Genomic DNA, 112,465 nt, shown 5'->3' on the forward strand with positions numbered 1-112,465 from the left:
CAATACCACCGCACGATCGCTGATCGCCGACCTGCCCGAGCTCGGCACCTTGGGACGCAAGGCCATCGCCGCTTTGGTCGGCTTGGCCCCGTTCAATCGCGACAGCGGCACTCTACGCGGGCGCCGCACCATCCTCGGCGGCCGCGCAAACGTGCGGACCGCCCTGTATATGGCCACACTGGTCGCCACTCGGCGCAATCCCGTCATCGTCGACTTCTACCGACGCCTGCGCGCCGCCGGAAAACCCGCCAAGCTGGCCTTGACCGCCTGCATGCGAAAGCTCCTCACCATCTTAAACGCTGTCCTCAGGGAGCGACGTCCATGGCAAAGCGCTTGACACAAAAGACAGTCGCTCTCCCCCAAGGGGGAGAGGAACATGATGGAGCAAGCGCCTCTCTCCTCAAACTCCTCTCCCTCAAGAGGGAGAGGAACATGAGAAGGGCGACGCTATCGTTTCGGGCTCTCCCCCAAGGGGGAGAGGAACATGATGGAGCAAGCGCCTCTCTCCTCAAACTCCTCTCCCTCAAGAGGGAGAGGAACATGAGAAGGGCGACGCTATCGTTTCGGGCTCTCCCCCAAGGGGGAGAGGAACATGATGGAGCAAGCACCTCTCTCCTCAAACTCCTCTCCCTCAAGAGGGAGAGGAACATGAGAAGGGCGACGCTATCGTTTCGGGCTCCTCTCCCCCGCGAGGGGGAGAGGCGGGGGGAGGGGGCGGCGGGCGGCGGTTGTTGACGGCACGCGCGGGATCGTGAATGGTTCGCTCCATGATTCGACTGACGGCGATTCGACTTATCGGCTGATCCTCCGCCTGCCCGGGCCGGGGATCGTCTTTCCGTTCGTCCGTTCCTCCGTCGAAACGTCAGTCCCATGCTCTCCTATATCCAACACCTGTTCGCCGAAGTCGGCCTGTGGACCGCGCTCGGCGTCACGCTCGTCGCGGGGCTGATGCGCGGCTTCGCGGGCTTCGGCTCGGCGATGCTGATGGCGCCGATCTTCGCCATCCTGTTCGGCTCGGCCGAGATGGTGGTGACCGTGGTGGCGATCGAACTGGTGGTGTCGCTGCAGCTCTTCCCGCAGGTGCGCGCCCATGCCGACTGGAAGACGCTGGCGCCGATGAGCATCGCCGCCTGCCTCGCCATGCCGCTCGGCGTGTGGGCGCTGGCGAGCGTCGACAAGGGCACGATCGTGACGGCGGTGTCGGCGGTGATCGTGGCCTTCGTGGTGATGATGTGGAGCGGCTGGCGCTATCGCGGCCGCCGCTCGGCCGCCATCGGCGCCACGGTCGGCGCTGTGTCGGGCGCGATGATGGCGACCACCAGCGTCGGTGGCCCGCCGGTGCTGCTCTACCTGCTGTCGGGCAACGATCCGCCGGCGGTCAACCGGGCCAACATCGTCACCTATTACTTCCTGACGCAGTTTCTGCTGATCGTGATCGTGCTGGCGACCGGTGTGGCCGGCTGGGATGCGCTGGCGCGCGCCATCGTGCTGTTCCCGGTGATGATCGCCGGCGCCTATGCCGGCGGGAAGCTGTTCCACGGCGTCGGCAGCGAGCGCCTCTACCGCAACGTCGCGCTCGCCATCCTGTTCGCCACCGGCCTGTTCGGCCTGCTGCGCAACTTCCTCGTGAGCTGACGCGTCAGCGCCCCGTTGCGGCGGCTGTGCCGCGCGCGTATCCTCTACTCGCGCGCCCAAGAGAAAGGAGGGTCACATGTGCGATTTCCGAAACCGGTTCTACCGGCAACGTGGCCCCGTCCAGGCCCTGCAGATGCGTTTGCAGGGCTGACCGGAAAGCGCTCAGGCAAAATCCTTCCTGGTCTGCCCTTCGTGGGCTGAAGCTCGACCGTCGCGGTCCGGGCTTCCGCTGTCTTCCATGTGCCGCCGCTGATGCGTCCTCCGATGATGGCTGTGTGCCTTCAAGGAGGCGTCGCGCGCGGCAAGACCAGAGAAGCGACAATGACCTTCATCACCTTGCGCAGCCTTGGCGTCACGCGATCCGCTGTGCTCTTTTCCAACCTGACCCTCTCCGTCAATGCCGAGGACCGCATCGGCCTCGTCGCTGCCAACGGCGCCGGGAAATCGACATTGCTGCACTGCCTCGCCGGCACGGCCGAGGCGACCGCGGGCGAGATCACGCGCGCCCGGGGGCTGACGGTCGGTCACGTCGAGCAGGAGGTGCCGTCCGACCTGCTGGACCTGTCCTTCCATGACGCCGTCTTGCGCGCCCTTTCGCCCGATCGTGCGGAGTCGGAAAGCTGGCGCGTCGATCTCGTGCTGGAGGAACTGGAGGTTCCGGAAGAGTTGCGGCCGCGACCGCTGAAGGCGCTGAGCGGTGGCTGGCAGAGGATGGCGATGCTCGCCCGCGTCTGGGTGACCGAGCCGGATATGCTGCTGCTGGACGAGCCGACCAATCATCTCGATCTCGGCCGCATCGCCGCGCTCGAACAGTGGCTGAAGGCACTTCCGCGCACCGTGCCGCTGATCGTCGCCAGCCACGATCGCGCCTTCCTCGATGGAGTGACCAACCGCACGCTGTTCCTGCGACCCGACCAGTCCCAGATCTTCGATCTTCCCTATTCGCGGGCGCGCCGGGCGCTCGACGAGGCCGATGCCGCGCAGGCCCGGCGCTACGAGCGGGACATGAAGACGGCGGGGCAACTACGCCGGCAGGCGGCGAAGCTCAACAATATCGGCATCAACTCCGGCAGCGATCTGCTGGTGGTGAAGACGAAGCAGCTGAAGGAGCGCGCCGAGAGGCTGGAGAGCGCGGCCAAGCCCGCGCATCGGGAACGCTCGTCGGGCGTCCTGAAGCTGGCCAACCGCGGCACGCACGCCAAGGCGTTGATCACGCTCGACGATGTCGAGGTGCGGACACCGGACGGCCGCGCGCTCTATCGCACGGGCAAGCTCTTCCTTCACCAGGGTGACCGGGTCGTCCTGCTGGGGGCGAACGGCGCCGGCAAATCGCGGCTGATCGCCCATGTGCACGAGGCCATCGAGGCTGACGACAGGGGCGACAATGGCATCAGGGTGACGCCGTCGCTGGTGCTCGGCTACGCCGACCAGACGCTCGGCACGCTGCGGGAGGCGGAAACGCCGCTCGATACCCTGGGTCGCCGCTTCGACATCGCCGAACAGAAGGCACGAGGCCTGCTGGCGGCTGCCGGCATCGGCATCGACCTGCAGGAGCGGCCGCTGGGCCGACTGTCAGGCGGGCAACGGGCGCGGCTCGTCATGCTCGTTCTGCGCCTCACCAATCCGAACTTCTATCTGCTCGACGAGCCGACCAACCATCTCGACATCGAGGGGCAGGAAGCGCTCGAACGGGAGCTGCTGGCGCATCAGGCGAGCTGTCTGCTGGTCTCGCACGACCGCAGCTTCGTGCGCGCGGTCGGCAACCGGTTCTGGGTCATCGATCGCAAGCGGCTGCTGGAGGTGGAAAGTCCGGAGCCCTTCTTTGCGGCCGCCGCCGCGGTAGGGTGAGCATTCTTCCGGTCTGGCAGAGATGAGGCGGCGAAGGAAACCTACAGCTCTTCCTCGGCGCGTGCCTGGTCCGCCGCGCTGCGCTTTGCCTTATCGGCAGGAACCCAGCGCACGACTCCATGTTCGAGGCATTCGTTCATGAATCGCACGGTCTGCTCGATGGTCTGGGCGAAGGCCGCCTGGTGATGCGGCTGCTGTATTACGCCCGGCTTGAGGATGTAGCGGGAGCGCTCCTTCTCGACGACGACGCCCAATTGCTGCAAGCGTCGAAGCTTGCGGCGCACCGTCTCGCGGGGAATGCCCGAGGCGCTCGCGATCGAGGCGGCGTTGGTGGCGCGCTGGCCCTCGATGCCGATGACGCTGTCGAAAGTCGCATGCTTCTGCCGGAACGCCGCGTCGCGCATGCCGGGTTCTACGCCGATTGTGCCGATCAACTCGGCGACGAACGCGAGGTCGAGGTCGCCCTGATAGAGCCCGCGGCGCTCACGCTCGATTCGGTGCAGGTAATTTCCGATCATGTAGATGAAGAGACGGGAATTTCCGCCGCTGCCCGCCAATTCCAGCCGCCCTTCGACCTTGACCGTCGTGGCGCGCCGCCGAGGCGGCCGGACTTCCTTTGGGCCACGTGCCATCACCGGCTCCCTTCCATGTTCGTGCAGACCGCTCATTCTGGGCGGTCACGTTGCACTTGGGTAGTCGCCAGCGAGTAATATGCGTCTCGCAGACGAGAGCGGTGTGGTCGATTGGAAGTCCATGTTCATGAGGCGGGAAATCGATTCTGACTGGTCGATCGTGAGAGAGGATCTGTGCCGCTTCGCTACCCGGCGGCGCTTTCGTACCGGGGCGCCACGGCGATCATCGGGGAGCGCAGGGCTGTGTGCAGGTTGCGGGTCGCGAGGGAGAGGCGGATTTCCGATGCGTGCTTCCCTCCCGGCGCGCTGGCCTGGAGTCCGCGTCCGCCCGACGGGCCTCTCTCAGGACCCTCAAAGGGCGGCAATCCACGCAATTGCCGTCACGCGTGTCGGGCTGGACGATCGTTGGCCGCCAGCAGCGCGGACCGAATCTGATCCGTGCCTCCCGATCCGTGTCGGCCTGCCGTGTGCGTCAGAACAGCGACAGGCTGCGGCTCAGCTCGACGAAGGGCTGCAGGCCGAGGGTGGCGAAACGCGACAGCGAGGCGCCGAACTCCTTGGGCTCGGTCCGCGGCAGATCGAGGATCCAGCGATGGTCGGGTTCGTAGTCCATGACCTGCAGGGTGCGGGGGAAGCGCGCCAGGAAGGCATAGGCCAGGCCGATGTTGAACTCGCGCTTCCACTGCTGCACGTCGCCCGAGCGCACATGCTTGTTGCCCAGGCGCGACAGGCCACCGAACAGGCTGTTCTCCCAGAAGCGCTGGCGCGCCACCTGCCGTTCGCCCTCGTCGAAGCCCAGGAAGGCCGAGATGCGCGACCAGTAGGAGAGGTCGGTATCCAGCCGCAGTTCCTCGTAGCGCGCCTCGAAGCAATTGGCGCGGCCGTACTGCCAGCCCTGCATGTCGTGCACCGTGCCGGCGCTCGAGTGGTCCATCTCGAAGACATACTGATGATAGCGGCTGGGCAGGGCCTTCAGCCGACGCTGGTAGGTGATGTTGTCGTAGCCGGGCACCGGCTCGTGCAGCCAGCTCTCGTTCGACTTCTTGTGATAGTGCATCGCCGAGATGACGACGTCGCGCGGATCGCGGATGATGTGGAGGACGCGCACGTCGGGGCGCTCCAGCAGGCCGGCATGCCGGCCAAACCGGGAATCGGTGCTGAGCAGGATGAAGGGGCGGTCCCGCGTCTCTTCGAGCCGTTCGGGCTCGGCTTCGAAACGGATGCAGTCGACCCCAAGGTCGGCGGCGATGTTCTTGAACACGCCGTCCATCCAAACGGTGCCGGTCTTGTGGTGGGTGGCGACAACCACGTTATATTTCATTGTACGCTTACTTTCTTTCTCTTTGGCCGGACGGCGGTCGCGGGCACTGCGCGGCCGTTCGTCCAGATGGGCGATTGTTGTCTAAAAACCACAAAACAAGCTCGTAAATTCTCGGATAAAGCTATGGTAGGACGACCAATAGGGGAATTCTCGTCTTTTTGCCTAGGCTGATGCAGCATGTGGCAACGGTCTCGCTTCGACAATTTCCAGTATACCCTTTTTGGGTCAGGGGCGGTTAGGCTCCAAGACGCTTACGCACAGCTTACGCGATTCATCCCCGCTGACATTTGGCTCTTATACTTAGTGTACGCAGCGCGGGAGAAGCTGCAATACGACATATCATCGTTGATGCAAAAAGTGGGCAAGTGGATATTTTGTAGGCCCATATCGCTCCGTCCTGCCCTCACCCATTTTGCACATCGTCAACTTACCGTGATCGACAGAAGGCAGTGTGGATCGCGGCGATGCTGACGGCCGGCACCAGCCACGGTCGCCGAGAGGGAGCCTGAAACGAAAAACGACGCATCTTTCGATGCGTCGTTTTCGGATCATCCCGATTGGTCGGAGTGAGAGGATTCGAACCTCCGGCCCCTAGCTCCCGAAGCTAGTGCTCTACCAGGCTGAGCTACACTCCGTCAGTTCACGGAGTCTGTCTCCGCTCGGGCCGCGGGGTTATAGCCGCGACCTCTCGGGGTCGCAAGGGCCGCGCCGCATCGCTATAGTCCGACCGTTTTCGACGACGAATCAGTCGGTTCCGGGGGAGAGATGGCAAAGAAGAAGCGGCTCAAGATCGCGTTGATCGGCTATGGCGCGATCAGCCAGACGCTGTTCGACCTGTTCCGTGAGAAGAAGCCGCCGATCGACATCGTCGGCGTGCTGGTGCGGCCTGGCCGCGGCAAGGAAACCCAGAAGAAAGTCGGCAGCAAGGTCGCGGTCGTGAAAACGCTGAAGGCGCTGCTGAAGCTCAAGCCCGACATCGTGGTCGAGGCGGCGAGCCAGGAGGCGGTGCGCGAGTTCGGCGAGGAGATCCTCGACAAGGGGATCGACCTCATGGTGATCGCCACCGGCGCCTACGGCGATGCCAAGCTGTGGAAAAAACACGTCGCGGCGGCAGCCAGGAGCGGGGCGCGTCTGCACCTGCCCTCGGGCGCCATTGCCGGCCTGGATGGGTTGCTCGCCATGCGGCTGGGCAAGATCGAGCACGTCAAATACACCTCGATCAAGCCGCCTCACGCCTGGAGCGGCACGCCGGCCGAGACCGAGTTCGATCTGGGCGCGATCAAGGAGCGGACCACGATCTTCCGCGGCTCGCCCGCCGATGCCGGCCGGCTCTATCCGAAGAATGCCAATCTCGCCGTGACCGTTGCGCTGTGCGGCGCGGGCCTCAAGCGTACCGAGATCGAGCTGGTGGCCGATCCGACCCTGCCGCCTGGCACCAATGCCAGCCAGTTGGAGGTCGTCAGCGACTCGGGCGAACTCAAGCTCGACCGGCTGGGCCGGGCCATGCCGGACAATCCCAAGACCGGCGTGCTGACAGCCCAGAGCATGGCCGAAAGCCTGATCAGGCTGACGCGCGCCAGCGACTGGTGAGAGGCGACTGGTAAGAGCCGACTGGTGAATGAGAGACGGCGGTCGGGGATGCCGACCGCCGTCGAGAACTTGCGCAGAGAGCAGGTCGGCGATCAGCCGGGGCCGCGGCCGTGCGGACCGTGCATCATGTGACCGCCCATCATCGGCCGATCCAGGATTTCCTTCTGTTCCGGCGTCAGCGCCGCGTAGAGGGCCAGCAGCGACGGCTTGACCGCCTCGATCGACGCCAGTCGCGTCTTCATCATCGCTTCGCGCATGCCCAGGCGATCGGCGAAATTGGGCGGCGTCTGCAGTTCGGTCGGCAACTGGGCGCAGGCCGCCTTGGCCTTGGCGCTCGCCTCGTCCGCCGCCTTCTCGAACGCGTTCCACGCGGACATCTGCTCGGGCTTCAGGTCGAGCCGGGCCTTGAGATAGGCGCGGTTGCCGATGCGGCGAGCGACATGCTCCTCGCACATCTTCTGGGGCGAGAAGGGCCGGGGCTGCATCATCGGGCCGTTACCCATCGGGCCGCCACTCATCGGACCGTGCATACCCGGACCGGCGCCTGGGCCAGCACCAAGTGGTGGGGCGGGCGGTGTCGGTGGATTGGCCTGCGCCAGCTCGGGCAGGTCGGCCGATCCGCCGTCGAAGGCGGAGGCGGATGTCAGACAGGCAAGACTTGCCATCGCCACCACGGCGAGAGGCGCGGCAAAGAGAACGGGACGCAAACGCATGACAGGCTCCCACAGGCTGATAACTCTCCCACACCGGAAATACGCTTTCCCGAGGGGGAACGTGCCCGGGAGCCCGCCGGCTTTTTTACGTGTTGGGCCGCTGCGCGCTCATCCACTGCGCGAAGGCGGTGCGTTGCGCGACCGACATATGCAGCCCTTCCTTGGTTCGCCGCCACAGCACGTCGTCGGGTTCGGCGGCCCATTCCTCGCGCATGAGATAGCGCACCTCGGCCTCGTAGAGATGGCCGCCGAAGCAGCGTCCGAGATCGGCGACCGTCCTCACCTCGTCCAGAAGGTCGTCGAGGCCCGTGCCGTGACGACGTGCCAGCACGCGCACGAGATCGCGCGGCAGCCCCGGCTTGGCGGCACAAGCGCCTTCGACGAAGCGGTCGAACGCCTGCTCGAAGCTTGGCGCATCGGCCATCTCGCCGTCGGCCAGCGCCTTGTGCGCCGTCCACGCATTACCCATCGAGGGATAGAACGGCCGCAGATCTTCCAGCGCATGCTCGGCAAGACGCCGATAGGTCGTGATCTTGCCGCCGAACACCGACAGGATCGGCGCGCCGCCGCCCTCGGGGGCATCGACCTCGAGATGGTAGTCGCGCGTCACCGCCGACGGATCGTCGTCGCCGTCGTCGAACAACGGCCGCACGCCCGAATAGGTCCAGACGACATCGGCCGGCGTGACGGGCTTGGCCATGTAGTGGCCGGCGATGTCGCAGAGATAGGCGATCTCCTCGGGCGAGCAGACCGGCTTGTCGCTCGTCTCGACGGTGATGTCCGTGGTGCCGATCAGGGAGAAGTCGCGTTCGTAGGGGATCACGAACACGATGCGGTTGTCCTCGTTCTGAAGGATGAAGGCATGGTCGCCGTCATGCAGGCGCGGCACGACGATGTGGCTGCCCTTGACCAGGCGCACGCGCTTGGGCGTGCGCACGGCGGCCTGCTCGTCGAGGAAGTGCTTGACCCACGGTCCGCTCGCATTGACCAGCCCGCGCGCTTGCAGCCTGATCGTCGTGCCCTGCGGCGCGGCCAGCTCGATGTCCCACAGTTTGCCGTCCGGCGTGCGGCGCGCACTGGTGCAGCGATGGCGCGCGAAGATCCTCGCGCCCATGTTGCGCGCCGATTTGAGGTTGGCGATCACCATGCGCGCGTCGTCGACCCAGCCGTCGGAATAGACGAAGCCCTTCCGGAAGGTCGATTTCAGGCCGGCGCCGAATTTGCTATGCTGCAGGTCCACCGCCTTCGACTTGGGCAGGGTCATGTGCCAGTCGAGGTGGTCGTAGAGGAACAGGCCGAGCCGCAGCATCCAGCGCGGCCGCAGATGGGGTTCGTGCGGCAGCACGAAGCGCAGCGGCCAGGACAGGTGCGGCGCCTTGGCCAGCAGCACCTCGCGCTCCATCAATGCTTCACGGACCAGGCGAAATTCATAGTGCTCCAGATAGCGCAGCCCGCCATGGATCAGCTTGGTCGAGGCCGAGGAGGTGGCGCTCGCGAAGTCGTTCATCTCGCACAGGCCGACCGTCAGGGTCCGGCCGGCGGCGTCGCAGGCGATGCCTGCGCCATTGATGCCGCCGCCCACGACGAACAGATCGAGCGGCTGGCCTTCAGTTCCGTTCATGGGCGGTCATATAGCGCGCTTGACCGCTCTGCGCGCGCCCCGCAAACAGGCCCCATGGGACTATTACTGAAGTTCGTGATGCTCGGGGTCGTGGCCTACGTCGCCTGGAACACGGCGCGGCGCTGGCTCGGCCTGCTCGGCGGCTCGGGCGCCAATCGGCCCGTCTCGGGCAATCGCCAGACGCCGGCGGCGCGGTCCGCCAGCCCGGCGCCGGCCGCGCCTCGCCGTCCGGTTGTCGAGGACACCAAGGCCTGCCCGGTTTGCGGTGCCTATGTTTCGGTCAGTGCCGGAAAATGCGGCCGATCCGACTGCCCCCAAGGTTGATATTTCAGGACTGTTGCGACGCTTGACCGGGATAGGGGTGGCACCTATTTTGCCGCACCGCAAAAACGGCCAAAAGTCGCGAAAAGACAAGGCCTTCTGAGTTTCGAGGACGTCCTGTGTCGAACCTGTCGGCGACGCGCGCCAAGCCGCGATGTTTCCAGGAACTGATCCTGACCCTGCAGGACTATTGGGCCCGCCAGGGTTGCGTGATTCTTCAGCCCTATGACATGGAAATGGGCGCGGGGACCTTTCACACCGCGACGACGCTGCGGGCGCTGGGGCCGAAGCCCTGGTACGCCGCCTATGTGCAGCCGTCGCGTCGGCCCAAGGATGGCCGCTACGGCGACAATCCCAACCGCCTGCAGCACTACTATCAGTTCCAGGCGATCCTGAAGCCGTCACCCGCCGACATCCTCGAGCGCTATCTCGGCTCGCTGCAAGCCATCGGCATCGACACGACCCTGCACGACATCCGCTTCGTCGAGGACGACTGGGAGAGCCCGACGCTCGGCGCCTGGGGGCTGGGCTGGGAAGTCTGGTGCGACGGCATGGAGATCACGCAGTTCACCTACTTCCAGCAGGTGGGCGGCATCGAGGTCGACCTGGTGGCCGGCGAGATCACCTACGGCCTCGAGCGGCTGGCCATGTACCTGTTCGACAAGAAGACGATCTACGAGCTGCCGTTCAATTCGCCCGACTCGGAGGTGCCGCTGCTCTATGGCGACGTGTTCCTCCAGAACGAGCGCGAGCAGTCGGCCTACAATTTCGAGCATGCCGACACCGAGATGCTGTTCCGCCACTTCGCCGATGCGGAGAAGGAATGCGCGCGCATGATCGAGAAGAAGCTGCCGCTGCCGGCCTACGAGCAATGCATCAAGGCCTCGCACTCCTTCAACCTGCTCGACGCGCGCGGCGTCATCAGCGTCACCGAGCGCCAGAGCTACATCCTGCGCGTCCGCACCCTGGCCAAGGCCTGCTGCGAGGCGTGGCTGGCGACCCAGCTCGAGAAGGCGGCGTGATGACTCACTTCATCGGAGCGCGCCACTCCAGTGGCGCTCATCTTCTTCGGCTCGACCGCGCCCTTGAGCGCCACTTCAGCGCGGAAGTATCCGCGCGCAGTGGCGCGCTCCGCCGAGGGGAGCGCCACTAGATGGCTGAGTTCCTCCTCGAACTGCTGAGCGAAGAGATCCCGGCGCGCATGCAGGCGCGCGCCGCGGACGATCTCAAGCGCCTCGTCTGCGATGGCCTCAAGGCAGCCGGCCTCACCTTCACCGCAGCGCGCGCCTTCGCGACGCCGCGCCGGCTGGCGCTGGTGGTCGACGGCCTGCCGGTCGCCCGCGCCGATGTCAGCGAGGAAAAGCGCGGTCCGCGTGTCGGCGCGCCGGACCAGGCGGTCCAGGGCTTCCTGAAGGGCGCCGGCCTCACCTCGCTCGACCAGGCCGAGAAGCGCGATACCGGCAAGGGCGAATTCTGGTTCGCCGTCATCCACAAGAAGGGCGGGCCGACCGCCGAGGCGCTGCCCGGCATCATCGAGGCGGCGATGAAGGCATTGCCGTGGCCCAAGTCGATGAAGTGGGGCAGTGGCACCATGCAATGGGTGCGGCCGCTGCAATCCATCGTCGCTCTGTTCGACGGCAAGGTGCTGCCGGGCTCGATCGCTCCCGGGGGCAAGATGGCGCCGGTGCCGTTCGGCGACACCACGCGCGGCCATCGCTTCCTCAGCAAGGGCGAGATCACGGTCACGGGATTTGCCGACTACGCGGCGAAGCTCCGGGCCGCGCATGTGATGCTCGATCCCGCCGAGCGCAAGCAGGTCATCCTCGACGGCGCGCGCGTGCTCTGCGCTGAGGCCCAGGTCAGCCTCAACGAGGACGAGGCGCTGCTCGACGAGGTCGCCGGGCTGGTCGAATGGCCGGTGCCGATGCTGGGCACCATCGATGCGCAGTTCATGGACGTGCCGCCCGAGGTGCTGATCGTCTCCATGAAGACGCACCAGCGCTACTTCGCGACGACCAAGGCCGACGGCACGCTGGCCAACCGTTTCGTCGTGGTCGCCAACAATGTCGCTCGCGACGGCGGCGCCACCATCGTCGACGGCAACGAGCGCGTGCTGCGGTCGCGGCTGAGCGACGCCAAGTTCTTCTGGGACCAGGATCGCAAGATCCGGCTCGAGGAACGGCTGCCGGCGCTGAAGGACATCGTCTTCCACGCCAAGCTGGGCTCGCAGGCCGATCGCGTGCAGCGCATCGCGGCGCTGGCGCTCGCCGTCGCCGAGCATGTGCCGGGCAGCGACCCGACCGAGATCATGACTGCGGCCGAGCTGTGCAAGGCCGATCTGGTGAGCGGCATGGTCGGTGAGTTCCCCGAGCTGCAGGGCATCATGGGCCGCTACTATGCGCTCGGCGAGAAATTGCCGGCCAGCGTGGCCGAGGCGATCGGCGATCATTACGCGCCGGCCGGTCCCAACGATCGCTGCCCGTCGGCGCCGGTGTCGATCGCCGTGGCGCTGGCCGACAAGCTCGATGCGCTGATCTCCTTCTGGTCGATCGGCGAGAAACCGACCGGCTCGCGCGATCCCTACGCGCTGCGCCGTGCCGCGTTGGGCGTGATCCGCATCATCGTCGAGAACGGGCTGCGCCTGCCGCTCAAGCGCTTCTTCAAGGAAGACGATCTGCTCGCCTTCTTCGCCGAGCGCCTCAAGGTGCAGATGCGCGAGAAGGGCGTGCGGCACGACATCGTCGATGCGGTGCTGTCGCTGGGCGGCGAGGACGACCTGGTGCGGCTCCTGGCGCGCGTCGAGGCGCTGCAGTCGTTCCTCGGCACCGAGGCGGGCAAGAATCTGCTGACGGCCTATGGTCGCGCTGCCAACATCGTTCGCGCCGAGGAGAAGAAGGACAAGACCTTGAGCGCGCAGCTCGCCGGTGCGCCGGATGCGGCGCTGCTGGAACAAGCCGAGGAAAAAAGCGTTGCGTCCGCGCTGGCCGAGGTCGAGCGGACCGTGAAGCCGGCGTTACAGCGCGAGGATTTCGCCGGGGCGATGCAGGCCTTCGCCGGCCTGCGCGCGCCGATCGACGCTTTGTTCGAAAAGGTCACAGTCAATGTCGTGGACAGGCCGCAATTGCGGCTGAACAGGTTGAAATTGCTCAATCAGATTCGGGCCACCATGGATTCGGTGGCGGATTTCTCGAAGATCGAGGGCTGAAGATGGCTCATAAGTGGGTTTACAGTTTCGGAAACGGCAAGGCCGAAGGTCGCGCCGAGATGCGCAACCTTCTCGGCGGCAAGGGCGCCAACCTCGCCGAGATGTCGAGCCTCGGCCTGCCGGTGCCGCCGGGCTTCACGGTGACGACCGAAGTCTGCACCTACTACTACGCCAACAAGGAATCCTATCCGCCCGAACTCAAGGACGAGGTCGAGACGGCGCTGGCCGGCGTCGAGAAGATCGTCGGCGCGAACTTCGGCGATGCCAACCATCCGCTGCTGGTGTCGGTGCGCTCCGGCGCGCGCGCCTCGATGCCGGGCATGATGGACACGGTCCTCAATCTCGGCCTCAACGACCGCACGGTGCTGGGCCTGGCCAAGTCGTCAGGTGACGACCGCTTCGCCTGGGACAGCTATCGCCGCTTCATCCAGATGTACTCGAACGTCGTGCTCGATGTCGGGCACCACTATTTCGAGGAAGCGCTCGAACTCAAGAAGGAGGATCTCGGCGTCCACATGGATACCGAGCTCAAGGCCGACGACTGGAAGTCGGTCGTGGCCGAGTACAAGAAGATCGTCGAGAAGCGCACCGGGAAGCCGTTCCCGCAGGAGCCGCGCGAGCAGCTGTGGGGCGCGATCGGCGCCGTGTTCGGCTCGTGGATGAACCAGCGCGCCATCACCTATCGCCGCCTGCATTCGATCCCCGAGAGCTGGGGCACGGCCGTCAACGTGCAGGCCATGGTGTTCGGCAACATGGGCGACGACTGCGCCACCGGCGTCGCCTTCACGCGCGATCCCTCGACCGGCACCAACCTGTTCTACGGCGAGTATCTCGTGAACGCGCAGGGCGAGGACGTGGTCGCCGGCATCCGCACGCCGCAGCATCTCACCGTCGAGGGCAAGAAGGCGCAGAAGTCCGAAGCGCCGGCGATGGAAGAGGTGATGCCGGAAGTGTTCAAGCAGCTCGTGAAGGTGCGCGAGACGCTCGAGAAGCACTATCACGACATGCAGGACATCGAGTTCACCGTCCAGCGCAGCAAGCTCTACATGCTGCAGACGCGCAACGGCAAGCGCACCGCCAAGGCCGCGCTCAAGATCGCCGTCGACATGGTGCACGAGGGCCTGATCGACAAGAAGGAAGCGGTCGCGCGCATCGTGCCGTCGAGCCTCGACCAGCTCCTGCATCCGACGCTCGATCCCAAGGCGCCGCGCAAGGTGATCGCCAAGGGCCTGCCGGCGTCGCCGGGTGCGGCCTCGGGCAAGGTCGTGTTCACCGCCGAGGAGGCCGAGAAGCAGGCGCGTGCCGGTGAGAAGGTGATCCTGGTGCGTCGCGAGACCAGCCCCGAGGATATCGGCGGCATGCACGCGGCCGAGGGCATCCTGACCTCGACCGGCGGCATGACCAGCCACGCCGCCGTGGTGGCGCGCGGCATGGGCAAGCCCTGCGTCGCCGGCGCCGGCGACGTGCGCATCGACAGCAATGCCGGCACGCTGACCGTGCGCGGTACCACGGTGCGGACCGGCGAGCAGATCACGCTCGATGGCGGCACCGGCGAGATCATGCTGGGCGTCGTGCCGACCGTGCAGCCGGAGCTCTCGGGCGACTTCGCCGAGCTGATGGTGTGGGCCGACGAGGTGCGCAAGCTCGGCATCCGCACCAATGCCGAGACGCCGGCCGACGCGGCCCAGGCGCGCAAGTTCGGCGCCGAGGGCATCGGCCTCTGCCGCACCGAGCACATGTTCTTCGAGGGCGACCGCATCGTCGCCGTGCGCCAGATGATCCTGGCCGACGACGAGAAGAGCCGCCGCGCCGCGCTGGCCAAGATCCAGCCGATGCAGCGGCAGGACTTCGTCGAGCTGTTCGAGATCATGGCCGGCCTGCCGGTCACGATCCGCCTGCTCGATCCGCCGCTGCACGAGTTCCTGCCCAAGACCGCCGAGGACATGGAGGAGGTCGCCAAGGATCTCGGCGTCGAGGTCAAGGAGATCGAGGCTCGCGCCCACAAGCTGCACGAGTTCAACCCGATGCTCGGCCATCGCGGCGTGCGTCTCGGCATCTCGTTCCCCGAGATCTACGAGATGCAGGCCCGCGCCATCTTCGAGGCCGTGGCCGAGGTGCAGAAGAAGCACGGCAAGACGGTGATCCCCGAGATCATGATCCCGCTGGTCGCGACCAAGAAGGAACTCGACCTGATGAAGGCGGTCGTCGACCAGGTGGCGGCTGAGGTGAGCCATGCCTCGGGCGAGAAGCTCGAATACATGGTCGGCACCATGATCGAGCTGCCGCGCGCGGCGCTGCGGGCCGGCGAGATCGCCGAGACGGCCGAGTTCTTCAGCTTCGGCACCAACGATCTCACCCAGACCACCTTCGGCCTCAGCCGCGACGACTCGGCCTCGTTCCTGGAGAAGTACCAGCAGCGCGGCATCTTCGATCACGACCCGTTCGCCTCGCTCGACACCGAGGGCGTGGGCGAGCTGATCGAGATCGCCGCCGAACGCGGCCGCAAGACCCGCACCGGGCTGAAGCTCGGCATCTGCGGCGAGCATGGCGGCGATCCGGCCTCGGTCTTCTTCTGCCACAAGGCCGGACTCGACTACGTTTCGTGCTCGCCCTACCGCGTGCCGATCGCGCGGCTGGCGGCGGCCCAGGCGGCGCTGGGCGGCGCGCTCAAGACGGAATGACCCTCGACGCGCTTCGGCCCGCCGGACGGGAACAAGCCGGACGGGCAGAGGCCGGGCAGGGGCGCAAGCGCGCGCTTGCCCAGACCCTCGCGGCACTGGAGCGCGATCCCGAATCGAAGACGGCGCAGGCGCTGCTCGACGAGGCGTGGCGTCATCCGCGCGCGCATGTGGTCGGCATCACCGGACCGCCCGGCGTCGGCAAGTCCTCGCTGTGCGCGGCGCTGGTCGCGGCCTGGCGGACGGCCGGCCACACGGTGGGCGTCATTGCGGTCGACCCGTCTTCCAAGGCCAGCGGCGGGGCGCTGCTGGGCGATCGCGTGCGCATCGTCACCGACTCGGCCGACGACGGCATCTTCGTGCGCTCGATGGCAGCGCGCGACCGGCTGGGTGGCCTCGCCGACCAGACGCTCGCCGCCATGGTGGTGATGCGGGCGCTGTTCGACCGGGTGCTGATCGAGACGGTGGGCGTCGGGCAATCCGAAACCGACGTCGCCGGCGTCGCCGACACGGTCGTGTTCTGCGTCCAGCCGGGCTCGGGCGACTCGCTGCAGTTCATGAAGGCGGGCATCGTCGAGATCCCGCACCTTATCGTCGTCACCAAGGCCGATCTCGGCGCCGCCGCCGAACGGGCGCGCGCCGATGTCGCCGGTGCGCTGTCGCTGGCCAGCGCCGATCCGCAGGACTGGAAGCTCGGGACGCTCGTCGCTTCGTCGCGCAGCGGCGAGGGCATCGATGCCCTGATGCAGGCGCTCGAGGCCCATCGCCGCCATCTCGCCGAGCACGGCCGGCTGGCGATCGCCCGCCATCGCCAGAGCGAGGGCTGGGTGCGCGAGGCGATGCAGGAGCGCTACGGCACGCGCGGCCTCGCCCGTCTGCACCAGCTCGGCCTCGACCTTTCCCTTCCCGTCGGCGCCCAGCCCTTCGAGCGCATCCGCCTGCTGAGCCTGGCGCTGGAGCCGCCGCCCGCGTCGTCTTGACGTCGAGCAAGCCTGTTCGCGACGCCCCCTCACCCAACCTCTCCCCCTGCGGGGGCGAGGAGCCCGAGAAGAAAGCGACGCACTCCGGTACATCTTCCTCCTCCTCCTCTCCTTCTGCGGGGGCGAGGAGCCCGAGAAGAAGGAGGCGACGCACCCCGGTACATCTTCCTCCTCCTCTCCCTCTGCGGGGGCGAGGAGCCCGAGAAGAAGGAGGCGACGCACCCCGGTACATCTTCCTCCTCCTCCTCTCCCTCTGCGGGGGCGAGGAGCCCGAGAAGAAGGAGGCGACGCACCCCGGTACATCTTCCTCCTCCTCTCCCTCTGCGGGGGCGAGGAGCCCGAGAAGAAGGAGGCGACGCACTCCAGTACATCTTCCTCCTCCTCCTCTCCCTCTGCGGGGACGAGGAGCCCGAGAAGAAGGAGGCGACGCACTCCGGTACATCTTCTTCCTCCTCTCCCTCTGCGGGGGCGAGGAGCCCGAGAAGAAGGAGGCGACGCACCCCGGTACATCTTTTCCTCCTCCTCTCCGCCCGATAGGGGGAGAGGGCGGGTGAGGGGGTGACGGCCGATGCTTCGTCGGGCATGTTATCTCTCCCCCCGGCCGGGCGGGCGGGATATGAGAGAGGGGATGTCGCGTCGCTCACCCCGGTCCCTGATCATCCTCTACACGCTGCTGATCGGCAGCAACCTCGCCGCCTGGGGATGGGCGCTGCTCCTGTTCCGCGATCATCCGGTGCTGCTGGGCGCGGCGCTGCTGGCCTATGGCTTCGGCCTGCGCCATGCGGTCGATGCCGACCACATCGCCGCCATCGACAACGTCACGCGCAAGCTGGTGCAGGAGGGCAAGCGGCCGTTGCTGGTCGGCTTCTTCTTCGCCCTCGGCCATTCCAGCGTGGTGACGCTCGCCGTCGCCGGCGTGGCGGCCACGGCGACGCTGCTCGCGACGCGCTTCGAGTCGTTCCGTGCCGTCGGCTCGGTGGTGGGGACGCTCGTTTCGGCCGGCTTCCTGCTGGCGATCGCGGCCATCAATCTCGTGATCCTGCGCTCGGTGTGGCGCAGCTATCGCGCGGTGCGGCGCGGCGGTCGCTATGTCGAGGCGGATTTCGATCTGTTGCTCAACAGCCGCGGCCTTCTCGCCCGCCTGTTCCGGCCGTTGTTCCGGCTGATCGGGCGGAGCTGGCACATGTTTCCGCTCGGCTTCCTGTTCGGGCTGGGCTTCGACACCGCGACCGAGGTGTCGCTGCTCGGCATCGCCGCCAGCGAGACGGCACGCGGTCTGTCGATCTGGAGCATCATGGTGTTCCCGGCCCTGTTCGCCGCCGGCATGACGCTGGTCGATACGACCGACGGCGTGCTGATGCTGGGCGCCTACGACTGGGCGTTCGTCAATCCGCTGCGCAAGCTCTACTACAATCTCGTCATCACCTCGCTCTCGGCGCTGGTGGCGCTGGTCATCGGCGGCATCGAGGTGCTGGGCCTGATCGGCGATCGCCTGGGCTGGAACGGCTGGTTCTGGTCGGGCGCCCAGACGGCCAGCGCGCATCTCAACGAGATCGGGCTCGTGCTCGTCGGCCTGTTCGCGGCCGCCTGGATCGGTTCGGTCCTCGTCTATCGCTACGCCGGCCTCGATCATCTGGAGACCAACGGCGATCGCTGCTGAGACGCGACCTTCGCGCGGACTCAGAACGCCGTGGTCAGCACCAGCCCGACGGCATGAACGAGCGCCGGCTGCGGCGCGAGGTCGGGCTGCAGGGCATAGTAGGGCTCGACGGTGAAGTGCGCGCCGACCGGCAGGGCGACGCCGCCGACGAAACGCAGCCTCGAGATCTGGTCGTATCGCGTGTCGTAGAAGATTTCCGCTGATGCGTAGGGCGTGAAGGTCCAGTCGCGCCACTGCATGTCGCGCTGCGCCTGGAGCCTCTCGCGCAACCGGAAGGAGAAGCCGGTGTTGAGCCAGCGGAAATCCTCGCGCGTGCGCAGGTCGACCATCACCTCGGCCGGAGCGAAGACACGAAACGTCTGCTCGGTCAGCAGCCGGTTCTCGCTGAACGGTCCGCCGTCGGTGGCGCTGGCGTGGCGATAGCCGAGGCGGCCGCGGAACCAGTCGGCGAAGATATGCTCGACCAGCAGTCCCTGTTCGGCCTGATAGACCGACAGCTCGTCGATATCGCGGGCGAGGGCGAGCATGCCGATCAGCTTGGAGCGGTCGTCATAGCGGTACTGGAATTGCAGCTCGGGCCAGAATTCCAGGCTCTGCGCCTGCACTGCCGATGTCGCCACCGCCGCCAGCAGGAGGGCGAGGCCGCCAGGACCGTGCCGCCTCAAGTCGCGTCGGTCGCCAGCCTGGGCATGGGGCGGCGGGCAAGGGCACGGGCCTCGCGCGGGGACATTCCCAGGCCGCACAGGATCGCCGTCACCACCGCCAGGGCGTGACGCGTCGGCGCCAGCCCGAGCGCGATCCGGCGCATTGCCTGCAGCACGGTGCCGCTCACCAGATCGAGCGTGGTCGAATCGCCGACGGCGCCGAATTCCTTCTGCTTCTGCCCGAGATGCAGGTCGGCCAGCACGTACGGCCCGATCTGCTGCATGAAGGCCGGAGTCGCGGAGGCGACGTCGGCGACCAGCAGGGCCCAGGGCGGGCTCTCCTCGGCCAGCCACAGGAGACGTCGGCAGCCGATCGACATCCGCTCGGCACCGCGAGGGATGTGCGCATAGCTCTCGACGATGCGCTGGCACAGGACGTCGGCTACCCACGTCCCGACCGCCTGCATCAGCTCCGTTTCCGAGTGGAAGTGATTGTAGAAGGTGACCGGCGCGACCTCCGCCGCCGCCGCGATTTCCCGCACTGTCGTCTTGGCGATGCCGCGCACCGAATAGACGCGCGCCGCCGCAGCGATCAGCTGCCGCCGGGTGCGCTCGCGTTTGCGCAGACGTGGCTGCCCCTGGAAAGCCGCCGTCAGGACCGGTGGCAACGGGGGAAGCTGTGCGTTCAAAAAAGCGGTCACATCATTCATTTTTGAATTGCCTGTTCGGAAATGCTGTAGCATATGGTCCTTGCATCGTCACGGCAAAAAGGGACTGCGATGAGCGACGTCGTGCAGGACAAGGGTTTCAGGCAGGGCACGGAAAGCGGCAGGCGCGACTTCCTGAAAGCAGCGGGCGCGGCATCCGTTCTTGCCTCCGGCCTCGTCGGTGCCGCCCGGGCGCAGACTCCGCCTGCGGCTCCGGCATCGGCGAAGACGCGCACGGGAATGAACATCCTGTTCGTCTTCAGCGACCAGGAGCGCTATCAGGCGACCTGGCCCAAGGGCCTGTCGCTGCCCGGACACGAGCGCCTGCAGAAGGCCGGCGTCACCTTCACCAATCACCAGTGCCCGGCGACCATGTGCACGTCGTCGCGCTCGGTGATGCTCACCGGCCTGCAGACCGCCGACAACGGCATGTTCGAGAATCTCGACGTGCCGTGGATGCGAGACCTGCCGACCAACGTGCCGACGATCGGCCACATGCTGCGCAAGGCGGGCTACTACACCGCCTACAAGGGCAAGTGGCACCTCAGCCGCGAGTTCGACACCAAGTCGGTGGCGCAGTTCATGACGCCGGAGATGGAGAAGTACGGCTTCGCCGACAACTTCTCGCCGGGCGACCTGATCGGCCATACGCTGGGCGGCTACAGCTTCGACCAGATCATCGCCGGCAGCGCCGTGAATTGGCTGCGCACCAAGGGCCGGCCGCTCAGCGACGACGGCAAGCCGTGGTGCATGTTCGCGAGCTTCGTGAATCCGCACGACATCATGTACTTCAATACCGATGCGCCGGGCGAGAACGTTCAGGACACTGGCAAGCTCAGGCTGCATGCGGCCCGGGCGCCGGAACATGCGCTCTACAAGGCGACGTGGGACGTTTCGATCCCGGCCAGCCTGCGCCAGCCGTTCGATGCGCCGGGCCGGCCGAAGGCGCACGGCGAGTTCGACCACATCTGGGACTACATCCTGGGCAATATTCCGCTCGAGGATGTGCGCTGGAAGCGGTTCAACGACTACTACGTCAACTGCATCCGCAACGTCGATCAGCAGATCGAGACGGTGCTCGCCGAGCTCGAGGCGCTCGGCCTCGCCCAGAACACGATCGTGGTCTACACCTCCGATCACGGCGAGATGGCCGGCAGCCACAGCTTGCGCGGCAAGGGACCTTTCGCCTACCAGGAATCCAACCACCTGCCGCTCTACATGATCCATCCCGACGTCATGGGCGGCCAGCAGTGCCGGGCGCTTTCCGGCCATATCGACCTCGTGCCGACCCTGCTGTCGATGGCGGGGGTGACCCCGGATCGCGCGGCGGCGTTCGCCGGCCGTGCGCTGCCGGGCAAGGATCTCTCTCCGCTGCTGTCCAATCCCGGCACCCAGCCGATCGATGCCGCGCGTCCGGCCACGCTGTTCACCTACAGCGGGCTCGCCAGCAACGACAGCAGCGTGTTCGACTTCGCGGCCAAGGCCATCGCGGCGGGCAAGGATCCCAAGGAGGAGGCGAAGAAGGAAGGCTTCCGCCCCGACCTCAAGAAGCGCGGCCATGTGCGCTCCGCCTTCGACGGCCGCTACCGCTTCACGCGCTATTTCGCGCCGGTCGATCACAACAGCCCGACGACCCTGGACGAGCTCTTCAAGTGGAACGACGTCGAGCTCTACGACCTCGAGCAGGATCCGGGCGAGATGAACAACCTGGCGACGGACCGCGCGGCAAATGGCAAGCTGCTGACGACGATGAACGGGAAGCTCGAAGCGTTGATCAAGGCCGAGATCGGCAAGGACGACGGCCGCGAGCTGCCGGAAATCGCCAACATCACTTGGGGCGTCGACCGGATCGACCTTTAGTTGGAGCGGTGGGGGAGAATGAGTTCAGTCAAGCAATCGGCAATCGGCCGGCGAAAGATGCTGGCCGGCGCAGGCCTGCTGGGCACAAGCCTGCTGGGCACGGGCCTGGCAGGGTCGAGCGCCCGCGCCCAGCAGCGCGTGAAGACCGGCACGGTCGAGATCGAGCAGGTCCAGGTGGCCTTCATCGGCAGCGGGAACCTCGGCGGCGGCACGCTGTTTTTCCAGGGCAGGAGCTACCGCTTCACCGTCGGCGGGCTGGGCATCGGCGGCTTCGGCGTCTCCAAGATGCAGGCGACCGGCGACGTCTACAATCTGAGGGAACTGCGGCAGTTTCCCGGCGCCTATGGCCAGGCTCGCTATGGCGTGGTTGTGGGCGACCAGAGCGCTGGCGAGTTGTGGCTCGAGAATCCCAATGGCGTGCTGATCAACCTGAAGGGCCGGCGCACCGGGCTCGCGCTCTCGCTCGGCGCCGACGCCGTGATCATCGATTTCAAGTGAGGACGGCATGACCATTTCGATGATTACCCGCCGCGTGCTCGCGACCGTGATGGGCATCGTGCTCGGCAGCTCCATGGCTCTGGCGCAGGACGAGCCGCAGGTCTTCAACGCGTTCGCCATAGCGACCGCCAGCGGCACTGTCGTCCGGGCCAGCGCGAAACAGGTGATGCTCGCCGGCACCGTCAAGGGGCCGATGTTCATCGAAACCGACGAGGGCCCCGTTCCGGCCGGCACGGTGGCCTGCGCCGCCTCGCTGCGCGTCGATCAGGAGAGTCGCCGCCAGACCGCCAATGGCGCCTGCACCTTCACCGCCGAAGACGGAGCCCAGGCCTGGGGCGACTGGGAGTGCACCGGCTTCGCCCTGGTCGGCTGCCGCGGCGCCCTCACGCTGAACGGCGGCAGCGGGCGGTTGCAGGGCGTATCGGGCGGCGGTTCGATGATCTGGCGGCCCAACACGCACGACCTCGAGACGCAAGGGGACGGGACAGTCCTGCAGAACACGTCCGGCATCGTGATCTGGCGCGAGTTCAAGCTGACGAAGAAGTAGCCGGCAAGGCTTCATCTCAACAGCCGTCGACCAGCCGCAACGCCACCCAAACAGGTCCCTCGGCTCCGCTCGGGACGACGGTGAAGCCGCACACTTCCGTCGTCATCCCGAGCGCAGCGAGGGATCCTTTTTCTGCGTCGTCGCTACTGTGACCCTGGCGGCGCCTGCGATGTTACGGCCGCTGGGAGATGTAGGAGCCGCGGTCGTGGTCGGGGTGGCTGAAAGTGATCTCCAACGTTCGCAGGAAAGTGTGGAGGCCCGCATCCTGGATGGGCAGCACGTGCGCGTCCTCCCCCGACTCGTTGTGGTGGGAATGCCAATAGCCCGGCGGAGTGACAAAGCTCGCACCCGGCTTCCAATCCTCCCGGCGACCATTCTTGATCATCCCGTCGTCGCCAATCTCCGTCCCGATCATGGTGTAACAGCCTGGCTTGCAGTCGATGACAAAATCGAGTGCCACCGATTCGTGGCGGTGCGGGAACTGGACCTTGTCCTTCGGCAGCAATCCAAACATCGCCCACAGCGTGTGGGTGACGGTTCTGGTGTTGGGAAACAGCTCGTTGGCCAGCAGAACGCTGACCCGATTAGCGCCGGCCTTGGCCGGATCGTGGGCGATCTGATCGAGTTTGGCCTGCGCCAGCTCATGTCGATAGAAGGTCGGCGGGAAACGCTCGACGCTTGGCGTCGCGCCGAGATAGCGAAGCAATGGCGCGTCATGCACCCAATAGAGACCGGCCTCGCCGTCGCTGTGATGAAGGGCCTGTCCATGCGCTGGAAGCACGATGAAGTCGCCCTGCTTCCAGAAGATCGAGTACCCGCACGCCTCGGTCCGGCCCGTCCCGCGATAGACGAAGAACAGCTGGCTGGTGGCCTCGGCGGAAGTCTGGATCGAGCCGTTGGAGATCCGGATGAAATTGGCGCACAGGGCCGGGCTGGTGGCGGGCGATGGGCAGCCGAGCTCTTCGCTGAGGTCGAGGGGCTGGATGCGCGTCGGCCCGGATTCGAAGAAGTCGGGTGAAAAGGCCCGGTACGGCACCGGACTGATGATCTTCGCGTAGATCGGGTTCGCGGCCGATGCGTAATCGTAATAGAGCGCACCCTTGGCCAATATTGGGCTGTTCGGCCCATCTGAGGACGGCATCATATCAATCGTTCCTTTGCGAACGAGGTCATCGCGGAGCCCACGGCTGGCTCCGCGAACGACTTTCGTGGACGGGGCTAGCTCTTCTTCGGGTGCGGCGTGCCGAGGTACGGGAACTCGCTCAGCGTGTCGGTGTGCGGCTTGAGGCCGTCGGACGGGATGTCGCCCTTGGAGAGGAAGGCGAGGCGGAAGTCGATGACGTCGTCGGTGAAGACCCGTCCGTTCGGATACTTCGCGGGTTTGGTGGGATCGAAGCTCAGCATGTCGGGCAGGATGGCGTGATCGTCGATCGCGGCGATCGCCTCCTCGCGCGTGTAGTTGCCGGTATGGCCCAGCAGATGGATGAACTGCTCGAGCCAGCGGGCGTAGTCGTTGACCGGCTCGCTGGCATTGTACTCTTCCTTGGTGTCGTCGGTGTTGAAGAAGCTGCTGACCGACGGATGGCCGGCGCGATCGACATGGAGGAGCTTGCCGTCCTGGCGCAGGCTGCAGCGTCCCCAGATACGGATGCCGGGCTTGCCGCCGAGCTCGCTGGTCGGCAGCTCGATCGCGGTCGAGAGCACATTGGCTTCGGTGTTCGAATCCGTGCCGGTCCAGGGCGACTTGCCGCCGAGGTGAGGGGCGGTGAAGTTGCGGCCGCCACTGGTATCGAACAGGTTCTTGATGCCGTCGAAATCGAAGAAGAACGCATCGCTGCGGCTGCCGGCAAAGAAGGTATAGGCGCCGGACTTGACGATGTTCGGCGTGGCTCCCAGCGACACCTCGGCATCGGAGATGATCTTCGTTCCCGCGGCCTCGACCGAGCGGGAGTCGGCGCCCTTGGCGACGAACACGCTGGCGGTCTGGCGGCCGTTCTTCACGGGCGAGAAGATGTAGGTGAAGGCGATGTCGGTCAGGCAATCGCCGTCATTGTCGATGTTGAGGCGGTAGATGGCGTCGGGATGGAACTGGTCGGCCGAGGGATTGGCATTGAGGATGATCACGGTCCTGGCCGGATCGGAGGGCGACTGGAAGGCGTAGAGATCGCACAGATCGAGGCGCTGGTCGCCGAGCGGCGGGCCGAGGCTCAGTCCTGTGAAGTGGTTCGACATGCTGGCGGCTCCTTCGAGAGGGCGAAGGAGCGGTCCCCGTGCCGCCCGGTCAAACCGATCCAGTCCGAAGTCCGGGTCTCATTCGCCGAGGAATAGGCTGTTCATTGGAGGGGGATGCACGGATCGTCGAGCGGGAGGCTACGGGGCGGTCGCAACCCCATCAAGGGTCGAATGGCCCACCCGGCCTGCATCGTGACATGCAGACATTTCCCTTGCCATTGCCCGCCGCCCTTCCGCGCGGCTCGACGCCGATCAGGCCGCCACCATCGAGCGGCCCGACGAGGGCAAGCTGAACCACTCGCGCTCGTCCTGCCGGAATTTCTCGCGGATGTAATCGATCACCGCGCGGATGCGGGCGCCCTTGTTGGTTTCCTCGTGGCTGACGAGCCAGATGTCGCGCGTGATATTGAGCTCGATCGGCACCTCGACCAGGTTGGCCGTCTTGCTGATGTAGCTCGGGAACACCGAGATGCCCCACGCCGCCTTCACCGCCTCGATGGCCGAGTGCGACGAGTTGGTGCGCAGCACGACATTGGGGCTTTGCTCGACCACCTCGCTCCAGGGCTTCATGGAGGGCAGGCTGTGCAGCGTCGTGTGATCGACGATGTGATGGGCCCGCAGGTCGTCGAGCCGCTGCGGCATGCCGTACTGCTCGACATAGGCCGGCGCGGCGAAGATCGACATGGCGAACTGGCCGACCCGCGCCGCCACGAGCTGGTTCGAAGTCGGGCGGAAGAAACGGATGGCGAGATCGGCCTGGCGGGTGGCGAGATCCAGCACCTGGTCGCCGACGATCACCTGCACCAGGATGTCGGAATGCATGCGGCGCAGCTCGGTAAGGCGCGGCACCAGCCATTGGGCGGCGAGGCCTTCGGTCGCCGCCACACGCACCACGCCCGACATCTCGCGATCGAGCCCGGCCAGGTGGCGCTCGATCGAGGTGGCGTTGGACAGCATCGATTCGGCCTGGACCAGGACGCCGCGCGCCGCCGGCGTCACTTCCATGCCGTGGCGATGGCGGTCGAACAGCTTGGCGCCGAGCCGGCGCTCGAGCGCCTGGATGCGGCGACCGACGGTTGTCTGCTTGGTGTTGAGCTGGGTGGCCGCGGCGCTGAAACTTCCGGTCTTGGCTACAGCCAGGAAGAACCGGACGTCGTCCCAATCGCCGAGGATGTTCGGCACCTTGCTCTTGCGCGGAGAAATAGATGTCATAGTAACAATCGATACAATCGATTTGGGTCCTGAACGTTTACTTTAAAAACCGCTCGTGATTAATCCTACACCATTGATCGTGTAATGTCGTTTTCGGTCTTTTTTCTACGGTCTTAGCTCGGTTTTTTCAGTCGCAGGTTGGTATTTCCAACTGCATATATCTAGTTCTCGCATTCGTTAGTCAATCAATCCTTGGTAGTTTTCCCGATTGACCTTCGGAGCGGGGTACTGTTGTGGCCGTGGTTGGCGCGGACACCAAATCGATGACCCTTGAGGGTCTGGCCGGCAAATTCAGCCGGTATGTGCGCAGTCCGTCGACGCGCATGGCGGCCTTCGTCGGTCTTCTTTCCTACCTCAGCTATGCATACGCGCACAACAGCTGGAGCAATCCAGCCCTGATCGGCGTGTCGCTGTTCGTCGGCGTGTTCCTGCCGAGCTACGCCAAGCTCAGCAACAAGGCCGAGCTGTGGGCCAACAACCGATTCGGTTTCGTGACCGGCGGCCGGCTGGGACGCTTTATCCCGCAATACGTGTTCAACCTGGCGGTCTTCTGGGTGATGCTGACGGGCGGAGCGCTGAACCGCGCCGGCATGGCCTCCGTCGGCGGCGCCTTCGGCGCGGCGCTCGTGACCACGCTCGCCTCGCAGGGCATCCAGTATCTCGGCGTCTATCTGTTCCAGCGCGGCATCGGCGACATGAACCGCAACGTGCTGGTCGGCCTGTCGATCAACCTCATGCTGACGGCGCTGGCGACGGCCGGCGTGCCGTTCGCGCGTGACATCTTCCTGGTGATCGGTTTCGGGTTCGGCGCCATCCTGTTCGGCGTCGGCCTGATGTCGGACCTGCGCTCGCAGTTCGCGCCCAAGGGCGGCATCGGCATCTTCTTCGGTACCTTCAATCCGTTCCACAACACCCACCTCGCCATGCTGAAGCGGGCGCTGGAGGAGCGCGGCCTCGACAAGATCATCATCCATCCGACGCTGGTGCCGCGGCTGCATGCCGAAGCCTTCCGCAAGAGACAATTGCGCGTGGCGCGGCTCGATCAGGGCTTCCAGATCTACGAGACGACCGACAAGGCCGACGTCAATGTCGACTACTTCCCGACCGGCCGCATGTTCCTGCCGCCGGAAACGCGCAAGGCGCTGATCGAGCTGGCGGTGGCGGAGGCCGGCATCGGCAACCGGATCGAGGTCGCGTTCATGCGCGAGACCTACGATACCAACGGCTTCCAGGGCGTGATCGCCGCGATCAAGAAGGCCCATCCGGGCGTGCGCTTGCATGGCCTGCACGGGACGGATCTCGGCGGCATGTTCGTGCGCCAGATCTACGACGAATGCGGATGGATCTATCCGTGGCGGATCCTGCGCCGGGACAATGTCTCAGCGACGGCGATCCGCAGAGGTGCGAAGGGAATGACTTCGGGTGTGGTGACCGACGTTCTTGCACAACTTTCAGCAAACGTTCCGGTGGTGGTGGCTGGGGGGCGCCGCTTCCGGAATGACAACGGAGTACTGACCGAGGGGGTCTGAGATGGCTAAGCAGTCGGCGGTGACGCCGGGGCAACCCGTCGTCACCATCAAGCTCGCATCGACGTCCGACGAGCTCATGCAGTGCTATGCGCTGCGCGCAGCAGTCTTCATGGGCGAACAGGCGTGTCCTTACTGGGAGGAATTCGACGGCAACGACTACGCCGCCTCGCACATCATCATGTATGTCGACGGCGAGCCGGCCGGCAGCATGCGGTTGCGCTGGTTCCAGTCGTTCTGCAAGTTCGAGCGCTGCGTGGTGCTGAAGCGCTTCCGCGGCCTGGGCGTCCATCACGCCTTGAATGCCTGGTGCAAGGACTTCGCCCGCCGCAAGGGTTACACCAAGGTCTATATCCATCTGCAGAAGCGCCACATGGCGATGATGGAGAAGGAGGGCTTCCGTCGCGTCGACGACCGGGTGTTCCGCTTCTCCGACCACGAATACTACGCGATCTACTGCGAGCTGCCGCCGGCCGAGGATGCGGTCTGCCTCGAGACCGAGCCGATGGTGCTGAACCGTCCGGAGGACCGTCTCGACATGGAAGGCATCCTCGAGAAGTCCGTGGTGCGCGGCGCCAGCAACCCGCACGCGGCGCGGCCCGAGCGGATCACGAATTGAGAGGAAGTGAGATGAGCACGACAGCCAGAACCATTGGCGGCGAGGCCGTCACGACCAAGCTCGCCGGCAAGATGGAAGACTCCTTCCAGGCCTTCGCCGTGCGCGCGGCCTGCTTCATCGGCGAACTGGACGTTCCGTTCTCCGAGGAATTCGACGGCCACGACTTTAGCGCCACCCATATCATCGCCTATATCGGCGACGAGCCGGTCGGCACCGTGCGCCTGCGCTGGTTCCAGTCCTTCGCCATGCCGGAACGGCTGGCGGTCATCCAGCGCTTCCGCGGCCACAATATCGGCAGCCTGCTGCTGGAGCGTTGCCGGACCCTGGCGCAGAGCCGCGGCTGCAACATGCTCTATGTCCAGGCGCTGCCGAACGACACGGGCTACTGGGAAAAGCAGGGCTGGCGTCGGCTGGTGCCGGAGGCGAGCGGCGCGACCAAGCAGATCGTTGCCATGGTCAAGGCGGTGGATCCCAACAAGCCGCTGCCCGCGGTCGAGGCCCCGGAAGCGATCGTGCTGCGGCGCGATGGCCAACTCGATTCGATCAGCATACCGGCCGGCACCGTCACGAACTAGGTGCGAATTCGCACAATTGCCAAGTTTCGGCCGCAGACGGCCGCGGCCGATGTCGTTACACTCCAACTGTGGTTGGGATAGACCACAGTCTTGTGTGGGAGTGTGGATGGGGGAGTTCGAGATCGTCGTCGACCCGAATGCGCGTCGACGGCGCAATCGCCAGCCGCTGTCGGAAAGGAAACGGGCGGCGGCATTGTTCAGGGTGTGGCACGGCGTGCGCGAATTGATAGAGGACGCTGAACGGCTCCGCGATGGCGAGCTGGTGCATTTCCTCTCGATCGCCCAGCTGCTGGTCGAGGAGAAGGTTACGGCTCTGACCGCCGGTACTGCGGCGTTCGAGGGAGTCGATACGACCCTGCCCCACTGAGGGCTGGGCCTCTCCGGACGCTATTTGTGGCGCGGATCGAGCGCGTCGCGAAGGCCGTCGCCCAGGAGATTGAACGAGAGCACGGCGGCGAAGATCGCGGCGCCGGGCCAGATCGCCATCCACGGCGCCTGGGCGATGAAGCGCTGCGCCGTGTTCAGCATGCTGCCCCAGGACGGCGCCGGCGGTTGCTGGCCGAGGCCGAGGAAGGACAGCGCCGCCTCGGCAATGATCGCCCCGGCGATGGCCAGCGACACTTGGATCAGAAGCGGCGGCACGATGTTGGGCAGCACATGGCGCAGCGCGATGCGCCAATGCGGATTGCCGACCGCGCGCGCCGCCTCGACATAATCCTCCACTTTGGCCGCGAGCGTCTGGCCGCGCGTCAGCCGCACGAACACGGGTGTCGCGGTGACGCCGATGGCGATCATCGCGTTGCCGAGGCTCGGCCCGAGGAAGGCAGCCAGCGCGATGGCCAGGATCAGGAACGGAATGGCGAGCATGGCATCGACGAGGCGCGACAGAGCGGCGTCGATCCAGCCGCCGGCATAACCCGCCAGCAATCCGAGCGGCACGCCGAAGCCGGCGGCGATGCCGACCGAGACGAGGCCGGCGCCGAGCGACGCGCGCGCGCCCCAGATCACGCGGCTCAGCACGTCGCGGCCGACCTCGTCGGTGCCGAACCAATGCGCCCACGAGGGCGGCTTGCGCACCAGGCTCCAGCTCGTCGCGGTCGGATCGTAGGGCGCGACCCACGGCGCGAGCGCGGCCAGGAGAATGAACAGCACGACAACGGCGAGCCCGATCAGCGCGCCCTTGCGCCGCCGCAACCGTCGCCACGCGCGCGCCCACGGATTTTCCTCGCCGAGAGGCGTCGCCTGCGTCGAAGCGAGAAAGGTCATGGGCCGGGGGCGCGCGAGTCCACTCGCGCGTCTTCGCGTGGATCGAGGAAGATCGCGCCATTGGAATGGCGCGCCCCCAGCGAAGAAAGGTTCAGCGCCCAGCGTTCGGTGCGACGGTATCGCGTACTGGGCGCGCGCGAGTCCACTCGCGCGTCTTTGCTTGAAGCAACGAAGGTCACGACAGCCCAGTGGCGCGCCCCGAGCGGGTGGTTCTCCCTCATCCTCTCAGCCTCGGATTGACCAGCATGTAGGCGACATCCGCCGCCAGGTTCAGCATGATGTAGATGGTCGAGGTCACCAGCACGACGCCCTGCACGACGGCATAGTCGCGGTTGAAAACGGCATCGACGATCAGCTTGCCGAAGCCCGGAATGGTGAAGACCTGCTCGGTCAGCACCGCGCCCGACAGCAGCGTGCCGAACTCCAGCGCGCCCAGCGTGATGACCGGCGTCATGGCGTTGCGCAGCGCGTGCTTCAGCACGACGCGGCCTTCCTGCAGTCCCTTGGCCCGGGCGGTGCGCACGTAATCGGCGCCCATCGCCTGCAGCATGGCGCTGCGCGTATGCCGCATCAGCACCGCGGCGAGCGCGTTGCCCAGCACGAAGGCCGGCATGATGGTGGTCGCGAGGCTCTGTCGCCAGTCCTCGCCCAGCCGCACATAGCCCGAGGCCGGCAACCATCCCAAGGTCACCGAGAACAGGAAGATCATCAGGATGCCGAGCCAGAAGTTCGGCGTGCTGAGCCCCCACAGCGCGAACAGGTTGGCGCCATAGTCCCATGCCGTCTCCTTCTTCACCGCCGAGACGATGCCGGCGGGAATGCCGATGCCGAGCGCGAACAGCAACGCCATCGCCGCGAGCTGCAGAGTCACCGGCAGCTTCTCCGCCACCAGGCTCGCCACCGAGCTCTTGAGCCGCATCGATTCGCCGAGATCGCCCTGCAGCACGCCCTTCATCCAGAAGAGGTAGCGCACCGGCACCGGATCGTTGAGGCGGTACTGCTCGCGGATCTGCTGCAGCACCGCCGGATCGCGCTCCTCGCCCGCCATGATCAGCGCCGGATCGCCGGGCAGGAGCTGCTGCAGGCCGAAGATCAGCATCGAGACCAGGATGATCGTCGGCACGATCTGCAGCAGGCGGCGGGACAGGAAGGCGAGCATGTCGGGCGCGGCCGCGCTCTACTTGAGCTTGAGGCCGATGACGCGCACGAGACCGTCCGGCATCGGCTTGTAGCCGGTGAGCTTGTCGGTATGCGCCACCAGCACCTGCGGGTGATAGAGGTAGAGGATCGAGCCCTCGGGCAGCACCTTGGCGGCGACCTTCTCGTAGGCGGCCTTGCGGTCGGCGAAGGCGGTCCTGGTGCGCGCCTCCTGATGCGCGGCATCGACATCCTTGTCGCAATACTTGGCGCTGTTCTGCGGCTGGCCGCAGACCTGGAAGGAGTAGGAGTTGCCGTCGGGATCGCTGCGCCCGCTCCAGCCGATCAGATAGAGCTGGTAGTTGCCGTCCTCCGACTGCTTGAGCGAGGTGGCGAACTCGGTGACGCGGATCTTGAGGTCGAAGCCCGCTTCGGCCGCCATCGACTGCACGACTTCCGCCACCTGCCGGTACTCGACGCCGTTCGGCACCATGAAGTCGATGGCGAGCGGCGTCGTCACGCCGGCCTCCTTCAGGAGTGCCTTGGCCTTGGCGATGTCGCGCTTCGGCACCGGGAACTTCTGCTGATAGTACGGGTTCTGTGGGCTGACCCATTGGTTGCCCGGCACGAACTCGCCGTTGAACACGACCTGGTTGAGGGCCTCGCGATCGATGGCGAGATCGAGCGCCTGGCGCACGCGCGCATCCTTGCCCAGGGGATTGTCGGCCTTGGGGCCGTTGGCGATGTTGATGGTGAGGCCCATGTAGCCCAGCGACACGGCCTTGCTGAGGGTGAGCTTCTTGTCCTCGCGTACCGTCTTGATGTCGGTGGCGAGCACGCGCTCGATCAGGTCGAGCCCACCCGAGCGCAGGTTGGCCAGGCGCACCGTCGCATCGACGATCGGCAGGTAGGTGATCTTGTCGATGAAGACGTTGTCCTTGTTCCAGTAGTCGGCGAACTTCTCGACCACGATGCGGTCCTGCTGCACGCGCTCGACGAACTTGTAGGGGCCGGCACAGACCGGATGCAGCCCGAACTTGTCGCCCGCCGCCTCGGCGGCCTTGGGCGCCACCATCATGCCGGCGCGGTCGGTGAGCTGGGCCAGCAGCGGCGAGAAGGGCGCCTTCAGGTGCAGCTTGATCGTCAGGGGATCGACCACCTCGACCGACTCGATGGCCGAGATCTCGGGCTTGCGGAACGAGCCCTTCATGTTCAAGTGGCGCTCGAGGCTGTACTTGGCGGCGGCGGCGTCGAAGTCCTCGCCGTCGTGGAACTTCACGCCCGGCCGCAGCTTGATGGTGACGGTCTTGCCATCCTCGGAGGTCTCGTGGCTGAGCGCGAGCTGCGGCACGATGTTCAGCTTCTCGTCGATGTCGAACAGCTTGTCGCAGATCGACGCGAAGACGATGCGGCCGACATAGGTGCGCGCGAGTGTGGGATCGAGCACGTCGGGATCCTCGGCGAGGCCGACCCGCAGGTTGCTTTGCGCCGTCGCGGTGCCGATGGCGGCCGACGACAGCAGCACCGCCAGCATCAGCCGGCGAAGGGTGGAGATCATGCTTCCTCCTTTGAGACGAACGCCGCCTGAAGGCGGTCGAGCCTGATGCGATCCTGATCCTCGGCGCTGGCCCGCGCGACGGCGGGCGCGGGCGGAAACTCGGGCCACCACGGGCAGGCGGTGGCGTGTCCCTGGGCGTCGCTCACGAGCGGCGGATCGTCCCGACGGCAGGACTCGCGTGCGTGAGGGCAGCGCGTGTGGAAGCGGCAGCCGGAGGGCGGGCTCATCGCGCTCGGAATGTCGCCTTCGAGCAGGGCGCGGTCGCGCACGAGAGTCGGGTCGGGCAGCGGCACGGCCGACAGGAGCGCGCGCGTATAGGGATGGCGCGGCTCGGCGAACAGCGCGTCGGTCGATGCGGTCTCGACGATGCGGCCGAGATACATCACGGCGATGCGGTCGGCGATGTGCTTCACGACCGCGAGGTCGTGACTGATGAAGATATAGGCGAGGCCGAAGCGCTTCTGCAGCGCCCGCATCAGGTTGATCACCTGGGCCTGGATCGAGACATCGAGCGCGGAGACGGGCTCGTCGGCCACGATCAGGCGCGGCTCGACCGCCAGCGCGCGGGCGATGGCGATGCGCTGGCGCTGGCCGCCGGAGAACTCGTGCGGATAGCGCCGCGCATGATCGGGTCGCAGGCCGACCAGTTCGAGCAGCTCCGCGACCCGCGCGCGGCGCTGCGACTCGCCGCCCACGAGATGATGCAGCTTGAGCGGCTCGCCCAGCATGGCGCCCACGGTCATGCGCGGATTGAGCGAGGCGTAGGGATCCTGGAAGATGACCTGCAGCCGGCGGCGACGCGCGCGCATCGCCGCGGCATCGAGGGCCAGAAGGTCCTCGCCCTCGAAGCGCACGCTGCCGGCAGTCGGCTCGATCAGCCGCAATGCCAGCCGCCCGACGGTGGACTTGCCGCAGCCCGACTCGCCGACCAGCGCCAGCGTCTCGCCTTCCCCGACCTCGAAGTCGACCCCATCGACCGCACGCACCTGGCCCGACGTGCGGCCGAACAACCCGCCCGTCACCGGGAAGTGCTTCACGAGGCCTTTGACCTGGAGCAGAGTCATGGGAGCGCGCCATGGTGTGGCGGCGCGGATGAGCCTGAGCGCCACTGGAGTGGCGCGCTCCCATGAGCCATGACCATCTGGGCCTGAAGGGCGTTCATCGGAGCGCGCCACTCCAGTGGCGCTCTTCTTGACGCAGCTGCGCGCTCCGATGAGTCATGACAGCAGCCCGCTCAAGGGGGCGCGGCGGCAGCGGGAGAGATGGCCGGGGGCGACTTCCGTCAGGGCCGGCACGGCGGCGCGGCAGGTGGGTTCGACGAAGGGGCAGCGATCGGCGAAGCGGCAGCCTTGCGGCGGCCGGCTCATGTCAGGGACGCGCCCCTCGATCGAGGGCAGTCGCTCGCGCCGGCGGTCGAGCTTGGGGATCGAGCCCAGCAGGCCCACCGTGTAGGGATGCTCGGGCCGCGCGAACAGTTCCTTGACGTCGGCGCGCTCGACGATCTGGCCGGCATACATGACGGCGACATCGTCGGCCATCTCGGCCACCACGCCGAGATCGTGCGTGATCAGGATGATGGCGGTGCCGGTGTCGCGGCGCAGGCCACGCATGAGGTCGAGGATCTGCGCTTGGATGGTGACGTCGAGCGCGGTCGTCGGCTCGTCGGCGATCAGCAGGTCGGGCCCGCAGGCCAGCGCCATGGCGATCATCACGCGCTGGCGCTGGCCGCCCGACAGCTTGTGCGGATAGTCGTCGACGCGCTTCTCCGGCGAGGGGATGCGCACCAGCCGCAGCATCTCGATCGCCTTGGCCCGCGCCTCGGCGGGCGAGGCGTCGCTGTGACGGCGGATCGCCTCGACGATCTGGTTGCCGATGGTGAAGGCGGGATTGAGCGAGGTCATCGGCTCCTGGAAGATCATCGCCAGCCGCGCGCCGCGCAGGTCGCGCAGCGTGCGCGGCGTCTCCTTCAGGAGATCGCGGCCCTCGAAGCGCACCTCGCCGCTCACCCTGGAATGGTCCGGCGGCAGCAGGCCCATGATGGCGAGCGAGGTCACGCTCTTGCCGCAGCCCGACTCGCCCACCAGTCCCAGGGTGCGGCCGCGCTGGAGCGCGAGGTCGATGCCGTCGACGGCGCGGACGGTGCCGTCGTCGGTCGCGAAGCTGACGGCAAGCTGCCTGAGTTCAAGCAGCGGTGCAGTCATTCGTGCTCCATCGCCGGACTGCCGGCGGCGCGCGAGTCCGCTCGCGCGTCTTTGCCTGACCCGTCGAAGATCGCGCCGCTAGAGTGGCACGCCCCCAGCGATGACGGTTCCATCACCCGGTTGGCGCGTTCGTGCCGGATGATCGGCGGTGTCATGCGCCGGGGGCGCGCGAGTCCACTCGCGCGTCTTTGCCTGCCTCGTCGAAGATTGCGCCACACGAGCGGAGCTTCGCTCCGCCTGTGGAGTGGCGCGCCCCCAGCCAGGACGGATCCCGCATCATCGTCCCGCGGCGTAGCCCTGCATGCCGCGGGCGTTGGCGGCGGCCTTGCGCCAGGGATCCTGGCGCGTGGCGGCGGTGAGGCGGCCTTCCGACCAGTCGTCGTTGACCTCGACCTCGTGGCCGCGCTTCTTCAGCTCCTCGACGGTGGCCTTCGGCACGCGGCCCTCCAGCACCAGCACGCCGGGACGGGCGGTGCGCGGCCAGAAGGAGGAGGGGAAGTGCTCGCTGTGCCAGGCCGGCGAGTCGATGCATTCCTGCAGGTTCAGACCGCAATGGACATGGCGCAGGAAGTGCTGCGTCACCCACTGGTCCTGCTGGTCGCCGCCCGGCGAACCCCACACCATGTACGGCTCGCCGTCGCGATGGCAGAGCGTCGGCGTCAGCGTCGAGCGCGGCCGCTTGCCCGGCGCCAGCGAGCCCGGCAGGCCTTCTTCCAGCCAGAACATCTGGCCGCGCGTGCCGAGCGGGAAGCCCAGTTCGGGAATGACCGGCGAGCTCTGCAGCCAGCCGCCCGAGGGCGTGGCCGAGATCATGTTGCCGTCGCGATCGACGATGTCGAAATGCACCGTGTCGCCATTGGTCTGGCCGACGCGGCCGACCGTCGGCTCGCCGGCGCCGCTGGAAGCAACGCCCAGCCGTACGGAATCGGCGCGGCGCAGCTTCACCACGCCGCCATAGCCGTCGACCTTGCCCGGCCGCTGTTCGAGGTTGGCACGCGCCGGATCGACCAGCTTGCGGCGGTCGTCGTTGTAGGCATCCGACAGCAGCGTCTTCATCGGCACGTCGACGAAGGCGGGATCGCCATAGAAGGCCTCGCGGTCGGCATAGGCGAGCTTCAGGCACTCGATCTGGAGATGGATGAAGTCGGCGCTGGTGGGGTCGAGCCCGTCGAGATCGAAGCCCTTGAGCAAGGCGAGCTGCTGCAGCACCACCGGACCCTGGGTCCAGGTGCTGGCCTTGCATACCGTGTAGCGGCCGTAGTCGTAGGTGAGCGGCGCCTCGACGGTGGCCTGCCACCTGGCGAGATCATCGCCCGTCAGCAGGCCGCGATTGCGCTTGCCCGAGACGTCCATGACTTCCTGCGTGCGGCAGAACTTGTCGATCGCCGCGGCGACGAAGCCCTGGCTCCAGACCTTGCGCGCGCGCTCGATCTCGGCCTCGCGACCGCCGCCGCCCGCCTCGGCTTCCTTGAGGATGCGCGCATAGGTGTTGCCGGCGGCGGTGTTGCGGAACAGCGTCGCGGCCTTGGGCACCTCGTTGTTGGGCAGGAACACCGCGGCCGAACTCTGCCAGTGGGTGCGGAACTGCTCGGCCACGGTCGAGATGGTGGCCGAGGCGCGCTCCACCAGCGGATGGCCGTTGAGGTAATAGCCGATGGCCGGCGCCAGCACGTCGCCGAGCCGCATCGTGCCGTAGTCGCGCAGCAGCAGCATGTAGGCGTCGAAGGTGCCGGGCACGCAGGCCGGCAACAGGCCGGTGCCGGGAATGAGATCGAGGCCGAGCCCCTTGTAGTGGGCGATGGTGGCGCCGGCCGGCATCGAGCCCTGGCCGCAGATCACTTCCGTCTTGCCCCGCTTCACGCTGTTCAGGATCAGCGGCACGTCGCCGCCCGGCCCGCACAGATGCGGCTCGACCACCTGCAGGGTGAAGGCCGTCGCCACCGCCGCATCGAAGGCGTTGCCGCCCTTCTCGAGGATGCCCATGCCGACCGCGGTCGCGATCCAGTGCGTCGAGGTCACGACGCCGAAGGTGCCGACGATCTCGGGCCGCGTGGTGAAGGGGTTGGGGTTGATGAGTTTCATGGGCGCGGCCTCCCTTGGTGTGCAAAAAACAGGCCGGACCTTAAGCCCGCCGCGCCGCGGATGCCAGCGGCGTACCGGCGCGCGTCCATGCCCGTCCCAACGGCCGGGGACAGGCTCGATATCGATGGCATAAGGGTTTGGGGGACTTCGTCCCGCCGTCCCCGGTGTCCCGGAGCGTCCCGCGGCGTCCCGGCTGTCCCGCCGGAGATCGCCCCGCTACTCGGCGGCCTCGGGCAGGCGCATCCAGCGCGGCACTTCCGGCCGGATACGCGTGCCGCCGGCCACCAGCCCGTCGGGGGCGCGCACGGCATCGAGCCGCAACAGGGCCAGCGCGCGATCGCCGGTGCCGGAGCGGATCTCGCCCACTTCCTGACCGTTATGCTCGATCGGTGCACCGGGCGCGGGCAGGGGGCCTTCGACGCGCACCGGGAACAGGCGCTTCTTCACAAGGCCGCGATATTTGGTTCGGGCCGTCAGCTCCTGGCCCATGTAGCAGCCCTTCTGCCAGTCGACGCCGTGCAGCTCGTCGAAGCCCGATTCCATCAGCAGCGCCTTTTCCGGCGGCAGGTCGCGGCTGCCGTCCGGGACGCCGAGGGACAGGCGCAGGGACTCGTAGGCCTCGACCGGCGCCGCCGTCGCGCCGCGCGCCGTCAGCAGCGCCGCCGCCTGGCCGGCCGGCGCCAGCACGCGCAGGCCAAGCTCGGGCAGACGCGGATCGACGAAGGCCACCGCGCCGTTGGGGGCGCCGTCGAGCGGAAGCAAGGCGTCGGCGCCGGGCCCGTAGGCCACCGCGACCTCCATCGTCGCGCTGCGATCCTCGACCGTCACCTTGGAGCGCAATCGATAAAGAGAGAGCTTCTTCGCCAGCGCCGGCGCCCGCTCGCGCTCGGTCTCGAGCAGCAGCACGTCGCCGGCATCGGCTACGAACATGTCGTTGAGGAAGCGGCCCTGCGGCGTCAGCAGCGCCGCCCAGATCGCCTGACCCGGCGCCACCTTGGTGGTGTCGTTGGAAATCAGCCCCTGCAGGAACGCGACTCGATCATCGCCGCCAACGGCAATGACCCCACGATGGGAAAGGACACTGAATGCGACGCCCATGGTCGCTTTAAGGTGGGGGCGAGTGCTGCGATTGGCAAGCGTTCTCGATGGGGAGGCATTCGATACCCTTGTCGGGGTTAAGCCCTTCTACTCTCTTCCCGAACTGTGGAAACATACCGCGAACAATTTGCTCGCTCTGCGGACCAAACTCGGTATCCTTAGTAGATGACTAAAACAATCACCGATAGCCAAGTCTTGGGAGAGCTTGGCGAGACGGCCGTTAAGAAAATCGTGCTGGAAACTGGCTTCATTTACGAACATCGCGGGCGGCTTGAGGCTGGTACCGATGGGCTCATTGAGCTGCGCGACCCCAAGAGCGGTGCTCCGCTCGGAAAGCTCTTGGCCGTGCAGGTGAAGGCAACGAAAGAAAGCCAATACCTCCGCGAGACCGACAAAGGATTTGAGTATCTGCTCAGACCTGCGGACCTGAAGCTTTGGCGCCTTTCGAATATCCCAGTCATCATCGTGTTGTGGCGGCAGTCGGACGGCTCCGCCTACTGGAAGGATGTTACTGATTCTGTACGCGGTGAAGAGAGACGATTGCAATTCGACAAGGCGGCTGATGTCTTTGATCCTGGATGTGCTGACCGCCTCGGCGCCTTGACCGTTGATCGTCGCAAGCCGGGTGTTTTTGTACCTCCTCTCAACGGAGGTGAGACCGCGATTATCAATCTCCTGCGCATAAAGCTGCCCGAGGAGATCTTCATCGCGACTTCACCATTCGGTAGCGGTCGGGACGCGGTCCCTGAACTCCTCAAACACAGCAACACCCGCTTCGATTGGGTAATCCGCAAGCGCAGATATGTTTCGTTCTTCGATCCGCGAGAGTACGGGACGAAGGCCATAGTCGATGTCGACCAGGTAGAAGCGATCGATAGCGATATTTTTGCGTTCAATGATGACTTAGACGACACCAACGACACCATGGATTTGCTGCGCCGGACAGTGGAGCGCCAGCTTTCCGCACAGGTGTCGTACCTGCGGAAGGAGCGTCTTTTTTATTTTCATGCCGTAGCGACAAACAAGTCGCGGAGCTACCGCTATCTCGCCAATGTGAAGGAAACGTCCGCTAAAGTTGTGAGCGCTTACACCAACAAGAAGAACCCCGAGGGAAGGGGATACGTGCGGCATCACGCGGCGACCTTTCGCTTTGAACGACTCGCAGACGAGTGGTTCGTGGTTGTGGATCCGACATTTTACTTTACGAACGATGGCTTCCGACCACATCGGTATCCAGAAGCTCTGCTGGCGGGGAAGAAGCGATTGGAGCGCAACGCCGCAGTGCGGGGCCAAGTTGTCATGTGGCAGCACCTGCTAGTGGAAAGCGCTTCCTGCAACAACGGTCTGTTTGATCAAAACGAGCACGCGGATGTATTGCTCGACTTTGAAAACCTGCCGGTGATTGAGTTATCGCGTGCAGTTCCAGAATCGTCATGGACTCGCACCGATCCCCGAGCGAAGGAAATGGAATCACGCGACCTCTTCGATGAAGGGGGTGCCGCATGATCCTCAAGTCGCGTGTCTTCGATGAACCGATGCTCGAGTTTGGCGATGGCGGCCAACATCTTGATCCCAGACAGGGGCTAAGAGAGTACGGGCCGCTTCAGCCTAGGTCCGGCGATGTCGTCCATGTTGGCGTTATCGGCACAGAAGATACTATCGCAGGGTTCTCCGAATTCTTGGCGGAGACGGCCGCGGGAATAGATAGTGACAACAAGCAGCTCATCAACCTGAATCCGGACTTCCCCGGCCTGGGGAACCAGAATCCCTTTCGGTGCAAGTTTGTGATTCCGGATGGCGCGACTGCCACAATCTCGCGGCGGCAGGTCACAGAGATCAAGCAGATTGGACGCCATGATGAAGCCGTGCGCCGGGCGGTGGCGCTGATCGCCGATCAGTTGTCAGCGCTGATGGAAAGCAGTGCCAAACCAGACGTGATCGTGCTGGCATTGCCGGTGCCACTTATTGAGAAGTTGGTGAATGCCAAAAGTGAAGAGATAGCTGACATTGCCGAAGACGAAGAGAATCGTGACGACACACTGAACTTTCGAGACTTGCTCAAAGCGAAGACGCTGCATCTGGATGTTCCTACGCAAATCGTTTGGCCGGATACGTGGGACGACGCCGCGAAGATTCCCAGGAAGGTCAAGCGTGATTCCAACCGTCAGACGCAAGCAAAGGCCACGCGTGCATGGAATTTGCTGAACGCACTATTCTATAAGGCGGGCAAAGTTCCGTGGCGACTGTTACCCGATCAAGCTGAGTATCGGACCAGCTTTCTGGGTATCGGCTTTTACCGCGACCTTGACGGTCAGCAGCTTTGGACCAGCACTGCGCAAATGTTTGATGAACGGGGCAGGGGGCTCATCCTGCGCGGTGCTCGCGCACAGACGGAGACGAAAGGCCGGCATCCCTATCTCACGGCCAAAGATGCCGACGATCTCGTCACGCAGTCCATCGCCGCATATAAGGCGCACCACAAGCATGTTCCGGCTCGTGTAGTGGTTCTCAAGACTTCGCGCTTCCGCCCGGAGGAAGCGGAGGGCATCGACTCGGCATTGAGTCGGTTGGGAATCGAACTGAGCGATCTGGTTTGGGTTCAGGAGAGTTCGCCGATCGCTGTCTTCCGAGATGGGAACTATCCCATTTTGCGGGGTACGTTTGTCGATCTCAAAGGGAAGGGCCTTCTCTACACGCGCGGCAGCGTGCCCTACTACGGAACATATCCGGGCCTGCGCGTACCAAGGCCTCTGCTTCTCGTTCCCCATGAAAATTCAGACAGCGCCCTTGCGCGTCTCGCTGAGGAAGTGCTCGCGCTGACAAAGGTCAACTGGAACACCACACAATTCGATCAGAAGCTGCCAGCGCCGATCAAGGCTGCCCGAGAAGTGGGGCGCATCCTCAAGCATATCGAGTACGGGGTTGCCATCTCGCCGGACTTTAGAAAATACACGTGACAGAGAGATGGCTGAAGTCGCTCGGTCATTGTCATCTTATTCTCCCTTTACGCTGGGTTCATGAGGCCACGTAACAGGCCTCTCCCCGTCCGCGCCCTCGGCACACTCCGTCGCCTGAGATAGTTCAACCCCACCGCCGCTGCCGCCATGGCGATCGCCCATCTGAGGCCGAAGGTGCTGGCGACCCAGCCAGTGCCGACCGGCCTCGCCGCTGAAGCTCGGTCGAGCGCCAGCGAGATAGAGCGCGGTCCCGGCTAAAGCTGGGGCTGCCCAACCGCCAAGAGGAAGCTCTTCTTATAACCCTCAAGGGCAGCCGGCTGCAGGCTGCATGCTTCGTGGAGATCGAACCAGCGAAGCTCAGAATGTTCACCGTCGCGAATTGCAGGTTCGCCCTCCCACTACGATGACGCGAACATGTGGAAGATCACAGGTCCGAGGGCATCGACGGTCTCGATTGTCGTCAAGTACCGAAGGCGCTTCACGTCGACCCCCAGCTCCTCGCGCATCTCGCGCATTGCGGCCGCCTCGGGGGATTCACCAGGTTCCAAATTGCCGCCAGGCACCGTCCAACAAGAGGGATAGGAGCGTCGGTTCGCTCCCCGCCATCCAAGCAAAACAGCATTGTCGCGGGTTAGTATGACATTGCTGATCTCTCTCATTGCGCCTCTCCGGTCGGCCGCACCGAACTGCTGCCTGCGCACCCGTCGGAAGGTCGAGATTTAGATCTGATTTAGACGCTGTATTTGGGCGCCGTTTCGCTTCAAACCAGTTCGAGGCGAAGCTTGCGACCGACGATCGTCGCCGCACGCTGCAACGTCGCCAGCGTGACGTTCCCATCCTTCGGATCGAGCAGTCGCCCAACTTGGCTGCGGCTCGTCTTCATGCGCTGAGCCAAGCCATTGCGGGAAATCTTGTTTTCTTTCATCGCCTCGGCGATCTGCCACGCGAGGACTTCCTTGATGGCGACAGCTTCGAATTCATCGCGCTTGCCCTCCTCTTGAAGGAACGAATCGAGGGTGGTGAGCTTCGCTGCGGAGCGCGCTGGTGCCTTCTTCTTCATATCCGACTCCGTTCTACTCAAATTCCTTCTTGCGTCTCCGTGCCAGCGCCAGGTCGGCGTCGGGCGTCTTCTGCGTCTTCTTGATAAAGCCGTGCAGCGCCACGATCCGGCCCCCTGCGATACTGAACAGCACGCGCGCGATACGGTTACTCGCAAGATCACTCCGGACTTCCCAAAGTCCTTCGCCCAACGCACGGCACAACGGCATGCCAACAGGCCAGCGATACTGCACGCGCATCAGATCCTGGCCGATTGCGTTTCGGTCTTCCTCGTTCAGTCCGCGTAGCCAATCCCGGACCACCTCCGTACCGGCGCGGGTGCTGTAGAAGACCACGGGTATCTTGTGAGGTTCCTTAGCCACCGGCCTGGACCATATATAATACATGAACCATATAATGTCCACATGCTTCATGTGCGCCTGGCCCATGCGCCAGGGCAAGCGCGATCATGGGATGAAAGACTCAACCTATCCGTGTCACGACGCTGCGTCTACGTCGGGGACGGCCGTTGTTGTGCCGCTTGGGAAAATCGCCCGCCCAGCCTCACGCCGACGGCGGTATCGTAACCCGCCGCCGCCTGAGATAATTCAACCCCACCGAACGGCCAGTATCTGGGCGCGATCGCGGCCAGCGCGCAGCCGGTGCCGAAGATGGCCGAGCCGGTGACCAGCAGGGAGAAGCGCGGCGCCTCGCATCGCGCCGCCAGCAGGGCGCCGGCGATGGTGCCGAGTGCCATCATCGAGCTCAGCAGGCCGAACTCGCGGGCGCCGACATGGAAGACGCCGACTGCTTGAGCCGGCTCTCATGTATTTGATCAATCGTTTGGATAACGGGCCAAGAGCTTGCCGGCGCCAGAAATAGAATCATCCTTGCAGTCAGTGAAAGAGGAGAAATCCGTCGGCTCGAAGTTCGTATGATCTTTGACAAGCTTGGGATCGGGCCAATCGATGGCCCAGCCTATCAATCCGATGTGCGCATCCTCCAAATATCGGAGAAGCGATAATGCAACGGCTGGCGTTTGCTTGCCGGCGCAGCCATTTCTGGGGGTGGCATTCCATTCAGTTGCAATCGCTGGATATTGCCGGATACTCGCACCGAACTTGCTGTTCCATGCTTCACGGGTAGAGAAGTCGGAGCCAAGATAAGGATGTATTGCCAAAGCAAGACGGTTGGGGATCACGTCATGCACCAAAGGAAACAATCCATTTGTTGTCCGCGCGTCCTTTAAGCCGTCCAGCAATAGAATATTCGTCGATCCGATTCCCCTCAGAATATCAATCAATGCCTGCATCGATTGTGCCCACTCTTGCTTGGTTTCATCGCTGAGCGGTTTGCAGGGTTCATTGAAGGGCTCCAGCATGACGTTGTCGTCATGGACAACGGCTGGTCCAAGCGTTTTCCAGGCACGCATGGTGCTGTCAGAAGGCATGCAGGACAGGCTGGGGACATTGTCCTGCTGAGCGTCGATCACCAGAACGACCGCAAATCCATATCGCTCTGCCAATCGAACCCCGGTCAGGATGTCCGAAACATAGGTGGGATCGTATGTCGAAGATTGCGGATCAAGATCCGCCTGGCTGATCTGCATACGGATGGTGTTGGCATGAAATATGTCCCGCATCGCATTCAGCTCTGGTGCTGCCCAATAGCTCATCTTGAGCATGGCATTCTTGTCCCCCGCCCGCCTGCGAGGCGCATGGCTGAAGGCCTCGACATCAATGCCCTTTGCCAACCAGGGAGATCCCTTCCGATAAAAGGTCCTGCCTTGAATTTTGATATCCTGTGCAGACGCTGAAGAGGGCGCGCCGGAGGCGATCAATAAGGCTGCAGCAACAAAAAGCAGGGAGAACACTTTCATCGTTTCCTCCGTATCTCTGCTGCTTCAGCAGCGCCTTCTGGCGAAGCTCTGCGACCGTCGAGCTGCCACCATACCAATCCTTGGCCGTGATATCTTCGAACACGACCCAAATGTCGTCCGTCGGCGGCGCCAGTACGTCACGAAGGGCGTTGGTAACGCGCTTCGAGATCTCATCCGTCTGCTGCTGAGAACGACCTTCGATCATACGGACGCTGACGAATGACGGTGACGAACGGTCCAATCAGGCACGAGCTGAAGGCCTGACCGCGCGAACGGCGTCTTCGGCGGCGCCCCGTGAGGAGGTTCACGCCGATCATGGCGTGCGAACGCCTCGCCGCCTGAGATAGTTCAGCCCCACCGCCGCGGCCGCGAAGCCCGCCGTCGCCGCCACGGCGATGGCCCATCTCGGCCCGAAGGTGTTGGCGACCCAGCCGACGAAGGGGGCGCCGATCGGGGTGCCGCCCAGCGCCACGGCCATGCGGATGGCGATGACGCGGCCGCGCATGGCCGGCTCGGTGGTGAGCTGCATCAGGCCGTTCGAGGAATTGGTGATGGTGAGCGCGGCGATGCCGGTGACGACCAGCGCGGCGCCGAACAGCCAGTAGCCGGGCGCGATCGCCGCCAGCGCGCAGCCGGTGCCGAAGATCGCCGCGCCGACGACCAGGAAGGTGAAGCGCGGCGCCTCGCGCCGCGCCGCCAGCAGGGCGCCGGCAATGGTGCCGAGCGCCATCATCGAGCTCAGCAGGCCGAATTCGTAGGCGCCGACATGGAACACGCCGACCGCCATGGTCGAGATGAAGATCGGGAAGTTGAGCCCGAAGGTGCCGATCAGGAACAGCATCACCACGATCGCCATCAGGTCGGGCCGGCCGCGGACGTAGCGGAAGCCCTCGATGACGCTGCCCGGCTTGCGCGGTGCGCGCTGGCTGGGATGCAGGTCGGCGACGCGCAGCAGGTTGAGCGAGCAGAGCACGGCGAGGAAGGACAGGCCATTGACCAGGAAGGCCCAGCCGGTGCCGACGGCGGCGATGCACAATCCTGCGGCGGCCGGCCCGACCATGCGGCCGGCATTGAAGGAGGTCGAGTTCAGCGCCACCGCGTTGGCGAGATACTTGTCGCCCACCAGCTCGGTGACGAAGGTCTGGCGCGCCGGCGCGTCGAAGGCAGCAGCGCAGCCGAACAGGAAGGCGAAGATATAGACGTGCCAGAGCTGCACCAGGCCGGTCACGGTGAGCAGGCCGAGGATCAGCGCCAGCCCGCCCATGGCGGCCTGCGTCACCATCAGGAGCTTGCGGCGGTCGTAGTGGTCGGCGGCGAAGCCCGTCCATGGCAGCAGCAGGAACTGCGGCCCGAACTGCAGCGCCATGACGATGCCGACGGCGGTCGCGTCGTGATGCGTGAGTTCCGTCAGGACCAGCCAGTCCTGCGCCGTGCGCTGCATCCAGGTCCCGACATTGGAGACGACGGCGCCGCCCGCCCAGATGCGGTAGTTGGGAAAGCGCAAAGACCGGAACGAGCTGCGTTCCAGCCGTCCGCCGCCGTCTGTCGAGGGGGTGCCTGTTGGAGAGGTGCTGGTCACCGCACCGTGCCGTCCAGGAGGGCGATGATCTCGCGCGTCGTGCCGGTCTCGCCCAGGCGCGGGAAGATGCGGCCGATGCTGCTGGCGTGCGCGTCGGCATTGAGGTCGGTCATGGCGTCGGTGGCGAGCGTGACGTTGAAGCCGAGCTCGTGCGCCTGGCGCGCGGTCGATTCGACGCCGGCGCTGGTGGAGACGCCGACCACCACGACCTGGGTGACGCCCTGCGCTTTCAGGTGCTCGGCCAAGCCGGTGCCGGTGAAGGCGCCCCAGGTGCGCTTGGTGACGAGATGATCCTGCGGCTGCGGGTTCAGCTCGGGAATGAGATCGGTCCAGCCGGCGGGAAAGGCGCGGGCCGTGATGCCCTGTTCGCTGCGCCCCGGCGCGACGCCCGCGACATTGACCAGCACGACCGGCAGGCCGTGGCGGCGAAAGGCATCGAGCAGCGCCACCGCATTGGCGATCACGCCTTCGATCAGGTGAGCGGCCGGCAGGGCGACGATACCCTTCTGCAGGTCGATGACGATCAGCGCGGTCTTCGGATCGAGAGCGGTGACGGGCATGGGACTATCCTTTTTACGGTACGCGGAAAGAACGGATCGGTCGCCCATCGGGCGAGGGTCATGAGTCTCCCAGACGCCGGAGCACCGAGACGGCGGCGGCCAGCGTCCGTTGCGCCTCGGGGTCGAGCTTGCCGAGCGCGGCGGCCAGCCATTCCCGCTTGAGCAGGCGATGCTTGCGCCGAACCGCGACGCCCTTCTCGGTCAGGGCGAACAGCACCTGCCGCCCGTCGGTGGGGTGCGGGCGGCGTTCGATCAGGCCGTCCTGCTCCAGTGCCGCCAGCGTCACGCCCATCGATTGCGGCTTGACCGCTTCGGCGCGGGCGAGATCGGCGGTGGTGGTGGGACCATTCTTGTCGAGCCGCGCCAGCGCCGCGCTCTGCGACCATGTCAGCTCGCTCGGATTCGATTCCGCGCGCAGCCGCCGCAGCAACTGCCCGGTCGCCTGCAGCAACTCCTCGACGATCGCCTCGGCAGACGCGGGACGGTCCTGATGTCTGGCCATGGGAGGGATTTAGAGATTGGAAGGTAAACTTGCAAGTTGATCTTCTAATAAAGCATTCTCCGTCATCCCGAGCGCAGTCGCCTCCGTCATCCCGAGCGCAGTCGAGGGATCTGTTTTGCGCCCCGCCTCTCGTCGAGGCCCTCGCGAAAAGAGATCCCTCGGCTACGCCGCCCTTCGGCCGGCTTCGCTCGGGATGACGGATGAAGAGGTCCTCCGCGATTGCCCTACCGCCGCGAGCGAATGAAAAGTCCTCCGTCGTCCCGAGCGCAGTCGAGGGATCCGTCTTCGGCCACGGCTCTCAACGAGGCCCGCGAAAAGGGGTCCCTCGGCTACGCCGCTTTGGCGGCTCCGCTCGGGATGACGGATAAATAAGGGTGTCCTGTGCGATGCCCTACCGCCGCGAGCGAACCAAAAGTCCTCCGTCATCCCGAGCGCAGGCGAGGGATTCGTTTTGGGCCGCGCCTCTCCAGGGCCGCCAAACGTGAGTGACGAACGCACCCAAAAGCGGTGTCGGCGCCGATGGGCAGTGAAGGCAAGCCGCGACGAGAGCGTGATCGTCGAAACGGGTTTCGACAGCACGAGACGAACGATTGAGAATGTGCGATTTCCTTCTGGACGCAAACGGCCTGTCGGCGTCAGATGAAACAATCGAGTGATCGCTGGATCTTCATGTTCGCCACTCTTGCAAAACGGCTTCTTGCGGTCACACCTTATCGAATCGCCAGAGGGCGCCCGAACCGCTTCCAGGCCATCGAGTCCTGTCTCGAGCATCTTCGTGATCTGGGCTTCGCGCCGCGGCTGATCGTCGATGCCGGCGCGCATGTCGGCGCTTTTTCGCTGGAGGCCAACCGCATCTTCCCGCAGGCGCGGATCCACATGATCGAGCCGCAACCCGCCTGCCATGGTGCGCTGAAGACACTGAGCGAGGAGCGGGGCTTTGTGTTCCATCCCGTTGCCTTGTCCAACTCGCCGGGAACGGTGCGCATGATCTGCGGGACGAAGCTCGATACCGGCGCGCATATCGCCTGGGAACAGAACCGCGATCTCGCCAATACCGACGTCGAGGCGGCGACGCTCGATGGGCTCTTTGCTGCCGACATGACCGCCGCCGACAGGACCCTGCTCAAGCTCGACCTGCAGGGGCACGAGCTGCTCGCCCTTCAGGGCGCGTCCACCGTCCTGCCGCTGGTCGAAGTGGCGCTTGTCGAGGTCTCGTTCTTCCAGCAGATCGGCGAGCCGTCCATCGCCGACGTGGTCGGCTTCTTCGATGCCAATGGCTTCGATCTGTTCGATGTCGCCGCGCTGGCCGGCCGCTTCCGCGACGATCGCCTGCGCCAGGGCGACCTGATCTTCGTGCGCCACGGCTCGCCGCTTCTGGCCGACCGTCGCTGGGAATAGGGCGGCCGCCCGTCGACGTGCCGAGACGACGGCGGTGCTTGCGCCTGTTGGTTGAGCCCCTCTAGCGCGAGTGTTATGGACATTGAGTGGCGCTTCGGCTGCCGTCGTCGCAAGGCCGGCGGCGAAGCGGGGCGGGCGGGGGACGACGGTGCAACTCCAGGGCGCAAGGGGACTCGGCCAGGGCCGCACCGTGCTTATGTGTGTCGTGCTTACGGTAATCGTCGTGCTGGTCTATACGCTCGTCGCGCTTGCCGTTCGCCCGGGGCTGTACTCCGATAGCGGTTGGGGGCTTCTGGGGTGGGAGGCCGGACGCGGGTTGCCGTTCAACTACGCCGCTTACGTCGATCCGGACGACATTTCCGCGGACCGCATCGGTTTCCCGACATGGTGGTCGCCGGGGCAGTACTTTTTCCCGGGTATCCTGGAACGGGCCGGCCTCGATCTGGGGCTGGCCCTGACGATCGTCACCTGCATCTTCAGCGCCGCGGGTCTCGCCGGCTGGTTCGTGCTCTACAGATCCTTCGGCTTTCCGGCGGCGACGAGTGCCATCACGGTCGCGCTCGTCTCCCTGACGCGGCATTTCACCCTGCCTTTCGGCATCTACAATGGCGGCGAGGTGTTGCTGGTCGGCGTCGCGCCTTGGTTCCTGGTCCTGGTCTGGCGGCTGCGGCAGTTCGGATGGTGGACGATAGGCCCCCTCCTGGTCGGCGCGGCGGCGATGGTGTTCGCCAAGTTGTCGGGCCTGGTGATTTCCGGGGCCGCCATCGGGGCGGCCGTGCTGTCGCCCGCCGGCCCCTGGTTCTCGCGCGACAGACTCGGCCGGGCGCTCGTTGCCTTCGTGACCTTGGCCCTGATGGGGACGCTCTTCTATTTCCTGTGGTTCTCGCGCGGCGAGACACCGGTGTCGCCCAGGAGCCAGGTGGCGTGGTCTGCCGTCGCCAGCTACGTGACCTATGCCGTTTCCGCCACCGCGAGCGCGGCTCTGTCTCTGGGAGATCTGGCGGCCTATGTCTTTCTGAATCCGGCGCACCCAGTCCTCGCTTCGGGATTGACGATCTACTGGCTTCTGCTGCCGCTGGCGCTCGCGACCTTTGCGTTCGTGGGATGGCGGCTGCATCGGGAATACGCCGACTATCTCCGCTTCGTGCTGTTCCTGGGGCTCGGGGTCGGCCTAGTCCTGACGGCGATCTCCACGCGCGGTGCAGACATCGGCAGCGACGAGCGGCATCTCAGGATCGTCTCTCTCCTGCTGCTCGCGGGGATCGTCCACGCCGTCGTGACGGCGCGCAGTCTGTGGCCGCGCGGGCTGTTCGTCGCGGTCGTGGCGATTTCCAGCGCCTATGGCCTGGCCTCGGCGGCGACGCATGCCGCCGCCGATCGCGCCCATCCGCTGGGCGTGCGCGGCTTTCGGCACCTGATCGCCGACGCGGCGACGCTGGACTATATCCACTCGATCGACGTTCCCGCACCGGACCGCCGCTCGACGTTGATCTACACGACATCGCCGGAGATCGCGCTCGAGGTGAGGAATGTGCGGGTGATGTCCAATCACGCCGACTTCGAGACACCGGAAGAGCTGGAACGCGCGCGCTTCCACGGCCGCGTGCCGCATCTCTACGTCATCGTGCAGAAGCGCCTGGTCGAGAACGGCAAGGCGGAAAAGATGCTGCGCTCGTTCGTCGACTATCCCTCTGACAAGTGGCGGGCGACGCCGGTCGGCGATTTCGTCAGCTTTGCCGCGACCCCATGACTGGCGATCCTTTGCAGGCGGTTCGACGATGACGGAAAGTTCCAGCTTTCGAGAAGATGCAACGTCACCGACACGCGGGACGCTGATCGATTACCTTAGGATCGCGCGCTTCGACCACTGCACGAAGCATGTTCTGATCGTTCCCGGTGTCGCGCTCGCCTATGTCCTGCGCGGGGTTCACGTCGAGTCGTTGGCATTGTCCGTCGTCGCGGGCCTTGCCGCGGCCGTGTTCGTCGCCTCGGGCAACTACGTCATCAACGAGTGGCTCGACCGGCATTACGATCGCTTCCACCCGACCAAGTCCCAACGTCCGGCCGTCCGCAAATCCCTGCGACGCGGCTATGTCGTAGCCGAATGGCTGATCCTGCTGGCGGCGGGATTTGCCTGCGCCCTGGCGGCGAGTTCGACGATGTTCGCCGTTGCCGTGCTCTTCGCGATCCAGGGGGTCGTCTACAATATCCGGCCGTTCCGGACCAAGGACCTGCCGTACCTCGACGTCATATCGGAGTCGGTCAACAATCCGCTGCGGTTGATGATCGGTTGGGCCATGGTCGATCCCACGACGCTGCCGCCGGGGTCGATCCTGCTGGCCTATTGGACCGGCGGCGCCTTTCTGATGGCGGCGAAGCGGCTGTCGGAGTACCGCGAGATCGTGGCAGCGCACGGCAAGGACCTGCTGGCGAGCTACCGCAGGAGCTTCGCCGGCTATTCCGAGCCGTCGCTTGCGGCGGCGTGCCTGGCCTATGCCCTGCTGTCCGTCTTCTTTCTCGCCGTGTTCCTGGTGAAGTACCGCATCGAGTATCTGCTGGTGGCGCCGCTGGTCGTCGCCCTGTTCTCCTACTATCTCGCCCTGTCCATGCAGCCGGGGTCGTCGGCGCAGAGGCCCGAGAGGCTGATCCGGGAGCGCGGTCTGATCTTCCTGGTCGTGCTGCTGGCGGGCGCCTTCCTGCTCCTGACGGTGGTGAACGTTCCGGTGCTCGACGGGCTGGTGGGGCAGCGATACATAACCATTCCATGAGCGGGAGCGGGCGAGCGGTCAAAACGGCACCGGCTCGGGAAATCGATTGGGCGGCCGTGCGGCTCGTCGTGTTCGATGTCGACGGGACGCTTTACCGGCAGTGGCTGCTCCGCCTCCTGATGGCGATCGAGTTGCTGGCGCATGTCTTGCGCTGCCGGGACGGACGCACGCTGCGCGTGCTGAGATGCTACCGGTCCATCCGCGAACGCATGGCCGAGGAAGAACGCGTCGATTTCAGTCCGGCGCTGGTCGCCGAAACGGCCTCCGCCTGCGCTGTGCCGGAAGCCGAGGTTCGAGCCATTGTCGCCGAATGGATCGAGCGGCGGCCGCTGCGTTACCTCGCGACCTGCCGCTATCCGGGCATCGGCGCGCTGTTCGAGGCGTTGCGGCGCAACGGCACGTCGATCGGCGTTCTGTCCGACTATCGGGCAGCCGCCAAGCTTCGCGCTCTGGGCCTGACAGCCGACCACGTGGTGTGTGCCGAGGATGACGGGGTCGGCGTGCTGAAGCCTCACCCCAAGGGATTGCTCATGCTGATGGAGGCCGCCGGCGCGACCCCGGATGCGACGGTGGTCATTGGCGATCGGCCGCAGCGGGACGGGCTGGCGGCCCGCCGCGCCGGAGCGCGCGCGCTGATCCGTTCGGCGCGACCGATCGACGGATGGCAGACCTTCGCCCGCTTCGAGGGGGCGCCGTTCCTGCCGCTCCTGGTCGGCTGACGACGATGCTGCAGTTGGTCGGGAAGCTGCTGCGCTATGGAATGACGGGAGGGATTGCCGCGATCGTCGATGCCGGCGGGTTCGCCCTTCTCGTCGGAGCAGGCATCGGTGTTGCCGCGGCCGGGATCTCGAGTTTCTGCATCGCCGCGCTGGTCAATTACGGGCTGACCAGTCGCTTCGTCTTTCGCCAGAGGAAGACCGTGGCCGGCTTCGCCCTGTTCTTCGTCTTTGCTCTCGTGGGCGTGACGGTGAATGTCGGCACCATGCTGGGGACGATCCATTGGCTCGGCGTGCCACCGCTCGTCGGCAAGGTCGCGGGGATCGCCACCGCCTTCCTGATCAACTTCGCCCTGAACGCGACCATCGTCTTCCGCGTGCGGCCTCGCTGAGGGCCACTCTTTCAGGCTCGATCAGCTCACCGAGACGCCGACGACGGCGCCGACGCCGTAGGTGATGCCGGCGGCGGCGAGGCCGATGGCGAGCTGGCGCACGGCCGAGAACAGGGCCGAGCGGCCGGTGAACAGGCTGGTGCCGATGCCGATCGCCATCAGGGCGAGGCCGCTGGCGGCGAGGCTGGCGATCAGGGCGGTCGTGCCGGCGAGGAAGAAGAACGGCGCCACCGGGAAGATCGCGCCGGTCGCGAACAGGACGAAGGACCAGATGGCGGCCTGCCAGGCCGAGCCGCCCAGCTCGTCCGGATCGATGCCCAGCTCCTCGCGCGCCAGCGTGTCGAGGGCGGTGTCCTTGTCGCTCAGCAATCGGTCGGCGAGGGCGCGAGCCTGCGGCTCCTCGATGCCCTTGGCGCGATAGATCAGCACCAGCTCTTCCTTCTCCTCGTCCGGCACCTCGCGCAGTTCGTCGGCCTCGGTGGCGATCTGCTTCTGGTTGAGCTCGCGCGAGCTGGTCACCGACAGCCATTCGCCCATCGCCATCGAGCAGGCGCCGGCGACCAGCCCGGCAAGACCGGTGAGGAGCAGGGTGCGCTCGCCGCCGGCCGCGCCCGCCACGCCCATGACCAGCGAGAGATTGGAGACGAGGCCGTCGTTGGCGCCCAGCACCGCAGCGCGCAGCGTGTTGCCGCCGCCGCGATGTCGGCCCTCGAGCATGGCGAGCGTCGGTCCGGCGACGCCGCCGTCCTGGCCGGCGATGGCGCGCATGATGCGCGCGTGCGAGCGCTCGTCGCCGGACAGGCCGGCCTTGCGCGCGTCGGCCTGGTCGTCATAGGCGCTGCTGTCGCGCGTCTCGGCGGCGGCGAGCGTCGGGACCACGAAGGCGGGACCGAAGCGGCGCGCCAGCCACGCCAGGGCGCGGGCGCGGAACGAGGGACGCGGCAGCGAGCCGCCGCCCTTGGCGCCCAGCCGGCTGCGCCAGAACTCGCCGTGCGCTTCCTCGACCGAGGCCAGGCGACGGAACACTTCGGCCAGCTTGGGATCGGATTCGCTGTCCGCCAGCGAACGGTAGATGGCGGCGCCATCGACCTCGCCCTGGAGATTGGCGCGGTAGCGTGCGGCATCGGGAGTGGTCATGGCGGCACCGTCATCGACGCGCGCTGAGGGCGGCGAGCGCGAGGGCGAGCCAGCCGAGGATGAAGGCGGTGCCGCCGAAGGGAGCCACCGCCCCGAACCAGCGCGGCCCGCCGAAGGCGAGCGCATACAACGAGCCAGGAAAGAGGACGCTGCCGATCAGGAAAAGCCATTGCGCGGCGCCGGTGAGCTTGCCGCCGATCCGTCCCTGGGCCGACAGCAGCACCACGGCCAGCATGGCAAGCGCATGCACGATCTCGTAGTGGCTTCCGGTCTGAAGCCAGTCGCGCGCGCGGGCGCCCGCTACCGTCGCCGGATCGAACCCGTGCGCGCCGAAGGCACCCGCGGCGACGGCGATCGCCCCGCTCGCGGCCGCGATTGCGATCCACAGTTTTCCGTTCGAGTCGTTCATCGACAGACCGTCCTTGCCTCAGGCGAATCGATCGCAGGGGGAGAATTTCCGTGCCGATAGATCGGCCTCGACCCATCGATGTCAACCTGCCTCGTCGCCACGGCTGCCGGTCGTTGCCGGGCGGTCAGAACTTGCGGGTCTCGAACTCGTGTCGCAGGCGACGGCAATGCGCTTCGAGCAGGACCTGCGTTGCCTGCAGCGTTTCGAGCATGGCCTTTGCCGCGCCCAGCATGCGGTCGTCGTCGGCGATCATGCGGGCGACGAGCTGGCGTTGCCGCTCGACGCGGACCAGGCCAGCCGCCACCCGCCGCTCGCCATTGTCGAGATGTTCGCGGCTGCGCGCCATTTGCGATTCTTCGTCGACCAGGAGCCGCACGAGCGTCGCGCGCTTGTCGGCGTCCAGCTCGGTATAGAGCCTGTCGAGATACATCTCGACATTGCGTTCCCGAATGAAAACGTCCATCGACCCCATGGGCAGCTCCGGGCCGTGCCTCGAGTCGCTACCTAGCAAAGCACGGTTCGCGACCGGCGGCACCTTCAATTTGGCGCCGCGCCGCCACCGGGTCCGGCTAGGAGCCGCCGTCGGCCTTGATCCCCAGTTGCTGGATCAGGGCGCCGAGCCGCTCGTGCTCGCGCTGCATCGCCTGGCCCAACTGCTCGGGCGTCATCGGCAAGGGCTGGATATAGGCGGCGGCCAGGCGCCTGGCGGTGTCCGGATCGGCCAGCGCCGCTGCCATGGCTGCGTTCAGGCGATCGACGATGGGGCGCGGCATCCCCTTCTGGCCGAAGAGCGGCAGGGAGGAGCGGATCTCCGCGTCGCCCACGCCCTGCTCGGCCATTGTGGCAACGTCGGGCAGCTCGGGCAGTCGCTTGGGGCCGACCAGCGCGATCGCCCTCAGGCGTCCGGCTTTCACGTGCTGCATGACGAGCGACGTGCTCACCATGCCGAGATCGAGCCGGCCGGCCAGCAGGTCCTGCACCCCCGGCGGCAGCCCCTTGTAGTAGATGGAGGTGACGTCGATGCCGAACTTGATCTTGAGCAGCTCGGGCACGAGATGCGCGCCCGTGCCGTTGCCGGAGTTCAGATAGTTGAGCTTGCCCGGATTGGCCTTGGCATAGGCCGCGAACTCGGCGATCGAGTGGGCGGGCGAGTCGGGCGGCACGCACAGCAGCGCGGTGCTGATGCCGATCATGGCGATCGGCTGGAAGTCGGCCATCACGTCAAACGGCGCCTTCATGAGGAAGGGCAGGGCAACGTGGCCCGAGACCGTGAGATAGAGCGTGTAGCCGTCAGCCGGCGCGCCCAGGAACATCTGGGCGGCCATGATGCCGTTGGCGCCCGGATGCGGGTCGATCAGCCACGGCTGGCCGAGTTCCTGCTGCATGGCATCGCCGACAGCACGGCCGGCGATATCGATCAGGCCGCCCACTGGTCCGGGCAGGATCACCCGGACGGGCTTGCTGGGATAGCTTTCCGCGCGCGCGGCGAAGGGCAGGGCGAGCGCGGCGCCGATGAAGCTCCGTCGCTTCATCGACCGCCGGTTTCGCTGGCTCATGCGCGATGGAAGGGTTTGTCGCCGCAGATGGTGACGCGGTGGCCGTAGCGCTTGTGCGGATAGTAATCGAACAGCGCATGGTGCTGAGCCGAGCGATTGTCCCAGAAGGCCACCGAATTGGGCTGCCAGTGGAAGCGGCACTGGAACTCGGGCGTCTCGATATGCCGGTAGAGCATCTCGAGCAGGGCGTCGCTCTCGTTCTTGCGCAGCTGCGGGATGCGCAGCGTGAAGCCGCGATTGACGAACAGCGCCTGCTTGCCGGTCACCGGATGGGTGCGTACCACCGGATGCTCGCCGTTCGGGAACTGGATGTTGTCGCGATCGGTCGCCTTGACGCGGTAGTAGTGCGCCTTCGAGCTGTCGTGCAGCGCCGTGAGATCGTTCAGCATCTCCTTGATCGGGGCGGAGAGCGTTTCGTAGGCGCGGTACATGTTGGCGAACAGGGTCGCGCCGCCGCCATCGGGCGGGACCTCGGTGAGATAGAGGATCGATCCCATCGGCGGCTCCGGATCGCACGAGACGTCGGAATGCCATTCCTCGCCGGCGACGCGCTTCGAGTTCTCGTCGGCCTTGATGACCAGGATCTCGGGATGTTCGGGGAAGGTGATGGGCGCGTTGGGATGGACGTGCAGCGGGCCGAAGCGGCGGCCGAACTCCTTGTGCTGCTCGATCGACATCTTCTGGTCGCGAAAGAAGATCACCAGGTTCTCCATCAGCGCATCGTGCACTTCCTGGAACTGCTGGTTGCCGAGCGGCTTGCCGAGATCGACGCCGTAGATTTCGGCGCCGATGGTGGGCGTGACCTTGCGCACCTCGATCGACTGATAGGCCATGGTTTCCTCCCGCTTTGCGGTTTGTTTTCGGACGCATTCTAGGCGCCGCCGACGCCAGGGCGCGGCACAAAGTCGAGGAAGTCCATAATACGGACTTGCATCCCGTCCCGCGAAGGACCCAAGCTGCCGGCGGAGGAACGCATTGGGCATGTCGACCACCGTCATCGAACCGGTGCGCCGCAGCTTCGCGCTACTCGAGGCGCTGAGCCGGCGGCGCAGCACCACCGTCGGGGTGCTGACCGAGGAAACCGGCCTGCCCCGTCCCACCGTCCTGCGCTTGCTGCAGACCTTGATGGCGCTTGGTTATGTCGCGCGCCTGTCGCGGCAGCAGGGCTATCGCCTCACCGATCGCGTGCTGGGCCTGTCGGAATCGATCCGCTTCGTCGACCACCTGGTCGATGCCGCCATTCCGCACATGAGCCGCTTCACCGCCGATCACGGCTGGCCGCTTTACCTGGCGACGCTGAGCTACGGCGCCATCACCATCCGCCATTCGACGGCACCGGAGAGTCCGCTGGCCTTCGAAGGCGCCGGACTGAACAGTCGCCGGCCGGTCCTCGCCAGCGCGCTCGGCCGCGTCTGGCTCGCCTTCTGCGGCGAGGAGGAGCGGCGCTCGATCCTGCGCGATATCGGCGGCCTGTCACGGCAGCAGGAAGTTGCCCTGAACGAGGCGCTCGCCCGTGTGAGCCGCGAGGGCGTGGCCTTCACGCAGCCGCCGCGGCCGACGCGATTGCACGGCATGGCCGTACCGGTGCGCCAGCACGGCCGCGCCGACGGTCGTGTCATCGCCAGCCTGTCGATGCGCTTCCCGCGCTCGGCGATGACGGAACAGGAAGTGGCGCTGCGCTTCGGTCGGCGGCTGCAGACGCTGGCCCGTGCCATCGCCGTCGACACGGCCAAGCGCACGCGCTGAAAGCGATCGTCGGTATCAGTCGCCCAATATCAGGCGATCGTCGCTGTCAGTTCCGCGGCGGCAGCGTGAAGCCCGCACTGCGCAGCTTCTTCTCGAGGACGGCGATGCCGGCGGCGGTGTTGCCCGAGCGGCAGTCGCGCAGGGCACCGAGCGTCGTCATGTCGGGCGCCAGTCCGCCGTTGCCGCCGGCGCTGCCCATGTAGCGCAGGGCGAGAGCGCCCAGCGCCTCACAGTACGATGCATCGTCAGCATGGGCGAGGGTCGGCAGCAGGCTGCCGGCGAGGGCGATCAGGAAAAGTCTGATTCTCATCCGAAAAAGAAAAAGCGTGTCCAGCCCACCGCGGGCCGGACACGCTTTCTAGCACAAGGGGCGTGCTGGCGTTACGAGCGCGCCGGCAGCTTGATCTTGTTGCCGGTCAGGATCTTCTCGAGCACGGGGATGGACGAGTTCGGGTTGCTGTCGCATTGGCTCATGGCCGTCGCGATCTCGCCATCGACCACACCGCCGCGCGCATAGTCGCGATAGGCGCCGCTGAGCGACTTGCAGTAGGCGGTGTCGGCGCCGCTCTGGGCGAAGGCCGACGTGGCAAGCAGCACGGAAGCGCCAGAGAAAGCAATGGTACGAAGCAACATGGTACTCTCCTTTGGGGGCAACAACCGATCACGCCTTTTCGACGAGACCGGTACCGACTTTGTCGGCGGCGCGGATGAAGACCCCGATTTGCGTCCAAATCAGGGCCTCGCGTATCGCGCAGATTCACCGACGCAGTCACACTTCAAATGCGAACACATTGCGGTGACTGCCGGTTGAAATCCTGTCGTCTCCAACGAGAGTGCGGATGCAATGCTTCTTACGCGGCGCGACGCGTCGGTATCTCGGTGGTGACCGCGACGGGCGTGCCGCGTTCACCGCTTCGGCGATTTGGTGCATAGCCGAGTTGCGCCAACGTCTCGTCCACAGTCTTGTAGTGCGTACCAATCCGGTAGATGCGTCGCGCGTCTTCGCCCGTCGCGACGTCGCGATAAAGTTCGCGCGATAGGCGCGCGACCTGCTCGACCTGGCGGACCGACGTGATGCGCTCGCCCTTGCGACCCCACAGATTGTCCTCGATGCCGACGCGGACGTGCAGGCCCATGGCGATCGCCATGGTGCTGACCGGCAACACGTGGCGCATCATCGTCTCGAGCGTCAGCACCGCGCCGTCCGGCACGCGACGGATGAACTCCATCATGTTGTAGGGGCTGGGTCCGTCGGCGCCGCCGCCGATGGCGACCCAGTTCAGCACCAGCGGCCCCGTGTAGACGCCGCGACGGATCAGCCGTTCCACCGTTTCGAGCTGCCCGACATCGCCCAGCATGAAGTGGGGCTGGATGCCGGCTGCCTGCAGCCGCTTCAGATGCTCGGCGACGAAGGCCGGTCCCGACGGGATCCACATCTCGCGATAGGCTTCCTGGTAAGGCGGCAGTGCGAGCGAGGTGCCGGCGACGTCGTCGGCGCTCATCAGTTCGCAGACATTCATCTGGTTGGTGTTGATGGCGATCGTCACCTGGTCGGGCGCGGGATCGAGATCGGCCAGCATGTGGCGCGCGTCGTCGTTCAGCCACTTCGCCTCGGCGCCTTCGCCCTCGGGCGCGAAGGAGATCGAGCCGCCGACCTGCAGCACCATCTTCGGCACCGCGTCGCGCAGGCGTGCCAGCATCTCGTTGAACATCGACAGGCGCTTGGAGCCCTTGCCGTCGGCCTCGCGCACATGGACGTGAAGCACGGTCGCGCCCGCGTTGTAGCAGTCGACCGCCTTCTGGACCTGCTGCTCCATGGTGACGGGAATGTCGTCGGAGTCGCCAGGCAGGAATTCGGGTCCGTAGGGCGCGACCTGGATGACCAGCTTCTCCTGGTTCTCGGGCAACAGCGAATCGTCGAGGAAATGCATGATGGGCTCCTGATGTTGGGTGGGTTAACGCTTGTCCGAACGCTTCCGCGCCTCGTGGGCCGTGAGCTCCTCGACGAGGATCGGCACGCCGAGTGCGCAGGAATGGATGCCGAGCACGGCCACGCATTGCAGGACGGCCATGATCTCCTCCTGCGTGGCGCCGAGCTCGAGCGCCTTGCGGATGTGGCGGCGCACACCGGGCGCATAGAGGTGCGTGCACGAGGCATCGACGGCGATGGCGAGGAACTCGAGCGTCTTGGGATCGAGCACGCCCGAAGCGATCGGCTTCATGCCCATGTCGAGGAACTTCTCCAGCCACACCGGGTCGAGTTCCGCCATCTCCTTCCACGCCGGATTGAAGTTGCCGGTGGCGCGCAGGCGATCGGTGACGGGTGTGATGCTGGTCTTGTCTATCGTGTCGGGCATGGCGTCTCCTTTCAGGCGGTCGTGATCCGCGCCGCGAGGCCTTCGGCTTGCGCGAGATCGGCGGGATAGGCGCGGGCGCCGGCGATCAGCACGGCCGCCGAGGCGAGGCAGAACAGCGGCATCAGGGCGAGGGCGACATCGAGACCGAACCGGTCGGACAGCGCGCCTGCGATCACGGGACCAGCGGCGAGACCGAACAGGTTCTGCACGACGGCGACCATCGCCGCAGCGGTGGCACGCAGGCCGGGATGGATGACGTCGATCGCGACCGACGGCACCGAGCCTGAGGCTGCGGTGATCATGAAGCCGCCGGCGACGATCGTCGCGAATTGCGCCGGACCGGGCTGCATCAATCCGAACGCGGGGCAGAGCAGCAGCGCCGTGACGACCATGCAGCCCGCCGGCACCAGCATCTTGGCGCGGCGACGGCCATGCGCCATCCGGTCGGCGACATAGCCCCAGACGACGATGCCGATGCTGCCGGCGAGAATGACGATCGCCGACTTGAGCCCGGCCTGATCGAGTCGCAGCCCGTAGAAGCGGTTGAAGTAGCTCGGCAGCCAGGCGAGCAGCGTCGACGCGCACAGGAGTTGCAGGGCGCCGCCGAGATAGGCCGCCAACGCCGAGCGCGGCTTCAGGAGCGCACGCGCGACCGCCGCGGCGCCCATCCGGACGGCCCCGGTATCGACGAGCGGCACCGTGCGGTAGTCGCGGACCTTGAGGAACAGCAGCGCGAGCAGGAGACCGGGCGCGCCGACGACGCCGAACGCGGCGCGCCATCCCCAGTGCGTGGTGATGATGCCGCCCAGCACGACGCCCAGGACGGAGCCGACCGATGCCGCGGCCAGGAAGCCGCTGACGACCGTAGCGCGTCGCGATGCCGGAAACATGCTGGAGAGCAGCGCTCCGCCGGCGGCGCCATAGCCTGCTTCGCCGAAGCCGATCGCCGCGCGCGCGGCCAGGAGCTGGCCGTAGCCGCGTGTGAAGCTGCAGGCGATCGTCGCCACGCTCCAGAGCGCTGCCATGGCGGCGATGCTCTTCACCCGGCTCCAGCGATCGGCCACGAGGGCGATCGGGAACGAGAACAGCGCGATGGTGATCGAGACCGAGGAGATGAGCGCGCCGAGTTGCTTGTCCGACAGGCCCCAGGCTTGCTTCAGGGCGGGAAACATCGACACCACGATCTGGCGGTCGACGAAGTCGAACGTCATCAGCAGGAAGGCCATGGCGAAGGCGAACCAGGCTTGCCGTGGCGCGACCAGCCAGCCTGGGCGCGGCTGCTGCACGGCCTCGCCATCCGCATCGATGGTTGCAACATACATGGCGGCGTTCCTCGGGGCGTTCTTCTGGGCTGTCGCGTAGGTCGCGACTTGGCGCTCCTGTAGCGCATCGGTACCGACCACGTTTGACAATCGGGGACAGGCATTTGACATTCCGGGACAGGGCTTGCCGATGACCGACCTGATCCGCAGCGCCTGCCTCACGTCCTATCCCGAGATCGCACGATCGCTCGGGCTCGATCCGTTGCGCATGCTCGATGCCTGCGGGATCGATCGGCGCTGCCTCGAGGATCCCGACATCAAGCTGCCTGCCGGCGCGCTGGGCCGGTTGCTGGAAGTGTCGGCGAAGGCGGCGAAGGTGGAGGATTTCGGCCTGCGCCTCGCCGAGACGCGAACGCTATCGGTGCTGGGGCCGGTCGGGCTGCTGGTGCGGGAGGAGGCGACGGTGCGCGACGCGCTTCAGGCGCTGATGCGCTACATCCGCCTGCACAACGAAGCGCTCTCGCTCAGGCTCGAGGAACGCGGCGGGGAAGCCGTCGTCAGCGTCGGGATCCGCGTCACCGACCTGGCGCCAGTCCGGCAGGGCGTCGAGCTCGCGGTCGGCGTGCTGTTTCGCGTCCTGCGCTCGCTGCTCGGTCCGCAGTGGCGACCGCTGGTCTGCTTTGCCCATGCCGCGCCGCGCCGCGGCGACCTGCACCGACGCGTCTTCGGTGGACGGGTCGCCTTCCTGCAGGACTTCAACGGTATCGTCTGCGCGGCGCGCGATCTCGATCGCGCCATTCCCTCGTCCGATCCGGCGCTGGCCCGTTATGCCCGCCAGCATCTCGAGGCGCTTCTGGCGCGGCCCAGTGCCTCGATGGGCGACAAGGTCCGGGAACTCGTCTGGCTGCAACTCGCCTCTGGCCGCTGTACCGCCGACCACATCGCCGGACAGCTCGGCATCGATCGCCGTACGCTCCATCGCCGGCTCAGTGCCGAGGGGTTGACCTTCTCCGGGATCGTCGACGAGGTGCGCACCGAGATCGTGTCGCGGACATTGCCGAGCCGCGAGCGATCGCTGGCCTCGCTCGCCGATATGCTGGGCTTCTCCTGCCTCAGCGCGTTCTCGCGTTGGTTCCGCGGCCGCTTCCGCACCAGCCCATCCGCGTGGCGGACGGCGGCGGTCGCTCCAACGCATCCTGCCTGATAAAAGGCGGCCAGCATTTCCGGGAGTTTGCCGATGTCTTTCCGTGCACTGGTCCTGACGCAGGGCGCCGACCGCAAGGTCAGCGGCGCCATCGAGACGCTCGAAGACGATCGCCTTCCCGCCGGCGACGTGACGGTCGCGGTCGAGTATTCGACGCTCAACTACAAGGACGGACTCGTGCTCACCTCGGGCGGCGGCCTGGTGAAGAGCTGGCCGCATGTCGGCGGCATCGACTTCGCCGGCACTGTCGAGCGCTCCGACAATCCGGCCTTCACGCCCGGCGACAAGGTGGTGCTGAACGGCTGGCGCGTCGGTGAACTGCACTGGGGCGGCTATGCCACCAAGGCACGGGTCAAGGGCGACTGGCTGGTGAAGCTGCCGTCGCCATTGTCGACCCGGCACGCGATGGCGATCGGCACGGCCGGCTATACCTCGATGCTGTGCGTGATGGCGCTGCGCAAGCACGGCGTGCTGCCGGAATCGGGCGAGGTGCTGGTGACCGGCGCGGCGGGCGGCGTCGGCTCGATCGCCGTCGCGATCCTGGCGCGGCTGGGCTACCAGGTCGTGGCGGCAACGGGTCGGCCGCAGGAGGCGGCCTATCTGCAGTCGCTGGGCGCGGCCACCATCATCGATCGCAAGGAACTGACCGAGGCGCCGGACCGGCCACTGCTGTCGGAGCGCTATGCCGGCGTCGTCGACACGGTATCGGGCGTGATGCTGGCGCGGGCGCTCGCGCAGGTGAAGTACGGCGGCGCCGCCGCGGTATGCGGCCTCGCCGGTGGACCCTCGTTCCCCGGCTCGATCCTGCCCTTCATCCTGCGCGGCGTGACCATGTACGGCATCGATTCGGTGATGCTGCCCAAGGCACCGCGCGAGGAGGCGTGGCGTCATCTCGGCACCGAATTGCCGCTCGACCGCCTCGACAGCACGGTGACTGAGGCCGGGCTTGGCGAGCTGATGGCTTTGGCCCCAAAAATTCTCAAAGGAGAAATACGCGGCCGCGTGGTGATCGATGTGAACAGGTGATAGATTAATTCAGGTCGACCCGCGCTGCAGCGGCGGGGTCGGCGATGCCACTCAAGTTTTGAAGGTTTATCCTCCATGTCTCCGTCGAACTCGAAGCCAGCCGCCAACAACCTCGACGCCTTCTTCATGCCGTTCACGGCGAACCGGCAATTCAAGAAGAACCCGCGCTTGCTGGCCAAGGCCAAGGGTGTCCACTACTGGACGCCGGAAGGCCGCAAGGTGATCGACGGCACGGCCGGCCTGTGGTGCGTCAATGCCGGCCACGGCCGCGAGGAGATCAAGGCGGCGATCGTCAAGCAGCTCGAGGAGATGGACTACGCGCCGTCGTTCCAGATGGGCCATCCGAAGTCGTTCGAGCTGGCGGCCCGTCATGCCGCGATGCTGCCGGGCGACCTCAATCACGCCTTCTACTGCAATTCCGGTTCCGAGGCGGTCGACTCGGCGCTCAAGATCGCGCTCGCCTACCAGCGCGCCCGCGGTCAGGGCACCCGCACGCGCCTGATCGGTCGCGAGCGCGGCTATCACGGCGTCGGCTTCGGCGGCATCTCGGTCGGCGGCATGGTGAACAATCGCAAGTGGTTCGGCTCGCTGCTGCCGGGTGTCGATCACCTGCCGCACACGCACGATCTCAAGCGCAATGCCTTCTCGCGCGGCGAGCCGGAGCATGGCGTGGAACTCGCCGACGAGCTCGAGCGCATCGTCGGCCTGCATGATGCCTCCAACATCGCCGCCGTCATCGTCGAACCCTGCGCCGGGTCGACGGGCTTCCTGCCGCCGCCGAAGGGCTACCTGAAGCGCCTGCGTGAGATCTGCGACAAGCACGGCATCCTGCTGATCTTCGACGAGGTCATCACCGGCTTCGGTCGCCTCGGCGCCAGCTTCGCGGCCGAGAAATTCGGCGTCGTCCCCGACCTGATGACGGTCGCCAAGGGCATTTCCAACGCCACCGTGCCGATGGGCGGCGTGTTCGTGCGCAAGCACATCTACGAGGGCCTGATGAACGGGCCGGACAGCGCGATCGATCTGTTCCACGGCTATACCTACTCGGCCCATCCGCTGGCCTGCGCCGCCGCCTCGGCCGTGCTCGACATCTACCGCGACGAGGGGCTGTTCCAGCGCGCCGCCGAGCTGTCCGCCTACTGGGAAGACGGCGTGCACTCGCTGAAGGGCACCGGCGGCATCACCGACATCCGCAATCTCGGCATGGCGGCCGGTATCGACTTCGAGTCGCGCAAGGATGCGCCGGGCGCCCGTGGCTACGACACCTTCGTCAAGGCGTTCGAGCTCGGCCTGATGGTGCGTCAGGCCGGTGACTGCATCGCCATGTCGCCGCCGCTGATCATCGAGAAGAACCAGATCGACGAGATCATCGACATCACCGGCAAGGCCATCAAGGCAACGGCCTGACGGAGGCCTGTGACTTCCAGCGGCCATCTGGCTTGGTTGATCACTGAAGCTGCCGCGGTGGCGCATGTCGCCATCGCGGGCTGGGTGACGATCCACGTTCTGCTCTACAAGCGCAATGTCGGTGCCGCGGTATCGTGGATCGGCATTGCCTGGCTGTCGCCGTTCATCGGCGGCCTGCTCTATTTCGCCATGGGCGTGAACCGCGTGAAGCGGCGCGCCAAGCGGCTGCGCCGCGAACGCTCGCATGTCTTCGTCGTCGACGAGACGCCTTCGACCGACCCCGGCGCCAATCCGCTGACGCCGCTGGAATATGCACTCGGGCGCCTGACCGGCCTGCCGGCCGAGCGTGGCAACAGCGCCGCGACGCTGCGCAACGGCGACGAGGCCTATCCGGCGATGCTGGAGGCGATCGAGAAGGCCGAGCGCAGCATCGGACTCTGCAGCTATATCTTCCGTGACGATGTGGGCGGCCGGCCGTTCATAGAGGCGCTGGCCCGGGCACGACATCGCGGAGTCCAGGTCCGCGTGCTGCTCGACGGCATCGGCAGCGGCTATTTCCGCAATGCCGCCTATAACCGGCTGCGCCAGCTGGACGTGCCGGCAGCGCGCTTCCTCCATTCGTACTTTCCCTGGCGGACGCCGTTCTTGAACCTGCGCAATCACCGCAAGCTGATGGTGGTTGACGGTCGGGTCGCCTATGTTGGCGGCATCAATATCGGCGGCGAGAACCTGATGTCGTCGAATCCGCCGCATCCGGTGCGCGACACCCATTTCAAGCTCGAAGGTCCGGTGGTCGAGCAGCTCGTCGAGGCCTTCGCCGATGACTGGCTGTTCACGACCGGCGAGAAGCTCCTGAGCGACGACTGGTTTCCCGACCTCGGATCGGCCGGCAGCGTCGTGGCACGCGCCGTCACGTCGGGGCCGGACGAAGACCTCGAGAAGATCGAATTCGCGGTGCTGCACGCCATCTCCTGCGCGCGCCAGTCGATCCGCGTCGTCACGCCCTACTTTCTGCCGCCGGAAGTGCTGACCACGGCGCTCGGGCTTGCCGCCATGCGCGGCATCACGGTCGACATCGTCGTGCCGGAAAACTCCAACCATGTCTTCCTCGACTGGGCACGGCGCGTGCCGATGCGCCCTCTTCTCGAGGCGGGGTGCCGCGTGTGGTTGCGACCGGCACCGTTCGACCATTCCAAGCTGATGACTATCGACGAGAGCTGGTCGTTGATCGGCAGCGCCAACTGGGACACCCGCAGTTTCCGTCTCAATTTCGAGCTCAATGTCGAGATCCAGGATCCGGACTTCGCTCGCCAGCTCAACGAGGCGACGAGCGCCGGCCGGCTGCTCGATATCGCCACGCTCGATTCCGACCCATTGCCGCTGCGGCTGCGCAACAGCGCGGCGCGGCTGTTGCAGCCCTACCTGTAGGCCCAACGATCAGCCGTTGATCTGAATCAACTTCGATTGATGCTCACCACAATACGATGACCGTCACACGGTTCGGATGTGGCGAAAGCGGCTCTGGAGCAGCATGAGTGCGGATCGAAGAGAAGCCGGAACATTCTCCGGACGGGTGAACGTCACCCACGAGTACGGCGTCCTCAAGGAAGTCGTCGTCGGCCGGGCCGAGAACCTTCAACTGCCGACCTATTCGCAGGACTTCTCTCGTCAGGTCCATTATGCGCCGGAAGCCGCGAAGGCGCGAATGGGGGAGATGGCGGGCCAGTTCTGGCAGCAGGTCGACCCCGAGAGCTATGGCCGCGCCGTCGAGCAACTGGACCATCTCGTCCGCTTTCTCGAAGCGCGAGGCGTGATCGTCCATCGACCGGAGCTGTTCACCGCGGAACAACGCGCGCTCTGGAGTTCGCTCTCGACGGTCAACATGCAGATCTTCGTCCGCGACCCGATGGTGGTGATCGGCAACAACGTCATCGAGACGAATCTGCGAATGCCCTATCGCAACAAGGAGAGATTCGGTCTGCAGACTCTCCTGTCGCAGCTGTCGGAGCGCACCGACGCCCGCATCGTCGGCATGCCGTTCCAATATCCCGTGCATCAGGACGCGGCAGACCAGTCTTCCGGCCTGTACCTGGAGGGCGGGGACGTGTTCGTGCTCGGGAAGGACATCCTGGTTGGCTACAACGGCAGGACCGCGACATCCCTGGCCGGCATCCGTTGGCTTGCCCGCTATCTTGGAGACGACTATCGCGTCCATCCCGTTCCGCTGACCCAGGACGTCCTGCATCTCGACGATGGCCTGGCGCTGGTCAGGGAAGGGCTGGCGATCGTTCTTGTCGAGCAGTTCGCCCACGGCATCCCGGAGATCCTGAAAGGGTGGGACCTGATCGAGGTGAGCAAGTTCGAGGCCCTCAATTATCTGGCCGGGAACGGCCTGGTGTTGAGGCCGGGCGAGATCGTCATCGACGCGCGGCTGCCGCATCTCGCCGAGGCCCTGTCGGCCCGGAACGTGACCGTGCACACGATCGAGTACGATGCCGTGACACTATGGGCCGGCGGGCTGCGATGCTCCCATCATCCGATCGTTCGCGAGCTCTGACGGACCGCGGAACGGTCTGTGCGTCGCGCCTTACCAGATCAGGCGGCGGCGGTGGGCCAGCGGCCGCACCACATGGGTGTGATCCATGACGTCCTTCACACCCGGCACCGATTCGGCAGCGACCCGATAGGCTCGCTGCACGGCTTCGTCGGCGACCACGCCCCACAGATGCACGATGCCGCCGTTTACCGTGACCTCGGTCCGCGCCGTCGACCAGCGATGAGCCTTCACGGCTTCCTCGACGTGGCGTCGCAGTTCGGCGTCGGAGAGAGGTCTGGGTGGCGGCGCGACAGGAGTCTTCTGCTGCGGAGACGTGTTGCTGCGCGTGATCAGCGCCTGCACGAGGTTGATGCGGCTCACCATGCCGACGACATTGTCGTCATCCATGACCACGATCCGCTTGACCTTGTGTTGCAGCATGAGGGCGGCAATCTCTTCGACCGGCGTGTCCTGCTGGCAGGTGACGACATTTCGCGTCATCACATCGGTCACGCGGCGCGAATGGGTTCTGACATAGGCTGCCGCCGCCGCGGCGTCGTCGGCGATCTCGTGCATCAGGCCGGGCTCGGCCTCCGTCTCGGCCTCGATATGGCCGATCAGATCGCCTTCGCTCACGATCCCGACCATCGTGCCGTCCTCGTCCATGACCGGCATGCCGCTGACGCGCGTGTTCACCAGCAATTCCGCCGCTTCGTAGATCGTGGCGGTGGCGGGAACAGAAACCACCCCTTTGCTCATCACGTCGCTGGCGCGCATCCTTCAGCCCCCGGTTTGGCGGGCCGAACCCTAGAGGGTCTTCGAGCGCGAGTCTTGTGCTGGATCAACCCTGCGGCCTTTCAGCGGAACGCCGCGCGGATGCCGGCCAGGCGACGGCGCATGCGCTGCATGGCGCGGTGACGCACCCGCGCTTCCGCCACCTGCAGATCGAGCACGATGGGCTTGTGGTCCGACGGCCCGAATTCGAGAGTGCCGGCGAAGGTGCAGGTCAGGCAATGCGCCAGGCAGCGGTCGAGACGAAAGGGCACGACGTCGCCGCCGAAATGGGTCGCCTCGCGCGGGCCGACGTCGGAGAAGCCGGGAATGAGGCTGGGACCGACCGCGTTGTAGTCGCCGATGATCGCCGCGGGGGTTCCGCGCAAGGCCGAGGCGATGCGCAGAAGCTGGCGGCGGTTGAGCAGCTGCCCGTGCGACAGATGGACGTTGGCGAAGGTGATCTCGCCCAGCTTCACAAGCTGTGCCCGCCGTCGCGGCAAACGGCCGGGCAGGGGGGAGGCGGGCAGCGGCAGCACCTGCGGTGTGGCGAAATGATGACGGCTCCAGGCGGCGAGGCCATGGATGCGGCCCGGCCACGGCAGACGGTGATAGTGGCCGGAAACCAGCGCCGGCAGCGTGTCCATGTGCTGCGTGACTTCCTGCATCAGGAGCAGGTCGGGCCGTTCGCGCTCGAGCAAGCCCGCCACATCCTGAACTGCCGCCCCTTCAAGGCGCAGCAGGTTCCAGCTGATGATCCGCATGTGGGGAACATAGACGGCTGGAGGCGTTCTGTGCACACTCCCGCCGGAAAATTCATGGGATGGAAGCGACATGAAGGTGGTCATCACCGGCGGAGCGGGATTCCTCGGCAAGAAGCTGGCACGGCGCATTCTGCAGCAGGGCACGCTCGTCAACGCCCAGGGCAAGCCGCAAAAGGTGAACGAGCTGGTGCTTTTCGATGTCGGGCGCGCGACGGGGCCAGGGCTCGAGGATCCGCGCGTCCGGACGATCGCGGGTGACATCGCCAATTCCGCCACGGTGCAGTCGATCGTGCAGGGCGCATCGACCGTGTTCCATTTTGCCGCGGTGGTGAGCGCGGGCGCGGAAGCCGATTTCGACCTCGGCTATCGCGTCAATCTCGACGGCACGCGCAACGTGCTCGAGGCCTGCCGGGCGCTCGGCACCAACCCGCGCGTCGTCTTCACCAGTTCGCTGGCCGCCTATGGCGGCGACCTGCCGCCGGCGGTCACCGACGATACGCCGCTCACGCCGCAAACCTCCTATGGCGCCCAGAAATCGATCGGCGAGTTCCTGGTGCGGGATTATACGCGCAAGGGCTTCCTGCGCGGCACGGCGGTGCGGCTGCCGACCATCTGCGTGCGCACGGGCCTGCCCAACAAGGCGGCCTCGACCTGGGCCAGTTCGGTGGTGCGCGAGCCGCTGACGGGCGTCGATGTCGTCTGTCCTGTCTCGCCCGAGACGGTGATGGTGGTGCTCAGTCCCCGCAAGACGGTCGACGCCTTCCTGCGCGTGCACGACCTGCCGCCCGACGCCTTCGGCCCCGGCCGCACGCTGCTGCTGAACGGGATCAAGGTCACCGCCCGGCAGCTCGAACAGGCGGTGACGACGCATGCCGGCAACCGCAAGGTCGGCAAGATCGTGTGGGAACACGATCCGGCGATCCAGAAGATTTGCGACGGCTGGCCTCAGGGCATCGATTCGGCGCGGTCGCGTCAGCTCGGCTTCGAGGTCGACCGGGATCTCGACGAGATCGTGCGCAACTTCATCGCCGACGACCTCGACGAGCAGATGAAGCTCGTGAAGCCGTGAGAGATCACGCGCGCTTGATCTGACTCAGCGCGCTCTCGGCCGCTCGACCTCGTCACGAACAGCCGGCCGCTCGCGCGGCGGCTGATAGCCCAGCTGCACCGAGATGAGCTGGGCGTGCGACAGGACGAGTTCGGCGAGCTCGGGAACGCGCTCCGGCGTGACATGCCGGGTATTGCCGCTGACGCTGATCGCGGCGATCACGCGGCCGGTCGAATTGCGGATCGGCGCGGCGACGCAGCGCACTTCCGGTTCGTGCTCGCAATTGTCGATCGCATATCCGCGAGCGCGGATATCGGCCAGTTCACCGCGCAGGCGCTCGGGATCGACGATGGTGTTGCGGGTGAAGGGCTGCAAGCCGAGGCCAATGACGCGCTCGATCACGGCCGGCGGCTGGAAGGCCAGTGCCGCCTTGCCGACGCCGGTGCTGTGGCAGGGCGTGCCTTCCATGGTCGTGACCACGTTGTTCGCTCGCGCCTTGTCGGTCGCCTGCTCGACGAACACCATGCGACTGCCATCGAAGATGCAGAGATGCACGATCTCGCCCGACAGCTTGGCCAGCGTGTCCACGAACGGACCCGCCTCGCGATACAGCGGCAGATTGGTGATGGCCGCGGTGCCCAGTTCGAACAGCTTCAGCCCGAGCCGGTAGCGCTCGCGGCTGGCCTCCTGATCGAGAAAGCCCACCGTCCGCAGGCTGTCGACCAGGCGATGCACGGTGGTGCGCGGAAGTCCGGTACGCTGGGCGATCTGAAGGACCGAGAGTTCGCGGTCGGTCGCGGAGAAGCACTCCAGAACGGCGAGCATCTTGAGCAGCGATTTGACGTTCTGGCGCTTGTCTTCGGCTTCCTCGGTCACGCTCCTCACCCGCAGGGCAGGACCTTCGAATAGCCCATGCCCTGCATCGCTTCAATGTCGGCGCCGGGCCGAGGCTATTCCGCCGCGACCGACAGCGTGCCGCCGCCGAACTCGAGCAGGTGACGCAGGGCCGGCGCGATCGCCGCCTTCTGCGCCTCCGACGGAGCCGGCATCGGCTGGCGCGGCGCGCCGGACGGGCAGCCCTGCAGCGTCAGCGCGTACTTCACGCAGGCCGGCAGATTGTCGCCCACGATCGTGTTCCAGAATCGCAGCAGCCGCTTGTGCAGCTCGAGTGCCGAGCGATGATCGCCGCGCTGCACGGCGTTCCACAGCGCCACGCAGGCGGTCGGCGCCGCCGCCGGATTGGCTGCGATGGTGCCGTGCGCTCCCAGAGCGAAGGACGGGTAGAGCAGGGCGTCGACGGCGGTCAGCACGACCTTGCCGGCCGGCACATCGAGCAGCAGATCGGCCATCAGCTTGAGGTCGCCGGCGCTCTGCTTCACGCCGATCACGCCCGGCAGTTCCTGCATGATGCGCACCAGCAGGGCGGGGCTGAGATAGTTCCAGGGCACCACGTTGTAGATCACGATCGGCGGCTTCACCGATTCGGTGAGCGTCTTGAAGTGGCCGAGCGTTGCCGCGTCGTCGGGCTTGAACAGGTAATGCACGGGCGTGATCTGCAGGGCGGCGACGTTTAGCTTCTCGATCCGCCGGGCGCGCTGAACAGCCTCGCGCGTGCTGTTGGCGATGATCCCGGCCACCAGCGGGATCTTGCCGTTCACCTCTTCGGCGCAAATCGTCATCAGCCGCTCGAACTCGTCCGCCGTCAGCGTATGGCCTTCGCCGGTGCTGCCGCCGACGCAGACGCCATGGACACCCGTGCCGAGCAGGAAGCGGACCTGGCCGCGGAACGCCTTTTCGTCGATCTCGCCGTCGGGAGTGAAGGGCGTGGGAATGGGCGGAATGATGCCCGTGAGGGTGGTCTGCAAGCGATCCTCCTTCGGTTTATATGTCCAATATACGGACAGTACGTCGTCGTCGATATCTCAGTCAACGTTCAGAATAACCCGACTTTAATGCTGCTGTGAGGAATTTAGGCGGCGAAATCGATTGACCTGTAGGATCGAGTCCGAACTACATTGTCCATAATATGGACAATACAGTTACCGGAGGAAACAACCATGGCAATCGAGCAGGACATGGCGTCGGGACTCTCCGCCGCGGATCGAGGGAGCGTCGTTTCGAGGGCCCGGGCCGGCGATGTCGCCAAGGTCGCCCTGGCGAGCGCCATCGGCAACACGATCGAGTATTACGACTTCACCCTCTACGCGACCGCGACCGCGCTGGTGTTCAACAAGATATTCTTCCCCACCTTCGATCCGCTGGTGGGCTCGCTGGCTGCCTTCGCCACCTTCTTCATGGGCTACTGCGCCCGGCCGCTGGGCGGGCTCCTGTTCGGCCACTTCGGCGACCGCGTCGGCCGCAAGGCCGCCTTGCTGGCGACCATCCTCATCATGGGGCTGGGTACCGTCCTGATCGGATTGATGCCGTCCTACGACAGAATCGGCGTCTGGGCGCCCATCGGCCTGGTGACGCTACGCCTGCTGCAAGGTATCGGCATCGGCGGCGAGTATGGCGGCGGCATGGTCATGACCGTCGAGCATGCACCGGCCGACCGCCGCGGCTTCTACAGTGCGCTCGTGCATGTCGGCGTGCCGGCCGGCTTCCTGATCCCCATCGTGCTGCTGGGCGTGCTGTCGGCGGAGATGTCGGATCAGGTCTTCCTGTCCTGGGGATGGCGTCTGCCCTTCCTGTTTAGCATCGTGCTGGTCGGCATCGGCCTGTTCATCCGGGTGCAGATCTCCGAAACGCCGGCGTTCCAGCGCGTGCTGCGCGAGGAGAAGAGGGCCACCCTGCCGGCGGTGGAGGCCGTGCGCGATCACGGTGGCAACGTCCTGTTCGGCATCGGGGCGAAGATCGCCGAGAGCGGACTCTTCAATATCTATGCCGTGTTCGCCATCACCTACTGCGTGACCAGGCTCGGATTGCCGCAACGGACGATCCTCAACGGCGTGCTGGTTGGCTGCGCGCTCGAATGCCTGACGCTGCCCCTGTTCGGGCTGCTGTCCGACCGGTTGGGACGACGCCCCGTCTATATCGGCGGCATGCTGTTCCAGGCGGTGCTGGCCTTTCCCTTCTTCCTGATGATCGACAGCGGCCAGACGGGCCTGATCTGGTTGGCGATCGCGCTGGGGCTCGCGATCGGCCACGGCTCGGTCTACGGCGCGCAAGGAGCCTACTTCTCGGAACTGTTCCCCGCGCGCATCCGCTATAGCGGCCTGTCGCTGGTGCAGCAGATCGGCCCGATCCTGGGCGGCGGACTGTCGCCGCTGATCGCGACGGCGCTGCTGGCGCGCTACGGCAGTGCGTCGTCCATTGCGATCTTCATGACGGCGATTGCGCTTCTCTCCGCCGCGTGCACCTTGGCCTTGCGACCTGCCCGCGCGGGTTAGCGCCGGCGCGGCCTCAGCGTCCGACGATCTTCCTCAGGAATTCCTGGACATGCCGCCACGGACTCCAGACGTGGCGGGCTTCGATCATGTGCCAGTGATGCGGATCGTCGTCGGGGCCGACCGTGATGCCGGCCGCATCGACGAACTCGCCCATGCCGACGGCGTCCATGTCCCACGGGCCGGTGGTCTTGTAGATCGTCGCCTTCCAGCCGTACTTGCGCATCGAGCGCGGCATGCCGGTCGCCATGAAGTCCATGTAGCGGGGCAGGGCCTCGGGCCGGCACAGATAAGCCTTGTTGAAGCCGACCATCAGCAGGCGGAAGTGGAACGGGTTCTTTTCCAGATACCGGATCACCTCGGTCGTGTTGGCCGGGTAGCGGGTCGAGAAGAAATCGTCGATCACGACAATGCCCTGCGGGTTCACGATCTGGTTGGCGAGCTCGAGCTCGCGATAGACCGCGGTCCCGGTGTGTTCGCCGTCGATATGGCACCAGCGCACCGTGTGATGCATCGCCTTGAGATCGAGCTTGGCCGGCAGGTCGATCGAGAAGGCCTCGACCAGATGCACGTTGGCGGGCTCGATGCCGGTGGAGCGGATCGACTGCTTGATCTCGGCCTCGTCGAGCCGGCGATCGCACAGGAACAGCTTTTCGTCGCCCTTGCGGTAGTTGGCGAGCATCGAGGCGGATCGCCCCTTCCAGACGCCGATTTCGAACAGATCGCCCTTGGTTTCCGCCTGTTCATCCAGAAGGCCGCGCCAGACGCAGAACGACTGGAACGAGAACCAGCCCGGAATCGCGTCGATTTTCTCCCAACTCAGCATCCGAATTCCTCTTCGCGGGCCACTTGCTAACAGCGCCCTTTGGACGCTGCAAGCCATCCTGTCTTGCGCCCCGGACGGCGCTCGGGTAGAGCCCGAGCATCCCTGCCGATGCCTTCAACGACCCTCGCATCCCGAGCAACGATCGGACTGATCTGGGCGCTGGCTCTCTGGCACAGCTGGCTTTGCCGCGGGCTGTTCGTCGATGGGGCGGCGTTCCTGATGAACATCACGCGGCACGAGCAGTTCTTCGATTTCTACACCCCGCGACTCTATGCCATGGTCGCCGCACAGGTGCCGATCATGACGGCGGTCACGCTGGGGGTCACCGACCTGCATCTGCTGGCCCGGCTGCTGTCGCTTGGCCTGTTCGTCCTGCCGACGCTGTTCTACACCCTGGCCCTGGTGCGGGCCCGCAACGAGCCGGTTCTGTTGGCGGTGGTGATCACGGCGATCGCGCTGGTCTTCATGACGACCTCGTTCTTCATTGTGGGCGAGTACAACACCGCCTACGGGCTCATCATGGCGGTCGCCGTCTGGCTCGCGACCGCCGAGCGGCTGACCGTGCGGGACGGGCTGTTCCTCGCCGCGGTCGGCGGCCTGGCGATCCGCACCTACGAGGTGTTCATCTATATCGGGCCCCTGCTGGCGGCGATGACGCTGTGGCAGGTCTGGCGCTTCAGGCCTCGGCCCGTGCTGCCGAGCCTGCTCCATCTCGCCGCCGCCGCCGGCTTCCTGGGGGGCATGGTCGTCGCCATCGATTCCGTCCTACATCCGTATTCGGAGGCGCATCTCAACGAGACTTACGACACGGCCCTGAACTTCTGGCAGAACCCGCAGTTCCTCATGGCGGTCGTGCCCGTGCTCGTCATCGCGGTCTGGGCGTTGGTGCGGCCGGAGCAGCTCGGCGTGTCGAAGCCCTACCGCTGGGCCAACATCTTCGTGCTGGTGCTGGCGCTGTCGCCGCTGCTGGCGCTGACCGACACGGTGGTCCGCCCCCAGGCCAAGTCGCAGTATGTTGCCCGCACGGTGAGCGGCGTGATCGTCGCCACGATGGTCGTCTTCATCTGGTGTTATACCGCACAGCGTCTGCGCGGCTGGCGATTGCGGCAGATATTGCAGGGTGAGCAGGTGCGGCGGCGCCTGCTGGGGTTCGCCTGTCTGTTGTTGCTGGCCACGCTTCCCTCTGACATTCAGCTGACGCTGATCTGGGAGTCTTATCTGAATACATTTCGCCAGGTCGTGGTCACTCACAAGGGGGTGGTGGCCATCGACGACACGCCGCTGTCGCGTCGGCCTACGGTGTTCATGGTCGAGAACTGGACGCTCCCGGCGCAGAGCCTGATGCTGCGCTCCAAACCGGGCGACGGCGTGGTCGCGCCGCCCCGCAGCTATTCCGGCTGGCTGCCGTTTCCGCCCGACGACCCGCCCAATTTCGGCCGCTTCTTCTGGCGGGACTGACGAACGAGCCGATGTCGTCCGCCTTCGTTTACCGACTGACGGTGCTGCTGCTGTGGGCACTGGTGGCGCTCAACGCGGTCATCGCCCGGGGCCTGTTCTGGGACGGTGCCTCGTTCCTGGCCAACATGCTCGAGTTCGGCACCTTCCACGACTTCTACCCGCAGCGCTCGCACATCGCCTGGGTGACGCAGGCGCCGGTCCTGTTGCTGGCCGAGATCGGCGTGCACAACACGCGACTGCTGGCGATTGCCTATTCGGCCTCGCTGTTTGCCTGGCCGGCGGCGCTCTATCACCTGGCGCTGGCCCGCGTACGGCACGATCCGGCCCTGATGAGCGCGGTCGTGACGGCTGTGGCGGCCGTCTATCTGCCGTGCAGCTTCTTCATCGTCGGCGAGTACAACATCACCTATGCCGCCGTGATGGCGACGATGGCGATCGTACTGACCGGCGGCGTCGATCGCCGTGACGGCCTGATACTGTGCGCCCTGGCGGCGCTGTGCCAGGCTTCGTACGAGGCCATGATCTATTTCGGCCCGCTGCTGGCGGCGGTGATCCTGTGGCGGCTGTGGCGGGCGCGACAGAAGGGCCCGGTCGATGCCGTGGCTCAGCTTCTGGCGCTGGTCGCCGCGCTGGCCTTTGCCTCGGCGCTGCTCGTCTCGGCGCAGGCCGTGATCGAATACTGGAGCCTGCCGCATTTCGCGCGTGTGCGCGCCGCCACCTTCGACTTCTGGCAGAATCTGCAGTTCGTCATCCCGATGGCGGGCCTCGCCATTCTGGTCGTCGTTTCCCTGCTGTATCCGCGATGGCTGGAGGGGCGTGGTCCGACCATCCTGCTGGCGGCGATCGCTCTGCTGCTGGCCGTCACGCCGCTGCTGCGGACGGTCCTGCCGGAGACGATGCTGTTCCCGCCGGCCCATTACGTCGCCCGCACCGCGGCCGGCGGCATGCTGCTCGCCATCGTGATCGCGATGTGGATGTATGTGGGCTGGCGCAAGCGGCCGCCCGCGGTGTTCGAGGAATTGCGGCGGCCGGACGTGGCGCGGCGTCTGCTGTCTGCCCTGTCAGCCTTGATGCTCGTGGCGGCAATTCCTGATCTCGTGTTGAGCCGGCTGTGGGTCGATTATCTCGGCTATTTCCGCGGGCTGGTCGTCGGTCACGGCGGCCTCGTGCGCGCCAACGACCTGCCGATGCAGCAATGGCCCTATCGCCTGTTCAGCCAGGACTGGACCTATCCGGCCTTGAGCGCGCTGGTGCGCAGCGCGCCGGGCCAGGGCATCGTCGTGGTCGACAAGGACTATCGCACCAACCCGCCGTTCGAGCCGTCGTGCGGGCTGGTGCCTCGGCTGGAAGGCTTGAACTGGCGGTGAAGTCTCCGGACCGCGCGCGGGAAGCGCGCGGTTGCTTCGCTCAGGGGCGCATGCCGTGCTGGCTGGGGCCGGGCGTGCGCAGCGGTGCGGCGAGCTCGACGAACTCGCACAGGATCTGACGCGTATCGCGCGGATCGATGATCTCCTCGATCCAGAAGGTCTCGGCGCTGCGGAAGGGCGAGCGCAGCTTGTTCAGCCGGTCCTCGATCTCCGCCATCTTGGCGCTGCGATCGGGCGCGGCGTCGAGATCGGCGCGATAGGCCGCTTCGATGCCGCCCTCGAGCGGTAGCGATCCCCAGCGCCCCGACGGCCAGGCATAGCGCCAGTTCAAACGCGAGCCGTTCTGGTGCGCGGCGCCGGCGACGCCGAAGGCGTTGCGGATGATGAAGGTGCACCACGGCACGGTGGTCTGGAACATGGCCGACATGGCGCGGACGCCCTGGCGGATGACGCCGGTCTTCTCGGCCTCGAGGCCGATCAGGAAGCCGGGGCAGTCGCAGAAATAGACCACCGGCAGATGGAAGGTCTCGGCCATGTCGAGGAAGCGTGACACCTTCTGGCAGGTGTCGGCAGTCCAGCCGCCGCCATAGAACATCGGATCGCTCGCCATCACGGCGACCGGCCAGCCATCGATGCGGGCGAAGGCCGTCATGACGGAACGACCGTACAGCCTGCCCATCTCGAACAGCGAGCCCTGGTCGACGATCTTCTCGACGATCGGGCGGATGCGATAGACCTTGCGCGTCTCGCGCGGGATGGCTTGGAACAGCGACTCCTCGCGGCGCGCGGGATCGTCGGTTCGCGGTCCGCGCGCGGGCACGTCGTAAACGGAGGAGGGCAGGTAGGACAGGAAGCGGCGCGTCAGCGCAAACGCCTCGTCCTCGCTGTCGGCCGCCTCGTCGATGGCGCCGGCGCGCAGCTGGATCTCCCAGCCGCCCAGATCCTGCTTGTCGAACTGGCGCGGCCCGAGGCGGTTCACGACCGGTGGGCCGGCCACGAACATTGCCGAGATCTCCTTCACCATCACCGAATAATGGGTGGCGGCAAGCCGGGCGGCGCCCAATCCCGCCACCGAGCCGAGGCCGAGGCCGACCGTCGGCACCGCGCCCATGTTGCGCACGACCCATTCCCAGCCGCTGACGCCCGGCACGTTGGCCCGGCCGGTGGTCTCGATCGTCTTCACCGAGCCGCCGCCGCCCGAGCCTTCGATCATGCGGATCAGCGGCACGCGATATTGGTTGGCATAGCGCTCGATATAGATCGCCTTTTCCTTGATGGTGGCGTCGGCCGACCCGCCGCGCACCGTGAAGTCGTCGCCGGTCACCGCCACCGGCCGGCCGTCGATGCGGGCCCGGCCCATCACGCTATTGGCCGGCATGAGATGGACGAGATCGTTGCGGCCGTCGTACTCGGCCTTGCCGGCGACGCTGCCGATCTCGCGGAACGAGCCGGCATCGACCAGCCGATCGATGCGCTCGCGCACCGTCAGGCGGCCGGCATCGTGCTGGCGCTTCACCTTGTCTGCGCCGCCCATCTGCTTCGTCATCTCCTGACGGCGGCGCAGCTCATCCATCTCCGGTTGCCAGCTCATGGTCGCTTCCTCGGTGTCGTTGGTGCCGTTGTCTTCCTGCAGTCCTAGCAATCGTGCGGGGCAGGAGCCATCGCGGCGTTCCGACCCTCGAATGTTATGCGGGTAATTGGAGCGGCAGAGGATCGAGCCGCATGACAGCGGGTGCGTCGTAGGATCAAAGGGATGTCGCGGTCGGCGGGCGCGGTACCATCACCAGGTCATGCGCAACCCGAGGGTGAAGGCGTTGTTGTTGCTGCCGACGGAGATCTCACCGTCGTAGCGGGCATAGAGTTCGGTCGCTTCGGCGATAACGGTCTTGAAGGCGAAGCCGACGACGGCGGAGTCGCGTTGCGGCGTTGCGCCGTACACGGTGAAGGCATTGCCCGGCGCGCCGGCGAAGCTGGCGGTCATCGGCCGACCGGTGTCGGCATTCTCGTGCTCCCAGCCCAGACGGACGTCGAAGTCCATGTGGGCGATGCTGGCGGAGAAGTCGGCACCGAGCGTCGTGCGCAGCGAGTTGGTGGTCTGGCCGGCGACGGCGAGATTGAGCGAGTCGGCACCCGACTCGGTGAAGCCGTTCTGGCTGGTGGTCGAGCCCTGCAGGCGGGCGAAGGGTGTTGCGGCGAGAGCGGGGATGAGGTCCACCTTGTAGCCGGTCTCGAGCTGGGCCATGAACTGGTTGGCGACGGTCGAGCCGATGGCGATGCGCGGCGCCAACCCGGGGATGACGATGCTGCGGTTGGAGCGGTTGTTGGCGTAGGTGTACCCCGCCATGCCGTCGACGTAGAGCTTGCCTGGGTCGTAGGAGGCATAGAGGAAGCCCGAGACGGCATCCGATGTGCTGTTGCCGCTGAAACCATTGACCCACTGGGTGCCGCCGACGTAGCTGGCGCCGATGCCAAGCTTGAACTGCTGGCTGAAAGCATAGTCGGCGCCGACGGCGGTTCCACCCATGCTGTAGGTGAGGGTGGCGGAATTGGTATTGCCCAGCACGCTGCCCATGCCGCCGACGCCGCTGATCCAGGCACCGTACTTTTGAGGGTCGGCGTCGCAGGTGAAGTCGCACGAACCGTCGGCGCCGCCGTTCGCCATGGCGACGTGGCTACCGCCGGACATGCCGCCGTGGAAGCTGGCCAGCGTGTTGCCGATGGTGTTCATCACGGCCGAACTCATCGCCGCGTTGGTCGTGCCGAAGTTGGCGATCGGCTGTCCGCTGATCGCATCGAGTGCCTTCGGCCCCTGCACCGTGTCGAGCGCATAGAGCGCGTTCAATACGGTGGCGAAGTCGCCGGTGGCGCCGGCGTTTTGCCGGTCGAGCACCGCGCCCACGGCGAATTGGTTGCCGGTGCGGGCGCCGCTCCGGAACGAAGTGCCGGAGGAGAGCAGCGTCAGATAGACATTGTCGGTGTCGTAGCTGAGCGACGGCGTCAGGAAAGCCAGGTTGCTGGTGACGCGGGAGTAGGTGCCGGTGACACCGCCGGTGGCGGTGAGGATGGTGTAGGTGGTGTTGCGCGCGTAGCTGCCGCTTGCGGCCTGCACCGAGACGGTGGCGCCGGTCTGGATGGTGGCGGTGCCGGTGACGTTGATCCGGTCGGACTGGCCGGCGGCATTGACCGAGGGTGCGTAGGTCGAGCCCGAGCCCTGGGTGAAAGCGCCGACGATATTGAGGGTCACGTAGGTGTCTCCGGGCTGGACGGTGCCTCCCGAGTTGACGGTGGTGCTGCCGATGGTGCCGCTGCCGCTCAGCAGGCCGCCGGAGTTCACGGTGAAGTTGGTGCCGGTCATCGAGCCGTTGACCAGCAGCGAGCCCGAGTTCACGGCCCAGCTCATGGTCGAGTTGTTGGTTCCGGTGAGCGTCCAGGTGCCGCTGCCGACCGACTGGAACGTCGAGAAGCCCTGGTATTGCGCGGCGGCGCCAATGGTCGAGACAGCCAGGCTCGAGCTGCTGGAGCCGCCGAGCTGGAAGGTGCCGTTGCCGGTCTGGTCGACGACGTTGCCGGTGACGGTCGAGCCGGCCCGGAGCTGCAGCGTGTTGTTGCCGCCGGTGAAGGTGACGGCATTGGCGGAGCCGCCGCCTACGTTCGTGCCGCCCGCGATCGTACCAGAATTGATGACGGTGAGGTTTTTGCCCACGATGCCGACACCGGCCGCGCCGTTGCTGCCGTGCTGGCTGCTGACATCCGCGCCGCCGGCGGCACCGGCATCGCCGCCGGAGACGGTCCCGGTATTGGTGAAGGTGACCACGGTGGCGCTCGAGTTCGTGAACAGCACGCCGATGCCGCCGTCGCCGCCGTTGCCGCCGTGACCGGTGCTAGCCCGGCCGGCGCCGCCGGCGCCGCCGGCGCCGGCCTGGATGGTGCCGGAGTTGGAACTGGCGGCCGTGCCGGTGACGATGGCGCCATAGCCGCCGGCACCGCCGCCGCCGCCGCCGCTTTCATCGCCGCCGTTTCCGCCTCTGCCCCCCGAACCACCCGTCATGGTGCCGCTGTTGGCGACTGTCGCCGTCCCGGCCCCATTGCCGTTGCCGCCGCCACCACCACCGCCGCCGCCGATCAAAGCTCTGGCGTTCGGCGCGTCCTGGCCGTTCGAGCCGCTCGAGCTTCCTCCGGCGCCTCCGGGTGAAGTCGCGCCGCTCCACCCCCCTCCGGCGCCGCCTGTCCCGCCTCCGGCGCCGCCACCGCCACCGCCACCGGCGCCAGCCCCCGGGCCGTTCTGACCGGCGGCACCCCCATAACCGGTCCCTCCCGCGCCACCCGAATAGCCGGTGCTGGCGCCGCCCGCGCCGCCGTCGGCAGAAGCAGGCGCCGGCATGGACGCGGTAAGGAGAACGGCCGCGACCGACGGCAAAAGGCGATTCCGATGCATGGCAGTCTTCCCGCCGCCCCTTGGGGGAAGCGTCCGCTGTTGTCGATTCAGTGCGTGGGAAGATGCCGAGACAGGCTGTTGGGTCGCAGCCATGTCGGATGGAAGTTCCGTGGAATTCTACGGAATTTCCACTCGATTATGCCTACAGTCAAAACGTGTGTGACTGGCAAAATGTGTGTGACTAGCTTGAGGTTGCGTTCGAGTGGCTCGGCAAATTGACCGGAAACTACGCCTGACGGCGACCGCCGTTGGCGCGGTCGCACGCAAGGATCTCGCCGCGGCGTTCCGTCGTGTCAATGCGAAGACGTCGTTCGATGTCGGTCGGGCCGACAAGTGGCTGCAGGGCCGCGCCGCGCCGCGCGAGCGGCAGGTCTATGACGACTGGGCCAAGGTGCTCGACCTCGAAAAGCCAGGAAGTTGGATCGCCGATTGCGATCTCGACGAGTTCGTCGATGAGATCGCACAGCGCCACGGCCGAAGCCGAGCCGAATTGCTGGACAGTCTCGCTACCTCGACCCATGCGAATGCCCGACAGGGCCCGGGCCTTTCCTTGGTCGGCACGTTCGTCTGCTATTCGTACGCCTGGTCGCCCTACTTCCGCGGCCGCATGATCCGTGGCGAGCTCTCCGTCGGCGCCGAGTTCGGTCCCAATCGCCTGTCCGTCAGCTATGGCGAGGTCTTGCCGACCGGGCGCATGCAGCTCGACGGGGCGATGACGGTCGACAAGCGCGCGCTTCGGGTCGAAGTCAGCGACGCGACGGGCGTGGCGCAGTTCGTGAACTTCTGCCTGTTCCCGGCGACGCCGCCGGCCAGCGTGTTGGGTGGCCTGATGTGCGGTACCGCGCTGATCGGGCCCGATGCGCAGCCCTCCGTGTCGCGCGTCGTCATGGTGCGCCTGCCGCAGGCCAGCAGGCGCCTGCAGTCGATCGATGCCTATGTGCCCTCGCAGGCGTCTCTCGCCGAGGATCTGACCGGCCTCGGCCTGCGCATCGACGATCTGGCGGCCGCCGATGCCTGCCTCACCGCCTTCCTTTCTGGCGGAGGTCGAGGCTTCGATCAGGTTCCGGCGGTCGCCTATCGTGCGATGGTCGACCTGTTCGATCGCGGCTGGCTCAACTACGCCGCCAGCGCAGCCTGACCTCACAGCGCGAGCGGCTCGTACACGACGCCGTCGATCAGGTTCTCTTCGTAGAGACGTGCGAGATCGATGCCGCCGGCGGGAAGCGCCGGCTGGAAATCGGCGATGGTGCGGGCGACGCGCGCTTCCTGGTCGCGCCGCAGCGTCTCCGCCTCCTCGACCGTGACGGCCGTGAAGCGCACGACCTGGCCCGGCAGCAGGCGTCCCAGCCGCGGCAGGTCGACCGACGCAACGGTCGCGATCTTGGGATAGCCACCCACGGTCTGGCGGTCGGCCAGCAGCACGATCGGCAGGCCGGCCCCTGGCACCTGGATGGCACCGGGCGCGATGCCGTCGGAGATGATGTCGGCGCCGCCCTTGGCCGGCGGCGTGGCATGCTCGATCACCGGGCCCTCGAAGCGGATGCCCATGCGGTCCGCTTCCTTGGAGACGCGGTACTCCGCCTCGACGAAGGTCTTGCGACCCTGCTCGCTGAAGTACTCTTCCTGCGGACCCCACACGATGCGGACCGGTCCCTTGCCGTAGTCGAACGGCTGGGCGAGCTTGCGCTCGTCACGCGCGGGTACATCCGTCTGCGCAAGCGGCAGCGTGTCCCCGGCCGACAGCTTGCGGCCGTCGAAGCCGCCGATCCCGGCGCGGGCATAGGTGGAGAGGCTGCCCATGAAGGCGGGCAGGGCGAAGCCGCCCGACACCGCGAGATAGGCCGTGCTCGATCCCTCGACCATGCCGACCTTGAGAATCTGTCCGCGCTTCAGGAGATGCGAGCGGTCGGAGTCGAGTGGCTTGGGAGGCGCGTCGGGACCGTCGATCAGCGAGGGCGAGAGCGGCCCGACCAGCGCGACGCGCACCGAGTCCGCCTCGACCAGCAGGTCGGGACCCATGACGCCGATCTCGAGTCCCGCCGTGCCGGGCTTGTTGCCGGCCAGCGCGTTGGCCAACACGAGGCCGATCCGGTCCATGGCGCCGGCGGTCGGCATGCCGAGCGCCATGTAGCCGGTGCGACCCATGTCCTGCAGCGTGTCGAACAGTCCCGGCCGAACGACCTTCAATGCCGCGCTCATGGCAGCGTCCTTGGACATGTCGGAGTAAGGCTGATTCGATTTTGGGCCGAGGGCGCGCCACTCCAGCGGCGCGTCTTTGTCGCGGCAAAAGAAGATCGCGCCACACGGGCGGAGCTCAGCTCCGCTTGTGGGGTGGCGCGCCCCCAGCCCAGCAGGCGATGGGACGAAGACCCGGTCATGCCGTCACCAGGGTCGACCAGTCGAGCGTGCCGGCCTCGACCTCGCGCGCGAGGCGATCGAAGGTGGCGCGATCGATGCGCTCGAAACTGAGTGAGTCGCCCGGCGCCAGGAACACGGGCTGCTCGCGGCGCTGGTCGAACATCCAGAGCGGTGTGCGGCCGATCAGGTGCCAGCCGCCCGGGCTCTCGAACGGATAGATCGTGGTCATGTCCATGGCGATGGCGACCGAGGAGCGCGGCACGCGCACGCGCGGCTGGCTGCGGCGCGGCAGGTAGAGGCCGGCATCGAGGCCGGCGATATAGGCGAGGCCGGGCATGAAGCCCAGGACGTAGACTTTGAAGGCGGATTTCAGGTGCGCCTCGATCACCTGGTCCGGCGTCTTCCCGGTGCGTTCCGCCACCTCGGCCAGGTCGGGCGCGAATTCCTCGCCATCGTAGCAGCAGGGGACGGTCACGCGCCGCGTCTTGCCGCCCACCGGCAGGCCGCGTGCGATCAAGGCATCGATCTCGGGCTGCAGCGCCGAGCGCGAGGTGGACACGGGATCATAGGTGACCATCAGCGAACGCATGGTGGGCACCGTCTCGACCACGCCGGGAAGCTGGCCTGCGCCCTTGGCTTCGTCGATCGCCGCATGCAGGGCCATGACCTGACCGTTGATCTGGGGCGAGATTTCGTTGCCGAATTCGACCGTGAAGGCCGTGTCGCCGCAGGAAAGATACCGTACGCTCACAAAAGGAACTCTGAAGCAGTTAGAGGGCAGGGACGCTGATTCCGGGGCCGGTGTCATCCCGAGCGCAGCGAGGGATCCTTGCCCATGGCTTCAGAGATCCCTCGCTGCGCTCGGGATGACACTGCTTCTTCCTCGACGCTTTGGGTTTCGTCAAACTCTCCCTAAAATAGCCGCTTCGAATGAAGGAGTCTCGCATGTCAGCAGCCACCAACGCCGGACAGGTGAACATCAACTCCGACCTGGGCGAAAGCTTCGGGCCCTGGGTGATGGGCAACGACGCCGAGGTGCTGAAGATCGTGAAATCCGCCAACGTGGCCTGCGGCTTCCATGCCAGCGACCCGGTGGTGATGATGGATACCGTCAAGCTCTGCGTGCAGAACGGAGTCAGCATCGGCGCTCATCCGGGCTTCGCCGACCTGCAGGGCTTCGGCCGTCGCGTGATCAACCTCACGGTCAAGGAACTCGAGGCCAACATCGCCTATCAGCTCGGGGCGCTGCAGGCGATCGCGGCCTTGCACGGCGCCAAGGTCACACACATCAAGCCGCACGGCATGATGGGAAACATGTCGGCCGAGAGCGCCGAGATGTCGGAAGCCATCGCCCGGGCAGCCAAGGCCGTCGATCGCGACCTCATCTTCCTGTGCCAGGCCAACACCGAGCAGGGCAAGGCGGCCCGCAAGCACGGCCTGCGCGCGGCGGAGGAAGTGTTCGCCGACCGCACCTATACCGATACCGGCCACCTGACGCCGCGCAAGGAGCCGAACTCGATGATCAAGGATGCGGCACAGGCGGTGGCGCATGTGCGCCGCATGGTCGACGAGCAGGCGATCTACTCGACCTCAGGCAAGCGCATTCCGTGCCAGGTCGATTCGATCTGCGTGCATGGCGACGGCCCGACCGCCATCCCGGTCTCCACGGCCGTACGGGAAGGCCTGGAGGCGGCGGGCATCCGGATCGTCACGCTTCCGGAGCTGCCCAGCCTCAGGCACTGACCGCCAATTCGGTCCCTGTCACGAAATGTCATCGTGACAGGCGCTAAAGGATTACGATAGGAGGCCGTGAGCTACGGGCGAGTCACGTCAAGGGCGGAGACCTCGAGCGGAGTACGGCAAGGGGAGCCTGATGACATGACTCGAACGTGGTATGGGTCGCGTGCAGCACTCGGCAGGCTCGCGGTTCTTGCCAGCCTGGCGGGCGGCGCGCTCCTTCTCTCCGGTTGCAACGACAAGAACAAGTTCGCAGCGCCGCCGCCGTCGAAGGTCACGGTGGCCGCGCCGACCCAGGCCCCGGTCACGCTCTATGCAGAATTCACCGGCAAGACGGCGGCATCGCTGGCGGTGGATCTCGAGGCGCGCGTCCAGGGGTATCTGACCGCCATCGGCTATCGCGACGGCGATGCGGTCAAGAAGGGGGCCGAGCTCTTCGAGATCGAGAAGGACCAGTACCGCGACCAGGTCGCGCTCCAGAAAGCCCAGCTCGCCATCGCCCAGGCCAAGGAGGCCAATGCGAAGGTCCAGTACGAACGGCAGCTCGCCATGGGCCAGAAGGAGGCGGCGAGCCAGCGTTCCGTCGACGACATGCGGACCGCCTTCGACGAGGCCAAGGGACAGGTCGCGGCCGACCAGGCGAATCTCGACCTCGCCGACCTGACCTACAGCTACGCCAGCGTCCGCGCGCCCTTCGACGGTGTCGTGACGCGCCATCTGGTCGATGTCGGCTCGCTGGTCGGGTCCTCGGGCCCGACCAAGCTGGCCACGATCCTGCAGGTCGATCCTCTCTACGTGTACTTCAACATGACGGAGCAGCAGCAGATCGACATGCGCGAGGCCCTGGCGGCACAGGGCAAGACGCTGCGCGATGTCCGCGAGAGCAGGGTCGAGCCGCCGGTCGAAGTCGCCCTTGGCCGCGACGAGACCTTCAAGTACGCCGGCAAGATCGACTACATCGCGCCACAGCTCGATGGCGCCACCGGCTCGCTGCAGATGCGCGCCAGCCTGCCCAACAAGACCGTGGAACTGATCCCCGGTCAGTTCGTGCGCGTGCGCGTGCCGACCGGCAAGATCGAGAAGGCGCTGCTCGTGAACGACACGGCGGTGCGGTCCAACCAGGCCGGCAGCTACGTCATGGTCGTGGGCAAGGACAACGTCGTCGAGCAGCGGTACGTGACGACGGGCCCGGTCAGGGGCCAGCTCCGCGTCATCACCAAGGGCCTGAACGCCGATGACCAGGTCGTGATCGGTTCGATCCAGCGCGCCATCGCCGGCAAGAAGGTCGCGCCCGTCAACGGCGCCATGGCCGCCGTTCCGGAGGATCCAGCGCCGGCGACCGGTTCCCCCAATCTCAACGCCAAGAGCAGCACTCCCTGACATCGGGGAGTAGCGGGGCGACGTCCATGTTTTCGCGTTTCTTCATCGACCGGCCGGTGCTGTCCAACACGCTGGCCTTTCTCATCGTCCTGCTCGGCGCCCTGTCGATCATCCGCCTGCCGGTGTCGCAATATCCCAACGTGGTGCCGCCGACCGTCTCGGTGACGGCGACCTATCCTGGGGCAAACGCCCGCACCGTGATGGACACCGTGGCCCTGCCGATCGAGCAGCAGGTGAACGGCGTCGACGGCATGCTCTACATGCAGTCGACCAGCGGCAACGACGGAAGCTACTCGCTGGTGGTGACGTTCGCCATCGGCACCGATCCGGACATGGCCCAGGTGCTGGTGCAGAACCGCGTCTCGCTCGCCAGTGCGCAGCTCCCGACCGCGGTCTCGACGCAGGGGCTCAATGTCCAGAAGGTCTCGACCTCGATCCTGCAGTTCGTGAACCTCTATTCGCAGGGCGGTCGCTACGACAACCTGTTCCTCGCCAACTACGCCACCATCAGCCTCAAGAACGAGCTGGCGCGGCTGCCGGGCGTCGGCTCCGTCACCGTGCTCGGCTCCGGCAATTACGCCATGCGCGTGTGGCTCGACCCCGACCGGCTGCAGACCTACGGCCTGACGCCGAGCGATGTCACGAGCGCCATCCAGCAGCAGAGCACGCAGGTCACGGCCGGGCTGGTGGGCGCGCCGCCCACGCCGTCGAAGGTGAACTTCCAGTACGCCATCAACGTCATCGGCCGCTTCGACGAGGCGAAGGACTTCGAGAACATCGTCGTGAAGGTGCTGGACGAGGGTGGCGGCAAGATCGTGCGCATCGGCGATATCGGCCGCGTCGAGCTCGGGGCTGCCACCTACGGCCACACCGCCACGCTCGACGGCAAGCCCTCGGCCGCCATCGCCATCAGCCAGTTGACCGGCGCCAACGCGCTGACGGTGGCTCAGGAGGTCGACGCCAAGATGAAGGAGCTCGCCGCCTCGTTCCCGGCCGGGCTCGACTACATAGTGTCCTTCGACAGCACCAAGTTCATCACCGCCTCCATCGACGAGGTGTACGCGACCCTGGTCATCGCCGCGGTGCTGGTGCTGATCGTCGTCCTGCTGTTTCTGCAGGACTGGCGCGCCATGCTGGTGCCGGCGACCACGGTGCCGGTGACCATCATCGGGGCGTTCCTGGCCATGGCCCTGCTGGGATACACGGTCAACACGACCAGCCTGTTCGCGCTGGTGCTCGCCATCGGCATCGTGGTGGACGACGCCATCGTCATCGTCGAAGGGGTGTCGCGCCATATCGGCGCCGGCATGTCCAGCCGCGACGCGGCGGTGAAGGCCATGTCGGAGCTGTTCGGCCCGATCATCGGCATCACGCTGGTCCTGATGTCGGTGTTCCTGCCGGCGGCCCTGATGTCCGGCCTCACCGGCAAGATGTACCAGCAGTTCGCGCTGGTCATCGCCGCGACCGCGATCATCTCCGCCATCAACGCGGCGACCCTGAAGCCGACGCAGTGCGCGCTGTGGCTGCGCGCCGCGACGCCGCCGGAGAAGCGGAACTTCATCTATCGCGGCTTCAATGCCGGCTATGACGTCGCCGAAAGGGTGTACGTCGCCGTGGTGCGCCGGCTGGTGCATCGCGCGACGCTCACCAGCCTGGTCGGCCTGGCCCTGATCGGCGGGGCTTTCTACGGCCTGTCGCAGGTGCCGACCGGCTTCCTGCCGGACGAGGATCAGGGCTACTTCGTCATCAGCCTGAACCTGCCCGATTCGGCCTCGGCCCAGCGCACGGAGGCAGCCGTTGCCGATGCCGTCGCGCGCATCCGCCCGCTCGACGGTGTCGAAAGCGTCATCGGCGTGTCGGCTATCTCGCCGCTCGACAACAACGCCACGCTCTACAACACCGGCATGCTCTACGTGGTGCTGAAGGACTGGAGCCAGCGCAAGACCGCCGCGCTCAGCGCCGCCGGCATCGGCAGCAAGGTGCGCGCCGCGCTCGACGATCTCGGCACCGCCGAGGCGACGATCCTGATGCCGCCGCCCATCCAGGGCATCGGCAATGCCGCCGGCTTCACCATGATGGTGGAGGTGAAGGACGGCAGTTCCGACTTCGTCGCCCTGCAGGACGCCGCCGGCGAGATCGTGGACGAAGCCGCGACCCAGACCGCGCTGTCGCATGTGGCGACCAACTTCCGCGGCAACGTCAAGCAGTTGCGTCTCGTGGTCGACCGCGTGAAGGCGGAGACCGACGGCTTGACCGTGGGCCAGGTCTTCACGGCGCTGCAGACCTATGTCGGCTCGACCTACGTCAACCAGTTCACCAAGTTCAACTACGTCTTCCAGGTCTATGTGCAGGCCGATGCGCCGTTTCGCCTGCAGCCCGACGACATCCTCAATCTCAAGATCAAGGGGGCGGACGGAAAGATGGTGGCGCTGGGTGAGGTGGCGCACTTCGTGGACGATGTCGGCCCGCCGCTCATCACCCTCTACAATCTCTATCCCGCGGCGCAGCTGACCGGCGGCCCGGCCACCGGCTTCAGTTCGGGCGACGCGATGAGCCTGATGAGCGAGATCGCCCACCATGTGCTGCCGTCATCGATGGGCGCGGCCTGGACGGCCATGTCCTATCAGCAACAGCTGGTCGGCAATCAGATCTATTACGTCTTCGCCATCGCCCTGGTGCTCGTCTATTTCGTGCTGTCGGCCCAGTACGAAAGCTGGCTGCAGCCGCTGGCGGTGATCCTTGCCGTACCGCTCACCTTGCTCGGCACCGTGGCCGCGCTCGAGGCCACCGGAATGCCGAACGACCTCTACACCCAGATCGGCATCGTGCTGCTGATCGCCCTGGCGGCCAAGAATGCCATCCTGATCGTCGAATATGCGCGCGAGCGTCGCGCCGAGGGCATGGAGGCGACAGCGGCGGCGGTGGAGGCCGCGCGACTGCGGTTCCGCCCCATCCTGATGACCTCGTTCGCCTTTATCTTCGGCATGCTGCCGCTGGTATTCGCGACCGGAGCAGGGGCGGGCGCGCGTGTGTCGCTGGGCGTCGCCGTGGTCAGCGGCATGCTGGCCTCGACCGGCCTCGCGGTGCTGTTCGTCCCGGCATTCTTCACGGTGCTGGAGCGATTGTCGCGGCGGCGATAGCGCCTCCCGCGCAAGTCCTAGTTTTCCCTGATGCGGGCATCGTCGTGCACGGCGATGATGCCGGCATCGACCGGGACCGGCCGTCATCAAGAACAAACGGGCCGGCGGGAAGGGGGGAAGCGTGGCCACACCGACAAGACTGGCGCCGCATCGCAATCGCTGGATAAGGATCCTCGGCGTCGCGTTCGTCATGTACGTGCTGTCCTACATAGACCGCACCAATATCGCCATGGCCATTCCGGCCCTGCGCTCGGAGCTGGGCCTCGGCGCATCGGCGATCGGCTTCGCCACCGGCATGTTCTTCTGGGGCTATATCGTGCTGCAGATTCCGGCAGGCCGTCTCGCCGCGGTTTGGAAGGCCAAATGGGTCATCCTCGGATTGCTGCTGTTCTGGAGCCTCGTCTCCTTCTCCACCGCCTTCGTGCGCACCGAGAACGAGCTCATTGCCAACCGGTTCGTCCTCGGCCTGTTCGAAGGCGGCGTGCTGACCTGTACCATCGTGCTGATCCGCAAATGGTTCACGCGGGCGGAGCGGGCGCGGGCCAATACGGTCTTCCTGGTCAGCATTCCGATCGCCTCCGTCATCGCCAATCCGATCTCCGGCATCGTGCTGGCTCACTTCGGCTGGCAGATGATGTTCATCGTCGAGGCGCTGCCCGGCCTGGTCTGGGCGGCCGTCTGGATCTGGGCCATCGCCGAACAGCCGAGCGAGGCGGCGTGGCTCGACCCGCAGGAGAAGGCGCGGCTGGTGGCGGCGCTCGAAGCGGAGGCGGCGGAGAGCGCTCCGGTCGAGGGCCACTGGATCCGGACCTTGTGGCACCCCGTGGTGCTTCTGCTGGCGCTCTACAATTTCGCGGCGCTGATGGCGGAATGGGGCGTCACCTTCTGGCTGCCGACGGTGCTGAAGGAAACCGGACTGTCGATCGTCGCGGTGGGTTTCCTCAGCGCCATTCCGTCCGCGGTGGGTGCGGTGGTGATGATCCTGGTCGCCATCAGTTCCGACCGCCTGCAGGAGCGCAAATGGCACATGATCGGTGCCACCGCCCTGTCCGGCGTGTTCTTGCTGCTGGCCCAGCTCGCGGGACAGGGCAACACGCTGGGCATCGTGATCTTCCTGACGCTGGCGGTCGCGTCGTTCCTGGGACGCTTCGGACCGTTCTGGTCGTTGCCGACGGAGATGCTGCCGCCCGCGGTCGCGGGCGTGGGAATCGGCCTGGTCAACGGTGCCGGCAATCTCGGCGGCACCGTCGGTCCCTACTTCTTCGGCTGGGTGCGGGAATGGAGCGGCAGCTTCACCGTCGCGCTGACGGCCGGCGGGATCTCCCTGATCCTGGGCAGCCTGCTGGTGATACCGATCCGGCAGCCCAGGAAGGGATGACGGGTCACCCCTCCAGCAAGATCGGCAGCGCCTGTCGGTAGGCGATTTCCGCTCGCGCCTTGAGCTCGGGCAAGGTGCAGCTGCCGATCGGATGCTGCACCTTGAGGAACGGATAGTCGGGCAGGCCGAGGACCTTGGCGATGTTCCGGGCCGTGACGGCGAACGGTTCGGTGCACAGCACCACCGCGCGCTTGCCGAGTTGTTCGAAGCTGATGCCGTCGTGCAGACTGCACGTTGAGCAGGAGCCTCAATCGCCCAGGCCGGTAATCAGGAAGTCGACCTCCTGCGCAACCTTGACCAGGGTGTTGGCGGGGGCGGGGGCACTGGCATTCTTCTTTGAGGCCAGCATGCGGACCGTGCAGCCGTTGCGCTCCACGAACAACGCCGCCACCTCGTTCAGCATCTCCTCGGCATTGAGCTTGCCGTTCTCGAGGATGCCGATCCGCATGCCGTCGATCGTGGCGAGAGCGGGGGCCCGGAAGGCCTTGCGCTTGGGAGTCGTGGACAGGGGTGAATAGAGCTGCATGGCGTCGTCTCCTTTGTCAGTCCCGTTGCGTATTGGCGCCGGCGAGAATCGGCGCGTGCTGCATGATCGATCCGCGGCCGCGGCTCCACGAGGGTATGAAGCAGGAATGGCCGCCGGCGTCGCCGCCGCCCATGGTGACGAGGATGTCGTCCGGCCGCAGCCCGCGATGCATGAAGCCGGGCTCGACCAGCTCGTGTGCCTCGTCGCCGTGCTGCTGGTCGTATTCGCGATCGCGATACTTGCCGACGCTCTTCATGCCGTCGACGGAGCGCTTCGCCTGCGCGAACAGGTAGTCCTGCGTGCGCTCGCGCGACCAGCCGGCATCGGCGATGATCCGCATGTGCTCGGGGGCCAGGATCACGACGCTCTGCCCGAGCGTGATGCAGCCGTAGTTCGCCATGGCATCGGCAACCGAGCCGAGGATCTGTTCCGGCGTGTTGCCGCCGTGATTCTCGACGTTGCAGAAGCCGCCGCCAGCATAGACGGTGACGCTGGAAACACCCTTGGCATAGCCCTGGGCCTCGCTGAGCGGCGGCCACGGATTGCCGCGCGAGCGCTCGGCGATGCAGAAGCTGTATTTGCCCGGATTGCCCTGCGTCGACTTGTCGGAGATGCCGGGGATCATCTGGAAGACGTTGCGCAGGATCAGCCGCACGGCGCGACCGATGGTGGCGTTCGGCCGATTGCCGGGACCGAACAGGTTGACGTCGGAATTCATGCCGATCCGGTCGGGATAGGGGCCACTCACCACCAGCAGCGGCGCGGAGCCGCCGGTGCTGGCGGTCGAACCGTGGAAATTGAAATCCGGCCGGTCCATGGCCTCGAAGGCGGCGACCACGACCGGAAAATACTCCGGCAGGCAGCCGGCCATGACGGCATTGACGGCGGCCGCGTGCAGCGACAGGTCGAGGCCGGTGGCGGGATGATGGGCGATCACGGTATCGGGCGGCCGGTCTTCCGCCGCCAGCATGGACTTTACGCGATCGACAACCGGCGGCACGACGGGCAGCCCGTCGGTCCAGCCCTGCTCGTAGCAGAAGTCGATGGCGGCGAGCAGATCGTCCGGCACCTCATGGATGCGCGGGGCAAGGGCTGGCATCGCTGGCGCTTCCTCACATCTTTGCGGCGATCGTCGTTGCACGGAAGGCTAGGACTGCTGCGAAGCTAAGGCAAAGCAAAACGCGCCGGACCTGGCGTGGCCCTCGGTGATCGCATCATCAGCCGGAATTCCATCCGTGGAGAAGCGGCCTCCGGCAACGGCTGGTAGACGGGGCCGCCCGTCAATCGTTGAACGGAATGTTGGTCGCGGGGATGGTCGGCTCCGCGGGTTCGACAAGGGCGTTGCAGGTGCTCGTCGGCTTGTTGCCCGCGAGCGCCGCCCGGAAGAAGGCCAAGGCATCCGGGAAGGACGCATTGAGGCCGCCATTGTGCGTGGCGCCGACGTAGGTCTTCCAGACGATGTCGTTGCCGGCCGAGCAGAGCGCGGCGACCGCCGCATATTGCCGGCGTGGGACCAGCGTCCGGTCGGCAAGGCCGGTGCCGAGCATCACCGGCACCGGCAGCCGCACGATCGACATGTCCGTCACCGGCGTGAGTCGGGCCACGATCTTGTTCAACGGCTCGACGAAGGCATTGGCGTCCGTGATGCCATCGTGGCGTATCGCCGTGTTGACTTCGGCGCTGCAGCCCTCGCGCGCCGCCTTCAGCAGGGCCTTGCCCTTGTCGGTCGCCAGCGCATCGGGCGATGGCGCACCGTCGGGCAGCGAGCCGCCGATCATCGTCAGCACGACGTAGCGCACCATGCTCGGCACGGCGCGTTGCGGCGGCTTGTAGGGGAAATCCGGAAAGGTCGAGACCACGCCCGTCGCGACGGTCGCCTGCAACGGCACGTCGGGGGCGTAGGTCGGCGCGATGCGTGTCGCGCCCAGGGCGGCGCCCGAACCCTGCGACTGGCCGGTGACGAAGACCTTGTGGGCGAGCTTGTCCGAATAGGTGGCGAGCGCGGCCCGCACGCCGTCGAGGACGGACCGTCCCTCCGCTTCCCAGATGAGATAGGGATGCGGGCCGGGACCGCCGAGACCCTGGTAGTCGGTGGCCACCACCGCGAAGCCATTCTCCAGCCAATGGTTGATGTAGGTGGCGTCGCGCGGCTTGTGTCCTGTCCAGGAGGGAGCGCAGGAATCGGCAACGCCCAGCGTGCCGTGCGCCCAGGCGACCAGCGGCCAGCCGCCCGAAGGCGGTTCGCCCTTGGGCAGGTAGATGGTGCCGCTCACCGGCACGATGCCGGCATGCCAGCGCAGGTCGGTGGAGGTGTAGAGGATGCGGTTGGCCATGCCGGCGGCCGCGATCTCGGCCTGCGCCGGCATCGGCTCCTGTCGCAGCATCTTGCCCGGTTCGGCCGGCAACGGCTGCGTCCAGCGATAGAAGGGCGAGAGATCCTGGTCGCCCACCAGCGGGCCGGTCGGCAAGCTCCCCTGCTGCGGCGCCGACAGGGAAGGGGATTGGGCCATTACGGCGCCGCTGCACGCCAATAGGCCGGCCAGGGCCATGGTTGACGACAAGGAAGCACGTCGCATCATCTGCTCCTCCATCCTTTCTTGTCGCCCGGCCTGCTTCGCACCGCCTATTTCAATCCTTGCAGCGTGAAGCGATCCCGCTGCGCCTGGGCACACTCGCCCATCACGGTCAGAGCGCGCTGCACGGTCGGCGTGCCGAGCACGAACGGGTCGGCGCTCGTCTGCGGATCGCGCAGCCGCGCCAGCTTGGCCGGCGCTTCATCGACACCCGAATGGTTCGAGATCAGCACATCGATGTGCTGCTGGCCGACGAGATCGCGCAGGCGTTTCGTCGACGTGATGTAGGCGTCGAGGCGGCCGAAGTCGGCGCCGAAGTTGAAGCCCGTGCCGCCCCATTCGAGCACGCGATGCTTTTCACCGCGCCAGGTGACATCGAACACCGGGGAAATCGTCCCCATCGTGTGGCCGGGCGTGAGATAGAGCGTGACGCTCGTGTCGCCCAGCGTGACCGTGTCGCCGTCCTTGGCGACGATGTCGCGCTTGGGCGGCGCATCCCACAGCGGCGTCTCGAACTCGAGCTTGGTCTCCATCATGGTCCAGTCGGCATCGCTCATCACGACGCGCGGATGGTATCGCTCGACCAGATAGTTGGCGCCGCCATAGTGATCGCCATGACCGTGCGTCACGATGATGTACTTGATTCGCGCTGGATCGAGCCCGACCTGCCGCAGACCGCCTTCGATCAGTTTCGCGGCTTCCTTGCCGCTATTGAGGGTGTCGATGAGGATGATGCCATCGGAGGTATCGAGCGCCCAGGCGCTTACCCAGGCATCTCCGACGAAGTAAAGCCGATCGAATGCCTTCGCCGGCGGCGGTGCCGGCTTGTCGATCAGCGCCTCCAGCGCGTGATCGTCGCCCTTTGGCCGGGTCGCCGGCGCGGGATCGCACAGGTGAATGAGCGATTTGAGATCGCTGCTGGCGGCTTCTGCAGCCGCGTCGAGGTGAGCCTTAACAGTGGCGTCGCTCGCTGGCGGTGCCGCCAGCGAGATGGCCGATGGGGCAGCGGAAGTCAGCAGGGTGGCGAGCAGCAGGGTGGTGCGGTTCATGGACGTTTCTCCCTTGTCCTGATGGTTGTTCCTGATGGCTGTCCTGATGATGCCGGCACTTTTGGCCAGCCGGCTTATCGGTCAATCGTTGAACGGAATCCCTGCTGTCGGCTTGCCAGGGGCGCCAGGCTCGACAAGGGTCGCGCAGGTGCTTTGCGGCTTGTTTCCAGCGAGCATCGTTCGGAAGAAGGCGAGCGCGTCGGGGAAGGCCGTGTTGGGGCTGCCATTGTGCGTGATGCCCGGATAGGTCTTCCATACGACGTCGTTGCCGGCCGAACAGAGTGCGACCACCGCTGCATATTGCCGTTGCGGAGAGAGCACCGAGTCGGCGAGCCCGGTCCCCAACAGAACCGGCACCGGCAGCTTGACCACCGACATGTCCGTCACCGGCGTTAGCCGCGCCTCTATCTTGTCGATGGGTTCGACGAAGGCGTTGTCGGCCGTTACGCCTTCCTTTTTGGCGACGACACGCATCTCCGTATTGCAGCTCTCTCGCGCCGCCTTGAGCAGGGCCTTTCCCTTGTCGGTCGCCAGCGCATCGGGCGACGGCGAGCCGTCGGGTAGCGAACCGCCAATCATCATCAGCGAGATGTAGTGGGGCGAGCCGATGGTCGTCGGCTGCGCCGGCTTGTAGGGCCCATCCGGGAAGGTGGAGACGACGCCCGTCGCCACGGTGGCGAGCAACGGTACGTCGGGCGCGTAGCTGGGCGCGATGCGCGTGGCCCCAAGCGCTGCACCCGAACCCTGGGACTGTCCGGTGATGAAGACCTTGCGGGCGAGCTTGTCCTGATAACCGGCAAGCGCCGCGCGCACACTATCGAGGATGGAGCGCCCCTCGGACTCCCAAATCAGATAGGCATGCGGGCCCGGTCCGCCCAGGCCCTGATAGTCGGTGGCGACGACGGCGAAGCCCGCCTCCAGCCAGCGGTTGATATAGGTGGCATCGCGCGGCCGATGTCCGGCCCAGGACGGCGCACAGGAATCGGCGACACCCAGCGTGCCATGTGCCCAGGCGACCAGCGGCCAGCCGCCCGCCGGCGGTTCGCCCTTGGGCAGATAGAAGGTGCCGCTCACAGGTACGATGCCGGCACGCCAGCGCAGGTCGGTCGAGGTGTAGAGGATGCGCTTGGCCAGTCCCGCTGCCGTCACTTCAGGTTGGGCCGGCATCGGCTCCTCGCGCAGCATCTTGCCCGGTTGGGCCGGTAGTGCCTGCGCCCAGCGATAGAACGAGGAGAGATCCTGGTCGCCGGCCTGCGGGCCAGTGGGCAGGGTTCCGGATGCCATTTGTGTCTGTGCCATCGCCGGGGAGCCGGCCCACGCCATCGCCACGGCGGCCGTGACCGCCACCGAAGTCAGCATTGTTCTTTTGCCCATCTGTTCCTCCTTCGTCCGCCGTAATTCGGCGGTTCATTGCTTACAGCCACAAGCGGATGGCCAGCCTCCGTCAGCCGTCGAGATAGTCTGGATAGCGTTCGCGGATCTGTTCCAGATAGCCCAGCGTGCCGGACAGGTGCTTCCGCAGATGCTGTTGCGCTTCGTCCGGACGGCTCGCTGCGATCGCGCGCATGATCAGTCGATGATGGCGCACGATATCCTGGGCTTTGCCGGGCGTGGGCAGGTGCAGGCGGCGCAACCGGTCGATGTGGCCGCTGCGGCTTCGCACCAGGTTCCAGAGTTCGAGCTTGTCGGCCGCCGCATAGAGCTGGCGATGGAATTCGTTGTCCGCCGCCATGAACTGGGCGAAGTCGCCGGCCTTCGCGAATTGCTGCTGCAGGGCCAGCGTGCGCTCCAACTCGGGGATCAGCCCGTCCCCGTGCTGGTCCGCAAGCTGGCGCACGATCTCCAGTTCCAGGGCCTGGCGCAGGAAATGAGCCTGCTGCGCCGCCTTCACGTCGATGCGGCTGACGACCGTGGCGTGCTGCGGGAAGACTTCCACCAGCCCTTCCTCGTCAAGACGCATGAGGGCGTCGCGAATCGGCGTCGCGCTCAAGCCGAATTGCGCTGCGAGTTCCAGCCGCGACAGGGTCGTACCCGGCGGCAGCGCCAGAGACAGAATCTTCTCGCGCAACCGCTCGAAGACCTGGGGGGCTGCCTGCCGCTCGCGGTCGAGGCGCAGGATGTTGGTTGGCTTGACCATTGATGCACTAATATATTAGTCCTTCTTCAGGAGGAAGCACAATGACAGACGGCAAGGCCGGAGATGCCAGAGCCAAGGACGCCAAGTCGCTGCGCAGTGCGCGCTGGTTCGCGCCGGATGACCTGCGTTCCTTCGGTCATCGTTCGCGCGCCATGCAGATGGGCTACGCGCCGGAGGAGTGGGCCGGCAAGCCGGTGATCGCGATCCTCAACACATGGTCGGACGCGCAGCCTTGCCACATGCACTTCAAGAGCCGAGTCGAGGATGTGAAGCGCGGCATCCTGCAGGCGGGCGGCTTTCCGATGGAACTGCCGGCACTATCGCTGTCGGAAAGTTTCCTCAAGCCTACCACCATGCTCTATCGCAACCTGCTCGCCATGGACGCGGAGGAGCTGCTGCGCGGCCATCCCGTCGACGGCGTCGTGCTGATGGGCGGCTGCGACAAGACCACGCCGGCGCTGTTGCTGGGCGCGATCAGCGCCGGCCTGCCGACGATTTATCTTCCGGCCGGGCCGATGCTGCGCGGCAACTGGAAGGGCAAGGTGCTGGGTTCGGGCTCCGACGCGTGGAAGTTCTGGGACGAGCGCCGCGCCGGGAAGATATCCGACGCGGACTGGGTCGATGTCGAGGCGGGCATCGCGCGCAGCTACGGCACCTGCATGACCATGGGTACCGCGGCAACGATGATGGCGATGGCCGAGGCCCTCGGCATGGCTCTGCCCGGCGCATCGTCGATTCCGGCCGCCGACGCCAATCACATTCGCATGGCGTCGGAATGCGGTCGGCGCATCGTCGACATGGTTTGGGAGGATCTGACGCCGGCCAGGATCTTGAGTCGAGAGGCCTTCCTGAACGCCATCACGGTGGCGATGGCGGTGGGTTGTTCGACCAATGCCATCATCCATCTGATCGCGCTGGCGCGCCGTGCCGGCCAGGACATCGGCCTCGACGATTTCGAGCGTGCCAGCCGCACGGTGCCGGTGATCGCCAATATCCGGCCGAGCGGCGACACCTACCTGATGGAGGATTTCTTCTATGCCGGCGGCCTGCCGGGCCTGCTCGAGCGCATTCGCAAATACCTGCATCTCGATTGCCTCACCGTCACCGGGCGGACGATCGGCGACAACATCAAGGGCGCCGAGGTCTACAATGACGACGTCATTCGCAGTCTCGACGACCCGATCTACAAGGAAGGCGCGCTGGCGGTACTGAAGGGCAACCTCGCGCCCGACGGTTGCGTCATCAAGCCGAGCGCCTGTGCGCCCAGGTTCCTGAAGCACACCGGGCCGGCGCTGGTGTTCGACGACTATCCGTCGATGAAGGCGGTGATCGATCGCGACGATCTCGACGTGACCGAGGATACGGTCCTGATCCTGCGCAATGCCGGCCCCCAGGGCGGGCCCGGCATGCCCGAATGGGGCATGCTGCCCATTCCCGCCAAGCTCGTGAAGCAGGGCGTGCGCGACATGGTTCGCATCTCCGATGCGCGCATGAGCGGTACCAGCTACGGCGCCTGCATCCTGCATGTCGCGCCGGAATCCTATATCGGCGGGCCGCTGGCGCTGGTTAGGACGGGGGACCTGATTGCGCTCGATGTCGACAAGCGCACCATCGACATGAAGGTGCCAGCCGACGAACTGGAGCGTCGCCGCGCGGCGTGGAGGCAACCGGGACCGCGCTACGAGCGCGGCTATGGATGGATGTTCACGCGGCACATCAAGCAGGCGGACGAAGGCTGTGACTTCGACTTCCTGGAAACCGGATTCGGTGCGCCGGTCTCCGAGCCCTCGATCTACTGAGAGATCGAAGACATTGCGGGACGCGGCGCGCGGTGTCGCGTCTCTGAAAGAGAGACCGGGAGTTTGTTCATTCCTTGCCCCACGGCGGCCAGTGTCTCGTCGGAGGGGTAACGTTGGGAGGCGAAGCATGAAGGCCGAGACCAGGGCGAAGCTTCTTACGATCAGCACTGCGACAGTCGCTACGGCGCTGTTCAAGCGTGGGTTCCGCACTCAATTCATCCAGGATGTCCACCCGCTTTCGCCCGGCCAGCCGGTACTTCTGGGCGAGGCCTTCACGCTGCGATACATGCCCGCGCGGGAGGATCTCAACAGGCTCGATGTGTTCCGGGATCGCAGCCATCCACAGCGCAAGGCGGTGGAGGAATGTCCATCTGGCGCTGTGCTGGTCATGGACAGCCGGAAGGATGCGCGGGCTGCCTCGGCGGGCTCGATCCTGGTCACGCGGCTCATGAAGCGCGGCGTGGCGGGTGTGGTGACGGACGGGGGCTTCCGCGACTCCGCCGAGATCGCGGCGCTGGGTTTTCCCGCCTATCACAATCGGCCCAGCGCGCCGACCAACCTGACGCTGCATCAGGCGATCGACATCAATGTGCCCATCGGCTGCGGCGACGCGCCGGTCTTTCCAGGTGACGTCATCCTGGGCGACGGCGACGGGGTGATCGTCATCCCCGCGCATCTCGCCGACGAGATTGCGGCGGAGGCCTTTGAAATGACCGCCTATGAGGATTTCGTCACCGAACGTGTGCGGGCGGGGCAGGGGATATTCGGCCTCTACCCACCGACCGACGAGCAATCGCTCGCCGACTTCGCCGTCTGGCGCAAAGAGAAGAATCGCTGAAAGCCACATCAATGGAGGAACGACCAAGTGAAGATCAAGGCGTTGAGTGGAGTGTTGGGCGTAGCGGCGTTCATCGCCGTTGCGGCGGGTGGACTGCATCCAGCCGTGGCGCAGTATCCCGATCGGCCGTTGACGGTGATCGTGCCTTTTCCACCGGGCGGCGCATCCGATGTGACGGCACGGCTGGTATCCCCCAAGCTGTCCGAACAGCTCGGGCAGTCGGTCGTGGTCGACAACAAGGCCGGTGCCAACGGCGCCATCGGGGCGGCGGCTGTGAAGCAGGCCAAGCCTGATGGCTACACGCTGCTGGTCGGGTCGATCGGGGTATTCGGCATCAATCCGGCCCTGTTCAGGGATCTGCGCTACGATCCGCTCAAGGACTTCGACCTGTTGAGCGTGATCGTGCGCACGCCCAACGTGCTTGTGGTGAATCCGTCGTTCCCGGCGAAAACGGTCGGTGAACTTGTCGAGTACCTGAAGAAGAATCCCGACAAGGTGAGTTTCGCCTCGTCCGGCACGGGATCGTCCGATCATCTGACGGCGGCGCTGTTCCTGGAGAAGACCGGCGCCACCGGCGTGCACGTGCCCTACAAGGGGGGCGGGCCGGCCATCAACGATCTCGTCGCCGGTCAGGTCAACGCATCCTTCCAGAACCTGGGCGCGATCGTCCAACAGGTGCGCGCCGGCAAGCTCAGGGCGCTCGCCGTCACCAGCGCCACGCGCGTGCCGGCCCTGCCCGATGTGCCGACCATGGCCGAAGCGGGCGTGAAGGACCTCGAAGTCTATTCCTGGCAGGCGGCCGCCGCGCCTCGTGGACTGCCGGCCGCGGTCAAGGAGAAGCTGGTGGCCGATCTTGCCGCAGCGGCCAGGTCGCCTGACGTCAAGGCGCAGTTCGAGCAGCTCGGCTTCGAGGTGGTGGCGGGCACGGGGCAGCAGTTCGATACGTTCCTTGCCGGCGAAATCGGGCGCTGGAGGCAGGTGATCGAGGCTGCGAAGATAACTGTCGAGTAGATGGCAGGACACGGATGAGGCATCGCCGAGGCGGTGGCATCGGCGGCGGCCGTGCAGCAGCATTGCCGTCCCGGCAGCATGGGCGGCAGGTCACTCTAGGCCGTCGGGACGATCGCGGCCAACCACGTGGCGGCGGCGACGGCACCGGCATCCGGTTTGCCGAGAACGCGGTCGCCGAGATAGGCGGCGCGCCCCACGCGCGGATACAGGCGTGCGGTGGCGGCAGCGCCGTCGCTGGCCGCCTGGACGGCTCGTTGCCACGCCTGCACGGCGGGGAGGCCGGCGCCGAGCGCCGCGCGGAATACCTCGGCGGCCGGAAGCAGCGCGTCGAGCATGGTTCGATCGCCGGGCTTGGCGCCGCCTAGTTCGGGGATCGACGCGACCGCTGCCGCAAAGGCATTGGCCCAATCGCTCGGCTGCGGGTCGTCGCGCAGGCCACGGGCGGCGCGCAGCAGGGCTGTTGCGTAGAAGGGGCCGGAACTGCCGGCAATGGCCCGGCCGAGGGCGGATGACATGGCCTTCAGCGCGGAGGCCGGCGTAGCCCAGGCCGCTTCAGGCAAGGCGCGGATGGCGTCGGCGGCGCGCACCATGCTGAGCCCGAGGTCGCCGTCGCCGGCAGCGGCATCCAGCTCCGTCAGCACCGATTCCGCTTGAGTCAATACATCGGCAACTCTCAGGGCCGCGCGCCGGACGGCTGCTCCCGCCGGCGTCGCGGTCGAAGTAGGTGTCGATGGTGATGCTGGCGGGATGATCGGCTGAACCGACCTCGTGGCGGGCAGCCGGCCGTTTCCAGGCCAGGCCGGTGCTTCCGTCGGCGCATCCAGACGTGCCAGCCTCGGGCCGTCGATTTCGAGCACGCTGAGCGAGACGCCGGGCATCTCGAGCGCCGTCAGCAGATTTCCCGACCAGGCACGCTCGACCTGCAGGCCGCGGGCGCGCAGCATCGACAGCGCCTTGCGCGCGACGACCGCCAATTCCATCGCCGGTGTTCCGCCCAGCCCGTTCACCAAAGCCGCGACCCGCGTTCCCGGCGCCAGCGCGAGATCGTCCAGGATCGTGGTCAGAAGTTCGCTCACCACCTCGTCCGCCGGCATCAGCTTGGTGCGTCGCGTCCCGGCTTCGCCATGGATGCCGAGGCCGAGCTCCATTTCGTCGGCGTCGAGCACGAAGCCGGGTTGGCCGCCGGGGATGCTGCAGGCACCGAGCGCGACGCCCATCGTCCCGACCCTGGAGGCCGCCGCGCGGGCCTCGGCCGCCACGGCCTCGAGATCCAGCCCGGCCGCCGACGCGGCTCCAGCGACCTTGTGCACCAGGATGGTCCCGGCAATGCCGCGGCGACGCGCCGGTTCCACCGTGTCGCGTAACGCGACATCGTCCGCCACGATGACGGTCTCGACGGGGATGCCTTCGCTGCGGGCGAGCTCGGCGGCGAGGCCGAAGTTCAGCCGGTCGCCGGTGTAGTTCTTGACCACCAGCAGCACGCCCGCCGGGCCGGCCACCGCGCGGATCGCCGCCAGCACCGCCTCGGTGGCGGGAGAGGTGAAGACGTCGCCAGCCACGGCGGCGTGCAGCATCCCGGCGCCGACATAGCCGGCGTGCGCCGGTTCATGTCCGCTGCCGCCGCCTGAGATGATGGCAACCTGCCGGTGCGCCGGCGGCGGCAGATCGGCGCGCAGAACGACGTTCTCGCCGTCCAGCAAGACCTGCCCCGCATTCAGTCCGACATGGCCTTCGAGCATTTCGCGAACCACGGCGCGCGGATGATTGATCAGCTTCTTCATGGCGTTTCCTGTTTTCTTGTTGGGGGGGCAGGTGGAGTTGCCACCATTTGAGTGTCGATCCCCGGAATGGCAATGTCACCGGGCTTGAGTTCACCCATTAAGCGGATACCTCCGCGCTGAAGTGGTGGTCATGATCCGATGCGCTACACGGGCGGAGCTTCGCTCCGCTTGTGGAGTGGCGCGCTCCGATGAGCTTCGCGAGCTTTCCTGGATGTCGTTGGATGGGACACTGTGGACCTTCGGCTCAATCGGAGTATTGGTTGCGTCCGCTGATCGTGCTATTATCGCAATGATCTGGCCATGGGTGGCGATAATGGCAATGAAGTCCGTGGATACCTCGATGACTGTCCGCTCAGCGGCTTCCGCACCGCCTCGCGAGGCTCGCGAGCCTCGCGAGGAATAAGATCGAATCCAGTGGCTGCAGCGTTTTCGGCCGATCCTCGCGAGGATTTTTTTTGAGAGAGCAAGGGGGAGGGGGAGATGCAGGATGGGGGAAGATTTGGGTGAAAGGCTTTTCGCATCGCTATCCGAGGCTTCCCGCCGCGATGGGAAACGTCGGGAACCGCGTCGTCTTGTGCGGATGTCGGGCACCGCTATAGTCCGCCCCCAACCCGATTGAGGCGCATTTTCGAGGGAGTGGCGTATGGCTGTGTTCGGCAAGGCCCAGTACATCAAGCGCGTCGAGGACGACCGGCTCCTGACCGGGACCGGCGGCTTCACCGATAACCTGTCGCGGCCCAACCAGGTCCATGTGGTGCTGGTACGCTCGCCCCACGCTCATGCCAGGATCGTGAACATCGACATGTCGGCTGCGAAAAAGGCGCCGGGCGTGGTCGCGGTCTATACCTGGGCCGACATGGCGAAGGATGGCTGCGGCGACTTCTCCTTCCCGGCCATGTTCCCGAACGCCGACGGCAGCAAGCCCGAGATGACGCCGCGCCGCTCGCTGGCGCACGAGGCCGTGCGGCATGTCGGCGAGGCGGTGGCGGCGGTCGTCGCCGAGACGCGCGAACAGGCCGTCGATGCGGTCGAACTGGTCGAGGTCGAATACGATCCGCTGCCGGCAGTGACCGAGATCGACGATGCGCTGAAGCCTGGCGCTCCGCTGGTGTGGCAGGGCGCGCCCGGCAATCTCGCCGGCTTCAATCGCTTCGGCGACCAGGCCAAGGCCGATGCCGCCTTCAAGGCGGCCGCCCATGTCGTGTCGCTCGACATCATGCATCAGCGCCTGATCGTGAATGCGATGGAGCCGCGCGCCATCATGGCGGAGTGGGACGGCGACCGCATCGTCGTCCATATCGGCAGCCAGAATCCCTCGGTCACGCGCGACACCCTGGCCGGCGTGATCCTCAAGATGCCGCAAGAGAAGGTGCGCGTGCTGGTGCGCGACATCGGCGGCGGCTTCGGCATGAAGACCGGCATCCAGCCCGACGAATCGGTCGCGGTGTGGGTGGCCAAGGTCCTGAAGCGGCCGGCCCGCTGGCGCGCCGAGCGCACCGAGGAATTCCAGGCCACCACCGCCGGCCGCGACCAGCTCCACAAGGCGTCGCTGGCGCTCGACAAGGATGGCCGCATCCTGGCGCTGCGCATGGAGGCGTTCGCCAATATCGGCGCCTATCCCTCACGCGGCGGCGTGGTGATCCCGCTGTTCGTCGGCCCGAAGGTGACGACGGGCACCTACGACATTCCGGTCGTCGACCTTCGGCTCAACTGCGTGCTCACCAACACGGCCACCATCGGCGCCTATCGCGGCGCCGGCCGGCCGGAATGCATCCTCAACGTCGAGCGCCTGATGGATACGGCGGCGCGCCAGATCGGCATGGATCCGGCCGAGCTGCGGCGGCGTAACTTCGTCAAGCCGTCGCAGATGCCCTACACGACGGCGATGGGCGAGAAGTACGATACCGGCGACTTCAACCTCTTCCTCACCAAGACGCTCGAGGCGTCGGACTGGAACGGCTTCGCCCAGCGCAAGGCCGAGGCGGAGAGCCGCGGCAAGCTCTATGGACGCGGCCTCGCCTCCTACGTCGAATGGACCAGCGCCAACGTCATGAACGAGATGGCGCATTACGAGGTGAAGGCCGACGGCACCGTCACGATCTGGATGGGCACGCAGGGCATGGGGCAGGGGCTGCAGACCAGCTTCACCCAGCTCGCCTCGGAGCTGCTGGGCATCGATCCGTCGAAGATCGAGATCGCCATGGGCGATTCGGATCATGTCGGCGGCGTCGGCTCGATGGGCTCGCGCTCGGCCTATATCGGCGGCTCGGCCGTGCTCACCGGCAGCGAGAAGCTGATCGACAAGGGCAAGGACCTGGCGGCCGATGCGCTGGAAGCCAGCACCGCCGACATCACCTACGCCTCGGGCCGCTTCACCATCGCCGGCACCGATCGCGGCATCGGCTTCGGCGAGCTGGCGGCCAAGCAGCCCGACAAGCGCATCTTCATCGAGAACGTGAACACGGTCGACGGCATCGCCTGGCCGAACGGCGCCCATGTCGGCGAGGTCGAGATCGATCCGGAGACCGGGAGTGTGGAGCTCAAGCGCTACACCACGGTCGACGACGTGGGCCGGCCGCTGCATCGGCCGATCGTGTTCGGCCAGATCCAGGGCGGCTGCGCCCAGGGCATCGGCCAGGCGCTGCTCGAGGAGAACGTCTATGATCGCGAGTCGGGCCAGCTCCTGACCGGGTCGTTCATGGACTACGCCATGCCGCGCGCTGACACTTTCCCGACCTTCAACAACCAGCTCGACGATTCGGTGCCGGCCAAGAGCAATCCGATCGGGGCCAAGGGCGTGGGCGAATCGGGCACGGTGGGCTCGACGCCGACGGTGATGAACGCGATCATGGACGCGCTGTGGCCGCTGGGCGTGCGCAACCTGCAGATGCCGGCGACGCCGCGGCGCGTCTGGCAGGCGATCCAGGACGTACGCAAATAACAAGACGTGCAGTAAGTAGGGATGGCAATGAAGCAGCGGATCTTCGGGTGGATATCGACCCTGATCGGCATCGTCGTGGCGCTGGCCCTGATCGAGGCCACCGCGACGGTGTGGCTCATCATCGAAGACGGGCACTACACGCCGGCTTCCGAACTCTTCGAGCGTACGCAGAACACCTACGTGCGCGACATGACGAAGAACTCCGATTGCCGCTACGTCGATACGCTGTTTCCCCATCCCTATGTCGCCTTCGTCCATCACGGCAATCCGCCCTGCGGCAAGCCGTGGGTGAACAATGTCGGCCTGTTCGGGCCCGACTATCCGACGGTGAAGCGCACCGACGTCTACACGGTGATGCTGGTGGGCGGCTCGGTGGCGTCGCAGCTCGGCCAGGAGCTGGGACCGCCGGCCCAGCACTATCTCGAGGATGAGCTCAACCGCCGCTACATCAGCCCGACCGGCAAGCCGTTCATGGTGCTGAATGGCGGCGACGGCGCCTGGAAGGAACCGCAATCCTTCATCCTGTTCTCGCTCTATGCCAGCTCGGTCGATGCGGTGCTGACGCTCGACGGCTTCAACGAGCACTACTTCTTCTTCCCGGGCACGCCTGAACGGCTCGAGCGGCCGCTCAGCAACTTCATCGACGTCAATCCCTTCGTCGCCGACGAGAATTTCGGTGATGCCGCGATCGGCTGGGTGATCGGCCGTGTCGGCGGCGCGCTGCAGCGCACGCCGCTGCTGGGCCACAGCCACGCTGCCTACATGATCGTGCGCGGCATCGAGGCCGTGGCCAAGAGCAAGGACATCTTCTCCTCGAACAAGAAGACGACGCTCGCCAGCCTGTTCAAGATGCCGGAGGAGATCGTCAAGGATCACGAGCGCGAATTCCAGGTGCAGCTCGGCCTGTATCAGAAATACGAGCGCGCCATCGAGGCGGTGGCCAAGGACAACGGGGTCAAGACGGCGTACTTCCTTCAGCCCGTTCCGGCCTACGGAAAGGAACTGACGGAGGAAGAGAAGAAGAGCGCCGGCGACCTCGGCTATCGCGATCTCTACCGGCGCATCGTCGACGGCATGATGAGCCTGCGCAGCCAGGGACTCGCCATGTACGACCTCGGCGACATCTACAAGGACGAGAAGGGCAGGATCTACGCCGATCACGTCCATTGCTTCCGCGAGCCCGATCCGCGCGCCGACAGCCGCGGCTATACCATCATGGCGCAGCGCATCGCCGCCGATCTCGCGCAGGCCTGGGGCCTCAAGGAGAAGCCGGCCAATTGAGGACGGGCCGGCGCGGCTACGATTGAGACAAATCGCGGCCGATTCCGACACCAACGTTACGGCTTCGGCCCTTATATCACTGTGGCGCCGGACGGGAGGGGTCCCGCTCGGCGGCAGAGTTTCAGGTGTGGGTTTTGCCGGCTCGCAAGGCCGGCAAGGGGGCTGACCGCAAGAGCGAAGGGGTTCGCTCGAGGTCGGCGGTGTCGGGACTTGGGGGTTCGCTCATGACGTTCACGCGCGCGTACGCTTTCGGCCAATCGGTGTTGGCCTCCTTGCTGGCCTTGATACTGGTCGCGCAGACCGGTTCTTCCTCCACGCGCTTCGCGCTGATGGTCGGCCTCGGCTGCTCGGCAGTGCTTGTGCTGGTGCGTGTCGGCGCTGCAGCAGGGGCTTCCCCTTTCAGTCCCTAGTGCGAATAGGGGCAGTCCCTCGGGCTTTGCGTTTGATCGAGGCCACGCGGTGCGCCATCCTCGCCGCGCCGGAGATGGGATCCGGCCAAAAGGGAACCTAACGTGTCGCGTACCGATCGCGCGGAAGGCGCGTCGATTCATCATCCACCGTCGATCGATCGCATGGCCAACTGGTCGGCGCTGGCGCCGCTGATCCAGCAGGTCGGGCGATCGATGGTCGTCGAGGCGCTGCGGGCCTGGGCCGACGCCCGCCGCGGCCAGGACGACGTCGGCGATCCGGCGGCGTGCGCGCACTGGTGCGCGCAGCGGCTGGCGGCCTTCACGCAACCGTCGCAGCGGCGCGTGTTCAACCTGACCGGCACCGTGCTGCACACCAATCTCGGCCGCGCGCTGCTGGCCGAGGAGGCGATCGAGGCGGCGGTGATGGCGATGCGATCGCCGACGACGCTCGAATACGACCTCGAGGATGGCAGCCGCGGCGAGCGCGACGACCATATCGCGCCCTGGCTTTGCCGCCTGACCGGAGCCGAAGCGGCGACGGCGGTAAACAACAATGCCGGCGCGGTCCTGCTGGCGCTCAACGCATTGGCGGCGGGCCGCGAGGTGATCGTCTCGCGCGGCGAGCTGATCGAGATCGGCGGCGCCTTCCGCATCCCCGACATCATGGCGCGGGCCGGATGCCGGCTGGTCGAGGTCGGCACCACCAACCGCACGCATCTCAAGGACTACGCCGAGGCGATCGGGCCGGAGACGGCGGCGGTCATGAAGGTCCATCCGTCGAACTATGCCGTGCAGGGCTTCACCAAGTCGGTGTCGGCCGCGGAGCTGGTGCCGCTGGCGCACGAAAAGGGCGTGCCGGTGATCGAGGATCTCGGCAGCGGCACGCTGGTCGATCTCGACAGCTGGGGCCTGCCGCACGAGCCGACGGCGCGCGAGGCGATCGCGGCGGGCATCGATGTCGTCACCTTCTCCGGCGACAAGCTGCTGGGCGGTCCGCAGGCCGGCCTGCTGGTGGGCAAGCGGGCGTATATCGAGCGCATCGCGCGCAACCCGATGAAGCGCGCCCTGCGCCTCGACAAGGTGCGGCTCGCCGCGCTCGAGGCGACGCTCAGGCTCTATGGCGATCCCGAGCGGCTGGTGCAGCGTCTGCCCACCATTCGCGCGTTGGCGCGGCCGGCGGCCGAGATCCATCTCCAGGCCGAACGCCTCCTGCCGGCCTTCGCTCAAGCACTTGGGCAGGGATGGCAAGTCGGCCTGAAACCCGTGCGCGGCCAGATCGGCTCGGGGGCGCTGCCGGTCGATCTGCTGCCGTCCTTCGCCCTGATGGTGCGCGGCAAGGGGCTGCACAAGCTCGCCGCCGCCTTCCGGCAGTTGCCGATCCCGGTGATCGGCCGCATCGAGGACGACGCGCTGCTGTTCGATCTGCGTACCCTCGACGACGAGGCCGGCTTCATCGCCCAGCTCGATCGGCTGGCGCCATGATCGTCGGCACCGCCGGTCACATCGACCATGGCAAGACGGCCCTGGTAAAGGCCCTCACCGGCGTCGACGCCGATCGCCTCAAGGAAGAGAAGGCGCGCGGCATCACCATCGATCTCGGCTATGCCTACAGCGATCTCGGCGACGGCCGCCAGCTCGGCTTCGTCGACGTGCCAGGCCACGAGCGCTTCGTGCACAACATGCTGGCCGGCGCGACCGGCATCGATGCGGCGCTGCTGGTCGTGGCCGCCACCGAAGGCATCAAGCCGCAGACGATCGAGCATCTGCAGATCATCGACCTGCTCGGCCTCGATCGCGGACTGGTGGCGCTCACCAAGGCCGATCTGGCCACCGACGATCAGCTGCTCGAGCGCATGACCGAGGTCGAGACGCTGCTGGCCTCGACCTCGCTCGCCGGCGCCGAGATCGTCCCGGTGTCGGCCGTGACCGGCCAGGGCATCCAGGAACTCAAGGCCAAGCTGCTGACGCTGGGCGAGAGCGGCAAGGGGACGACCGGGTTCGCCCGCCTGGCGGTCGATCGCAGCTTCGTCCTGTCGGGCGCCGGCATCGTCGTCACCGGCACGGTCCATGCCGGCGAGATCAAGGTCGACGACCGGCTGCTGCTGACGCCGTCGGGGCTGGACGCGCGCGTGCGCTCTCTGCATGCGCAGAATCGCCCGGCCGGCATCGGCCGCGCCGGCGAACGCTGCGCCCTCAATCTCGCCGGGCCGAAGCTGTCGAAGGAATCGGTCCGCCGCGGCGACTGGGTGGTGAGCCCGGAACTGCATGCGCCGACCGACCGGCTCGACATACGGCTGAAGCTGCTCGCGTCCGAGCCGCAGCCCCTGAAGCACTGGTCGCCGGTGCATGTCCATCTCGCCGCTGCCCACGTGATGGGACGCGTGGCGCTCCTGGAAGGGGATCACCTGGCGCCAGGCGGCAGCGGACTGGCGCAACTGGTGCTCGAGGAAAAAATCGGCGCGTTGGCCGGCGATCGCGTCATCCTGCGCGATCCGTCGGCGACGCGCACTATGGCGGGCGGCACCGTCATCGATCCGTTCGGCCCGCCGCGCAACCGCCGCACGCCACGACGCCTCGCCGAGCTCTCGACCCTGGCCCAGCCGGATCCGTTTACCCGGCTGCTGGCTCTGGACGGAGGCTTCGTCGATCTCGGGCGATACGGCCTTGCGCACAATCAGCGGCCGGAAGACCTCGAACGGCATCTGGCCGACGCCGACGGCGTGCGTGTCCAGGGCTTCGGCTTCCTGCCGACCACGATGGAGCAGATCCGCCGCGACATCGCCGAGACGCTGACCGCCTTCCACAAGAGCAATGCCGACGCGCCCGGCATGCAGCCGGAACGTCTGCGCGTCAGCCTCAAGCAGCGCTGGCCGGCGCCGGTATTCCGGGCGTTGCTGGACGGCGAGGTGGCGGCGAAGACGCTCGTGCTCGATGGCGGCTTCGTGCGCCTGCCGGGCCATTCTCTCACGCTGGCGCCGCGCGACGAGGCGCTGTGGCGCAAGATCTCGGCCGAACTCGCGCGCGACCGCTTCAAGCCGCCGCGGGTGCGCGACTTCGCCCAGACCTACCGCGAGCCGGAACCGAACGTGCGCAAGCTCATGCGCCAGCTGGCGCGCCTCGGCCAGGTGGTGGAGGTGGCGCCGGATCAGTTCTTCCTGCGGCCGGTGGTGGCCGAGATGATCGCCATCGCCGACGGCCTGGGCGCCGACTTCACGGCCGCCCAGTTCCGCGACAAGCTCGACAACGGTCGCAAGCTTGCGATCCTGATCCTGGAATTCTTCGACCGGCACGGCATCACCGTCCGCCGCGGCGACCTGCGCCGCACCATGCCGCAGAAGCTCGGCCAGTACGGTCCGCCGCCTGCTTGAGGAGGCGGCGCCGTATCCGGAAGTTTCGCTTCGCTGAAGCCTCTGCTGCTGCCGCGTGACAGCGCTGTGGTTCTGGGGAATTATCCGCGACGGAGGGGAATCGCTCCCGGTGGGGCGGCTGGCCTTCAAAGCCAGAGAGGGTCGCCAGACGGCTCTTAGTGGGTTCGACTCCCACTCTCTTCCGCCAATTCTGATTCCAAAGACTCCCGCCAGCTACCGCCGATGATTACCTATACCGCGCATCCGATCATCCCGCATCCGGCGCAATCTTCCCCGGAATCGTTGCTTGCAGCGCCATCGCATCGGGAAGCCGGCCGATGACGAGAACGACACATTAGAAGAAATTCAAGAGCTGCCCAGATGCACGTCGAACAGACAGTGGCTGCACATGCTGTCAGCGGCGACAAGCACTTGCATTGAACTGCACGCCAAGGCCCAATATCATTTCGCGAGCTCCCTGCCGCGCCCTACGAAGGCCAAGCATCCCTAGATGTTTGATCTCGGGATTTGATGGTACCCCCTTGTCGCGTGATTCGAGGGATGCGCTATGGGTCAGGTTCTTCACGGCTGCGCCACAACGACAGAGGCGATCCGTCGAGCGATACAGCATAGTCAAGAGAGCTTGAGGAGCCTTTCCAAGCGATACGGCATCAATCCCAAGACTGTTGCCAAGTGGAAGAAGCGCGGCTCCGTTGCTGATCTGAAGACCGGGCCGAAGGAAGCGAAGTCGACAGTGCTTTCGATCGAGGACGAGGCGATCGTCGTCGCCTTCCGCAAGCACACGCTCTTGCCGCTCGACGACTGCCTCTATGCCCTTCAGGCCACGATCCCGCACCTGACCCGTTCGTCCTTGCACCGCTGCCTCCAGCGCCACGGCATCTCGCGACTGCCAGACGTCCAAGACGGCAAGGCCAAGAAGCGCAAGTTCAAGGCCTATCCCATCGGCTACTTCCACATCGATATCGCCGAAGTTCGCACCCAGGAGGGGCGGCTCTACCTCTTCGTGGCCATCGACCGGACTTCAAAGTTCGCCTTCACCGAGCTGCACGAGAAGGCCACCACGGCCGTCTCAAGAGAGTTCCTGCTACACCTGGTCGCCGCTGTTCCCTACAAGATCCATACCGTGCTCACCGACAATGGTCAGCACTTCACCGATCCCCGTGGCGAGAGCTGGACGGCAGCCGAGATCAAGGAGTTGATCGCACGGAAGGAACTCTTCCGAGCTCACGCCTTCGAATACACCTGCGCCAAGGCCGACATCGACCATCGCCTTACCAAGCCCAAGCATCCTTGGACCAACGGCCAGGTCGAGCGCATGAATCGAACAATCAAGGATGCGACGGTCAAACGCTTCTATTACGAAACCCACGATCAGCTTCGCAGCCATCTCGCCGACTTCGTCATGGCCTACAACTTCGCCAAGCGCCTCAAGACCCTCAAAGGCCTCACGCCATACGAATACATCTGCAAGCTCTGGACAAAAGAGCCTGACCGCTTCACCCTCAATCCGCTCCACAAAATGCCGGGACTAAACATGCTTGATCTTGGCGAAGGCCTGCTCGATTGGATTGAGGTCTGGGGAGTAAGGGGGAGGTACCAGAGCCTTGCGCCGGCGGCCTTGATCATGCGGCGCAGGGCCGCCGACTTGTGGCTGCCGAGATTGTCCATGACGACGATGTCACCTGGCTGGAGGACCGGCAGAAGCTGCTGCTCGACATAGGCCCGGAAGCACTGTCCGTTGATTGGGCCGTCGAAGACACAAGGCGCAGTGAGGCGATCGTGGCGCAGTGCGCCGAGGAAGGTCAGGGTGCGCCAGTGGCCATGAGGGGAAAAGCCGCGCAGGCGCTCTCCCTTCGGCGCCCAGCCGCGCAGAGGGGCCATATTGGTCTTGATCCAGGTTTCGTCGATGAAGACCAGATGCCGAGGATCGAGGCGAGCCTGCCAGGCCCTCCAGCGGTGGCGACGCCGGGCCACGTCGGCACGGCCCTGCTCAAGGGCGAACAGCGTTTTTTTTGAACCGCAGCCCTTCGCGCCGCAGGAACATCCAGACCGCATTGTGCGAGACGATCACGCCGCGTGCCGCCAACTCGTCCTTCAGCTTGTGCAGCGTCAGGTGCGGCGTCTGTCTGATCCTCTCCTCGATGAAGGCGCGATGCGGCTCCAGCGTCCGCTTGCGATGTCCCCCCATCTTCCCGGGCGCCACAGAGCCGGTCGACCGCCAGCGCTGCGACCACTTCACCACCGAGGACACCGCAACACCGAACCGCGCCGCCACCGCGCGGCAGCTCTCCCCTCCTGAAACTGCCCG

The 112,465-nt window shown here is 66.1% G+C and carries 98 protein-coding genes, 2 tRNA genes and 4 pseudogenes; 50 read left to right on the forward strand and 54 right to left on the reverse strand.

Annotated elements, in window-relative coordinates; genetic code table 11:
- The 4 genes from B5D62_RS30025 to B5D62_RS30040 all read left to right on the forward strand — a co-directional run.
- Positions 1–337, forward strand: a 337-nt coding sequence (locus B5D62_RS30025; RefSeq protein WP_139374174.1) for a transposase, incomplete at its 5' end; no start/stop codon positions are given.
- Positions 322–735 carry a hypothetical protein gene (locus B5D62_RS30030; protein ID WP_085937782.1) on the forward strand — a complete coding sequence of 138 codons (414 nt, stop codon included), beginning with the start codon at positions 322–324 and terminating at the stop codon, positions 733–735. The genes B5D62_RS30025 and B5D62_RS30030, both read left to right, overlap by 16 nt.
- Before the next feature lie 135 nt (positions 736–870).
- Positions 871–1,635 (forward strand): sulfite exporter TauE/SafE family protein, encoded by a 765-nt coding sequence (locus B5D62_RS30035; protein ID WP_085937783.1) that lies wholly within the window; start codon positions 871–873, stop codon positions 1,633–1,635.
- A 321-nt stretch (positions 1,636–1,956) separates the two neighbouring features.
- Positions 1,957–3,483, forward strand: coding sequence for an ABC-F family ATP-binding cassette domain-containing protein (locus B5D62_RS30040; RefSeq protein WP_085937784.1), 1,527 nt, complete (start codon positions 1,957–1,959; stop codon positions 3,481–3,483).
- A 41-nt stretch (positions 3,484–3,524) separates the two neighbouring features.
- Here B5D62_RS30040 and B5D62_RS30045 read toward each other — a convergent pair whose 3' ends face one another.
- The 3 genes from B5D62_RS30045 to B5D62_RS30055 form a co-directional block, all read right to left on the reverse strand.
- Complete coding sequence (locus tag B5D62_RS30045; RefSeq protein WP_085937785.1) at positions 3,525–4,115, reverse strand: helix-turn-helix domain-containing protein; 591 nt, start codon at positions 4,113–4,115, stop codon at positions 3,525–3,527.
- A gap of 472 nt (positions 4,116–4,587) precedes the next feature.
- On the reverse strand, positions 4,588–5,436 hold the full coding sequence (locus B5D62_RS30050) for a sulfotransferase domain-containing protein (RefSeq protein WP_085937786.1): 849 nt from the start codon (positions 5,434–5,436) through the stop codon (positions 4,588–4,590).
- A gap of 558 nt (positions 5,437–5,994) precedes the next feature.
- A tRNA-Pro gene (locus B5D62_RS30055) sits at positions 5,995–6,071 on the reverse strand.
- 130 nt (positions 6,072–6,201) lie between these two features.
- On the opposite strand from B5D62_RS30055, the gene B5D62_RS30060 reads away from it, so the two are divergent.
- Positions 6,202–7,026 carry an aspartate dehydrogenase gene (locus B5D62_RS30060; protein ID WP_085937787.1) on the forward strand — a complete coding sequence of 275 codons (825 nt, stop codon included), beginning with the start codon at positions 6,202–6,204 and terminating at the stop codon, positions 7,024–7,026.
- Between the two features lie 92 nt (positions 7,027–7,118).
- Here B5D62_RS30060 and B5D62_RS30065 read toward each other — a convergent pair whose 3' ends face one another.
- Positions 7,119–7,739, reverse strand: a complete 621-nt coding sequence (locus B5D62_RS30065; protein WP_085937788.1) for a Spy/CpxP family protein refolding chaperone — start codon at positions 7,737–7,739, stop codon at positions 7,119–7,121.
- A gap of 85 nt (positions 7,740–7,824) precedes the next feature.
- Positions 7,825–9,360 (reverse strand): glycerol-3-phosphate dehydrogenase, encoded by a 1,536-nt coding sequence (gene glpD, locus B5D62_RS30070; RefSeq protein ID WP_085937789.1) that lies wholly within the window; start codon positions 9,358–9,360, stop codon positions 7,825–7,827.
- Positions 9,361–9,414: 54 nt separating this feature from the next.
- Here glpD and B5D62_RS30075 point away from each other — a divergent pair, with 54 nt between their 5' ends.
- The 6 genes from B5D62_RS30075 (at position 9,415) to B5D62_RS30100 (ending at position 18,204) form a co-directional block, all read left to right on the forward strand.
- Positions 9,415–9,684, forward strand: coding sequence for a hypothetical protein (locus B5D62_RS30075; protein WP_085937790.1), 270 nt, complete (start codon positions 9,415–9,417; stop codon positions 9,682–9,684).
- Between the two features lie 116 nt (positions 9,685–9,800).
- Entirely contained in the window at positions 9,801–10,703 is a 903-nt protein-coding gene (locus tag B5D62_RS30080; protein ID WP_231714993.1) for a glycine--tRNA ligase subunit alpha, read from the forward strand.
- Positions 10,704–10,834: 131 nt separating this feature from the next.
- Positions 10,835–12,886, forward strand: coding sequence for a glycine--tRNA ligase subunit beta (glyS, locus tag B5D62_RS30085; RefSeq protein WP_085937791.1), 2,052 nt, complete (start codon positions 10,835–10,837; stop codon positions 12,884–12,886).
- Between the two features lie 2 nt (positions 12,887–12,888).
- Positions 12,889–15,567 (forward strand): pyruvate, phosphate dikinase, encoded by a 2,679-nt coding sequence (gene ppdK, locus B5D62_RS30090; protein ID WP_085937792.1) that lies wholly within the window; start codon positions 12,889–12,891, stop codon positions 15,565–15,567.
- Positions 15,564–16,544: an ArgK/MeaB family GTPase gene (locus B5D62_RS30095; protein WP_085937793.1), complete on the forward strand. Its 981-nt coding sequence runs from the start codon at positions 15,564–15,566 to the stop codon at positions 16,542–16,544. The genes ppdK and B5D62_RS30095 overlap by 4 nt, the downstream gene beginning before the upstream one ends.
- A 628-nt stretch (positions 16,545–17,172) precedes the next feature.
- Positions 17,173–18,204 carry a HoxN/HupN/NixA family nickel/cobalt transporter gene (locus B5D62_RS30100; protein WP_231714994.1) on the forward strand — a complete coding sequence of 344 codons (1,032 nt, stop codon included), beginning with the start codon at positions 17,173–17,175 and terminating at the stop codon, positions 18,202–18,204.
- Positions 18,205–18,224: 20 nt separating this feature from the next.
- Here the strand turns inward: B5D62_RS30100 and B5D62_RS33605 are convergent, their stop codons facing one another.
- Positions 18,225–18,869, reverse strand: coding sequence for a DUF2490 domain-containing protein (locus tag B5D62_RS33605; protein ID WP_170921227.1), 645 nt, complete (start codon positions 18,867–18,869; stop codon positions 18,225–18,227).
- Positions 18,866–19,558, reverse strand: coding sequence for a TetR/AcrR family transcriptional regulator (locus B5D62_RS30110; protein ID WP_170921228.1), 693 nt, complete (start codon positions 19,556–19,558; stop codon positions 18,866–18,868). The genes B5D62_RS33605 and B5D62_RS30110 overlap by 4 nt, the downstream gene beginning before the upstream one ends.
- 69 nt (positions 19,559–19,627) lie before the next feature.
- Between B5D62_RS30110 and B5D62_RS30115 the strand changes: the two genes are divergently transcribed.
- The 3 genes from B5D62_RS30115 to B5D62_RS30125 are packed head-to-tail and all read left to right on the forward strand — an operon-like array spanning position 19,628 to position 22,460.
- Positions 19,628–21,415: a sulfatase family protein gene (locus B5D62_RS30115; RefSeq protein WP_085937797.1), complete on the forward strand. Its 1,788-nt coding sequence runs from the start codon at positions 19,628–19,630 to the stop codon at positions 21,413–21,415.
- Positions 21,416–21,433: 18 nt separating this feature from the next.
- Positions 21,434–21,913, forward strand: coding sequence for a hypothetical protein (locus B5D62_RS30120; RefSeq protein WP_085937798.1), 480 nt, complete (start codon positions 21,434–21,436; stop codon positions 21,911–21,913).
- A 7-nt stretch (positions 21,914–21,920) separates the two neighbouring features.
- The gene (locus B5D62_RS30125; protein WP_085937799.1) at positions 21,921–22,460 is read left to right on the forward strand and encodes a hypothetical protein; all 540 of its coding nucleotides are present in this window, start codon (positions 21,921–21,923) and stop codon (positions 22,458–22,460) included.
- A gap of 172 nt (positions 22,461–22,632) precedes the next feature.
- Here the strand turns inward: B5D62_RS30125 and B5D62_RS30130 are convergent, their stop codons facing one another.
- The 3 genes from B5D62_RS30130 to B5D62_RS30140 form a co-directional block, all read right to left on the reverse strand.
- Entirely contained in the window at positions 22,633–23,604 is a 972-nt protein-coding gene (locus B5D62_RS30130) for a cupin domain-containing protein (RefSeq protein WP_218191382.1), read from the reverse strand.
- A gap of 74 nt (positions 23,605–23,678) precedes the next feature.
- On the reverse strand, positions 23,679–24,692 hold the full coding sequence (locus tag B5D62_RS30135) for a DUF4331 family protein (protein WP_085937800.1): 1,014 nt from the start codon (positions 24,690–24,692) through the stop codon (positions 23,679–23,681).
- Positions 24,693–24,944: 252 nt separating this feature from the next.
- The gene (locus tag B5D62_RS30140) at positions 24,945–25,904 is read right to left on the reverse strand and encodes a LysR family transcriptional regulator (protein ID WP_085937801.1); all 960 of its coding nucleotides are present in this window, start codon (positions 25,902–25,904) and stop codon (positions 24,945–24,947) included.
- 263 nt (positions 25,905–26,167) lie between these two features.
- Here B5D62_RS30140 and B5D62_RS30145 point away from each other — a divergent pair, with 263 nt between their 5' ends.
- From B5D62_RS30145 to B5D62_RS30160, 4 genes are all read left to right on the forward strand, one after another.
- On the forward strand, positions 26,168–27,433 hold the full coding sequence (locus B5D62_RS30145; RefSeq protein ID WP_139374175.1) for a hypothetical protein: 1,266 nt from the start codon (positions 26,168–26,170) through the stop codon (positions 27,431–27,433).
- A 1-nt stretch (position 27,434) separates the two neighbouring features.
- Positions 27,435–28,049 carry a GNAT family N-acetyltransferase gene (locus tag B5D62_RS30150; protein ID WP_085937803.1) on the forward strand — a complete coding sequence of 205 codons (615 nt, stop codon included), beginning with the start codon at positions 27,435–27,437 and terminating at the stop codon, positions 28,047–28,049.
- An 11-nt stretch (positions 28,050–28,060) separates the two neighbouring features.
- Complete coding sequence (locus B5D62_RS30155; RefSeq protein ID WP_085937804.1) at positions 28,061–28,624, forward strand: GNAT family N-acetyltransferase; 564 nt, start codon at positions 28,061–28,063, stop codon at positions 28,622–28,624.
- 106 nt (positions 28,625–28,730) lie between these two features.
- Entirely contained in the window at positions 28,731–28,991 is a 261-nt protein-coding gene (locus tag B5D62_RS30160; RefSeq protein WP_085937805.1) for a hypothetical protein, read from the forward strand.
- Positions 28,992–29,011: 20 nt separating this feature from the next.
- Here B5D62_RS30160 and B5D62_RS30165 read toward each other — a convergent pair whose 3' ends face one another.
- The 8 genes and pseudogenes from B5D62_RS30165 to B5D62_RS34495 form a co-directional block, all read right to left on the reverse strand.
- Positions 29,012–29,890 carry an ABC transporter permease gene (locus B5D62_RS30165; protein WP_085937806.1) on the reverse strand — a complete coding sequence of 293 codons (879 nt, stop codon included), beginning with the start codon at positions 29,888–29,890 and terminating at the stop codon, positions 29,012–29,014.
- 217 nt (positions 29,891–30,107) lie between these two features.
- Entirely contained in the window at positions 30,108–31,049 is a 942-nt protein-coding gene (locus tag B5D62_RS30170; protein WP_085937807.1) for an ABC transporter permease, read from the reverse strand.
- 18 nt (positions 31,050–31,067) lie between these two features.
- Positions 31,068–32,585: an ABC transporter substrate-binding protein gene (locus tag B5D62_RS30175; RefSeq protein ID WP_139374176.1), complete on the reverse strand. Its 1,518-nt coding sequence runs from the start codon at positions 32,583–32,585 to the stop codon at positions 31,068–31,070.
- On the reverse strand, positions 32,582–33,649 hold the full coding sequence (locus B5D62_RS30180) for an ABC transporter ATP-binding protein (protein ID WP_085937808.1): 1,068 nt from the start codon (positions 33,647–33,649) through the stop codon (positions 32,582–32,584). Before B5D62_RS30180 ends, B5D62_RS30175 begins: the two co-directional genes overlap by 4 nt.
- Before the next feature lie 153 nt (positions 33,650–33,802).
- The gene (locus B5D62_RS30185) at positions 33,803–34,786 is read right to left on the reverse strand and encodes an ABC transporter ATP-binding protein (RefSeq protein WP_085937809.1); all 984 of its coding nucleotides are present in this window, start codon (positions 34,784–34,786) and stop codon (positions 33,803–33,805) included.
- A gap of 276 nt (positions 34,787–35,062) precedes the next feature.
- Positions 35,063–36,868 carry a gamma-glutamyltransferase family protein gene (locus B5D62_RS30190; protein ID WP_085937810.1) on the reverse strand — a complete coding sequence of 602 codons (1,806 nt, stop codon included), beginning with the start codon at positions 36,866–36,868 and terminating at the stop codon, positions 35,063–35,065.
- A gap of 216 nt (positions 36,869–37,084) precedes the next feature.
- Positions 37,085–37,657, reverse strand: a complete 573-nt coding sequence (gene ygfZ / locus B5D62_RS34490) for a CAF17-like 4Fe-4S cluster assembly/insertion protein YgfZ (RefSeq protein ID WP_473213615.1) — start codon at positions 37,655–37,657, stop codon at positions 37,085–37,087.
- A pseudogene (locus tag B5D62_RS34495) lies at positions 37,637–37,969 on the reverse strand (YgfZ/GcvT domain-containing protein); the annotation flags it as partial. The pseudogene B5D62_RS34495 and the gene ygfZ, both read right to left, overlap by 21 nt.
- A gap of 162 nt (positions 37,970–38,131) precedes the next feature.
- Here B5D62_RS34495 and B5D62_RS30200 point away from each other — a divergent pair.
- Positions 38,132–39,472, forward strand: coding sequence for a DUF4365 domain-containing protein (locus B5D62_RS30200; RefSeq protein ID WP_085937812.1), 1,341 nt, complete (start codon positions 38,132–38,134; stop codon positions 39,470–39,472).
- Positions 39,469–40,923: an argonaute/piwi family protein gene (locus B5D62_RS30205; RefSeq protein WP_085937813.1), complete on the forward strand. Its 1,455-nt coding sequence runs from the start codon at positions 39,469–39,471 to the stop codon at positions 40,921–40,923. Before B5D62_RS30200 ends, B5D62_RS30205 begins: the two co-directional genes overlap by 4 nt.
- A 398-nt stretch (positions 40,924–41,321) precedes the next feature.
- Here B5D62_RS30205 and B5D62_RS34435 read toward each other — a convergent pair whose 3' ends face one another.
- From B5D62_RS34435 to B5D62_RS30250, 9 genes and pseudogenes are all read right to left on the reverse strand, one after another.
- A complete protein-coding gene (locus B5D62_RS34435; protein WP_085937814.1) occupies positions 41,322–41,582 on the reverse strand; it encodes an NUDIX hydrolase in 261 nt (86 codons plus the stop codon).
- Between the two features lie 101 nt (positions 41,583–41,683).
- Complete coding sequence (locus B5D62_RS30215) at positions 41,684–41,983, reverse strand: XRE family transcriptional regulator (RefSeq protein ID WP_085937815.1); 300 nt, start codon at positions 41,981–41,983, stop codon at positions 41,684–41,686.
- 13 nt (positions 41,984–41,996) lie between these two features.
- Positions 41,997–42,317 (reverse strand): type II toxin-antitoxin system RelE/ParE family toxin, encoded by a 321-nt coding sequence (locus B5D62_RS30220; protein ID WP_231714995.1) that lies wholly within the window; start codon positions 42,315–42,317, stop codon positions 41,997–41,999.
- A 155-nt stretch (positions 42,318–42,472) separates the two neighbouring features.
- Entirely contained in the window at positions 42,473–42,718 is a 246-nt protein-coding gene (locus B5D62_RS33865) for a hypothetical protein (RefSeq protein ID WP_218191383.1), read from the reverse strand.
- A gap of 78 nt (positions 42,719–42,796) precedes the next feature.
- Positions 42,797–43,840, reverse strand: coding sequence for a cellulase family glycosylhydrolase (locus tag B5D62_RS30230; RefSeq protein ID WP_085937816.1), 1,044 nt, complete (start codon positions 43,838–43,840; stop codon positions 42,797–42,799).
- A 79-nt stretch (positions 43,841–43,919) separates the two neighbouring features.
- Positions 43,920–44,081: pseudogene (locus tag B5D62_RS34440) on the reverse strand (tautomerase family protein); the annotation flags it as partial.
- 72 nt (positions 44,082–44,153) lie between these two features.
- Positions 44,154–45,368 carry an MFS transporter gene (locus B5D62_RS30240; protein ID WP_085937869.1) on the reverse strand — a complete coding sequence of 405 codons (1,215 nt, stop codon included), beginning with the start codon at positions 45,366–45,368 and terminating at the stop codon, positions 44,154–44,156.
- A 47-nt stretch (positions 45,369–45,415) separates the two neighbouring features.
- Positions 45,416–45,979 carry an isochorismatase family protein gene (locus B5D62_RS30245; protein ID WP_085937818.1) on the reverse strand — a complete coding sequence of 188 codons (564 nt, stop codon included), beginning with the start codon at positions 45,977–45,979 and terminating at the stop codon, positions 45,416–45,418.
- 58 nt (positions 45,980–46,037) lie between these two features.
- Positions 46,038–46,481, reverse strand: coding sequence for a MarR family winged helix-turn-helix transcriptional regulator (locus tag B5D62_RS30250; protein WP_085937819.1), 444 nt, complete (start codon positions 46,479–46,481; stop codon positions 46,038–46,040).
- Positions 46,482–47,120: 639 nt separating this feature from the next.
- Here B5D62_RS30250 and B5D62_RS30255 point away from each other — a divergent pair.
- The 5 genes from B5D62_RS30255 (at position 47,121) to B5D62_RS30275 (ending at position 51,755) form a co-directional block, all read left to right on the forward strand.
- Entirely contained in the window at positions 47,121–47,879 is a 759-nt protein-coding gene (locus B5D62_RS30255; protein ID WP_085937820.1) for an FkbM family methyltransferase, read from the forward strand.
- Between the two features lie 148 nt (positions 47,880–48,027).
- Complete coding sequence (locus tag B5D62_RS30260) at positions 48,028–49,629, forward strand: hypothetical protein (RefSeq protein ID WP_139374177.1); 1,602 nt, start codon at positions 48,028–48,030, stop codon at positions 49,627–49,629.
- Positions 49,630–49,657: 28 nt separating this feature from the next.
- Positions 49,658–50,647, forward strand: a complete 990-nt coding sequence (locus B5D62_RS30265) for a UbiA family prenyltransferase (protein WP_085937822.1) — start codon at positions 49,658–49,660, stop codon at positions 50,645–50,647.
- Between the two features lie 56 nt (positions 50,648–50,703).
- On the forward strand, positions 50,704–51,366 hold the full coding sequence (locus B5D62_RS30270) for an HAD family hydrolase (protein WP_218191384.1): 663 nt from the start codon (positions 50,704–50,706) through the stop codon (positions 51,364–51,366).
- 5 nt (positions 51,367–51,371) lie between these two features.
- Positions 51,372–51,755: a GtrA family protein gene (locus B5D62_RS30275; protein ID WP_170921230.1), complete on the forward strand. Its 384-nt coding sequence runs from the start codon at positions 51,372–51,374 to the stop codon at positions 51,753–51,755.
- A gap of 21 nt (positions 51,756–51,776) precedes the next feature.
- Here the strand turns inward: B5D62_RS30275 and B5D62_RS30280 are convergent, their stop codons facing one another.
- The 5 genes from B5D62_RS30280 to B5D62_RS30300 all read right to left on the reverse strand — a co-directional run bounded on the left by B5D62_RS30280 (position 51,777) and on the right by B5D62_RS30300 (position 55,690).
- Complete coding sequence (locus tag B5D62_RS30280) at positions 51,777–52,892, reverse strand: VIT1/CCC1 transporter family protein (protein ID WP_085937825.1); 1,116 nt, start codon at positions 52,890–52,892, stop codon at positions 51,777–51,779.
- A 10-nt stretch (positions 52,893–52,902) separates the two neighbouring features.
- Positions 52,903–53,301: a DUF423 domain-containing protein gene (locus tag B5D62_RS30285; protein ID WP_085937826.1), complete on the reverse strand. Its 399-nt coding sequence runs from the start codon at positions 53,299–53,301 to the stop codon at positions 52,903–52,905.
- Between the two features lie 124 nt (positions 53,302–53,425).
- Entirely contained in the window at positions 53,426–53,773 is a 348-nt protein-coding gene (locus B5D62_RS30290; protein WP_218191385.1) for a hypothetical protein, read from the reverse strand.
- A gap of 97 nt (positions 53,774–53,870) precedes the next feature.
- Complete coding sequence (locus tag B5D62_RS30295; RefSeq protein WP_170921231.1) at positions 53,871–54,833, reverse strand: Bug family tripartite tricarboxylate transporter substrate binding protein; 963 nt, start codon at positions 54,831–54,833, stop codon at positions 53,871–53,873.
- Between the two features lie 20 nt (positions 54,834–54,853).
- Entirely contained in the window at positions 54,854–55,690 is an 837-nt protein-coding gene (locus B5D62_RS30300; protein ID WP_085937829.1) for a TauD/TfdA dioxygenase family protein, read from the reverse strand.
- A gap of 148 nt (positions 55,691–55,838) precedes the next feature.
- Here B5D62_RS30300 and B5D62_RS30305 point away from each other — a divergent pair, with 148 nt between their 5' ends.
- Positions 55,839–56,603, forward strand: coding sequence for a helix-turn-helix domain-containing protein (locus B5D62_RS30305; RefSeq protein ID WP_085937830.1), 765 nt, complete (start codon positions 55,839–55,841; stop codon positions 56,601–56,603).
- 46 nt (positions 56,604–56,649) lie between these two features.
- Here the strand turns inward: B5D62_RS30305 and B5D62_RS30310 are convergent, their stop codons facing one another.
- The 5 genes from B5D62_RS30310 to B5D62_RS30330 all read right to left on the reverse strand — a co-directional run bounded on the left by B5D62_RS30310 (position 56,650) and on the right by B5D62_RS30330 (position 60,282).
- The gene (locus tag B5D62_RS30310) at positions 56,650–56,913 is read right to left on the reverse strand and encodes a hypothetical protein (protein WP_085937831.1); all 264 of its coding nucleotides are present in this window, start codon (positions 56,911–56,913) and stop codon (positions 56,650–56,652) included.
- Between the two features lie 71 nt (positions 56,914–56,984).
- Positions 56,985–57,236, reverse strand: a complete 252-nt coding sequence (locus B5D62_RS30315) for a hypothetical protein (RefSeq protein ID WP_085937832.1) — start codon at positions 57,234–57,236, stop codon at positions 56,985–56,987.
- A 218-nt stretch (positions 57,237–57,454) separates the two neighbouring features.
- Complete coding sequence (locus tag B5D62_RS30320) at positions 57,455–58,534, reverse strand: beta-keto acid cleavage family enzyme (RefSeq protein ID WP_085937833.1); 1,080 nt, start codon at positions 58,532–58,534, stop codon at positions 57,455–57,457.
- A gap of 24 nt (positions 58,535–58,558) precedes the next feature.
- A complete protein-coding gene (locus tag B5D62_RS30325; RefSeq protein ID WP_085937834.1) occupies positions 58,559–58,960 on the reverse strand; it encodes a carboxymuconolactone decarboxylase family protein in 402 nt (133 codons plus the stop codon).
- 11 nt (positions 58,961–58,971) lie between these two features.
- Positions 58,972–60,282, reverse strand: coding sequence for an MFS transporter (locus tag B5D62_RS30330; RefSeq protein ID WP_085937835.1), 1,311 nt, complete (start codon positions 60,280–60,282; stop codon positions 58,972–58,974).
- Between the two features lie 130 nt (positions 60,283–60,412).
- On the opposite strand from B5D62_RS30330, the gene B5D62_RS30335 reads away from it, so the two are divergent.
- The 5 genes from B5D62_RS30335 to B5D62_RS30355 all read left to right on the forward strand — a co-directional run bounded on the left by B5D62_RS30335 (position 60,413) and on the right by B5D62_RS30355 (position 66,416).
- On the forward strand, positions 60,413–61,426 hold the full coding sequence (locus B5D62_RS30335; protein WP_085937836.1) for an AraC family transcriptional regulator: 1,014 nt from the start codon (positions 60,413–60,415) through the stop codon (positions 61,424–61,426).
- A 27-nt stretch (positions 61,427–61,453) separates the two neighbouring features.
- Positions 61,454–62,452: an acrylyl-CoA reductase (NADPH) gene (gene acuI, locus B5D62_RS30340; RefSeq protein WP_269435140.1), complete on the forward strand. Its 999-nt coding sequence runs from the start codon at positions 61,454–61,456 to the stop codon at positions 62,450–62,452.
- Positions 62,453–62,527: 75 nt separating this feature from the next.
- The gene (aptA, locus tag B5D62_RS30345; protein ID WP_085937838.1) at positions 62,528–63,859 is read left to right on the forward strand and encodes an omega-aminotransferase AptA; all 1,332 of its coding nucleotides are present in this window, start codon (positions 62,528–62,530) and stop codon (positions 63,857–63,859) included.
- Positions 63,860–63,868: 9 nt separating this feature from the next.
- On the forward strand, positions 63,869–65,287 hold the full coding sequence (locus B5D62_RS30350) for a phospholipase D-like domain-containing protein (protein WP_231714996.1): 1,419 nt from the start codon (positions 63,869–63,871) through the stop codon (positions 65,285–65,287).
- A gap of 103 nt (positions 65,288–65,390) precedes the next feature.
- Complete coding sequence (locus B5D62_RS30355) at positions 65,391–66,416, forward strand: arginine deiminase family protein (protein ID WP_085937871.1); 1,026 nt, start codon at positions 65,391–65,393, stop codon at positions 66,414–66,416.
- Between the two features lie 30 nt (positions 66,417–66,446).
- Here the strand turns inward: B5D62_RS30355 and B5D62_RS30360 are convergent, their stop codons facing one another.
- Together B5D62_RS30360 and B5D62_RS30365 are read right to left on the reverse strand one after the other, a co-directional pair.
- Positions 66,447–67,172 carry a CBS domain-containing protein gene (locus B5D62_RS30360; protein WP_085937839.1) on the reverse strand — a complete coding sequence of 242 codons (726 nt, stop codon included), beginning with the start codon at positions 67,170–67,172 and terminating at the stop codon, positions 66,447–66,449.
- An 80-nt stretch (positions 67,173–67,252) separates the two neighbouring features.
- On the reverse strand, positions 67,253–67,930 hold the full coding sequence (locus tag B5D62_RS30365) for an endonuclease/exonuclease/phosphatase family protein (protein WP_231714997.1): 678 nt from the start codon (positions 67,928–67,930) through the stop codon (positions 67,253–67,255).
- Between the two features lie 70 nt (positions 67,931–68,000).
- Here B5D62_RS30365 and denD point away from each other — a divergent pair, with 70 nt between their 5' ends.
- Entirely contained in the window at positions 68,001–68,999 is a 999-nt protein-coding gene (gene denD / locus B5D62_RS30370; protein ID WP_085937841.1) for a D-erythronate dehydrogenase, read from the forward strand.
- Positions 69,000–69,023: 24 nt separating this feature from the next.
- Here denD and B5D62_RS30375 read toward each other — a convergent pair whose 3' ends face one another.
- Together B5D62_RS30375 and B5D62_RS30380 are read right to left on the reverse strand one after the other, a co-directional pair.
- Entirely contained in the window at positions 69,024–69,854 is an 831-nt protein-coding gene (locus tag B5D62_RS30375; protein ID WP_231714998.1) for an IclR family transcriptional regulator, read from the reverse strand.
- A gap of 74 nt (positions 69,855–69,928) precedes the next feature.
- Positions 69,929–70,843, reverse strand: a complete 915-nt coding sequence (locus tag B5D62_RS30380) for a dihydrodipicolinate synthase family protein (RefSeq protein WP_085937842.1) — start codon at positions 70,841–70,843, stop codon at positions 69,929–69,931.
- Positions 70,844–71,035: 192 nt separating this feature from the next.
- Between B5D62_RS30380 and B5D62_RS30385 the strand changes: the two genes are divergently transcribed.
- Positions 71,036–72,367: an MFS transporter gene (locus B5D62_RS30385; protein WP_218191386.1), complete on the forward strand. Its 1,332-nt coding sequence runs from the start codon at positions 71,036–71,038 to the stop codon at positions 72,365–72,367.
- 13 nt (positions 72,368–72,380) lie between these two features.
- Here the strand turns inward: B5D62_RS30385 and B5D62_RS30390 are convergent, their stop codons facing one another.
- The gene (locus B5D62_RS30390; RefSeq protein ID WP_170921232.1) at positions 72,381–73,190 is read right to left on the reverse strand and encodes a class I SAM-dependent methyltransferase; all 810 of its coding nucleotides are present in this window, start codon (positions 73,188–73,190) and stop codon (positions 72,381–72,383) included.
- A 108-nt stretch (positions 73,191–73,298) separates the two neighbouring features.
- Here B5D62_RS30390 and B5D62_RS30395 point away from each other — a divergent pair, with 108 nt between their 5' ends.
- Together B5D62_RS30395 and B5D62_RS30400 are read left to right on the forward strand one after the other, a co-directional pair.
- On the forward strand, positions 73,299–74,648 hold the full coding sequence (locus B5D62_RS30395; protein WP_085937844.1) for a hypothetical protein: 1,350 nt from the start codon (positions 73,299–73,301) through the stop codon (positions 74,646–74,648).
- An 11-nt stretch (positions 74,649–74,659) separates the two neighbouring features.
- Positions 74,660–76,015, forward strand: coding sequence for a hypothetical protein (locus B5D62_RS30400; protein WP_085937845.1), 1,356 nt, complete (start codon positions 74,660–74,662; stop codon positions 76,013–76,015).
- Positions 76,016–76,055: 40 nt separating this feature from the next.
- On the opposite strand, the gene B5D62_RS30405 is transcribed toward B5D62_RS30400, so the two are convergent.
- Both B5D62_RS30405 and B5D62_RS30410 read right to left on the reverse strand, forming a co-directional pair.
- On the reverse strand, positions 76,056–77,606 hold the full coding sequence (locus B5D62_RS30405; protein ID WP_085937874.1) for an acyl-CoA carboxylase subunit beta: 1,551 nt from the start codon (positions 77,604–77,606) through the stop codon (positions 76,056–76,058).
- Positions 77,607–77,795: 189 nt separating this feature from the next.
- Positions 77,796–80,450, reverse strand: coding sequence for an autotransporter outer membrane beta-barrel domain-containing protein (locus B5D62_RS30410; RefSeq protein ID WP_170921233.1), 2,655 nt, complete (start codon positions 80,448–80,450; stop codon positions 77,796–77,798).
- A 202-nt stretch (positions 80,451–80,652) separates the two neighbouring features.
- On the opposite strand from B5D62_RS30410, the gene B5D62_RS30420 reads away from it, so the two are divergent.
- The gene (locus B5D62_RS30420; protein ID WP_085937847.1) at positions 80,653–81,588 is read left to right on the forward strand and encodes a hypothetical protein; all 936 of its coding nucleotides are present in this window, start codon (positions 80,653–80,655) and stop codon (positions 81,586–81,588) included.
- A 2-nt stretch (positions 81,589–81,590) separates the two neighbouring features.
- On the opposite strand, the gene B5D62_RS30425 is transcribed toward B5D62_RS30420, so the two are convergent.
- Both B5D62_RS30425 and pxpB read right to left on the reverse strand, forming a co-directional pair.
- Positions 81,591–82,649, reverse strand: a complete 1,059-nt coding sequence (locus B5D62_RS30425; RefSeq protein WP_085937848.1) for a 5-oxoprolinase subunit C family protein — start codon at positions 82,647–82,649, stop codon at positions 81,591–81,593.
- A 175-nt stretch (positions 82,650–82,824) separates the two neighbouring features.
- Positions 82,825–83,559: a 5-oxoprolinase subunit PxpB gene (gene pxpB, locus B5D62_RS30430; RefSeq protein WP_231714999.1), complete on the reverse strand. Its 735-nt coding sequence runs from the start codon at positions 83,557–83,559 to the stop codon at positions 82,825–82,827.
- Positions 83,560–83,753: 194 nt separating this feature from the next.
- Between pxpB and B5D62_RS30435 the strand changes: the two genes are divergently transcribed.
- The 4 genes from B5D62_RS30435 to B5D62_RS30450 all read left to right on the forward strand — a co-directional run bounded on the left by B5D62_RS30435 (position 83,754) and on the right by B5D62_RS30450 (position 90,443).
- Complete coding sequence (locus tag B5D62_RS30435; RefSeq protein WP_085937850.1) at positions 83,754–84,551, forward strand: LamB/YcsF family protein; 798 nt, start codon at positions 83,754–83,756, stop codon at positions 84,549–84,551.
- A gap of 135 nt (positions 84,552–84,686) precedes the next feature.
- On the forward strand, positions 84,687–85,925 hold the full coding sequence (locus tag B5D62_RS30440) for an efflux RND transporter periplasmic adaptor subunit (protein ID WP_139374179.1): 1,239 nt from the start codon (positions 84,687–84,689) through the stop codon (positions 85,923–85,925).
- Positions 85,926–85,951: 26 nt separating this feature from the next.
- A complete protein-coding gene (locus B5D62_RS30445; protein WP_085937851.1) occupies positions 85,952–89,065 on the forward strand; it encodes an efflux RND transporter permease subunit in 3,114 nt (1,037 codons plus the stop codon).
- 121 nt (positions 89,066–89,186) lie between these two features.
- Positions 89,187–90,443 (forward strand): MFS transporter, encoded by a 1,257-nt coding sequence (locus B5D62_RS30450; RefSeq protein ID WP_139374180.1) that lies wholly within the window; start codon positions 89,187–89,189, stop codon positions 90,441–90,443.
- A 4-nt stretch (positions 90,444–90,447) separates the two neighbouring features.
- On the opposite strand, the gene B5D62_RS34290 is transcribed toward B5D62_RS30450, so the two are convergent.
- From B5D62_RS34290 to B5D62_RS30485, 6 genes are all read right to left on the reverse strand, one after another.
- Positions 90,448–90,969: a UGSC family (seleno)protein gene (locus B5D62_RS34290; RefSeq protein ID WP_336470178.1), complete on the reverse strand. Its 522-nt coding sequence runs from the start codon at positions 90,967–90,969 to the stop codon at positions 90,448–90,450.
- A 16-nt stretch (positions 90,970–90,985) separates the two neighbouring features.
- Positions 90,986–92,068 carry a hypothetical protein gene (locus B5D62_RS30465; protein WP_085937855.1) on the reverse strand — a complete coding sequence of 361 codons (1,083 nt, stop codon included), beginning with the start codon at positions 92,066–92,068 and terminating at the stop codon, positions 90,986–90,988.
- Between the two features lie 181 nt (positions 92,069–92,249).
- On the reverse strand, positions 92,250–93,548 hold the full coding sequence (locus B5D62_RS30470; protein WP_085937876.1) for a lipase family protein: 1,299 nt from the start codon (positions 93,546–93,548) through the stop codon (positions 92,250–92,252).
- Positions 93,549–93,592: 44 nt separating this feature from the next.
- Positions 93,593–94,591, reverse strand: a complete 999-nt coding sequence (locus B5D62_RS30475) for an MBL fold metallo-hydrolase (protein ID WP_085937856.1) — start codon at positions 94,589–94,591, stop codon at positions 93,593–93,595.
- An 81-nt stretch (positions 94,592–94,672) separates the two neighbouring features.
- Positions 94,673–95,965: an alpha/beta hydrolase gene (locus B5D62_RS30480; RefSeq protein WP_218191387.1), complete on the reverse strand. Its 1,293-nt coding sequence runs from the start codon at positions 95,963–95,965 to the stop codon at positions 94,673–94,675.
- A 70-nt stretch (positions 95,966–96,035) separates the two neighbouring features.
- Complete coding sequence (locus B5D62_RS30485) at positions 96,036–96,728, reverse strand: GntR family transcriptional regulator (RefSeq protein ID WP_085937858.1); 693 nt, start codon at positions 96,726–96,728, stop codon at positions 96,036–96,038.
- 41 nt (positions 96,729–96,769) lie between these two features.
- Here B5D62_RS30485 and araD point away from each other — a divergent pair, with 41 nt between their 5' ends.
- From araD to B5D62_RS30500, 3 genes are all read left to right on the forward strand, one after another.
- Positions 96,770–98,527, forward strand: coding sequence for an L-arabinonate dehydratase (gene araD / locus B5D62_RS30490; RefSeq protein ID WP_085937859.1), 1,758 nt, complete (start codon positions 96,770–96,772; stop codon positions 98,525–98,527).
- A gap of 127 nt (positions 98,528–98,654) precedes the next feature.
- Entirely contained in the window at positions 98,655–99,365 is a 711-nt protein-coding gene (locus B5D62_RS30495) for a ribonuclease activity regulator RraA (protein ID WP_085937860.1), read from the forward strand.
- A gap of 27 nt (positions 99,366–99,392) precedes the next feature.
- Entirely contained in the window at positions 99,393–100,376 is a 984-nt protein-coding gene (locus B5D62_RS30500) for a Bug family tripartite tricarboxylate transporter substrate binding protein (RefSeq protein WP_218191388.1), read from the forward strand.
- A gap of 95 nt (positions 100,377–100,471) precedes the next feature.
- On the opposite strand, the gene B5D62_RS30505 is transcribed toward B5D62_RS30500, so the two are convergent.
- Positions 100,472–102,157: a dihydroxyacetone kinase family protein gene (locus B5D62_RS30505; protein WP_085937861.1), complete on the reverse strand. Its 1,686-nt coding sequence runs from the start codon at positions 102,155–102,157 to the stop codon at positions 100,472–100,474.
- Positions 102,158–102,800: 643 nt separating this feature from the next.
- On the opposite strand from B5D62_RS30505, the gene B5D62_RS30510 reads away from it, so the two are divergent.
- The 7 genes and pseudogenes from B5D62_RS30510 to B5D62_RS30535 form a co-directional block, all read left to right on the forward strand.
- Positions 102,801–105,098, forward strand: a complete 2,298-nt coding sequence (locus B5D62_RS30510; RefSeq protein ID WP_085937862.1) for a xanthine dehydrogenase family protein molybdopterin-binding subunit — start codon at positions 102,801–102,803, stop codon at positions 105,096–105,098.
- A gap of 27 nt (positions 105,099–105,125) precedes the next feature.
- The gene (locus B5D62_RS30515; protein ID WP_085937863.1) at positions 105,126–106,379 is read left to right on the forward strand and encodes a hypothetical protein; all 1,254 of its coding nucleotides are present in this window, start codon (positions 105,126–105,128) and stop codon (positions 106,377–106,379) included.
- A gap of 224 nt (positions 106,380–106,603) precedes the next feature.
- Complete coding sequence (locus tag B5D62_RS30520) at positions 106,604–106,789, forward strand: hypothetical protein (protein ID WP_139374181.1); 186 nt, start codon at positions 106,604–106,606, stop codon at positions 106,787–106,789.
- 102 nt (positions 106,790–106,891) lie between these two features.
- Positions 106,892–108,271, forward strand: coding sequence for an L-seryl-tRNA(Sec) selenium transferase (gene selA / locus B5D62_RS30525; RefSeq protein WP_269435141.1), 1,380 nt, complete (start codon positions 106,892–106,894; stop codon positions 108,269–108,271).
- Complete coding sequence (gene selB, locus B5D62_RS30530; RefSeq protein ID WP_170921235.1) at positions 108,268–110,157, forward strand: selenocysteine-specific translation elongation factor; 1,890 nt, start codon at positions 108,268–108,270, stop codon at positions 110,155–110,157. Before selA ends, selB begins: the two co-directional genes overlap by 4 nt.
- 91 nt (positions 110,158–110,248) lie before the next feature.
- A tRNA-Sec gene (locus tag B5D62_RS33610) sits at positions 110,249–110,344 on the forward strand.
- Positions 110,345–110,704: 360 nt separating this feature from the next.
- A pseudogene (locus tag B5D62_RS30535) lies at positions 110,705–111,691 on the forward strand (IS481 family transposase); the annotation flags it as partial.
- Here B5D62_RS30535 and B5D62_RS30540 read toward each other — a convergent pair.
- Positions 111,692–112,465, reverse strand: a pseudogene (locus B5D62_RS30540) (IS630 family transposase); the annotation flags it as partial. It lies immediately after the preceding pseudogene.

Source organism: Enhydrobacter aerosaccus, assembly GCF_900167455.1.
Lineage (GTDB): Bacteria > Pseudomonadota > Alphaproteobacteria > Reyranellales > Reyranellaceae > Reyranella > Reyranella aerosaccus.

Bases quoted from the DNA above. Each gene is read 5' to 3' on its own strand.
- B5D62_RS30030 (WP_085937782.1), top strand. From the start codon at position 322: ATGGCAAAGCGCTTGACACAAAAGACAGTCGCTCTCCCCCAAGGGGGA.
- B5D62_RS30035 (WP_085937783.1), top strand. From the start codon at position 871: ATGCTCTCCTATATCCAACACCTGTTCGCCGAAGTCGGCCTGTGGACC.
- B5D62_RS30040 (WP_085937784.1), top strand. From the start codon at position 1,957: ATGACCTTCATCACCTTGCGCAGCCTTGGCGTCACGCGATCCGCTGTG.
- B5D62_RS30045 (WP_085937785.1), bottom strand. From the start codon at position 4,115: ATGGCACGTGGCCCAAAGGAAGTCCGGCCGCCTCGGCGGCGCGCCACG.
- B5D62_RS30050 (WP_085937786.1), bottom strand. From the start codon at position 5,436: ATGAAATATAACGTGGTTGTCGCCACCCACCACAAGACCGGCACCGTT.
- B5D62_RS30060 (WP_085937787.1), top strand. From the start codon at position 6,202: ATGGCAAAGAAGAAGCGGCTCAAGATCGCGTTGATCGGCTATGGCGCG.
- B5D62_RS30065 (WP_085937788.1), bottom strand. From the start codon at position 7,739: ATGCGTTTGCGTCCCGTTCTCTTTGCCGCGCCTCTCGCCGTGGTGGCG.
- glpD (WP_085937789.1), bottom strand. From the start codon at position 9,360: ATGAACGGAACTGAAGGCCAGCCGCTCGATCTGTTCGTCGTGGGCGGC.
- B5D62_RS30075 (WP_085937790.1), top strand. From the start codon at position 9,415: ATGGGACTATTACTGAAGTTCGTGATGCTCGGGGTCGTGGCCTACGTC.
- glyS (WP_085937791.1), top strand. From the start codon at position 10,835: ATGGCTGAGTTCCTCCTCGAACTGCTGAGCGAAGAGATCCCGGCGCGC.
- ppdK (WP_085937792.1), top strand. From the start codon at position 12,889: ATGGCTCATAAGTGGGTTTACAGTTTCGGAAACGGCAAGGCCGAAGGT.
- B5D62_RS30095 (WP_085937793.1), top strand. From the start codon at position 15,564: ATGACCCTCGACGCGCTTCGGCCCGCCGGACGGGAACAAGCCGGACGG.
- B5D62_RS30100 (WP_231714994.1), top strand. From the start codon at position 17,173: ATGTCGCGTCGCTCACCCCGGTCCCTGATCATCCTCTACACGCTGCTG.
- B5D62_RS30110 (WP_170921228.1), bottom strand. From the start codon at position 19,558: ATGAATGATGTGACCGCTTTTTTGAACGCACAGCTTCCCCCGTTGCCA.
- B5D62_RS30115 (WP_085937797.1), top strand. From the start codon at position 19,628: ATGAGCGACGTCGTGCAGGACAAGGGTTTCAGGCAGGGCACGGAAAGC.
- B5D62_RS30120 (WP_085937798.1), top strand. From the start codon at position 21,434: ATGAGTTCAGTCAAGCAATCGGCAATCGGCCGGCGAAAGATGCTGGCC.
- B5D62_RS30125 (WP_085937799.1), top strand. From the start codon at position 21,921: ATGACCATTTCGATGATTACCCGCCGCGTGCTCGCGACCGTGATGGGC.
- B5D62_RS30130 (WP_218191382.1), bottom strand. From the start codon at position 23,604: ATGATGCCGTCCTCAGATGGGCCGAACAGCCCAATATTGGCCAAGGGT.
- B5D62_RS30135 (WP_085937800.1), bottom strand. From the start codon at position 24,692: ATGTCGAACCACTTCACAGGACTGAGCCTCGGCCCGCCGCTCGGCGAC.
- B5D62_RS30140 (WP_085937801.1), bottom strand. From the start codon at position 25,904: ATGACATCTATTTCTCCGCGCAAGAGCAAGGTGCCGAACATCCTCGGC.
- B5D62_RS30145 (WP_139374175.1), top strand. From the start codon at position 26,168: ATGACCCTTGAGGGTCTGGCCGGCAAATTCAGCCGGTATGTGCGCAGT.
- B5D62_RS30150 (WP_085937803.1), top strand. From the start codon at position 27,435: ATGGCTAAGCAGTCGGCGGTGACGCCGGGGCAACCCGTCGTCACCATC.
- B5D62_RS30155 (WP_085937804.1), top strand. From the start codon at position 28,061: ATGAGCACGACAGCCAGAACCATTGGCGGCGAGGCCGTCACGACCAAG.
- B5D62_RS30160 (WP_085937805.1), top strand. From the start codon at position 28,731: ATGGGGGAGTTCGAGATCGTCGTCGACCCGAATGCGCGTCGACGGCGC.
- B5D62_RS30165 (WP_085937806.1), bottom strand. From the start codon at position 29,890: ATGACCTTTCTCGCTTCGACGCAGGCGACGCCTCTCGGCGAGGAAAAT.
- B5D62_RS30170 (WP_085937807.1), bottom strand. From the start codon at position 31,049: ATGCTCGCCTTCCTGTCCCGCCGCCTGCTGCAGATCGTGCCGACGATC.
- B5D62_RS30175 (WP_139374176.1), bottom strand. From the start codon at position 32,585: ATGATCTCCACCCTTCGCCGGCTGATGCTGGCGGTGCTGCTGTCGTCG.
- B5D62_RS30180 (WP_085937808.1), bottom strand. From the start codon at position 33,649: ATGACTCTGCTCCAGGTCAAAGGCCTCGTGAAGCACTTCCCGGTGACG.
- B5D62_RS30185 (WP_085937809.1), bottom strand. From the start codon at position 34,786: ATGACTGCACCGCTGCTTGAACTCAGGCAGCTTGCCGTCAGCTTCGCG.
- B5D62_RS30190 (WP_085937810.1), bottom strand. From the start codon at position 36,868: ATGAAACTCATCAACCCCAACCCCTTCACCACGCGGCCCGAGATCGTC.
- B5D62_RS30200 (WP_085937812.1), top strand. From the start codon at position 38,132: ATGACTAAAACAATCACCGATAGCCAAGTCTTGGGAGAGCTTGGCGAG.
- B5D62_RS30205 (WP_085937813.1), top strand. From the start codon at position 39,469: ATGATCCTCAAGTCGCGTGTCTTCGATGAACCGATGCTCGAGTTTGGC.
- B5D62_RS34435 (WP_085937814.1), bottom strand. From the start codon at position 41,582: ATGAGAGAGATCAGCAATGTCATACTAACCCGCGACAATGCTGTTTTG.
- B5D62_RS30215 (WP_085937815.1), bottom strand. From the start codon at position 41,983: ATGAAGAAGAAGGCACCAGCGCGCTCCGCAGCGAAGCTCACCACCCTC.
- B5D62_RS33865 (WP_218191383.1), bottom strand. From the start codon at position 42,718: ATGGCACTCGGCACCATCGCCGGCGCCCTGCTGGCGGCGCGATGCGAG.
- B5D62_RS30230 (WP_085937816.1), bottom strand. From the start codon at position 43,840: ATGAAAGTGTTCTCCCTGCTTTTTGTTGCTGCAGCCTTATTGATCGCC.
- B5D62_RS30245 (WP_085937818.1), bottom strand. From the start codon at position 45,979: ATGCCCGTCACCGCTCTCGATCCGAAGACCGCGCTGATCGTCATCGAC.
- B5D62_RS30250 (WP_085937819.1), bottom strand. From the start codon at position 46,481: ATGGCCAGACATCAGGACCGTCCCGCGTCTGCCGAGGCGATCGTCGAG.
- B5D62_RS30255 (WP_085937820.1), top strand. From the start codon at position 47,121: ATGAAACAATCGAGTGATCGCTGGATCTTCATGTTCGCCACTCTTGCA.
- B5D62_RS30265 (WP_085937822.1), top strand. From the start codon at position 49,658: ATGACGGAAAGTTCCAGCTTTCGAGAAGATGCAACGTCACCGACACGC.
- B5D62_RS30275 (WP_170921230.1), top strand. From the start codon at position 51,372: ATGCTGCAGTTGGTCGGGAAGCTGCTGCGCTATGGAATGACGGGAGGG.
- B5D62_RS30280 (WP_085937825.1), bottom strand. From the start codon at position 52,892: ATGACCACTCCCGATGCCGCACGCTACCGCGCCAATCTCCAGGGCGAG.
- B5D62_RS30285 (WP_085937826.1), bottom strand. From the start codon at position 53,301: ATGAACGACTCGAACGGAAAACTGTGGATCGCAATCGCGGCCGCGAGC.
- B5D62_RS30290 (WP_218191385.1), bottom strand. From the start codon at position 53,773: ATGGGGTCGATGGACGTTTTCATTCGGGAACGCAATGTCGAGATGTAT.
- B5D62_RS30295 (WP_170921231.1), bottom strand. From the start codon at position 54,833: ATGAAGCGACGGAGCTTCATCGGCGCCGCGCTCGCCCTGCCCTTCGCC.
- B5D62_RS30300 (WP_085937829.1), bottom strand. From the start codon at position 55,690: ATGGCCTATCAGTCGATCGAGGTGCGCAAGGTCACGCCCACCATCGGC.
- B5D62_RS30305 (WP_085937830.1), top strand. From the start codon at position 55,839: ATGTCGACCACCGTCATCGAACCGGTGCGCCGCAGCTTCGCGCTACTC.
- B5D62_RS30310 (WP_085937831.1), bottom strand. From the start codon at position 56,913: ATGAGAATCAGACTTTTCCTGATCGCCCTCGCCGGCAGCCTGCTGCCG.
- B5D62_RS30315 (WP_085937832.1), bottom strand. From the start codon at position 57,236: ATGTTGCTTCGTACCATTGCTTTCTCTGGCGCTTCCGTGCTGCTTGCC.
- B5D62_RS30320 (WP_085937833.1), bottom strand. From the start codon at position 58,534: ATGCATTTCCTCGACGATTCGCTGTTGCCCGAGAACCAGGAGAAGCTG.
- B5D62_RS30325 (WP_085937834.1), bottom strand. From the start codon at position 58,960: ATGCCCGACACGATAGACAAGACCAGCATCACACCCGTCACCGATCGC.
- B5D62_RS30330 (WP_085937835.1), bottom strand. From the start codon at position 60,282: ATGTATGTTGCAACCATCGATGCGGATGGCGAGGCCGTGCAGCAGCCG.
- B5D62_RS30335 (WP_085937836.1), top strand. From the start codon at position 60,413: ATGACCGACCTGATCCGCAGCGCCTGCCTCACGTCCTATCCCGAGATC.
- aptA (WP_085937838.1), top strand. From the start codon at position 62,528: ATGTCTCCGTCGAACTCGAAGCCAGCCGCCAACAACCTCGACGCCTTC.
- B5D62_RS30355 (WP_085937871.1), top strand. From the start codon at position 65,391: ATGAGTGCGGATCGAAGAGAAGCCGGAACATTCTCCGGACGGGTGAAC.
- B5D62_RS30360 (WP_085937839.1), bottom strand. From the start codon at position 67,172: ATGCGCGCCAGCGACGTGATGAGCAAAGGGGTGGTTTCTGTTCCCGCC.
- B5D62_RS30365 (WP_231714997.1), bottom strand. From the start codon at position 67,930: ATGCGGATCATCAGCTGGAACCTGCTGCGCCTTGAAGGGGCGGCAGTT.
- denD (WP_085937841.1), top strand. From the start codon at position 68,001: ATGAAGGTGGTCATCACCGGCGGAGCGGGATTCCTCGGCAAGAAGCTG.
- B5D62_RS30385 (WP_218191386.1), top strand. From the start codon at position 71,036: ATGGCAATCGAGCAGGACATGGCGTCGGGACTCTCCGCCGCGGATCGA.
- B5D62_RS30390 (WP_170921232.1), bottom strand. From the start codon at position 73,190: ATGCTGAGTTGGGAGAAAATCGACGCGATTCCGGGCTGGTTCTCGTTC.
- B5D62_RS30395 (WP_085937844.1), top strand. From the start codon at position 73,299: ATGCCTTCAACGACCCTCGCATCCCGAGCAACGATCGGACTGATCTGG.
- B5D62_RS30400 (WP_085937845.1), top strand. From the start codon at position 74,660: ATGTCGTCCGCCTTCGTTTACCGACTGACGGTGCTGCTGCTGTGGGCA.
- B5D62_RS30405 (WP_085937874.1), bottom strand. From the start codon at position 77,606: ATGAGCTGGCAACCGGAGATGGATGAGCTGCGCCGCCGTCAGGAGATG.
- B5D62_RS30410 (WP_170921233.1), bottom strand. From the start codon at position 80,450: ATGCATCGGAATCGCCTTTTGCCGTCGGTCGCGGCCGTTCTCCTTACC.
- B5D62_RS30425 (WP_085937848.1), bottom strand. From the start codon at position 82,649: ATGAGCGCGGCATTGAAGGTCGTTCGGCCGGGACTGTTCGACACGCTG.
- B5D62_RS30435 (WP_085937850.1), top strand. From the start codon at position 83,754: ATGTCAGCAGCCACCAACGCCGGACAGGTGAACATCAACTCCGACCTG.
- B5D62_RS30440 (WP_139374179.1), top strand. From the start codon at position 84,687: ATGACTCGAACGTGGTATGGGTCGCGTGCAGCACTCGGCAGGCTCGCG.
- B5D62_RS30445 (WP_085937851.1), top strand. From the start codon at position 85,952: ATGTTTTCGCGTTTCTTCATCGACCGGCCGGTGCTGTCCAACACGCTG.
- B5D62_RS30465 (WP_085937855.1), bottom strand. From the start codon at position 92,068: ATGCCAGCCCTTGCCCCGCGCATCCATGAGGTGCCGGACGATCTGCTC.
- B5D62_RS30470 (WP_085937876.1), bottom strand. From the start codon at position 93,548: ATGATGCGACGTGCTTCCTTGTCGTCAACCATGGCCCTGGCCGGCCTA.
- B5D62_RS30475 (WP_085937856.1), bottom strand. From the start codon at position 94,591: ATGAACCGCACCACCCTGCTGCTCGCCACCCTGCTGACTTCCGCTGCC.
- B5D62_RS30480 (WP_218191387.1), bottom strand. From the start codon at position 95,965: ATGGGCAAAAGAACAATGCTGACTTCGGTGGCGGTCACGGCCGCCGTG.
- B5D62_RS30485 (WP_085937858.1), bottom strand. From the start codon at position 96,728: ATGGTCAAGCCAACCAACATCCTGCGCCTCGACCGCGAGCGGCAGGCA.
- araD (WP_085937859.1), top strand. From the start codon at position 96,770: ATGACAGACGGCAAGGCCGGAGATGCCAGAGCCAAGGACGCCAAGTCG.
- B5D62_RS30495 (WP_085937860.1), top strand. From the start codon at position 98,655: ATGAAGGCCGAGACCAGGGCGAAGCTTCTTACGATCAGCACTGCGACA.
- B5D62_RS30505 (WP_085937861.1), bottom strand. From the start codon at position 102,157: ATGAAGAAGCTGATCAATCATCCGCGCGCCGTGGTTCGCGAAATGCTC.
- B5D62_RS30510 (WP_085937862.1), top strand. From the start codon at position 102,801: ATGGCTGTGTTCGGCAAGGCCCAGTACATCAAGCGCGTCGAGGACGAC.
- B5D62_RS30515 (WP_085937863.1), top strand. From the start codon at position 105,126: ATGAAGCAGCGGATCTTCGGGTGGATATCGACCCTGATCGGCATCGTC.
- B5D62_RS30520 (WP_139374181.1), top strand. From the start codon at position 106,604: ATGACGTTCACGCGCGCGTACGCTTTCGGCCAATCGGTGTTGGCCTCC.
- selB (WP_170921235.1), top strand. From the start codon at position 108,268: ATGATCGTCGGCACCGCCGGTCACATCGACCATGGCAAGACGGCCCTG.